Annotated in this window: 94 protein-coding genes and 1 other RNA gene (1 of these 95 cut by a window edge); 60 read left to right on the top strand and 35 right to left on the bottom strand. The window is 63.9% G+C overall.

What is annotated here, in order from left to right; translation table 11 throughout:
* The 6 genes from araD1 to C9F12_RS16765 form a co-directional block, all read right to left on the bottom strand.
* On the bottom strand, positions 1-933 hold the 5' portion of the coding sequence (araD1, locus tag C9F12_RS16790; protein WP_108449621.1) for an AraD1 family protein. It extends 69 nt beyond the left edge of the window; 933 of the gene's 1,002 nt are visible here — the first part of the coding sequence; its start codon is at positions 931-933; its stop codon lies off the left edge, out of view.
* 7 nt (positions 934-940) lie between these two features.
* Positions 941-2,113, bottom strand: a complete 1,173-nt coding sequence (locus C9F12_RS16785) for an L-rhamnonate dehydratase (RefSeq protein WP_108449620.1) — start codon at positions 2,111-2,113, stop codon at positions 941-943.
* A gap of 76 nt (positions 2,114-2,189) precedes the next feature.
* A complete protein-coding gene (locus C9F12_RS16780) occupies positions 2,190-3,185 on the bottom strand; it encodes a 4-hydroxythreonine-4-phosphate dehydrogenase PdxA (RefSeq protein WP_108449619.1) in 996 nt (331 codons plus the stop codon).
* A 37-nt stretch (positions 3,186-3,222) separates the two neighbouring features.
* On the bottom strand, positions 3,223-4,506 hold the full coding sequence (locus tag C9F12_RS16775; protein ID WP_108449618.1) for a TRAP transporter large permease: 1,284 nt from the start codon (positions 4,504-4,506) through the stop codon (positions 3,223-3,225).
* A complete protein-coding gene (locus tag C9F12_RS16770) occupies positions 4,503-5,057 on the bottom strand; it encodes a TRAP transporter small permease subunit (RefSeq protein ID WP_108449617.1) in 555 nt (184 codons plus the stop codon). Before C9F12_RS16770 ends, C9F12_RS16775 begins: the two co-directional genes overlap by 4 nt.
* Positions 5,058-5,139: 82 nt before the next feature.
* Positions 5,140-5,850, bottom strand: a complete 711-nt coding sequence (locus tag C9F12_RS16765; protein WP_108449616.1) for a TRAP transporter substrate-binding protein — start codon at positions 5,848-5,850, stop codon at positions 5,140-5,142.
* A gap of 397 nt (positions 5,851-6,247) precedes the next feature.
* On the opposite strand from C9F12_RS16765, the gene C9F12_RS16760 reads away from it, so the two are divergent.
* Complete coding sequence (locus C9F12_RS16760) at positions 6,248-6,988, top strand: FCD domain-containing protein (protein WP_108449615.1); 741 nt, start codon at positions 6,248-6,250, stop codon at positions 6,986-6,988.
* A gap of 65 nt (positions 6,989-7,053) precedes the next feature.
* On the opposite strand, the gene C9F12_RS16755 is transcribed toward C9F12_RS16760, so the two are convergent.
* The gene (locus tag C9F12_RS16755; protein WP_240184284.1) at positions 7,054-7,542 is read right to left on the bottom strand and encodes a DUF2938 domain-containing protein; all 489 of its coding nucleotides are present in this window, start codon (positions 7,540-7,542) and stop codon (positions 7,054-7,056) included.
* 154 nt (positions 7,543-7,696) lie between these two features.
* Here C9F12_RS16755 and C9F12_RS16750 point away from each other — a divergent pair, with 154 nt between their 5' ends.
* The gene (locus C9F12_RS16750; protein ID WP_108449614.1) at positions 7,697-8,218 is read left to right on the top strand and encodes a helix-turn-helix domain-containing protein; all 522 of its coding nucleotides are present in this window, start codon (positions 7,697-7,699) and stop codon (positions 8,216-8,218) included.
* 127 nt (positions 8,219-8,345) lie between these two features.
* On the opposite strand, the gene C9F12_RS16745 is transcribed toward C9F12_RS16750, so the two are convergent.
* From C9F12_RS16745 to C9F12_RS16735, 3 genes are read right to left on the bottom strand one after another with little or no spacing between them, the layout of a single operon-like run.
* Positions 8,346-9,086: a 16S rRNA (uracil(1498)-N(3))-methyltransferase gene (locus C9F12_RS16745; protein ID WP_108449613.1), complete on the bottom strand. Its 741-nt coding sequence runs from the start codon at positions 9,084-9,086 to the stop codon at positions 8,346-8,348.
* Entirely contained in the window at positions 9,086-9,628 is a 543-nt protein-coding gene (secB, locus tag C9F12_RS16740; protein ID WP_045990989.1) for a protein-export chaperone SecB, read from the bottom strand. Before secB ends, C9F12_RS16745 begins: the two co-directional genes overlap by 1 nt.
* 43 nt (positions 9,629-9,671) lie before the next feature.
* The gene (locus C9F12_RS16735) at positions 9,672-10,094 is read right to left on the bottom strand and encodes a rhodanese-like domain-containing protein (RefSeq protein WP_045990988.1); all 423 of its coding nucleotides are present in this window, start codon (positions 10,092-10,094) and stop codon (positions 9,672-9,674) included.
* 494 nt (positions 10,095-10,588) lie between these two features.
* Here C9F12_RS16735 and gpmI point away from each other — a divergent pair, with 494 nt between their 5' ends.
* The 3 genes from gpmI (at position 10,589) to C9F12_RS16720 (ending at position 14,810) form a co-directional block, all read left to right on the top strand.
* Positions 10,589-12,160, top strand: a complete 1,572-nt coding sequence (gene gpmI, locus C9F12_RS16730; RefSeq protein ID WP_108449612.1) for a 2,3-bisphosphoglycerate-independent phosphoglycerate mutase — start codon at positions 10,589-10,591, stop codon at positions 12,158-12,160.
* A gap of 167 nt (positions 12,161-12,327) precedes the next feature.
* On the top strand, positions 12,328-13,434 hold the full coding sequence (locus C9F12_RS16725) for a peptidoglycan DD-metalloendopeptidase family protein (RefSeq protein WP_045990986.1): 1,107 nt from the start codon (positions 12,328-12,330) through the stop codon (positions 13,432-13,434).
* A gap of 71 nt (positions 13,435-13,505) precedes the next feature.
* Positions 13,506-14,810, top strand: coding sequence for a S41 family peptidase (locus tag C9F12_RS16720; protein WP_108449610.1), 1,305 nt, complete (start codon positions 13,506-13,508; stop codon positions 14,808-14,810).
* 198 nt (positions 14,811-15,008) lie between these two features.
* On the opposite strand, the gene C9F12_RS16715 is transcribed toward C9F12_RS16720, so the two are convergent.
* The 3 genes from C9F12_RS16715 to C9F12_RS16705 form a co-directional block, all read right to left on the bottom strand.
* On the bottom strand, positions 15,009-16,271 hold the full coding sequence (locus C9F12_RS16715; RefSeq protein ID WP_108449609.1) for a UbiH/UbiF/VisC/COQ6 family ubiquinone biosynthesis hydroxylase: 1,263 nt from the start codon (positions 16,269-16,271) through the stop codon (positions 15,009-15,011).
* A gap of 219 nt (positions 16,272-16,490) precedes the next feature.
* On the bottom strand, positions 16,491-17,819 hold the full coding sequence (gene ubiH, locus C9F12_RS16710) for a 2-octaprenyl-6-methoxyphenyl hydroxylase (protein ID WP_108449608.1): 1,329 nt from the start codon (positions 17,817-17,819) through the stop codon (positions 16,491-16,493).
* A gap of 485 nt (positions 17,820-18,304) precedes the next feature.
* Positions 18,305-18,889, bottom strand: a complete 585-nt coding sequence (locus tag C9F12_RS16705; protein WP_045990983.1) for a YecA family protein — start codon at positions 18,887-18,889, stop codon at positions 18,305-18,307.
* 232 nt (positions 18,890-19,121) lie between these two features.
* Between C9F12_RS16705 and C9F12_RS16700 the strand changes: the two genes are divergently transcribed.
* The 3 genes from C9F12_RS16700 to C9F12_RS16690 all read left to right on the top strand — a co-directional run bounded on the left by C9F12_RS16700 (position 19,122) and on the right by C9F12_RS16690 (position 20,485).
* Positions 19,122-19,433 carry a cell division protein ZapA gene (locus C9F12_RS16700; RefSeq protein WP_045990982.1) on the top strand — a complete coding sequence of 104 codons (312 nt, stop codon included), beginning with the start codon at positions 19,122-19,124 and terminating at the stop codon, positions 19,431-19,433.
* 210 nt (positions 19,434-19,643) lie between these two features.
* A non-coding RNA gene (gene ssrS, locus C9F12_RS16695) (6S RNA) lies at positions 19,644-19,828 on the top strand.
* Between the two features lie 36 nt (positions 19,829-19,864).
* The gene (locus C9F12_RS16690; protein ID WP_240184283.1) at positions 19,865-20,485 is read left to right on the top strand and encodes a 5-formyltetrahydrofolate cyclo-ligase; all 621 of its coding nucleotides are present in this window, start codon (positions 19,865-19,867) and stop codon (positions 20,483-20,485) included.
* Between the two features lie 387 nt (positions 20,486-20,872).
* On the opposite strand, the gene ilvA is transcribed toward C9F12_RS16690, so the two are convergent.
* Positions 20,873-22,435: a threonine ammonia-lyase, biosynthetic gene (ilvA, locus tag C9F12_RS16685; RefSeq protein ID WP_275886761.1), complete on the bottom strand. Its 1,563-nt coding sequence runs from the start codon at positions 22,433-22,435 to the stop codon at positions 20,873-20,875.
* 204 nt (positions 22,436-22,639) lie between these two features.
* Between ilvA and rpiA the strand changes: the two genes are divergently transcribed.
* From rpiA to pelG, 9 genes are all read left to right on the top strand, one after another.
* Complete coding sequence (gene rpiA / locus C9F12_RS16680) at positions 22,640-23,314, top strand: ribose-5-phosphate isomerase RpiA (RefSeq protein WP_045990979.1); 675 nt, start codon at positions 22,640-22,642, stop codon at positions 23,312-23,314.
* Positions 23,315-24,060: 746 nt separating this feature from the next.
* On the top strand, positions 24,061-25,020 hold the full coding sequence (locus C9F12_RS16675) for an NAD-dependent epimerase/dehydratase family protein (RefSeq protein WP_108449605.1): 960 nt from the start codon (positions 24,061-24,063) through the stop codon (positions 25,018-25,020).
* The gene (locus tag C9F12_RS16670; protein WP_108449604.1) at positions 25,017-27,836 is read left to right on the top strand and encodes an endo alpha-1,4 polygalactosaminidase; all 2,820 of its coding nucleotides are present in this window, start codon (positions 25,017-25,019) and stop codon (positions 27,834-27,836) included. The genes C9F12_RS16675 and C9F12_RS16670 overlap by 4 nt, the downstream gene beginning before the upstream one ends.
* Positions 27,829-31,488, top strand: coding sequence for a tetratricopeptide repeat protein (locus C9F12_RS16665; protein ID WP_162816510.1), 3,660 nt, complete (start codon positions 27,829-27,831; stop codon positions 31,486-31,488). The genes C9F12_RS16670 and C9F12_RS16665 overlap by 8 nt, the downstream gene beginning before the upstream one ends.
* Before the next feature lie 26 nt (positions 31,489-31,514).
* Positions 31,515-32,042, top strand: a complete 528-nt coding sequence (locus tag C9F12_RS16660) for a hypothetical protein (RefSeq protein ID WP_108449602.1) — start codon at positions 31,515-31,517, stop codon at positions 32,040-32,042.
* A 7-nt stretch (positions 32,043-32,049) separates the two neighbouring features.
* Complete coding sequence (locus tag C9F12_RS16655) at positions 32,050-33,462, top strand: PelD GGDEF domain-containing protein (RefSeq protein ID WP_108449601.1); 1,413 nt, start codon at positions 32,050-32,052, stop codon at positions 33,460-33,462.
* The gene (locus tag C9F12_RS16650) at positions 33,449-34,459 is read left to right on the top strand and encodes a hypothetical protein (protein WP_162816509.1); all 1,011 of its coding nucleotides are present in this window, start codon (positions 33,449-33,451) and stop codon (positions 34,457-34,459) included. Before C9F12_RS16655 ends, C9F12_RS16650 begins: the two co-directional genes overlap by 14 nt.
* Positions 34,456-36,033 carry a GT4 family glycosyltransferase PelF gene (gene pelF, locus C9F12_RS16645; protein ID WP_108449599.1) on the top strand — a complete coding sequence of 526 codons (1,578 nt, stop codon included), beginning with the start codon at positions 34,456-34,458 and terminating at the stop codon, positions 36,031-36,033. Before C9F12_RS16650 ends, pelF begins: the two co-directional genes overlap by 4 nt.
* A 51-nt stretch (positions 36,034-36,084) precedes the next feature.
* Positions 36,085-37,461, top strand: a complete 1,377-nt coding sequence (gene pelG / locus C9F12_RS16640) for an exopolysaccharide Pel transporter PelG (protein WP_108449598.1) — start codon at positions 36,085-36,087, stop codon at positions 37,459-37,461.
* Between the two features lie 106 nt (positions 37,462-37,567).
* Here the strand turns inward: pelG and waaA are convergent, their stop codons facing one another.
* From waaA to C9F12_RS16625, 3 genes are read right to left on the bottom strand one after another with little or no spacing between them, the layout of a single operon-like run.
* Complete coding sequence (waaA, locus tag C9F12_RS16635; RefSeq protein ID WP_108449597.1) at positions 37,568-38,863, bottom strand: lipid IV(A) 3-deoxy-D-manno-octulosonic acid transferase; 1,296 nt, start codon at positions 38,861-38,863, stop codon at positions 37,568-37,570.
* Positions 38,864-38,865: 2 nt separating this feature from the next.
* The gene (gene hldE, locus C9F12_RS16630) at positions 38,866-40,296 is read right to left on the bottom strand and encodes a bifunctional D-glycero-beta-D-manno-heptose-7-phosphate kinase/D-glycero-beta-D-manno-heptose 1-phosphate adenylyltransferase HldE (RefSeq protein WP_045990977.1); all 1,431 of its coding nucleotides are present in this window, start codon (positions 40,294-40,296) and stop codon (positions 38,866-38,868) included.
* On the bottom strand, positions 40,286-41,395 hold the full coding sequence (locus tag C9F12_RS16625) for a glycosyltransferase family 9 protein (protein ID WP_108131936.1): 1,110 nt from the start codon (positions 41,393-41,395) through the stop codon (positions 40,286-40,288). The genes hldE and C9F12_RS16625 overlap by 11 nt, the downstream gene beginning before the upstream one ends.
* Between C9F12_RS16625 and C9F12_RS16620 the strand changes: the two genes are divergently transcribed.
* Complete coding sequence (locus C9F12_RS16620; RefSeq protein WP_108449596.1) at positions 41,394-42,116, top strand: 3-deoxy-D-manno-octulosonic acid kinase; 723 nt, start codon at positions 41,394-41,396, stop codon at positions 42,114-42,116. The two genes, C9F12_RS16625 and C9F12_RS16620, sit on opposite strands and share 2 nt — an antisense overlap.
* A 95-nt stretch (positions 42,117-42,211) precedes the next feature.
* Here the strand turns inward: C9F12_RS16620 and C9F12_RS16615 are convergent, their stop codons facing one another.
* Positions 42,212-43,357, bottom strand: coding sequence for a glycosyltransferase family 4 protein (locus C9F12_RS16615; protein ID WP_240184282.1), 1,146 nt, complete (start codon positions 43,355-43,357; stop codon positions 42,212-42,214).
* Between the two features lie 38 nt (positions 43,358-43,395).
* On the opposite strand from C9F12_RS16615, the gene C9F12_RS16610 reads away from it, so the two are divergent.
* From C9F12_RS16610 to C9F12_RS16600, 3 genes are all read left to right on the top strand, one after another.
* The gene (locus C9F12_RS16610) at positions 43,396-44,508 is read left to right on the top strand and encodes a glycosyltransferase family 9 protein (RefSeq protein ID WP_108449595.1); all 1,113 of its coding nucleotides are present in this window, start codon (positions 43,396-43,398) and stop codon (positions 44,506-44,508) included.
* Positions 44,509-44,595: 87 nt separating this feature from the next.
* The gene (locus tag C9F12_RS16605; RefSeq protein ID WP_045990973.1) at positions 44,596-45,354 is read left to right on the top strand and encodes a glycosyltransferase family 2 protein; all 759 of its coding nucleotides are present in this window, start codon (positions 44,596-44,598) and stop codon (positions 45,352-45,354) included.
* A gap of 40 nt (positions 45,355-45,394) precedes the next feature.
* Complete coding sequence (locus C9F12_RS16600; protein ID WP_045990972.1) at positions 45,395-47,029, top strand: sulfatase-like hydrolase/transferase; 1,635 nt, start codon at positions 45,395-45,397, stop codon at positions 47,027-47,029.
* A 110-nt stretch (positions 47,030-47,139) separates the two neighbouring features.
* Here C9F12_RS16600 and waaF read toward each other — a convergent pair whose 3' ends face one another.
* Positions 47,140-48,192 carry a lipopolysaccharide heptosyltransferase II gene (gene waaF, locus C9F12_RS16595; RefSeq protein ID WP_108449634.1) on the bottom strand — a complete coding sequence of 351 codons (1,053 nt, stop codon included), beginning with the start codon at positions 48,190-48,192 and terminating at the stop codon, positions 47,140-47,142.
* A gap of 13 nt (positions 48,193-48,205) precedes the next feature.
* The gene (gene rfaD, locus C9F12_RS16590; RefSeq protein WP_108131940.1) at positions 48,206-49,162 is read right to left on the bottom strand and encodes an ADP-glyceromanno-heptose 6-epimerase; all 957 of its coding nucleotides are present in this window, start codon (positions 49,160-49,162) and stop codon (positions 48,206-48,208) included.
* Positions 49,163-49,254: 92 nt separating this feature from the next.
* On the opposite strand from rfaD, the gene glyQ reads away from it, so the two are divergent.
* Entirely contained in the window at positions 49,255-50,217 is a 963-nt protein-coding gene (glyQ, locus tag C9F12_RS16585) for a glycine--tRNA ligase subunit alpha (protein ID WP_108131941.1), read from the top strand.
* Positions 50,218-50,219: 2 nt separating this feature from the next.
* On the top strand, positions 50,220-52,286 hold the full coding sequence (glyS, locus tag C9F12_RS16580; RefSeq protein ID WP_108449594.1) for a glycine--tRNA ligase subunit beta: 2,067 nt from the start codon (positions 50,220-50,222) through the stop codon (positions 52,284-52,286).
* Positions 52,287-52,779: 493 nt separating this feature from the next.
* On the opposite strand, the gene C9F12_RS16575 is transcribed toward glyS, so the two are convergent.
* On the bottom strand, positions 52,780-53,946 hold the full coding sequence (locus C9F12_RS16575; protein WP_108449593.1) for a zinc-binding dehydrogenase: 1,167 nt from the start codon (positions 53,944-53,946) through the stop codon (positions 52,780-52,782).
* Between the two features lie 322 nt (positions 53,947-54,268).
* Between C9F12_RS16575 and C9F12_RS16570 the strand changes: the two genes are divergently transcribed.
* The gene (locus C9F12_RS16570; RefSeq protein ID WP_108449592.1) at positions 54,269-55,228 is read left to right on the top strand and encodes a LysR family transcriptional regulator; all 960 of its coding nucleotides are present in this window, start codon (positions 54,269-54,271) and stop codon (positions 55,226-55,228) included.
* Positions 55,229-55,571: 343 nt separating this feature from the next.
* On the top strand, positions 55,572-56,141 hold the full coding sequence (gene gmhB / locus C9F12_RS16565) for a D-glycero-beta-D-manno-heptose 1,7-bisphosphate 7-phosphatase (protein ID WP_108449591.1): 570 nt from the start codon (positions 55,572-55,574) through the stop codon (positions 56,139-56,141).
* Between the two features lie 1,294 nt (positions 56,142-57,435).
* Here gmhB and gyrB read toward each other — a convergent pair.
* Genes gyrB through dnaA form a run of 4 tightly spaced genes read right to left on the bottom strand, consistent with a single transcriptional unit; the run spans position 57,436 to position 63,651 of the window.
* Positions 57,436-59,856 (bottom strand): DNA topoisomerase (ATP-hydrolyzing) subunit B, encoded by a 2,421-nt coding sequence (gene gyrB / locus C9F12_RS16560; RefSeq protein WP_045995091.1) that lies wholly within the window; start codon positions 59,854-59,856, stop codon positions 57,436-57,438.
* The gene (recF, locus tag C9F12_RS16555; RefSeq protein WP_108449590.1) at positions 59,853-60,983 is read right to left on the bottom strand and encodes a DNA replication/repair protein RecF; all 1,131 of its coding nucleotides are present in this window, start codon (positions 60,981-60,983) and stop codon (positions 59,853-59,855) included. Before recF ends, gyrB begins: the two co-directional genes overlap by 4 nt.
* A gap of 28 nt (positions 60,984-61,011) precedes the next feature.
* Positions 61,012-62,115 (bottom strand): DNA polymerase III subunit beta, encoded by a 1,104-nt coding sequence (gene dnaN / locus C9F12_RS16550; protein WP_045995089.1) that lies wholly within the window; start codon positions 62,113-62,115, stop codon positions 61,012-61,014.
* 60 nt (positions 62,116-62,175) lie between these two features.
* Positions 62,176-63,651, bottom strand: a complete 1,476-nt coding sequence (gene dnaA / locus C9F12_RS16545) for a chromosomal replication initiator protein DnaA (RefSeq protein ID WP_045995088.1) — start codon at positions 63,649-63,651, stop codon at positions 62,176-62,178.
* A 601-nt stretch (positions 63,652-64,252) separates the two neighbouring features.
* Here dnaA and rpmH point away from each other — a divergent pair.
* The 5 genes from rpmH (at position 64,253) to C9F12_RS16520 (ending at position 69,087) form a co-directional block, all read left to right on the top strand.
* On the top strand, positions 64,253-64,387 hold the full coding sequence (gene rpmH / locus C9F12_RS16540; RefSeq protein ID WP_008959105.1) for a 50S ribosomal protein L34: 135 nt from the start codon (positions 64,253-64,255) through the stop codon (positions 64,385-64,387).
* A gap of 13 nt (positions 64,388-64,400) precedes the next feature.
* Positions 64,401-64,850, top strand: coding sequence for a ribonuclease P protein component (gene rnpA, locus C9F12_RS16535; RefSeq protein ID WP_083970680.1), 450 nt, complete (start codon positions 64,401-64,403; stop codon positions 64,848-64,850).
* A 199-nt stretch (positions 64,851-65,049) separates the two neighbouring features.
* Complete coding sequence (gene yidC / locus C9F12_RS16530) at positions 65,050-66,729, top strand: membrane protein insertase YidC (RefSeq protein WP_108131947.1); 1,680 nt, start codon at positions 65,050-65,052, stop codon at positions 66,727-66,729.
* 153 nt (positions 66,730-66,882) lie between these two features.
* Positions 66,883-68,253 (top strand): tRNA uridine-5-carboxymethylaminomethyl(34) synthesis GTPase MnmE, encoded by a 1,371-nt coding sequence (gene mnmE / locus C9F12_RS16525; RefSeq protein ID WP_108449589.1) that lies wholly within the window; start codon positions 66,883-66,885, stop codon positions 68,251-68,253.
* Between the two features lie 261 nt (positions 68,254-68,514).
* Complete coding sequence (locus tag C9F12_RS16520) at positions 68,515-69,087, top strand: YceI family protein (RefSeq protein ID WP_162816508.1); 573 nt, start codon at positions 68,515-68,517, stop codon at positions 69,085-69,087.
* Between the two features lie 38 nt (positions 69,088-69,125).
* Here the strand turns inward: C9F12_RS16520 and rlmJ are convergent, their stop codons facing one another.
* From rlmJ to rdgB, 4 genes are all read right to left on the bottom strand, one after another.
* Positions 69,126-70,001: a 23S rRNA (adenine(2030)-N(6))-methyltransferase RlmJ gene (rlmJ, locus tag C9F12_RS16515; protein WP_108449587.1), complete on the bottom strand. Its 876-nt coding sequence runs from the start codon at positions 69,999-70,001 to the stop codon at positions 69,126-69,128.
* Positions 70,002-70,484: 483 nt separating this feature from the next.
* Positions 70,485-71,159: an OmpA family protein gene (locus tag C9F12_RS16510; protein WP_108449586.1), complete on the bottom strand. Its 675-nt coding sequence runs from the start codon at positions 71,157-71,159 to the stop codon at positions 70,485-70,487.
* A gap of 38 nt (positions 71,160-71,197) precedes the next feature.
* Positions 71,198-72,367 (bottom strand): radical SAM family heme chaperone HemW, encoded by a 1,170-nt coding sequence (hemW, locus tag C9F12_RS16505; RefSeq protein ID WP_108449585.1) that lies wholly within the window; start codon positions 72,365-72,367, stop codon positions 71,198-71,200.
* Complete coding sequence (gene rdgB / locus C9F12_RS16500; RefSeq protein ID WP_108449584.1) at positions 72,367-72,978, bottom strand: RdgB/HAM1 family non-canonical purine NTP pyrophosphatase; 612 nt, start codon at positions 72,976-72,978, stop codon at positions 72,367-72,369. The genes hemW and rdgB overlap by 1 nt, the downstream gene beginning before the upstream one ends.
* Positions 72,979-73,306: 328 nt before the next feature.
* On the opposite strand from rdgB, the gene C9F12_RS16495 reads away from it, so the two are divergent.
* Positions 73,307-73,978, top strand: coding sequence for a LuxR C-terminal-related transcriptional regulator (locus C9F12_RS16495; protein WP_045992729.1), 672 nt, complete (start codon positions 73,307-73,309; stop codon positions 73,976-73,978).
* A gap of 159 nt (positions 73,979-74,137) precedes the next feature.
* On the opposite strand, the gene C9F12_RS16490 is transcribed toward C9F12_RS16495, so the two are convergent.
* The 5 genes from C9F12_RS16490 to C9F12_RS16465 form a co-directional block, all read right to left on the bottom strand.
* Positions 74,138-75,379 (bottom strand): bifunctional aminoglycoside phosphotransferase/ATP-binding protein, encoded by a 1,242-nt coding sequence (locus tag C9F12_RS16490; RefSeq protein ID WP_045992728.1) that lies wholly within the window; start codon positions 75,377-75,379, stop codon positions 74,138-74,140.
* Between the two features lie 12 nt (positions 75,380-75,391).
* Positions 75,392-76,684 (bottom strand): glutamate-1-semialdehyde 2,1-aminomutase, encoded by a 1,293-nt coding sequence (gene hemL / locus C9F12_RS16485; protein ID WP_045992727.1) that lies wholly within the window; start codon positions 76,682-76,684, stop codon positions 75,392-75,394.
* A 174-nt stretch (positions 76,685-76,858) separates the two neighbouring features.
* Positions 76,859-77,671: a hydroxymethylpyrimidine/phosphomethylpyrimidine kinase gene (locus tag C9F12_RS16480; RefSeq protein WP_108449583.1), complete on the bottom strand. Its 813-nt coding sequence runs from the start codon at positions 77,669-77,671 to the stop codon at positions 76,859-76,861.
* A gap of 35 nt (positions 77,672-77,706) precedes the next feature.
* Positions 77,707-78,138 (bottom strand): protoporphyrinogen oxidase HemJ, encoded by a 432-nt coding sequence (gene hemJ / locus C9F12_RS16475; RefSeq protein WP_045992725.1) that lies wholly within the window; start codon positions 78,136-78,138, stop codon positions 77,707-77,709.
* Between the two features lie 9 nt (positions 78,139-78,147).
* Positions 78,148-80,091 carry a chloride channel protein gene (locus C9F12_RS16465; RefSeq protein WP_240184281.1) on the bottom strand — a complete coding sequence of 648 codons (1,944 nt, stop codon included), beginning with the start codon at positions 80,089-80,091 and terminating at the stop codon, positions 78,148-78,150.
* Positions 80,092-80,354: 263 nt separating this feature from the next.
* On the opposite strand from C9F12_RS16465, the gene argC reads away from it, so the two are divergent.
* The 27 genes from argC to C9F12_RS16330 all read left to right on the top strand — a co-directional run bounded on the left by argC (position 80,355) and on the right by C9F12_RS16330 (position 111,078).
* Complete coding sequence (gene argC, locus C9F12_RS16460) at positions 80,355-81,389, top strand: N-acetyl-gamma-glutamyl-phosphate reductase (protein ID WP_108449582.1); 1,035 nt, start codon at positions 80,355-80,357, stop codon at positions 81,387-81,389.
* Positions 81,390-81,558: 169 nt separating this feature from the next.
* On the top strand, positions 81,559-81,912 hold the full coding sequence (erpA, locus tag C9F12_RS16455) for an iron-sulfur cluster insertion protein ErpA (RefSeq protein ID WP_108449581.1): 354 nt from the start codon (positions 81,559-81,561) through the stop codon (positions 81,910-81,912).
* A 221-nt stretch (positions 81,913-82,133) separates the two neighbouring features.
* A complete protein-coding gene (locus C9F12_RS16450; RefSeq protein WP_045992721.1) occupies positions 82,134-82,889 on the top strand; it encodes a transporter substrate-binding domain-containing protein in 756 nt (251 codons plus the stop codon).
* Between the two features lie 164 nt (positions 82,890-83,053).
* Complete coding sequence (locus tag C9F12_RS16445; protein WP_045992720.1) at positions 83,054-83,725, top strand: amino acid ABC transporter permease; 672 nt, start codon at positions 83,054-83,056, stop codon at positions 83,723-83,725.
* A gap of 28 nt (positions 83,726-83,753) precedes the next feature.
* Positions 83,754-84,524, top strand: coding sequence for an amino acid ABC transporter ATP-binding protein (locus C9F12_RS16440; protein WP_108449580.1), 771 nt, complete (start codon positions 83,754-83,756; stop codon positions 84,522-84,524).
* A gap of 540 nt (positions 84,525-85,064) precedes the next feature.
* Entirely contained in the window at positions 85,065-86,960 is a 1,896-nt protein-coding gene (gene mnmG, locus C9F12_RS16435) for a tRNA uridine-5-carboxymethylaminomethyl(34) synthesis enzyme MnmG (protein WP_108449579.1), read from the top strand.
* Complete coding sequence (gene rsmG / locus C9F12_RS16430) at positions 86,957-87,625, top strand: 16S rRNA (guanine(527)-N(7))-methyltransferase RsmG (RefSeq protein ID WP_108131959.1); 669 nt, start codon at positions 86,957-86,959, stop codon at positions 87,623-87,625. Before mnmG ends, rsmG begins: the two co-directional genes overlap by 4 nt.
* A gap of 74 nt (positions 87,626-87,699) precedes the next feature.
* Entirely contained in the window at positions 87,700-88,470 is a 771-nt protein-coding gene (locus C9F12_RS16425; protein ID WP_045992716.1) for a ParA family protein, read from the top strand.
* Positions 88,471-88,536: 66 nt separating this feature from the next.
* A complete protein-coding gene (locus C9F12_RS16420; protein ID WP_045992715.1) occupies positions 88,537-89,460 on the top strand; it encodes a ParB/RepB/Spo0J family partition protein in 924 nt (307 codons plus the stop codon).
* Between the two features lie 278 nt (positions 89,461-89,738).
* Complete coding sequence (locus C9F12_RS16415; RefSeq protein ID WP_231498561.1) at positions 89,739-90,098, top strand: ATP synthase subunit I; 360 nt, start codon at positions 89,739-89,741, stop codon at positions 90,096-90,098.
* A gap of 13 nt (positions 90,099-90,111) precedes the next feature.
* Positions 90,112-90,975: a F0F1 ATP synthase subunit A gene (gene atpB / locus C9F12_RS16410; protein ID WP_045992713.1), complete on the top strand. Its 864-nt coding sequence runs from the start codon at positions 90,112-90,114 to the stop codon at positions 90,973-90,975.
* A gap of 79 nt (positions 90,976-91,054) precedes the next feature.
* A complete protein-coding gene (atpE, locus tag C9F12_RS16405) occupies positions 91,055-91,303 on the top strand; it encodes a F0F1 ATP synthase subunit C (RefSeq protein WP_045992712.1) in 249 nt (82 codons plus the stop codon).
* Between the two features lie 66 nt (positions 91,304-91,369).
* The gene (locus C9F12_RS16400; protein ID WP_045992711.1) at positions 91,370-91,840 is read left to right on the top strand and encodes a F0F1 ATP synthase subunit B; all 471 of its coding nucleotides are present in this window, start codon (positions 91,370-91,372) and stop codon (positions 91,838-91,840) included.
* Between the two features lie 11 nt (positions 91,841-91,851).
* A complete protein-coding gene (locus C9F12_RS16395; RefSeq protein ID WP_045992710.1) occupies positions 91,852-92,391 on the top strand; it encodes a F0F1 ATP synthase subunit delta in 540 nt (179 codons plus the stop codon).
* Between the two features lie 16 nt (positions 92,392-92,407).
* Positions 92,408-93,952, top strand: coding sequence for a F0F1 ATP synthase subunit alpha (atpA, locus tag C9F12_RS16390; RefSeq protein ID WP_045992709.1), 1,545 nt, complete (start codon positions 92,408-92,410; stop codon positions 93,950-93,952).
* Positions 93,953-94,029: 77 nt separating this feature from the next.
* The gene (gene atpG, locus C9F12_RS16385; RefSeq protein ID WP_108449578.1) at positions 94,030-94,911 is read left to right on the top strand and encodes a F0F1 ATP synthase subunit gamma; all 882 of its coding nucleotides are present in this window, start codon (positions 94,030-94,032) and stop codon (positions 94,909-94,911) included.
* 41 nt (positions 94,912-94,952) lie between these two features.
* Positions 94,953-96,329, top strand: coding sequence for a F0F1 ATP synthase subunit beta (gene atpD, locus C9F12_RS16380; protein ID WP_108449577.1), 1,377 nt, complete (start codon positions 94,953-94,955; stop codon positions 96,327-96,329).
* 24 nt (positions 96,330-96,353) lie between these two features.
* Positions 96,354-96,779, top strand: coding sequence for a F0F1 ATP synthase subunit epsilon (locus C9F12_RS16375; protein ID WP_045992706.1), 426 nt, complete (start codon positions 96,354-96,356; stop codon positions 96,777-96,779).
* A 233-nt stretch (positions 96,780-97,012) separates the two neighbouring features.
* The gene (gene mgtE / locus C9F12_RS16370) at positions 97,013-98,386 is read left to right on the top strand and encodes a magnesium transporter (RefSeq protein WP_108449576.1); all 1,374 of its coding nucleotides are present in this window, start codon (positions 97,013-97,015) and stop codon (positions 98,384-98,386) included.
* Positions 98,387-98,498: 112 nt separating this feature from the next.
* Positions 98,499-99,296 carry an undecaprenyl-diphosphate phosphatase gene (locus C9F12_RS16365; RefSeq protein WP_108449575.1) on the top strand — a complete coding sequence of 266 codons (798 nt, stop codon included), beginning with the start codon at positions 98,499-98,501 and terminating at the stop codon, positions 99,294-99,296.
* Between the two features lie 21 nt (positions 99,297-99,317).
* Complete coding sequence (locus C9F12_RS16360; protein WP_108449574.1) at positions 99,318-100,427, top strand: FAD:protein FMN transferase; 1,110 nt, start codon at positions 99,318-99,320, stop codon at positions 100,425-100,427.
* 97 nt (positions 100,428-100,524) lie between these two features.
* A complete protein-coding gene (glmU, locus tag C9F12_RS16355) occupies positions 100,525-101,889 on the top strand; it encodes a bifunctional UDP-N-acetylglucosamine diphosphorylase/glucosamine-1-phosphate N-acetyltransferase GlmU (RefSeq protein WP_108449573.1) in 1,365 nt (454 codons plus the stop codon).
* A 90-nt stretch (positions 101,890-101,979) separates the two neighbouring features.
* Positions 101,980-103,818 carry a glutamine--fructose-6-phosphate transaminase (isomerizing) gene (gene glmS, locus C9F12_RS16350; protein ID WP_108449572.1) on the top strand — a complete coding sequence of 613 codons (1,839 nt, stop codon included), beginning with the start codon at positions 101,980-101,982 and terminating at the stop codon, positions 103,816-103,818.
* 567 nt (positions 103,819-104,385) lie between these two features.
* Complete coding sequence (locus C9F12_RS16345; RefSeq protein ID WP_108449571.1) at positions 104,386-106,035, top strand: BCCT family transporter; 1,650 nt, start codon at positions 104,386-104,388, stop codon at positions 106,033-106,035.
* A gap of 1,048 nt (positions 106,036-107,083) precedes the next feature.
* Entirely contained in the window at positions 107,084-108,388 is a 1,305-nt protein-coding gene (locus tag C9F12_RS22950) for a DcaP family trimeric outer membrane transporter (RefSeq protein ID WP_240184280.1), read from the top strand.
* A 194-nt stretch (positions 108,389-108,582) separates the two neighbouring features.
* Entirely contained in the window at positions 108,583-109,431 is an 849-nt protein-coding gene (locus C9F12_RS16335) for a DUF72 domain-containing protein (protein WP_108449570.1), read from the top strand.
* A gap of 306 nt (positions 109,432-109,737) precedes the next feature.
* The gene (locus tag C9F12_RS16330; protein WP_108449569.1) at positions 109,738-111,078 is read left to right on the top strand and encodes a sodium-dependent transporter; all 1,341 of its coding nucleotides are present in this window, start codon (positions 109,738-109,740) and stop codon (positions 111,076-111,078) included.
* 444 nt (positions 111,079-111,522) lie between these two features.
* Here C9F12_RS16330 and C9F12_RS16325 read toward each other — a convergent pair whose 3' ends face one another.
* Complete coding sequence (locus C9F12_RS16325) at positions 111,523-111,735, bottom strand: hypothetical protein (RefSeq protein WP_045994480.1); 213 nt, start codon at positions 111,733-111,735, stop codon at positions 111,523-111,525.
* A 298-nt stretch (positions 111,736-112,033) separates the two neighbouring features.
* Between C9F12_RS16325 and hexR the strand changes: the two genes are divergently transcribed.
* Positions 112,034-112,894, top strand: coding sequence for a transcriptional regulator HexR (gene hexR / locus C9F12_RS16320; protein WP_108449568.1), 861 nt, complete (start codon positions 112,034-112,036; stop codon positions 112,892-112,894).
* An 84-nt stretch (positions 112,895-112,978) separates the two neighbouring features.
* Positions 112,979-115,183 (top strand): DNA helicase II, encoded by a 2,205-nt coding sequence (gene uvrD, locus C9F12_RS16315; protein ID WP_108449567.1) that lies wholly within the window; start codon positions 112,979-112,981, stop codon positions 115,181-115,183.
* Positions 115,184-115,343 lie beyond the last annotated feature (160 nt).

Genomic DNA, 115,343 nt, shown 5'->3' with positions numbered 1-115,343 from the left:
ACGCCCGAAGGCAGGCAGTTCGATCTCGAAGCGATCCCCCGGCGCCACCTGAATACCGTCGGCAAAGCTCAAGGTGGCGGTGCCGAAGAAGTGCACATGGACATCGCCGGGCTGGCGAAAGCCGTCGTACTTGAAGTGATGGCGCTCCAGGTTGGCAATGCTGTGGGACATGTTGGCCTCGCCGGTGAGAAACGGCTTCTCCCAGCGCACTTCGCCACCACGGGTGATGCGGCTGACGCCTTCCAGGTGGTCGGGCAGCTCGCCGATCACCAGCTCCGGGCCGAAGCTGCACGCGCGCAACTTGGAGTGGGCCAGCCACAGATAGTTGTGGCGTTCGGTGACGTGGTCGGAAAACTCATTGCCGACGGCGAAACCGATCCGATACGGACGCCCGTCCGGGCCGATGACATAGAGCCCCACCAGTTCAGGCTCTTCGCCGGCGTCCTCGGCGAATGCCGGCGACGGCAGCGCGGCTTCCGGCGCTACCACCCAGCGCCCGTCACCCTTGTAGAACCACTCCGGCTGGGCGCCGCTCTCGCCGGGACCCGGCTTGCCGCCTTCCACGCCCATCTGGAACATGCGCATGGAGTCGGTCAGCTCGGCCTCGCTGGCCCCCTCGATCTTGGCGTGCATGGCGCTGCGGGTATCGGCGCTGCCCAGATGGGTCAGGCCGGTGCCGGTCACCAGGCAGTGGGCCGGGTCCGGGTGGGTCACCGGCGGCAAAAGCCGACCCTGGTCGACCAGCGCCTGATAGTCGAGGGTCGTGTCTTCGAGACGGGCCTCGATCACGCTCTCGAGCGAGGCACCTTCATCGATGGCGATGCGGGCCAGGCCAAGCACACCGCCCTGGACGTCGATCGGCACCACCTGCTCGGAGCCTGTGACCTTGGCCGCGCGCAGGCGGCCCTGGTCGTCAAATTGAATCACGCGCATGGTCGCCTCACTCGATGATGGTGAACTGGTCGAAGTACTCTTCATTGAGTTCCAGCCCCAGGCCCGGCAGGTCGTCGTCCAGGTCGAGGAAGCCATCGACCGGCTCGGGATCGCCCTTGAACAGGTAATAGAACAGCTCGTTGCCGATCTCGACGTCGTGTACCGGGAAGAACTCCGACATCGGTGAGGCCAGGGTCGACATGGTCAGATGGTAGTTGTGCATCTGGCCGGCGTGGGGAATCACCGGCACGCTGAACGACTCGGCGATGGCGTTGATCTTGCGTGCCGCGGTGATCCCGCCCACCCGGTTGGTGTCATACTGGACCACCGACACCGCACGCTTCTCCAGCAACTGGCGGAAGCCATAGTGGTTGAACTCATGCTCGCCGCCGGAGATCGGGATGCTGGTCAGGGCGTTGAGTTCAGCGTAGCCATCGACGTCGTCAGCCAGCACCGGTTCCTCGAGCCAACGCGGCTCGAAGCGCTCGAGCTTGGGCAGGATGCGCTTGGCGTACTCCAGGTTCCAGCCCATGTAGCACTCGAGCATCAGGTCGATGTCGTCGCCGATCACCTCGCGCACCGCGGCCACGCTGTTGAGGTTCTCGCGCACCCCCTCCGGGCCGTCCTTGGGGCCATAGCCAAAGCGCATCTTCATCGCCTTGAAGCCCTGATCCAGGTAGGACTGGGCCTCGCGCTGCATCTCGTCGAGGTCGGTGCGGTAGAGCTTGGAGGCGTAGCACGGGATCTTCTCCTTGGTGCGACCGCCGAGCAGCTTGAACACCGGCTTGCCGACGGCCTTGCCCATCACGTCCCAGATCGCGATGTCGACGCCGGAGATGGCCGCCATGCCGATGCCGCGGCGCCCCCAGGCGTGGGTCGAGCGGTACATGCGCTGCCACAGGTACTCGTAGTCGAAGGGGTCCTGGCCCACCACCAGCGGCGCCAGGTACTGGTCGATGATGGCCTTGGCGATGCGCGGCGCCAGCGCCACGTTACCGAGTCCGACGATGCCGCTGTCGGTCTCCACCTCTACCGTGGTCCAGCCGTGGAAGCGGAAGGTGCCCATGGAGTCGCCCTTGTCCCACAGCTCGTCCATGGCGTTGGAGCAGAAGTGCGCCTGGGGGGCGACGGTGTGGCCCTTCCACTCGAACACTCGGGTGCGTACGTTGGTGATCTTCATGTCGATTCCTGTTGCGTTGTTATTGGGCTGCAAGGCCGTGACCAGGCCCTGATCAGGCCGCCACCTCGGCGCCGTGTCAGTGCTGGCACATGGCCTTGACCAGGTTGAAGGCGTTGCGCGTCGGGGTCAGATTGGCCTTGCCCTGGCCTGCGATATCGAAGGCAGTACCGTGGGCCGGGGAGCCCACCGGTACCGGCAGCCCGCCGAGGATGGTCACGCCGCGATCGAAGCCCAGCATCTTGATGGCGATCTGGCCCTGGTCGTGGAACATGGTCACCACCGCGTCGAGATCGCCGTCGCGGGCCTTGAGGAAAATGGTGTCGGCGGGATAGGGACCGACGATGGGGTAGCCCTGGGCCACACACTTCTCCACCGCAGGCGCGATGATGTCGACTTCCTCGCGTCCGCAGGTGCCGCCCTCGCCACCGTGGGGATTGAAGCCGGCGACGCCGACCCTGGGCGCGTCGAAGCCGGCCTTCTTGAGGGTGTCGTAGATCAGGGTGGCAGCGGAGATGATGCGATCTTCAGTGACGTAGGTGTGCGCTTCCTTGAGCGGAATATGCGACGAGATGCGCGAGGTCCACAGCGTGCCCAGGGTATTGAACTCGCTGAAGAAGGTGGTCACGCCGAATTTCTCGACAAACCAGTGCAGCTCGTCCTCGTGGCCCAGGCCGCCGAGCTTCATGGCGTACTTGTTGAGCGGCGCAAAGCAGATGCCGTCGACCTCGCCAGCCTTGTTGGCCTCGATGCAACGCTCAAGCACCGCCAGCACCGAGGCGCCACCGGCGGCGTTGGCCTCGGCGTAGGCGGTCTGATCCCGGGACACCGTGTCCATCTCGAGAAATACCGGGCCGGCGTGATCGCGCGCCTCGCGGAAGCTTGTCACCTCGGGCAGCTCGAGGCTCACCCCGGCCACCCGCTGGCCTTCTTGCCACAGCCAGCGGTCACCGATCAGCACGGTGTGGCAGTCCTGGGTGGCTTCGCCCTCGGCCAGCAGCTTGGCCACCAGTTCCGGGCCGATGCCACCAGGGTCGCCGAGGGTCAACGCAATCACGGGAGTCGTCTGGGTCATGTCAGGGTTTCCTTGTCGGGTTGGAGGCATGCGGGCACTAGCCGTAGAAGGCATGTACCAGGCTCATGGGAATCGCCGGCACATAGGTGACCAGCATCAGCACCACGAACAGCACGAAGATCATCGGCAGATTGACCTTGGTGACTTCCCACATGTCGGTCTTGGCAATGGAGCAGGAAGTGGCGAGTACCGAGGCCACCGGCGGTGTCTGCTGGCCGATCGCCAGGTTCAGCGTGAGGATCAGGCCGAAGTGGATCGGGTCGATGCCGATCTGCTGTACCAGCGGCATCACGATGGGCACCACCAGAATGATCGCGGCGGCCCCGTGGAGGAACATGCCGAGCAGCAGCAGCAGGATGTTGAGCAGCGCCAGCACGGCCACGGGGTCGCTGGTGATGGCGGTGATCTGGCGCGCCAGCTCCTGGGGCAGCTGCATCTCGGTGAGAAACAGTCCCAGCACCGCCGAGGTCGCCACCAGCAGCATCACCACCGCGGTCTGGATGACGCCTTCGATCACCGCGCGGTAAAGAATCTTGAGATTGAGTTCGCGGTAGACCAGTCCGCCGATCAGCAGCGCCGCCAGCACCGCGATGCCCGCACCCTCGGTGGCGGTGACGAAGCCACCGAAGATGCCGCCAAGGATGATCACCGGCAGGGTCAGCGCCCAGAAGGCGTCCTTGAAGGCCTTGCCCAGGCGGGACAGAGAGAACGCCTCTTCCCGCGGCAGGTCGTACTTCACCGCGTAGTAGTAGCAGGCCAGGGCCAGCCCGACGCCACCAAGGATGCCCGGGATGATGCCGGCCACGAACAGCTTGACGATGGAGGTGTCGGCGATGGCGCCGTAGAGAATCATCGACAGCGACGGCGGGATGATGATCGCCAGCGACGCCGACGACGAGGTGATCGCCGCCGAGAAGTTGGCGTTGTACTTGCGCCGCTTCATTTCCGGGATCAGTACCGAGCCGGTGGCGGCCACGTCGGCCACCGCCGAACCGGAGATCTCGGCGAAGAACATCGAGACGCCAACGTTGACCATGGCAAGGCCCCCGCGCACGAAACCGACCATGGCCGAGACCAGGTTGATCAGGCGCAGCGAGATGCCGGAGGTATTCATCAGGGCCCCGGCGAAGATGAACAGAGGAATGGCGATCAGCGGGAACTTGGTCGCTCCGGTGAACAGCGTCAGCGGCACGTTGACCAGGGAATCGACGCCCATGAAGACGGCGACCCCGACCACCCCGACGGTGCCGATGGCCACGGCGATAGGCACATTGATCAGCACCAGGGCGAACAATGCGGCGATCACGATCAAGAGAGTCATGAGCGGTGCTCCTTCAGGTCTTCCTCGGCGATACGGATGGCCTCCTCGATGGCCTCCTCCTCGCTGTCGATGCCCGCGCGCACCTTGTTCCAGGCCACCGGCAGGCTCAGCAGTTCACACAGGATGAACAGCGCAGCGCTGATCGGAATGACCGACTGGGTCACATCGAGCCCCACCGACGGCAGTGCGACCAGGCTGTCCCAGGCCAGGATCGGCAATACCTTGTAGCCGTAGTAGCCAACCACCACGAAGAAGCCGATGACGATGGCCTCGGAGATCACGAACAGCGAACTGCGAAGGCCAGGGCTAGCCTTGGCCACCAGCCCGGGAAAGCCCATGTGGGCGCGTTTGAGCGCGGCCAGGCAGGCGCCGTAGAAACTCAGCCAGGCGAGGTTGATGGAGGCCACCTCGTCGTACCACGGCAGGTTGCCGCCAAAGGTGCGCAGCGCCACCGCCACCAGCACGATGGTGGTCAAGGTCAGCAGCAGGGTGACGGTGAAGCACTCGAGCAGGCGCTCCAGCCAGCGGCGTGCGGTATCGAGCGGTGTCATGCTCTCGATCTCCTGGGGATGCAGATGGACGGTTGGGTCGGCAAGGGGCGCCACCTGGGCGCCCCTGCAAGCAGGCACTCGCTCACTCTTCGGCCAGCGCCATGGCGCGGTCGATCAGATCCTGGGCACCGTCTACCTGGTTGGCGAAGGCCTCGTACACCGGCGCGCTGGCCTCGACGAAGGCGCCACGATCGACCATGTTGACGGCCATGCCGCCCTCCTCGAGCACCGAGACCAGTTCGCTGTCGAGCTGCTCGCCCTTGGCCAGCGCCCAGCCCTGGGTCTCCACGGCCACCTCCTGAATGGCGCTGCGCACGTCTTCAGGCAGCTTCTCCCAGCCGCCCTTGCCGGCGGTCAGCCAGATCGGCGAATAGACGTGGTTGGACAGTGACAGATAGTCCTGCACTTCCTGGAACTTGGCCCCGTTGATGTTGGAGAGCGGGTTCTCCTGGCCATCGACGACGCCGGTCTGCAGCGCCACGAACACCTCGGAGAAGGCCATCGGGGTGGGGTTGGCGCCCCAGGTCTCGAACATGCGGGTACGCCACTCGCTCTGGGGGGTGCGCAGCTTCTGGATCAGCTGGCGCTCATCGCCGATCTGGCCGCTGTGGTAGTACTCCACCTCGTGGGCGTCGCCCAGACGCTCCTGCAGGGCATCGGCGAAGTACTGTGAGGTCTGGCCCTGCAGACTGCCGGGAGGCCCGCCGATGGCGAAGACGATCTTGTCGGCCTGGGCCGCGGTGGACGCCAGGGCCAGTGCCAGAGCGGAGAGAGTCAGCGTGCACTTGTTCATGGAGGTGCTCCTGTGACGTTGTGTCGTTGTTATGGGTGGTGCCTGCGAAAGACGCCGGAGTCACCTGCTGGCCCTGCCGTGGTGAAGCTCCGCCGCACTCTGGTCTAGTGGTTGGATTACCAGACCAGTTGAAACGAAATCTAGGCGGGGTGTTCCGGACCAGTCAACCTGTTCGAGCAAAAACTAGACCTTTGTCTAGCAGATAAGCGAAAACGACAAGGAGTAAGTTTCGACAGGTGACGATCTGGTCTAACATTCAGACCAGACAACCAGGCCGACGACTCCAACGAAAGTCCCGGTTAGGCCACACCAACAGCGAAACGAACACGTGACTCGGCAGCACCAGACGCTTGGTCGACATCGTCGAGCAACGCCGACGCATCAGGGAGACCACGCCATGGAAACCTCGGCCTTCGCCTTCGAGAAGACCCTGAAGAACAAGACAAAAAAGGACATACTGGCGGACAAGCTGGTGGGCATGATTCTGGATGGCCTGTTGCGCGACGGCGACGTGATGCCAAGCGAGCGGGACCTGGCGCAACTGTTCGGCGTCAGCCGCGAGACGGTGCGTGGCGCCATGTCGCTGGTCAGCGGCTACGGCCTGATCAGCGTGTCCCACGGGGCCAAGACCCGGGTGTGCGCCTCGGACAAGGCACTGGAGGCCTATCGTCGTCAGCACGGCTTCGACGAGGGCCACGCCGTCAATCGCCACGACGTCGACAGCGTGTTCGAGAGCCGCATCGTGGTCGAGGCCGCCATTGCCCGCAAGGCCGCCATGAACATCGACGACGATGGGCTTATGCGGCTGGAGCGGTTGCTGGAGGCCCAGGCAGCGATGTTCGACTCCCCGGTGCCCTTCCAGCTGTCGGACCAGAACTTTCACAAGCTGATCTCGGAGTACGCCCGCAACGAGATCCTCGCCGGCTACAGCGAGGAACTCTACGCCTACGGCCTCAATGTGCGCCGCCAGGTGATGATCGAACCCGGCGCCATCGAACGCAGCTATCGCGAACACTGCCATATCCTCGAAGCCTTGCAGCGCCGTGATCCCGACGCCGCCGAGCGCGCCATGCTGGCCCACCTCGACAGCGTCTACCGCACCACCCGGGCGAAGCTGGGGCAGGACCAGGGGCAGTAGCGCCCATTGGCAACCCGCACCGGGACGAGCCGGGGAGAAACGCTACGGGGAGAAACGCTAGAAAGCTAGAAGGCGAGCATGCCCCCAAGCCCGGATACCCACAGGCCGATACCGAAGTTTGCGTGCGCCGCCAGGCTGCGAAGCCTGGCGATGTTTGGCCGAGGCGTCCTGCGGGCGGCGATGCCTGCGCCCAACCCCGGTTGCAGCACCAGAAACGGGGCGAGCACCGTCACCACACCGAACACCAGCGCGGGCACGAGCGCCGGTCGATCCAGCCAGTCCGGCCCTGCGGATATGACAAACACCAGGGCGAACACCACGCCTATCAAATAGTGAAACGTCCACCCCAGCGCCGCCTCTGCGCGTATCGGCGCGCTTCCCGAGATGGGGCGATGGACGATAGTGCCTCCCGCCAGGTGGCCCAGCCAGCGCCCCACCAGGGCGTAGTCCAGGGAGGGAATGCCGAGTACTCGGCGCTGCACAAGCGCGACGACATCCATGAAGGCGGTCGCCCCCACGCCAAGCCAAATGGCATCAACCAGAAGTCCTGCCACTGCACTACTCCTTCAGCAAAGAGAGCCCGCTGCCGAGCCGATCGAAGAGAAACGCATCCTGAGGATCAAGAGACGGCAAGGTCGCGCGCTCTCTTGCAGATTCAGGCAAAGCCGAAGTAGCTTACGACCTCAAGTCAACTTGAGGTCAAGCGCCATGCTCGACATCTCCGAGGTCTCCCGGCAAAGCGGCGTCGCCGCGTCGAAACTGCGCTATTACGAAGAGATCGGGCTGATCCGCTCGATCGGACGTAGTGGGCTGCGGCGGGTCTTTGCACCGGACGTGCTGTCACGCCTGTCGCTGATCGCCCTGGGACAGGCAGCCGGGTTCTCGCTGGCCGAGATAGGCGACATGCTTGGCCACGAAGGCAAACCCGACATCGACCGCGAAAGACTGGGTGCCAAGGCGGACGCCCTGGATCGGCGTATCAAGCAATTGAGCGCGATCCGCGATGGCCTGCGCCATGCCATGACCTGCACCGCACCTCGCCACCTGGAATGCCCCACCTTTCAGCGCCTGATGCGCATCGCGCTTGCCAAACAGTCAGCGCGGGGGCCTGGGCGACAAGGGGCGAAAGGGGCGAAAGGGGCAAAAGCAGCGAGAGGGGCGAGAGGGGCGAGAGGGGCGAGAGAGGCGAGAACCCAGCATGGACAAACAAGACTGAAACGAGATGGCTGAACGGATCTCTGCCAGTAGCGCAAAAAAGGCCCGACTCCTCGAAACAGGAGCCGGGCCTTTTTCAACACGCGGATCAGGATGCCGGATCGGGTCAGCCGGGACGACGCTGAGCGCCAATAGTAAGCACTTACATATCCCCGAAGCGTGACTGCAGAAGCGTCAGCGCGACCACCGGGGCGGTTTCGGTACGCAGGACCCGTGGTCCCAGGGTCAGCGCCGCAAACCCTTGTGCCGTCGCCGCCTCGACCTCGCGGGGGGAGAGGCCACCCTCGGGGCCGATCAGCACGCAGGCGCTGGCGACATGCTTGGCGCGCTCGAGCACACCTGGCGTACCCGGGTGGAGCACCAGCCTGAGCGCCTCGTCACGCTGGCCCAGCCACTCGCTCAGCGACTGCGGGGCCTTGACCTCGGGCACCGTGGCGCGGCCGCACTGCTCGCAGGCGCTCACCGCCACCGCCTGCCAGTGGGCCAGCTTCTTTGCCTCACGCTCGCCCTTGAGGCGCACATCGCCGTGCTCGGTGTACAGCGGAGTGATCGCGGCGACGCCGAGCTCCACCGCCTTCTGGATGGCGTAGTCCATGCGATCGCCCTTGGAGATCGCCTGCCCGAGATGGACGGACAAGGGCGATTCGCCCTTTCCATCGCGCACTTCGAGTATGTGAACGCTTACTTTCTTGCGATCGGACTCGGCGATGTCGGCACGGGCTTCGCGACCCTGACCGTCGAACAGCACCAGGGAATCACCGGGCTTGAGCCGCAGCACGCGCCCCACATGTCGCGCGGCTCCTTCGGGCAGAACGACGTCGCCGCCGGCGACAAGCGCGGCGGCGACGTGGATGCGGGGGCCCTGGAAGGCGGCGTCGCTCATCAGTGGGCGGTCGGCGCCTGCTCGCCCTGGGCAGTGCCCTGAGCATCGCCCTGCTCGGCCTCGCGGCGCTTCTTCTGGGCGTAGAGCGCCTCGAAGTTGACCGGTGCCAGCATCAGCGGCGGGAAGCCGCCACGATTGACCAGGCTGTCGACACACTCGCGGGCGTACGGGAACAGCACGTTGGGGCAGAAGGCACCCAAGGTGTGGTCGAGCTGGTCACCTTCGATGCCGGTGATGCGGAACAGGCCGGCCTGTTCGATCTCGGCCAGGAAGCAGGTGGTGCCGCTCTCGCTGTGGGTGACCTGGGCGGTGACCTTGATCACCACCTCGAAAAGGCCGTCGGCGACCTTGGTGCTGCGGGTGTCCAGGTCGAGGCCGACCTTGGGCTTGAACGGCTGACCGAAGACGCCAGGTGAGTTCGGCGCCTCGAAGGAGATGTCCTTGACGTAGATGCGCTGCAGCGAGAACTGCACCTGCGGCTTTTCCTGATCCTGCTGACCGGCGGCCTGGGCGCCAGCGTTCTGGTTGTTGTCGTCTGCCATGAGAAAGATCCTTGAATCGGGTAATCAGAAATCGTGCGGACGGTCACTTCTTGACGATGGGCAGGTTATCGGTCTGCCACTGGGTCATGCCACCCTTGAGCTTGAACACGCGCTCGAAGCCAGCCTTCTTGAGCTTGGCCGCCACGGCACCTGAGCTCTGGCCGTGCTTGCACACCACCACGATGGGCGAAGCCTTGACCTTGTCGAGCTCGTTGATACGGGAATCGAGGCTGCTCTGGGGAATGTTGCGAGCGCCGGCGATGTGTCCCGCCTTGAAGTCGTTCTTGTCGCGAACGTCCAGAATTACCGCGTCTTCGCGGTTGACCATCTGGGTCGCTTCGCTGGTGGTGACGCCACCGGCGTTGGCGTTGCGCAGCTCATACAGCAGCCAGGCCGTCAGCACGGCCAGGAAGGCAGCCACCAGCAACGGGTGATTCTGCACAAATTCGAACAGCTGATCGATCATGGGGTCGGCTAACTCTCGTCGGATGCAAAAATGGTGGTGGCCTGGGTGGCGAAATCGGCGTCCATGGCCTTTGTTACAAGATCTATGTCACAAGACCTGTGTCTCAAGGCCGGTGTTGCGAGTCCAGTCTAAAGACCGGACGACGCGAGACGCAGGTACGTTGCCCGCGCTCGATCACCGCTACCCGCCGCAGGGCGGCCAGTATACACGACTCGGGGGCGATGCCGCCTGCCTCCGGACACTGCCTCGTCGGGTCAATGACGACCGCTGCCAGCGTGCGATATGATGCCGCAAGGAGGATCGTGTCGCGAGCCTGAAACCGCAAGCCACGAGACTCACGAAGACGCGCCGATCTTATTGTCGGGCGCGCTTCCCGAATCGCCAGGCACCAGCGTTTACCCACGACACCCCAGGACATCCGGCGACGACGCCAGGCGTCGAGCGCCAACAAAAGGATGCCGGGCGAGGTCATCTTGAGCTAGAGGCAATTCCTCATGACGGATACTGCGACCGCACCGCGCCCGGTGGCGCTGATCATCCTCGACGGCTATGGACACAATGAAGACGCCGCGTCCAACGCCGTCGCCGCCGCCGACACCCCCAACATGGACCGCCTGTGGCAGCAACGCCCGCACACCCTGATCCACACCGATGGCCGCCACGTGGGCCTGCCGGACGGTCAGATGGGCAATTCCGAGGTCGGTCACATGAACCTCGGCGCCGGGCGCATCGTCTACCAGGACTTCACCCGCATCACCAAGGCCATCGAAGACGGCGAGATCGACGACAATGCCGTGCTGACCGCGCCCATCGACGCGGCGGTGAAGGCGGACAAGGCGGTCCACCTGCTCGGCCTGCTGTCCCCCGGTGGCGTTCACAGCCACGAGGATCACCTGCTGGCAGTGGCCGAGATGGCCGCGCGGCGTGGCGCCAAGCGCATCTACCTGCACGGTTTCCTCGACGGCCGCGACACCGCGCCCAAGAGCGCCAGAGCCTCCATCGAGCGCGCAAACGCCAAGCTCGCCGAGCTGGTGGGTCAGGACAACGGCTTCGTCGCCTCGATCATCGGCCGCTACTTCGCCATGGACCGCGACAACCGCTGGGACCGTGTCGAGAAGGCCTATCGCCTGATCACCGAGGGCCATGGCGAGCACCAGGCCGAGAGCGCCGAAGCCGGCCTCGACGCCGCTTATGAGCGTGGCGAGACCGACGAATTCGTCGCCGCCACCAGCGTGCGCCCGAACGGCAAGCCGGTCGCTGCCGAAGACGGCGATGCCGTGCTGTTCCTGAATTTCCGCGCCGACCGCGCCCGCGAGCTGACCCGTGCCTTCGTGCTCGAGGACTTCGACGGCTTCAACCGTCAAGTACAGCCGACGCTGGCCGCCGACGGCCTGGTCATGCTGACCCAGTACGCCGCGGATATTCCCGCGCCCTCGGCCTTCCCGCCTGCGGACCTGAACAACACCCTGGGCGAGGTCATGGAGAAGCGCGGCAAGACCCAGCTGCGCATCGCCGAGACCGAGAAGTACGCCCACGTCACCTTCTTCTTCTCCGGCGGCCGCGAGAAGGAATTCGAGGGCGAGAAGCGCGAGCTGATTCCTTCACCCCAGGACGTCAAGACCTACGACGAGAAGCCCGAGATGAGCGCCTTCGAGCTCACCGACACCCTGGTCGACGCCATCGACGGCGGCAGTTTTGACCTGATCATCTGCAACTACGCCAACGGCGACATGGTCGGCCATACCGGTGACTTCAACGCCGCCAAGGCCGCCATCGAGGCGGTAGACAAGTGCGTGGGCCGGGTGGTCGAAGCGATCGAGCGCGCCGGCGGTGCCTGCCTGATCACCGCAGATCACGGCAACGCCGAGCAGATGGTGCACCCCGAGACCGGCAACCCCCAGACTGCGCATACCACCTTCCCGGTGCCTCTGGTGTACGTGGGCAGCCGCGAGGCCCGGCTAAAGGACGGCGGTCGCCTGTGCGACCTGGCGCCGACCCTGCTGACCATGATGGGCGAGTCGGTGCCGGAGGAGATGACCGGCGAGGTACTGATCGAGCTGTCGTGAAGCCTCTGCGCACCGCAGCCCCAGTCGCGCCATCGAGGCGCCAGCCCGGCAGCTGCCCACCACCACGTACGACGCCGCCCCGCCCGGGGCGGCGTTGTGGGTTTGTCCGCGCGGCTGTCGCCCTGGGCGCAGCGGTCCTGTGGCTGGGTGGCCTGCCGCTCACTCCTGTGACGCAGGCCGGCCTGCCGCTCGCTCAGGCCAGTCCCAGCGAGCAGCAGGCCAGGCAAAGGCTCGACGCCATCGGCGAGCGTATTCAAGAGGCCAGTCAGCGCCTGGCCAGCACCGATAGCGCCCGCGACCAGGCCAGCGAGGCCCTGCGCGAGGTGGAAACGGCACTGGCCGAGACCCACCAGCGCCTGGATACGCTGCAGGCCGAACGCCGCCGGCTCGATCAGGAGATGGCCGAGCTTGCGCATCGCCGAGAACTGATGGAAGCCGAACGCCGGGAGCAGCGGGCAGCCCTGGGTCGTCAACTCGATGCGCTCTATCGCATGGGCCTGACACCACAGTTGAAGCTGCTGCTGAATCAGGACGACCCGGCACGACTGGACCGCCTGCAGGCCTATCTCAACCATCTTGCCGACGCCCGCAACGAGCGCCTCGACCTGCTCGCTGAACTGGACCAGCGTCTGGATGACAACCGCCGCGAGCTCGAACACCGCAGCGAGGAGCTGGCTTCCCTGGAGGCCGATGTGGCGGCCCGTAGCCAGGCCCTGGCCAGGCAGAGCCGCGAGCGTCAGGCGCTGGTGGCACAGCTCGACCAACGCTACGACACCGAGGCCTCGAAACTGGCCTCGCTGGACCAGGACCGGGCCCACGCCGAGCGGGTGCTGCGCGAGGTGCAGGAAACCATGGCACGGCTCGAGCGCCCGCCGCCGTCCACCGCCATCGAGCGCACCCGGGGCGACCTGCCGTGGCCGGTTCAGGGCATGATGCTGTCGCGCTTTCGCGAATCCCGCGGCGTCCACCGCAACGGCATCCTGATTCAGGCGCCATCCGGGACTTCGGTCGAAGCGGTTCACCCCGGCCGGGTGGTGTTCGCCGACTGGATGCGCGGCTTCGGCAATCTGCTGATCGTCGACCACGGCGACCAGGTGATGACCCTCTACGCCCACCTGCAACGCTTCGAGACGGAGGTCGGCAGCCGTGTGGAGCGCGGCCAGACACTGGGCCGCGTCGGCGTCAGCGGAGGCCGCGACGCTCCGGGGCTGTATTTCGAGGTACGCCGTGGCGGTGACCCCATCGATCCTGGTGGCTGGATCGCGCGGCGCTGAGCACACGCCATTTTCAACCATCCGGCCTAAGGCTATGCTTGAACCTTGCCCCTACGTCGAGCGGAGACCGCATGACCGAACCCCGAGCCGCCCACCGTCCCCCGCGCCTCAAGACACTGACCGGGACTTGCCTTGCGTGGTGCCTCGCCGCGTCCCTGGCCTGGCCTTCGCTGGCCAGCGCCCAGGCGACCGACGATGATCTGCCGATCAGCGAGATCCAGGCCTTCTCCGAGGTGTTCGAGCGGATCAAGCGCGGCTACGTGGAAGAGATCGATGATGCGACCCTGCTCAAGAACGCCATGCGCGGCATGCTCTCGGAGCTGGACCCCCACTCCAGCTACCTCGACGCCGAGGCCTATCGCAACCTGCGGGAGACCACCGAAGGCGAGTTTGGCGGGATCGGCATCGAGGTCGGGCTCGACGACGGCCAGCTCACGGTGATCTCGCCGATCGACGACACCCCGGCCGAGCGCGCGGGCCTTCAGGCTCAGGACGCCATCCTGCGCATCGACGAGACCCCCACCGATCGGCTATCCCTGCAGGAAGCGGTGGACATGATGCGAGGCGAGCCAGGCACCGAGATTCGCCTGACCGTGGTCGGCGCCGGCGATGGTGCTCCACGCGAGGTCACCCTGGCTCGGGAAATCATCCGCACCGACAGCGTGAGGAGCGACATCCTCGAGCCCGGCTACGGCTATCTGCGCATCAGTCAGTTTCAGGCCCGCACCGGCGAGCAGGTCGAGGATGCCCTGACCGAACTGCGCGACCAGGGGGCTCTGTCAGGCATCGTGCTGGACCTGCGCAACAACCCCGGCGGCGTACTGCAGTCGGCGGTGGACGTGGCCGACGCCTTCCTCGACCGTGGCCTGATCGTCTACACCGAGGGGCGCCTGTCCGATAGCGACATGCGCTTTTCGGCGACCCAGCGCACCGCGGCGCCGGAGGTGCCGCTGGTGGTGCTGATCAACGGCGGCAGCGCCTCCGCCGCCGAGATCGTCGCAGGCGCCCTGCAGGACCAGCGCCGAGGCGTGGTGATGGGCACCGAAAGCTTCGGCAAGGGCTCGGTGCAGCAGATCATGCCGCTGGGCAATGGTGAAGGGCTCAAGCTGACCACCGCGCTCTACTACACCCCTAACGGTCGCTCGATCCAGGCCCAGGGTATCGAGCCCGACGTCGAGGTCGTGCGCGGCCGTCTCGAGGTCGCCGATACCAGCAACCTGCGCATTCGCGAGTCTGACCTGGAAGGGCACCTTGGCGATGGTGGAGATCGCGCCGGCAGCAGCCGCAGCGATCGGCTGGACGGCGACTACCAGTTGGGCGAGGCACTGAATCTGCTGAAGGCGCTGAACGTGATCAGTCAGCGCGACACGCGCTAGGGCTTGTCTGAAAAGTGCCTGCGCTCGGTAATACGGCGTTAAAAATCGGCTGGTGCGCCAGCCCGGTCAAAATGCTCATTTACACCCCGTAAACTGCGCTTTCTCACCGATTTTTGCCTTGTCTAACCTTCGCTCGTCGACTTTTCGGACAGCGCCTAGGCCGGGCGACGAGGCCCCGGCCCGCGCTCGGCCTGCCCCCTAGCGACAGCTAAGCGGCAGGCGCCCGCGTGAGCCGGTGGCCTGCTGCATGATCAGGCGCTTGATCGCAGACAACCGGTCGACGCCGGAAAGCCCCAGGTTGCGCGCCAGCGTCAGACCCGGGTGGCGGCTGCCGAACAGACGCCGAAAGCCTTCCATCAGCACCAGCATCATGGCGTTATCACCACGCCGACGTCGCTCATAGCGGGCCAGCAGGCTCACGCCGCCAGGTGCTACACCACGACGGCGTCCGTTCAGCAACTCTTCGGCCAGTACCGCCGCATCGAGAAAGCCCAGATTCACCCCCTGGCCGGCCAGGGGGTGAATGCTGTGAGCGGCGTCGCCGATCAGCGCAAGCCCCGGCAGGTGGTAGCGCTCGGCGTGGCGCTGGCTGAGCGGAAAACTCCTGGCCTCATCCAGCACCTCCACCGCACCCAGGCGATGATCCAGCGCCTCGGCCATGGCCTGGCCCAGCGCCGCCGGCGAGAGTGCCGCCAGGCGCTCGGCTTCCTGCGGGGTGGTGGACCAGACGATCGAGCAGTAGTGGCTGTCTCCCGCCACCGTCAGCGGCAGGAAGGCCAGGGGGCCGGTGGCCAGAAAGGCCTGACGGGCTACACCGCCGTGACGCCGCTCGGTCTTCACCGTGGTCACCAGCGCGCACTGCCCGGTGTCCTGTTCACGTACCGCTATCCCGGCCAGCTCGCGCAGCGGTGAACGTGCACCGTCGGCGCCGACCACCAGCGGGGCGGCCAGCACGCTGCCATCATCCAGGGTCACCCGCCGACGAACGGCGCCGTCGTCCAGCGCCACCACCTTGCGACCATGCAGGCGTTGCACCTGAGGCAGCCTCGACAGTTCGGCTTCCAGCGCCGCCAGAATCACATCGTTTTCGACGATATGGCCAAGCACCGGTACGCCGGCCTGATCGGCGCGAAAGCCAACCTCGCCGGAGCCGTCGGCGTCCCACACCTGCATGGCGGTGTAGGGCGTGGCGCGCCAGGCGTCGATGCGCGACCAGGCACCGAGGCCTTCCAGCAACCGTCGAGACACCGGGGTCAGGGCGCTGACGCGGGGGGCCGGCACACTGCCCGGCAGGTCATCCGAGTCCAGCGGGCCCGGACGCGGGTCCACCATGGCGACCGTCCAGCCTTCCCGTGCCAGCAGCACGGCCAGTACGGCACCTACCATGCCGATACCGGCGATCACCACATCGACTCCCGTCGGCGCTGCCTTGGCGGCTGAACCCTCTGCCTGCTCCTTCATCGGCGTCTCGCTCTCCCAGTCTTCCTGACAACCACTGACTCGCTTGCGCCACGTGCCTTTGCGGATTCGCCCTCAGGGTCCCGGCAACGCAGCGCACCCAGTGTACCGCCAAGGGCATTCCTATGCTCGACCGCCAGGCTTTCAGGGGCAGCTGCCTGACGCCACGGCAAGGCTCTGTGGGCCAGATGACACCAGCGGGCCAGGGTTGCCCCTACCCAGTTATCGTTCGCTGCCCATGGCCCGCCTGGCGAGGCCCCGCCTCAGCGGCCCTGCGAGGTTCAGGCCAATCAATCCCGCGGCACGGGCGTGGGACAGCAGTGGCTGGTCGATGCCGAACAGCCGAATCAGGCCGTCGCTGAAGCGCACCACATTGCGCTGGTCCGCTTCGCGGCGTCGCTCGAAGGCGGCCAGGGTCGCCGCGCTGCCAGGCGCCTGGCCGGCCTCGAGCCCTTGCTCGATGGCCTCGACCAGGTCGATCACCCCTCGCAGCGCGAGGTTGAAGCCCTGGCCCGCGACCGGGTGCAGGGCATGTGCGGCGTTGCCCAGCACCGCCAGCCCCGGCCGTGTCGTCTCCCGCGCGGTGACCAGCGACAGCGGGTAAACGTGACGCTGGCCGACCTTGACGAAGGCGCCGGCTCGATCGCCAAAGGCGACCTGCAGCTCTTCGAGAAAGGCGCGGTCCGACAATGCCAGTCGGCGCTGTTCGCTGCCCTTTTCATGGGTCCACACCAGCTCCATGGCCTGGCCCGGCAGCGGCAGCAGCGCCATCGGGCCTTGCCGTGTGAAGCGCTCGTAGGCAACGCCCTGGTGGGGGCGCCCGACCGCGACATTGGCGATCATTGCCACCTGATCGTAGGGGGCCGCGTCGCTCTCGATCCCCAGCGCCTCCTTGAGGCCAGAGCGACCGCCGTCGGCCAGCACGGTCAGGCCGGCCTCCAGCACGCTGCCGCTGGACAACCACAGACGATGGCCTGCGGCCACGGGTTCGATACGCTCCACCCGAGCCGGACAGTGCCAGTCGAGCGGCAGCTCGGCCAGGCGGCGATGCAGCACCCGCCCCATCCAGGCGTTGGGTACCACGTAGCCGAGCGCCTCGACGCCCATTTCGTCGGCACGCAGGCGCGTCGCACCAAGGCGCCCCTTTTCGCTGACATGGATCAGCGAGATCGCGCTGGCCTTCGCGGCCATGGCCGACCACACCCCGAGGCGCGAAAAGTGCGCGGCGGACCCCGCCGCAATGGCGCTGGCGCGGGCGTCGAAGCTTGGCTGCCAGGCGTCGTCTTCTCCCGCCGAAGGCGCCGCTTCCTGCGGAGACGGTGCGAGCGGTGCCATCGGTGCGGCCTCGACCACCGCGACGTTGAGGCCGGAATGTTCGATCAATTCCGCCAAGGCCGCCCCCAGGCTCGCCCCCACCAGCCCCCCGCCGATGATCGCCACGTCGACCCGCTCGACCGTATGGCCACCTTCCTGGCAAGACGCCTGAGGGGCGTTCGCTGAAAGGCGGCTTGCCGTTGGTTCCACAGTGCTCTCGGGGGTGTCTTGCGGCATTACTGTATTCCTGTAATAACTTTACGTAATCAAACATTTATTAGCGTGCTAGTTGGCTATAAAACCACCAACTGCCCTGGCGAAACAGCACCCTGATTTATACCTCAACCACCAGCATCCCTCCCTTACAGGACTTGCTACAAGACACTCTTCTGGAAAATTGGCGCACCCATGTGCGCGGTAATCCGACGATCATCCGGTCCACGACTACCCGATCCACGACTACCCGGTCGTCGACCAGCGGCGACGCCCCGGGCGGCGGCGAGAAGCGTCCACCACACCAGAGGCACGCACCGATGAAAAAGCTGTGATCGCCGAGAAAGGCATGATCGCCAAGGATAGGTAAGCGGCCGATTGGCCGGCGACTCGAGCCCAGAAGTGCGCTGCCGGATCGATCACACCATCCAGCATAGCAGGCTCTGGCGACGGGAAAAGGAGGGAAAAATCCCGAACTTTGCAGGCATCGTTCGGGACTTTGGCAAGCGTCAGTGGGTGGTGGGGGGCGTCTCGTCGACCTGCTCGACCTGCGGGGTGCCAGGGTGCTGTTCGGTATAGAGCAGCATCGCCGCCATGCGGGCGTGTTCGGTCAGGGCAAAGAGGTCGTTTTCGTTCTCGGCGCTGTCGTCGATATCGGTCTCGATGGCGGCCAAACCCGCGAGATCCTCGATGGCCTCCCTGAGCGGCTCGGACCACTTCTTTCTGGGCGCGTCGCCTGCATCCTCCACCACTTCGAGAAAGCCGAGGGTCCATTCCTTGAGGCCCTGGGCACGCTCGGCCAGCGAGAACATCTCGTCAGGCAGCAGCGGTTCGAAGTTCAGCTCAGTGCTGGCCAGGGCGTCCAGGGTCTGGCGGCGCCAGCCGAGCAGGCGTTCGGCGCTGGGCTCGTCTCTGGGCTGGTCGACCCCGAGGGTCAGGCAGACCTCCTCGAGCCAGGCCTCGGCGGTGAGGTCGTGCAGGCCGAGTGCCGCGCACAGGCGCCCGTCGAGAAAGGCCGGCGACTGCATGCTGCCATGCAGCAAAAAGGTGTCGGCGATGGTGGAGAAGTCCTGGCGTTCGTTGATCAAAGACATGATGATATCCGCTGAAGAAGAGGTTCAGGGTGGCAATACCGCGGCGCCCCCGGGGTGACCAGAAGCCGCTTGCCCATGGCATCGGCAAGCGCCGTCGGTGATCCCGTCTTGAGGTGTCGCGTTGACCCCCCGCTGAAGGCTCTCTTATAGTGACTCGCAATCGATCCCCGATGGTAACGCATCCTGCCCGTTCGGCGCTGCGTTAGCCAAGGCCCGCCCCGGAGCCAGGCCCATGAATGACACCAAGCGGCATACCACTGACATTACGCTGCTAGAACGCCCCTACACCATCGCCTGTGCCCCCGAGGAGCAGGAGGGACTGGAGCGTGCTGCCCGCTATCTGGACCAGGCCATGCAGGGGATCCACGCCCAGGGCAAGGTGGTGGATCGGGAGAAGATCGCCATCATGGCTGCACTCAATCTGGCCCACGAACTGCTGGGCCTGCGTGACGAGAAGCGAGCAGGCGAAGCCAGCCTGAGCGAGCTGAACACCCGCCTGGAGCAGGCGCTCGCCAAGGCGCCGAGTCGCGATTCCGACGTCTGATCAAGGCTGATCAGGGCTTTCGGTACCTGAGCCCGCATCACGTCCCGTACCGCCCCGGTGGTCCGCGCCCCGCCTCATCTGCGAGAGCCGTGCCAGCATCTCATCCCCTTGCTGGTGTCTCACGACCAGCGCGCCTGGTCGACACTGCCTCCCCAAGCACTCGAAGGCATCTTCACTTTGGCGCCAGGCCCCGGTCTGGTAGCATGGAGGAGTTCCCTGGGGTGTGCGCCAGTCGTTACAGTCCCTCGAGCCTATGCGCAGTACCCAGGGGGCCAAATGCTAGCCGGGCCCGTGTGCAAGTCCGTGCGACGGAAAGCCTGACGGCTCGGCTGCGGCCACCCACCTTGAACCTATGGGTTCAAGGGCCAGAACGACAGCGGCACTCTGGGGAACCTCGAATGAACGATCTGCGCTCTTCCATTGACGCACAGATGACGCTCGGACACTTGTCACGTACCGAGCTGCGGCGCGAACTGCGACGCCGCCGCCGGGCCCTGAGCCCGCGCCAGCAGCAGGCCGCCAGCCAGTCACTATTGGCTCGCCTGCGTCGCCTTCCTGAACTGCTGAGTGCCCGTCGCGTGGCGCTCTACCTACCCAATGACGGGGAGATCGATCCTCGCCCCCTGCTCGACTGGCTACGCCAGCGGCGCGCCCAGGCCTATCTTCCGGTACTGCGCCCCCTGAGCGACAATCGCCTGTGGTTCGTCCGCTACGACGAGCACACCCCCATGGTCGCCAATCGCTTCGGCATCAGCGAACCCTGCAGCCGTCACGGCGCCCATCCGTCGCGTCGTCTGCCGTCCTGGGCGCTGGACGCCATCCTTCTACCGCTGGTGGGCTTCGACGACGCCGGCCAGCGCCTGGGCATGGGTGGAGGCTTCTACGATCGCACCCTGGCCTTCGCCCATCCCGACAGCGGGCAGGGCGGCCCCAGGCCACGCCTGATCGGCCTGGCCCATGACGTCCAGCGCGTCGAACGCCTGCCGGTGGCCTCCTGGGACGTGCCGCTGAACGCCATCGTCAGTGATCAAAGAGTGATCCGCCCTGCCTGAAACGCCTCCGGCCGCCCCTGAGGGCGGCCGGAGTTGGATCTATGCCGATGTCGTGACCATGGTGCCTGGTGCGTCAACCTCCCACCAGCGCCTGGGCGTAGCCGGTTGCCACGACTCCCAGGCCGAACACCAGCACCAGTGACATGATCAGATCGGGCTTGCGTTTCATTCCTGACTCCCTTCATACGGCCGCTTGCCGTATTGTCTTGATGTTGTGGTCAAAGCGACTGACTCAGACTATAGGGTGATCACCCATGTATGGCAATCATCACGCTTCCACGATGAAACCCGCCAGCCAGGCGTCATCATGCCCAGCAAGTAAGTCAGCGCTTGCGCGCGCAGGATACGCCGCTTTGCCTCGACTTCCAAGACGTCATCCCGCCATGGCTATGCCATGAACAGTTGGTAGGCGGGATTGTCACTTTCCTTCCAATAGCGATAGCCAATGGCGTCAAAATGTTCCTCGACGTGGGAACGATCCCCGTTGGGAATCTGCATGCCGACCAGCACCCGACCATAGGCAGCGCCGTGGTTACGGTAGTGAAACAGCGAGATATTCCAGTCCTGGGGCAGGTGGGTCAGGAAGTTCATCAGCGCGCCGGGGCGCTCGGGAAACTCGAAGCGATAGACTTCTTCGGTGAACTCGGTACGGGGCCGGCCGCCGCCCAGATGACGGATATGCAGCTTGGCCAGTTCGTTGTCGGTCAGATCCTCGACCGGGTAGCCCGCCTCGATCAGCTTGCCGATCAGCGCCTGGCGATCCTCGCCGCCCGGCTTGACCTGTATGCCGACGAAGATGTGGGCCTGGTCGACATCGGCGTAGCGATAGTTGAATTCGGTGACCATGCGCTTGCCGATGGTGCGGCAGAACTTCTTGAAGCTGCCTGGACGCTCGGGAATGGTCACCGCCAGGATCGCCTCGCGCTGTTCGCCGAGTTCGGTACGCTCGGCGATATGCTGGAGCCGATCGAAGTTGGTGTTGGCGCCGGAGTTGATGCATATCAGGGTCTGGCCCTCGGCCCCGGTCTCCTGGATGTACTTCTTGAGACCGGCCAGCGACAGCGCACCGGAGGTCTCGGACACCGCCCGGGTATCCTCGAAGATATCCTTCACCGCCGCACACATCTCGTCGGTGTTGACGGTGATCACCTGGTCCACCAGGTCCCGCATCAGGGAAAAGGGAATCTCGCCGATCTGCGCCACCGCCACGCCCTCGGCGAACACCCCGACCTGTTCAAGGATGACCCTTTCACCGGCCTCCAGTGCGGCCTTCAGGCAGGCGCTGTCCTCGGCTTCCACCCCGATCACCTTGATCTCCGGGCGCAGGTACTTGATGTAGGCCGCCATGCCGGCGATCAGGCCACCACCGCCCACCGGAATAAACACCGCATCGATGGGGCCGCTGTGCTGACGCAGGATCTCCATGGCCACGGTGCCCTGTCCGGCGACCACATCGATATCGTCAAACGGCGGGATATAGGTGTAGCCGTGGGCCTCGACCAGCTCCTGGGCGTGCTCTGCGGCGGCGGCGAAGGCGTCGCCCTTGAGGATGACCTTGGCGCCCCAGCCGCGTACCGCAGCCACCTTGATCTCCGGGGTGATGCGAGGCATCACGATCACCGCCTTGACGCCCATCTGCTTGGCCGCCAGCGCCAGGCCCTGGGCATGGTTCCCGGCGGAGGCGGCGATCACACCCTTGGCTTTCTGCTCATCGGTCAGGTGGGCCATGCGATTGTAGGCACCGCGCACCTTGAAGGAGTGCACCGGCTGAAGGTCTTCACGCTTGATCAGAATCTGATTGTTGAACCGTCGCGACAGCATGGGCGCAGGTGAGATCGGCGTTTCTCGGGCGGCTTCGTAGACCCGGGCCTGGAGAATCTTCTTGACGGTAGCTTCGAGCATTCTGGTATCCAGCGTGAGGGAGGCGGGCAAAACCCCTATTGTTAGCATCGCCTCACGCCCAACGTCCAGCGCCAGCCACCCCAGGCAGACATTGCTTGCCTCAGTGCCGAGCTGCCGCGACCGCGATGAAGGCGGAAACGGGCGGAGCCCAGGCACCACAGTGACACGCCAGACAGCGTTTCTTCCGTCTTTCGCGATGCCCTATAATGGCCGCAGCTTTTCTCTTCTCACGCTCCCCATCGCAGGTATTCCATGACCCAGGACGAACTCAAGGACGCCGTCGCTGCCGCCGCCATCGACGAGGTCCGCCCGATGCTCGGCCGTGACATCGTGATCGGTGTCGGTACCGGCTCCACCGCCAACTGCTTCATCGACCGCCTGGCAGAGCTGCGCGGGGACTTCCGCGGAGCGGTGGCCAGCAGCGAGGCCAGCGCCCAACGATTGAAGGGGCACGGCATCGACGTCTACGAGCTCAATGAAGTCGGCACCATGCCGGTCTACGTCGACGGCGCCGACGAAGTGAACGCTCACCTACAGATGATCAAGGGTGGCGGTGCCGCGCTGACCCGGGAGAAGATCGTGGCGGCCTGCTGCAAGACCTTCATCTGCATCGCCGACGCCTCCAAGCGGGTCGAGCGCCTGGGCGACTTCCCGCTGCCCATCGAGGTGATTCCCATGGCCCGCTCCTACGTCGCCCGGGAACTGGTCAAGCTTGGCGCCGATCCGGTCTACCGCGAGGGCGTGGTCACCGACAACGGTAATCAGATCATCGACTGCTACGGCCTCGACATCGATGACCCCGTCGCCCTGGAGACCCGCATCAACGCGATCGTCGGAGTGGTGACCAACGGCCTGTTCGCCGCTCGTCCGGCGGACATCCTGCTGATCGGCGGCGCCGACGGCATCAGCCGGCATCTTCCTGCCTGAGCCTTGCTGGCTTCCCCGCCCGTCCACGTCATCTCACTTGTGCACGTGGGCGGGCTGTCAGCCCCGGCCTCCCGGGTCGAGCCTTGCTTCTTGCTTCTTATTGTCTGTCCCCTCTTTAATTGTCAGGTCCCGGATGATTAATCCCCTAATGAAGCCTGGGTCGACGTCTTCGCTTCCAGGGGCCCGCGTCGCATTTTTCAGAAATGACCGGCTTGTAGCGAACATTCTTTGCACGCCCGCCAAACAGCACCCTTCGCGTCTCGCCTTCACTTCTTGTACGCCCGTCCTGACGACATGCCTTGACGTGAATTTTGAGCAAAGAAGGTAAAAGGGTCATTTCGACTACGTGAAAAACGCGTGAAACACCTCTTGCGTAAAAATCCTATCCAGCAACTATCTACAAAGTAGCACAGAACAAAAACACAAAATCTACCTAAAAAACATCATGCTTAATAAATAGAAAACACAGTAAAAACAACAGGAAAAGAATACGACGACTGACTTTAGCTTTAATTTTCTCACAGAACATTAAATGCTTTTTTGCTTAGTTGGTCATCATGTACCTTCGGGCATTGTGTCGCTTTCACGGCGACAAATATGGTGCTTCACATGGGTCCGGGAAATTTGACGAAGCGTATCGAGCCTGACAGTGACCGCTTCGTTAACGGCATAAGACAAGCAACATTCTACTTCGTCCAGACCGTCCCCGAACGCCACCTTCGAAGACCATCTGGGGGAACCAGGCAATGTCAGCGACCATCCTTGTCACCGGTGGAGCAGGTTTTATTGGCTCCCACAGCGTCGACCAGTTGCTATCGGAAGGACACCATGTGCGTGTCCTGGACAACTTTTCCAGTGGCAAGCGGCACAATCTGCCGGAGCATCCCCGCCTCGAGATAGTAGCCGGTGATGTACGCAACCGGGCCGATGTGGAGCGTGCCATGGATGGCGTCGAGCGCTGTCTGCACCTCGCCGCTCAGGTGTCAGTGGCACGGTCCGTCAGCCACCCCGACGAGTCGGCTCAGCACAATGTCATGGGGACGCTACAAGTGCTCCACGCTGCCTGCCTGCATGGGCTGTCACGGGTGGTCTACGCCTCGTCTGCGGCGGTCTATGGCACCCCCGAATCCCTGCCGCTGAACGAGGGAGCAAGACTCCGTCCGCTGTCCCCTTACGGCCTCGAAAAGTGGATCAACGAGCGCTACGCCAGCCTCCAACACCAGCTCCACGGGCTCTCATCGTTAGGTTTTCGCTACTTCAACGTCTATGGTCCGCGCCAGGATCCCCAGTCTCCTTACGCCGGTGTCATCGCGCTGTTCGTCGATGCCCTGCGTCACAACCACGCCCCCACGATCTTTGGCGATGGCGGCCAGACCCGCGATTTCGTCTTCGTGGCTGACGTCGCGCGAATGAATGCCCGCGCGCTGTTCAGCGATCACCAGGGGGTCTGCAACCTTGCCACAGGCAAGGCCTCGTCACTTATGGATCTGATTGCGGCTCTGAACACACTGCTGGAAAGCCAGCAGGTTCCCCGCTTTGCCCCCCCTCGCAGCGAGGATATTCGCCATTCCCTGGGCGCCACCGCTCGTCTGCATAAATGGTTCGGCCTTACGGAGCCGCGCTCGCTGGAAGACGGCCTGAAGGCCTTGATCGAGCACGACGCACGCTTGACTGCACAGGGGCCTCAGGAGGGCCAGATGGCATGAGCGGTACCCGAACTTCGGCTGGATTCCGCCATGCCTGTACCTGGGTGGCGGCTCTGGTCACGTCATTGCTGGGGCTGGCCGCCCAGGCAGACACCCAGCCCAGCGTCGCCTTCTACTACGAAGCCAGTCCACCCGTGGAACTGCTCGACCAGTTCGATTGGGTGGTGGTGGACGCCGACGCTGTCACCGAACGCGAACACAGAGGTCTGTCGGCACGTGGTGCCGAGGTCTTCGCCTACCTGAGTGTGGGCGAGTGGGACGCCGGCTGGCCCACAGGCACCCAGGCCCCCCAGGCGGCGCTGGTCGGGAAGAACCCCGACTGGGACACCCGTATCGCCGACCTGAGCAACGAGGGCTGGCGTAACCATCTCCTGGACCAGCGTGTCGAGGTGCTGATCGATGCCGGCTACGATGGTCTTTTCCTGGATACCCTGGACAGCTACCGGCGGTTTGCGCCGGATGGCCCAGCCGCCCAGACTCAGCAACTGGCACTGGTATCACTGATCGACGAGATCCATCGACGTCATCCGCACCTCAAGCTGCTGCTCAACCGGGGCTTCGAGGTGCTCGACCAGGTCCATGACAAGATCGCCGGTGTCGCCGCCGAGTCCCTGTTCCGCGAGTGGATACCTGCCACCGGCGTCTACGGTGGCGTCACTCCCTCCCGTCAGCAGTGGCTTCAGCAGCAGTTTGAGCGTGTTCGTGGTTATGGTCTTCCGGCGATTGCCATCGACTATGTCCCCGCTGAGGACCGAGCACTGGCGCGTCAGACCGCTCGGCGCATCCTCGATGCCGGCGTGATTCCGTGGGTCACGACGCCCGGTCTCGACCAGATCGGCGTCGGCCTGATCGAGCCGATCCCCAGAAGGATCCTGATCTTCTATGACGCCGATACTGCCGAAAATGGCGACATCAGCAACCTGGACGCCTTTCGTTACCTGACGCCCATCCTCGACTACCTCGGCTACTCGGCAGAGTATCGAGACATCGGCACCCCTCCTCCCCCCGGTACCATGCATGGTCGCTACGCCGCCATCCTGAGCTGGTTTCCCTCCCCGCCAGAGCGCGACACGACCGTCTTTTCCTCCTGGCTGTCCTCCCAGGTCTCGTCGGGCGCTCGGCTGATCCTGATGGGCGATCAAGGGATCGACTTCTCTCAGGGACTGGGGCAGCAACTCGGCATCATCAACGTCGAAAGGATCGATGCCACCAGTCTGACGATTCACCACCACGATACGCTGGTCGGCTTCGAGGGCATGCCGGAAGGGCCGGGCATCTATCCCGCCGGCTATCGTCTGCTGACCGATACCAACACCGCCCACCTGATCCTGGCCGACCGCAACGGTATCGAACTGTCACCGGTGGTCACAGGGCCCTGGGGCGGGGTGGCGCTGAGCCCCTGGCTGTTTCAGGAGGCGAGCGACAGCCAGCAACGCTGGATCCTCGATCCCTTTGCCTTCATTGCCAAGAGCCTCGGCATGGAGGATTTCCCGATCCCCGATGCCACCACGGAGAACGGCTCACGCCTGTGGCTTACCCATATCGACGGTGATGCCTTTATCAGCCGCGGTGAATGGCCAGGGGCCCCCTTCACCGGCGAAGTGATGCTCGACCGGATCCTCAAGCGCTACCAAGTGCCCACCACGGTTTCCATCATCGAGGGAGAATTCGGCGAAGGCGGCACCCATCCGGAACTGAGAACGCAACTGGAGCCCCTGGCGCGGGAAATCTTTGCCCTGCCCTGGGTCGAGATCGCCAGCCATACCTACAGCCACCCCTTCGACTGGCTCGATCTCAAGGAAGGCGAACTTGCCGGCCAAGGCCGAACGCCGGCGGGCTTTCCCTTCAATATGCCACTGGACGGCTATCACTTCTCGCTGGAGCGTGAAGTCGCAGGCTCCACCGCCTATATCAATCGTGATCTCGCCCCCCCGGGCAAGAAGGTCACGACGATCCTGTGGAGTGGCGACGCCGTGCCGCCCGAGAAGGCCCTGGCGATCAGCGAACGCCTGGGACTGGCCAACCTCAACGGCGGCAACACCCATATCACTCGCGACAACCCCTCTCTGACCCAGGTATCGCCGATGCTCAGACCCATCGGACGCTACCTGCAGGTGCTTGCGCCCGAGATCAACGAAAACGTCTACACCGATCACATGACCACGCCCAAGTGGGGGTACCGGCGGGTACTCGAGACCTTCGAACTGACCGACCTGCCGCGGCGGCTGAAACCCATCAATATCTACTACCACTTCTACAGCGCGGCGTACCCCGCTTCGCTGCGCGCCCTGGAAGAGGTCTACGACGCCGTACAGGAGCAGGACACCCTGCCGCTCTACGCCAGCACCTACAGCGACATCGCCACCCACTGGTACGACCTGGGCGTCGCCCGCCGACTGGACGGCGCCTGGCAGATTACCGGCGGCTCGAGCCTGCGCACCCTGCGCTTGCCCGCGTCCCTTGGCTGGCCTGACCTGGGGCGCTCCACCGGGGTCGTCAGCGTCACCGACATCGAGCAGGGGCGCTACCTGTCGCTGGACGGGCAACAGCGCCAGATCCTGTGGCTTGGTCAAGCATCCCCCCGACTGCCCCGCCTGCGTCGTGCCAATGGGCGAACGACGGCCTGGCACAGGGCCACGGATGGCGGCTTCTCGCTGACCCTGGAAGCCGAACAGGTCGCCCTTGAAGCCGAGCTGACCGGGCTCGGTCAGTGTCACGTGAAGGCGCCCGGTGCTCGCCAGCGTCGCCATGGCGACAGCCTCGTGCTCGATTACTCGGCCCCCGGGCCCGCCACCATCGAGGTGTCCTGTGGATAAGTCGCGCGAGGCGCTGCTGCCGCCCTGGGCGTTCAGGTTACTGGTGCTTGGGCTGGTGCTGGTGCTGATCGGTTTCCAGCCAGCACGACACCTGCTGTCCCAGGCCAGCATGAATGCCGAAAACGATCGCCACGCTGCCTTGTTGCTGGCCAAGGCACGCCTGGATGCGGACCCTCAGCGTCGGGACCTTCGCCTGGCTCTGGCCCGGCTTCAGCTCGAGGCGCAGCAACCCGGCGCCGCCGGCGAGACCCTGGCCCCCCTCGAGGGCGATACCGATCCCGAGGTCCAGTGGTGGTTGCTGGAACAGCGTTGGCAGGCCATCAATGCCCTGGAACCGGGCGACCCCCATGACGCGAACTTGCGCCGTCAGCTGGTCGACCGCTTCTACGACATCCATGCCTGGGCCGGCATCGATGGGCCGGGCGAGACCGATCCGCGCCTGTCGATCGAACGGTTGACGCTGATGGCGCATCGCTGGCTGTCCCTCGAACACCCCTGGGAAGCCGCAGAATGCTTCGAGGCACTGGCCCAGCGCGATCAGGATCGACGCTTTCACTGGCTCAGGGAAGCCGGACGCAGCTGGATGCAGGCGGGTTCACCGATACGCGCCTCATCCGCCTGGCACCGGGCCTGGCTGGCGCGAGATATGCGTGCCTCTGTGCTTGGCTGGCTCGACCTTGTCATCCCGCCGGCCCAGGCCGCGGACCAGATCGAAAGCCCTGACCGGCAAGTCGCCAGGCAATCCCTGGAGGCGGCATTCCAGAGCGACAGTCAGCAGGGCATGAACTACGCACGCCAGTATCTGGACGTCTATCCCAACGACGCGGAACTGCTTGACCTGGCCATTCGCCTGGCGCTGGCCGTCAATGACGTGGACCAGGCACTCGCCTGGGCCACCCGATTGCAGGCGCTGGATAAAGACGATCCCGAGCGCCTCGAACGACTGGCGGCGGTTGCCCTGGCGGCAGGCAAGCCAGAACTGGCGGTAGCGCCGCTACAGCGACTGAACGCCGCCGATCCGGCCGCCTACGCCCATCAGTTGGCCAATGCCCAGCGCTGGTCAGGCGATACGCCCGGTGCTGTGGCAACCCTGGAAGCCCTGGCGACGTCACATCCGGATGCAGCGGCAGATCGCCAGCTGGTGGCCATGGCCCTGGCCGGCTACGACCGTGTTCGGGCCCGCGCCGCCCTCGAGCGCCTGAACGCAAGGGACGAGCTGACCGCCGTGGAGCGAGGCCAGCTCGTCGATGTGCTCAACGATCTCGGCGACCCCGACGCGGCCATTGCCCACCTGCGCCGCTGGGACCGCCAGGAACGCCTCTCTCTTCTGCTCAAGGTACGCCTGGCCACCCTGCTGGAGCAGACCGGAGCACTGGCCGACGCCGAGGCCCAGTGGGCGGCGCTGCGTCAGGCCTCCTCCTTCGATCACGATGAGGCGGCACGCCAGCAAGGCCGACTGCTGCGGCGCCAGTGGCAACTGTCCGACGCCCTCGCGGTGCTGCCTGCCGATAGCCCCAGCACCTGGCAGCAACGCGCCGAACTGGGTTGGTCAGCAGGCCACGCCAAGGAAGTGATCGAGTCCTACCAGCAACTGGCCACCCGGCAACCGCTGAGCCGTCAGGAAAGCCTGCGTCTGCTCCACGCTGCCGTCATCGACGGCGACGCCGTGCTGGTGGAAACCCTGGCCATACAGCGCTGGCAGCGTTTCAAGGATACCGACGCCATCCTGGCGGGCTTTCATACCGCACAAGAACAGCGACGCCCCGACATCGCGCGCCGCTTGCTGACGCTCGCTCGCCAGGACCCCGAGCCTTTCGCCGACTCCCCCGCCTATTGGGGCCTGGTCGCCGACAGCGAATTGAAAAACCTCAATCCCCGGGATGCATTGACGGCGATTCGCAAAGGGCTGCGCCTGGCCCCGGCCGATCCCAGTCTGAGGGCCGGCGAAATCTATGCCCTGACCATGCTCCAGCACCGAGAACTGCCACAGCGTCTGGCCGAGGCGGCCCCCCTGGCATCGACCAGCCAGCAACTGACTCTTGCAGTGGCCGGCGGCTACCAGTCCATCGGCGACACCCGCCGAGCACGGCTGTGGTATCGCCGCAGCGCTGAAGGCCCGGCTCCCGGGGCCGAGGTATTGATGGAAATCGCCGATACCTTCGACCAGTCCGGACATCCTGGGGTCGCGCTTGGACTACGCAGGCGAGCGGTGACCTTGCTGGCGCCTCGTCTTGCCAGCCAGCTGGAACCGGCGCACCGCCTGGACACCGCGATCCTGGGTCGACAGCTGGAAGGGCTGATCTGGTCGGCACCGCAGATCGGTACCGAGCCCGCCGCTGACTGGTATCAGGCGCTGGCGACTCATCTGCCCTTGCTGGATACAGACGCCACCACCAATGGCGTCCGCACTCTTGATCTGCTGGCGCTGCTGGGGTGGCAGGCGCGCTACCGCTATCTGTGGCTGCAGCGGCACCACCTGGGCCTGCCGACTCCCAGCTATCATCGTCTGAACGTCGCCATCGCCCAACTGGACCATGCCACCATTGGCCAGATGCTGGACGACCCCGACCTGCCCCTGGCACCCAGTGATCGACTGGCCGGCGCCATGGCCCTGGAGCGGCGTGGGGATGCCATGCAGCACGCCCTGCTCTCGCATCATCGCGGCGCCGATCGGCGCGGGGAAATCGTCGGTCTGGCGAGCAAGGTGCCGCAACGCGCCGGTATCGGCCATCGCTACCAGGAAATCGGCGAACTGGGCCTGGAGCACACCCAGGCTGCCTTCGAGCTCACCGGTGAACGCTGGGGCGCAGAGCTCGCCATCGGCCGGATTTCCCTGGACGAGGATGATGTCTCGCTCCCCCTGTCCGGCCACGACCTGGACGAGGAGCGGCTGGTGTCCGTGAGCGCGACCCATCGCGGAATTCGCTCCAGCACCCGACTCTCCGTGGGTAGCCGTGACAGCGACGCCGAAAACCATCTAGAGGCCCAGCTCAGCCATCGCTACAACCTCTCCAGCCACCTCAGCACACGCTTCAAGGCCGATTGGCAACAGCCATCCACGGCCAACGACAGGCTTCGCCTGCTGGCCACCGAAGACCGGCTGGGCATCGGCCTGGACTGGACACCAACGCGGCGTGACAGACTCAGCCTGGATGCTCGCCATACCCGCTATCACGAGCGTTTCGATGAAAGTGGACTGGGTAGTGGCCGCTACTTCGAGTCCAGCTGGGAACACGCGCTGCTCCAGGGAGAGACTCGGCGCCTCGGCCTGCGTCTCTTCGCCACCCACGAGAGCCAGGACCCCGATGGTCGCCTGCCAGGTGTGCTTGCCGACCGCCTTGCTGCAGGCGTCGATTCCGACGCCCTGTTCAACGATGACGCCAGTGTGCTCGGGCTCGGTCTCAGCCTGTCTCGTGGCGCCCCTGGCGCTCCCTACCCCCAGGTAGCCTCCCCGCGCTGGCAACTGGACCTGTCCGGCGGCCATCGCTGGCCCGGCGGCGAGCTGGCGGGCAGTGCCTCGCTGATGGTCGGTACACGGGTGTTCGGAAGTGACGCACTGTCCCTGGAGGCCGGGTTCGACCACGGGACCGGTGCCGATGAAAGCACCCGGCTGAATGCCTCCCTGAACTACCAGTACTTTTTCGGGCCTTGAGCGCCCAGTTTACCAAGGAGTTTTCCATGACGATGCGTTCCTGGCTGTTCCCTCTCGTGCTCACGCTGACCTTGTCCGCCTGCGCTTCCACCACCCACGTACAGACGACGACGCCTCTGAATGCCAGCGCCGGCTGGGCACTGGCACCGCTGTCCAACCACTCGGAGACGCCCCTGGCCGGCGAGCGGGCCCAGGGCACCCTGCTGACCCTGCTGCACCGCCACGGCGTCATGCCTCTACGAGAAGTGCCTCACAGCGGCCCGGTCAATCCCCTGGCGCTGGACAATGGCGCCGACCGCCAGGCAGCGCTCGGCTGGGCCCAGCAGCAGGAGCTGGCCTATGTGGTCACCGGTGCCATCGACGAATGGCACTACAAGACAGGGCTGGACGGCGAACCCGCCGTGGGCATCAGCCTCCAGGTGCGCGACGCCAATACGGGGGAGCTTCTATGGAGTGCCAGTGGCAGCCGCGGTGGCTGGGGGTTCACCACCTTGAGCGGCATTTCCAGCGACCTGCTGGCCGAGCTGGTCGACGCCCTGCCCCTGGCCAGGTGAGCGACTCATGAGCACGCCTTTGATCGACCACGAACCACTGACACCCATCGACGGCACTCCGGTGAGCGGCCTCGATGACCTTTATGTCAGACCGCCGGGCCACCTTCGGCGCATGATCGAGACGCTGTTGATGACGGTGATCTTCGCCGCCCTGGGGCAGCTGCTGATGATGAAGGCAACGCCGATGCTGTCGCCAGGAGTGCCCTGGTGGCTGCTGGTAGCGCCTCTGTTGTGTGGGCTGCGCTACGGCAGCGGCTACGGCACTCTGGCTGCCGTCGTCGGCAGCGCAACGGCCTTCTGGGGGCCGACACTGCTGTCCACCCAGCCACCAGGCGCCCTGGCATTCGCGGGGGCACCGCCACTGGTCACCGCCTTCGGGCTGGCGCTGGTCGGGCTGGTCAGTGGCGAGATGTGCTCGCGCCTGCGCCGCCGTCTCGATCAAATGCACACCCTGTGTCGGCTACAGCTCCATCGTCACAAGGCGTTTCTGCGTCACTACCACGTGCTGCGCGTCTCCCATGACCAGTTGACCGAGCGGCTGGCTGCGGCCCCCTTCACGCTACGTGACACCCTGATTCAACTGGAACGCGACTTCGCCGAAGGCTCTGGCACACCATCTGCGGCTGCCGAGGATCAAGGGCTGCAGCAGATCGCCAGCGAGCTTGTGACCTTTATCGCCCTGCATAGTCGGGTGCAGCGCGCTGCGCTGATTCAAGTGGCCGACGGCAAGCCGTCGTCGACACCTCTGGCCTGGCTGGGCAGTCCCGGGGAGCTGGACCTGGAGCATCCGATGATCCAGGCGTGTCTCGAGCGTGGTCAGCTCGTTTCCCTGCGTGATGTCGTCACCGCTTCCTTGGATGCGCCGGTGGCGGTGATCCCGCTGATCGACCTGGATGATCGTATTCATGCCCTGTTGCTGGTCCTGGACCTGCCTTTCATCGATATGGATGAAGGCCAGATGCAGCTACTGGCGATCATCGGTGCAAGCCTCGGCGAGATGATCGCTCGCCGCTGCCTGCCCGCCCCCAGCCTGGCCCGCAGCCTGGAACAGTGGATCAGGCACGCCCGTCATCAGCGTCTGCCCTCATTGATTGTCGCACTCGACCTGCCCCCCACGCTGGCCCCACGCCTGCCCGAGATCGTGCAGCACTTCGATGGCCGTCGCCGTAGCATCGACGAGGCCTGGCCGCTGGCTCTGCCCGACGGGCACCATCGACTGCTGATCCTGATGCCTTTGGCGGGTCCAGAGGCTGGACGCGCACTGCAACAACGACTGTCAGCCGTGCTCAAGGCGTATCTCGATGACGCCACGATGGTGGACCCGTTGAACTGGAAGAGCTGGTCCATCGATGGCTCCCGCTCCAGCAGCGACCTGCTCGACGCGCTGTGGCCACGAGGTACCCCGCATGCCGTGGCCTAGACCGTTGCCGACCATGGCCACCCTGATTGGTCTGAGCGCCCAGGCATTGGCGCTGTCCCTCTGGCTGGCTCCGGGAAGTGTCGCGGCGACCCTGCCCGAAGGACTGATCGGATCGCCCATCGCGCAGGGGCTCCTGTTGCACTGCGGCGGCGCCCTGGCATTGTCTTTCGGCCTTCGCCGCCTGGGCCAACCCAGTGACTGGCGCTATTTCACCACAACCACAGCCGCACTACCGGTGGTGGGAGGGCTCGGCCTGCTGCTGACGGCGGTTATCGTACTGCTGCCTCGGCAGGACGACCGTCAGCCAGCGTGGCGCCGGCACCCCATGCCACCACTGCCCGACAGCCCGGTAACACCACCGGACGAAAGCGGCCAGGCGCTGCGAGAAGGACTCGCCAGCGTACTGGCGCAGAGCCGGGACAGCCACCTGCGCCAGGAGGCCCTGCTACAGAGCCAGCACCTGCCCATGCGCACCGCCATCTCGCTGATGCGGCGAGGTCTGGCCGACGATGCCGACGATATTCGACTGCTCGGCTACTCGATGCTCAACCGCCTCGAAAGCCAGCTCGAACAGCGGATTGCGCACCTGCACCAGGTCATCGACAAGGACGGGGACACTACGGGCCGAGCCCATGAGGCGCTGGCCTGCCTGTACGCCGAGTACGCCTATCTGGAGCTCGCCCAGGGGAGCGCCTGCGAACTGATGCTCAAGCAGGCACTGGACAGCCTCGACCATGCCATCGACCGCGCCCCCAGCCCCGAACGGTGGCGCCAACGCGCCAGGCTGGGACTGCTCCAGAGACGTCCGCAGCAGGCGCGCATCGACCTCGGCAAGGCCGCCAAACAGGGCATGCCCACCCTGTCCATGACCACGTTGTCGGCAGAGCTTGCCTATCTGGAACGCAACACTGTCGGCTTGCGTGAAGCGCTGACAACACTCGACGACCATCGTCATGTTCCGCCGCGCCTGCAATCACTTCGGGAGTTCTGGCAATGACCTTCCCTCGACTTTCCGCTACCGACGATCCCGCCGACGTGGTGTTGCTGCTCGAAGGGACCTATCCCATGGTACGGGGTGGCGTGGCGGGCTGGCTCGACCAGTTGATCCGTGGCCTGCCACGGTATCGCTTTGCCGTGGTGTTTCTCGGCAGCCGCCCCGAGGACTACGACGGTCTGAAGTATGAGCTGGCCGAAAATGTGGTGCATCTCGAGTGCCACTATCTGATGGGCTCGACGCCCACACGATCGGGCCGCCGCCCCGGCGGCTGCCCGAGAGCCTTCGAACGCTCCCGTGCGCTGCACGACCGACTCGGCCAACGCGGCCTGGATATCGACGAGGCCCTGGCAGAGGTCGCCGCCCTGGTGGGACAAGGGTCGGGACTGAGCCGCAACGACTTCGAGGAAAGTCAGCTGGCCTGGGACGAGATCGTCGAACGCTACACCTCCTGCTACGACGAGACGTCCTTCCTCGACTACTTCTGGTCGGTACGCAACATGCACTCCCCCTTGTTCATGCTGGCCGACCTGGCCAACCGCCTCCCCCGCGGTCGCTGCCTGCACGCCATCTCTACCGGCTATGCGGGTTTTCTCGGCGCCCTGGCACGCCACCAGACGGGCACACCATTGATGGTTACCGAGCACGGCATCTACACCAAGGAACGCCACATCGACCTGCTGGAGGCAGACTGGATTCATGCCCCGGCAGATCCGTTGAGCCATGGTCTCAAGGCCGAGAGTGGTTACCTGAGACGCCTGTGGATCCGCTTCTTCCACAGCCTGGGGCGCATGACCTATCAGGCCGCCAGCGATATCACCACCCTGTACGACGGCAATCGTCGCCGGCAGCTCAACGACGGTGCACCGGCAACCCGCTCCCGAGTGATCCCCAACGGCATTCGCATCGAGCGCTTTCGCCCGCTGCGAGAGGCCACCCAGGCCAATACCCGACCGGTGATGGTGCTGCTCGGGCGGGTGACACCGATCAAGGACATCAAGACCTTCCTGCGGGCCACCCGCCAGCTCCAGCTCCAATTGCCGGAGCTGGAGGCCTGGGTGGTGGGTCCGGACGATGAGGACCCGCTGTACGCCCAGGAATGCCGCGACCTTGCCGAACAGCTCAAGCTCGGCGAAAACCTGCGGTTTCTCGGTTTCCAGAAGACCGAAGACATCCTCGCCCAGGCACGCCTGGTGGTGCTGACCTCAATCAGCGAAGCGCAGCCGCTGGTGGTACTGGAGGCCCTCGCCGCCGGAGTCCCCGTGGTGACTACCGACGTCGGCGCCTGTCGCGAAATGGTGCTGGGAGATGGATCCCCCGAACAGGCCGCAGGCCAGGTGGTACCGATCGCCAACCCACAGGCCACCGCGGCAGCGGCGGCTGCGCTGCTGAAGGATCCGGCTGCCTGGCAGGCGGCGCGGGAGGTGGGTATCGAAAGGGTCGAACAGCACTACACGGAAAAACTGATGCTCGAGCGCTACGCCGAGCGCTACCAGGTGGCCATGCAGGATGCCATGGCCGACAGCGAGGAGCCGGCCTGCGCAACAGCGCTACATGGGCAAAACATTGACGCTTGAGCGCTACCGGGTGGCCAGGACAGCGGCACGACTTTCAATTGAGGGGTAATCATGGCGGGTATCGGTTTCGAATTGCGGCGGCTGCTCAGGCAGGACAGCTATCTTGGTCTGTTGCGCGCCTACGGCTACGCCGCCCTGATCGGCTCAGGCCCCTGGGTGATATCGATTCTGGCGGTGATGACGCTGGGCATCCTGGCGGCCGCGGGCCAGGGCGACTCCCCGGTGTATATCACCGATTTTCTGGTCTCGGTGACCTGGCTGGTGGCCGGCTCGCTGATCTTTACCGGGCCACTGCAACTGACCTTCACTCGCTTTACCGCAGACCGGCTATACGAAGGCCGTGACGACGAGGTGCTGCCCAGCCTCAAGGCGGTGCTGACCCTGACCACCGTCGCCTCGCTGCTGGCTGCGATCACCATCGCCTCGACCCTGGCCGATGCCAGCCCGCTGGCCTATCGCGTACTGATGGTCATGGGCTTCGTGCTGCTGTGCAACCTATGGTGCGTGGCCGTCTTCGTCGCCGGGGTCAAGCACTACCGGCAGGTGCTGGCGGCCTTCGCCCTCGGCTATGCGACCACGCTCGGCCTCGGCCTATGCTGGCAAGGCCTTGGCATCACCGGTCTGCTCGGTGCCTTCGTCATCGGACAGGCATTGCTGCTGTTCGTGCTGCTGGCCATGGTAACCCGCCACTACCCCAGCCAGCGGCCCTGGTCGCTGACCTTGCTGATCCACGGTCAGTGGCAACCAAAGCTGGTGGCGATCGGGCTGTTCTACAACCTGGGCGTATGGATCGACAAGCTGACGTTCTGGTTCCACCCCGCCACCTCGGTGCCGATGATCCCCCCCCTGCGCGCGGCCCCGCTGTATGACCTGCCGCTGTTCCTGGCCTATCTGTCCATCGTGCCCGGCATGGCGATCTTCCTGATGCGCATCGAGACAGACTTCGCGCTGAACAGCCAGCACTACGACCAGGCCATTCGCAGCGGCCGCTCGCTGGAAGAAATAGAGTCCTGGCGCCGGGCCATGGTGATCAGCGTGCGACGCGGCATCTATGACATCATCAAGGTGCAGGGCGTCACCGTGGCGGCACTGCTGCTGGCGGGTCCGCACCTGCTCGAGGCGCTCGGTTTCTCGGACTGGAACCTGCCCATCTTCAACCTGCTGCTGGTCGCGGTCGCCATTCAGGTGCTGTTCCTGGCGATTCTCAACGTGCTGTTCTATCTCGACCGGCTGACACCGGCTCTGTGGCTATGCGTCGCCTTCTGCGCCAGCAATCTGGGCTTTACCCTGATCACCCAGCACCTGGGGCCCGACTACTACGGCTACGGCTACGCCCTGTCCCTGCTGCTGGTCGCCGTCATCGGCCTGTTGCGCCTGGACCGGGAATTCCAGTGTCTGACCTTCCATACCTTTATGCGTCGGCGCTGAAACCGGGTATCCGGTCAGTCGACAAACACTGAAAAAGTGAGTGCTCGCAAACACTCGAGAGCCCACGGAAACGGCCAGAAAGGAAGGGAGGAAGGCGGGGGCCAGGTCAACCGCGAGTGGACGCCAGCAGCCGGTCCAGGCCAGCGAGGGTGGCCTCCAGCGCACCCCGGTGGGTGTCGATGACACCTTGCCCGGCTTCGCTCAGCCGCTTGCGCTGTTCTGCATCCTCGAGCAGCGCGGCGACACGCTCGACCAGCTCGTCGGCGTCGGCGATCTCGACCAGGGCGCCGGCGTCTCTCAGCAGCTGGGCCACGTCCTCGAAATTGTCGAGATGCGGGCCGGTCACCACCGGCACACCCATCAGCGCGGGTTCGAGCAGATTGTGGCCGCCGATGGGCACCAGACTGCCGCCGACGAAGGCCAGGTCCGCGGTGCCGTAGAGCGCCTGCAGCTCACCCATGCTGTCGCCAAGATAGATCTCTGCTTTGGTGCTGGGGACGCGTCCCCGGGAGCGCCTGACGGTCTCGAAGCCGGCCTCCTGGCACAGCCTGGCGACCTCCTCGAAGCGCTGCGGATGGCGCGGCACCAGCACCAGCAGGATATCGGGAAAACGTGCCTGTAGGCGTCGCTGGACCCCGAGCAGCAGCTCATCCTCACCGGGATGGGTGGACCCGGCGACCCAGATCGGGCGATGCCCGATGGCTGCGTGCAAGCGCTCACTCACCTTCAGAGATGCATCATCAAGGGCCATGTCGAACTTCATCGATCCGACGACCTGGATGTGGTCGGACGCCATGCCCAGTTCGACGAAACGCTCGGCATCCTCACCGGACTTGGCCGCCAGCCAGTCGACACAGCCCAGCGACTCGGCCATCAGCGGTCGCAGGCGCCGATAGCCACGAAAGGCACGGGGTGACAGGCGACCATTGACCACCGCCACCGGGATACCCCGCCTGGCGCAGGCTCTCAGCAGGTTCGGCCACAGCTCGGTCTCGAAGAAGATCGCCTGGCGAGGGGCCAGACGCTGGACAAAGCGACGCGCGGCGCCGGGAAAGTCGAGCGCCACGAAGACATGGCTCAGGGGAGCGGCCGCCTCCGCCTCGGGAACGTCGTCCACCAGCGAGAGCACTCGTTCGGCACCGGTGGCGGTCATGGTGCTGACCACCAGTCGGTGATCGGGATGGCGCAGGCGCAGGGCGCGTATCAGCGGGCGTGCCGCCACCACCTCGCCCACCGAGGCGCAGTGCAGCCATAGCCGCGGACGCTCGTCGGCGAAGGGCCGCAGACAGCCCATCCGCTCGCCACGAGCGCGATCCGGCAGCTGTTCGCGCCAGACCCGTCGCCAGATCAGCGGCGACAGCAGCCCGATGGCGCCTGAGTAGGCGAGCCGCGGCCAGCTCACCCTCAGCTCTCGCGATCGAGGATGGTCGAGATCATGGCGGTGGTCGAGACGCCATCCTCGAAGCCGAGCACCTTGACCTCGCCCCCGGCGTCACGCACCGCTTCGCCGCCGGCGATATCCTCGGGCCGGTAGTCCCCGCCCTTGACCAGCACGTCCGGCAGCACCGATTCGATCAAGCGAGCCGGCGTATCCTCGGCGAAGGGCACCACCCAGTCCACCGCGCCGAGCCCGGCCAGCACCTGCATGCGGCGATTGAGCGGATTGATCGGCCGCTTGGGGCCCTTGAGCCGACGGATCGAGGCGTCGTCGTTGACCGCCACGATCAGCCGGTCACCGAGCTGGCGGGCGTGCTCCAGGTAGGCCACATGGCCGGCATGAAGAATGTCGAAGCAGCCGTTGGTCATCACCACCCGCTCGCCACGGGCCTGGGCGGCGCGCACCGCCAGCACCAGCGGTGATTCCTCGATGACGCCGAATTCGGCCAGCTTGTCGCCGTGCAGTGCGGTGTAGAGCTCGGCGATGGACAGCGTCGCGGTGCCGGGCTTGGCCACCACCAGACCCGCCGCCAGATTGGACAGGGTCATGGCCTCGGCGAAGCCGTGGCCGGCGGCCAGGGCTAGACCCAGCACCGCGATCACGGTATCGCCGGCGCCGGTGACGTCGTAGACCTCACGGGCCCGGGTCGGCAGGTGCAAGGGGTCATGGCCTTCGCGAATCAGCGTCATGCCCTTCTCGCTGCGGGTGATCAACAGCGCCTCGAGCTCGAGCTCCTCGCGCAGCGCCTCGCCCTTGGTGGCCAGGATGTCGTCGCTGGGGCAGGGTCCGACCACCGCCTCGAATTCGGCCAGGTTGGGGGTGATCACGCTGGCACCACGATAGCGCCGAAAATCGCTGCCCTTGGGGTCCACCAGCACCCGTTTGCCGGCCCGGCGCATTTCCGGGATCACCATCTCGACGTTGGCCAGGGTGCCCTTGCCGTAGTCGGACAGGATGATCAGGTCGAAGTTGTCGGTGGCCTCGATCAGCCTGGGCGCCAGCTCCGAGGTATCGATCTTGTCGAGTCCATCCTCGAAGTCCAGCCGGATCAACTGCTGGTTACGGCTCATCACCCTGAGCTTGGTAATCGTGGGCATGCCGGGGGTACGGTGAAAGTGAGTGCTCACCCCCACCTCCTCCAGGCGCGCGGTCAGACGGTCGGCATTGTCGTCGTCACCGACCAGTCCGGCCAACGCCGCGTGGGCGCCCAGGGAGGCGATGTTCAACGCCACGTTGGCGGCGCCGCCCGGACGATCCTCGCACTCTTCCACGCGCACCACCGGCACCGGGGCCTCCGGCGATATCCGGGAGGTGCCGCCGTGCCAGTAGCGGTCCAGCATGACGTCGCCCACCACCAGCACGCGGGAGCGCTCAAGCGCGGTCAGATCAAGCTTCATCGGGTGACTCCCTATCGAGGTCGGAGCGGTGTTGCGAGGCGGTGTCGGCGAGCAGGGTATCGAGTCGCTCGATCACATCGTCGGCGCGAATCAGCGACATCGCATCGGGATGGCGGACCCGCTGGCCCCAGGTGATGGTGTCGGGATCCGCCTGGAGGAACTCCCGGACGGCGTCAGGGTAGCGATTGACCACGTAGTCGCGCCACAGGTAGGGCGCGGCGCGATCGGGGTTGGTGGTGGCAAACAGGCCCACCACCGGGGTAGCCAGGGCGTTGGCCATGTGCACCGGGCCGGAATCCGGGGCGATCACCACCCGGGCGCGATCGATCAGCGCCAGCAGACCCTTGAGCGAGGTGGCGCCGATGGCGTCGATCACCGCCTCGGGGTGACACAGCGACTGAATGCGCGAGCCCATCTCGCGCTCCTGGGTACTGCCGCCCCCGGTCATCACCGTCTTCAGGCCAAACTGGGTCCAGGCGTGCTCCACCACGGCGGCGTAGCCTTCCGCCGACCAGTTGCGAAAGTTGCGCAGGCGCGGATTGGCACAAGGACTGATCAACAGGTAGGCGCTGTCGCCGGTGAGCTCCCGGGCCTCGGCGTAGGCGCTGTCCGGCACCGGCAGTCGCCACTCCAGCGACGTATCCTCGACTCCCAGCAGGCGCGCGAAGTCCATGAACGACTCCAGCACGTGGGCCCGCTCACGCGGGGCCAGCTGACGGTGGGTGAACCAGTACTGACGGTCCTTGGCCCGCGCCGGGTCGAAGCCCACCCGCACCTTGGCCTTGAGTCCCAGCGACAGCACGCTGGCTCTGAGTGCCTGCTGCATGTGCAGCAGCACGTCGAAGCGGGTATCGGCCAGCTCGCGCCATAGCGCCCGCATGCCCTTGAGGCCGGTCGACTTGTCGTAGACGACGAACTCGACCCCTGACAGGCCGGTCAGTAGACTGTATTCGCCCTTGCCGACGATCCAGGTGATCCGCGCCTCGGGCCATTGGCGCTGCAGGGCTCGAACCGTGGGCACCAGATTGCACACGTCTCCCAGGGCAGAGAGACGCAGCACGCCGATGTGGGCAGGACGAGCGGGCAGAGGATGCTTCATGCGGTTGGCAACGTATCAGTCAGGAAAGGTGGGCATTTTATACGATGCCACCAGTTTATGTGACGCTGTACCACGGCCACAAATCGGACCCGCTCTGATGGCGCCCGAATACTGGCGCGAGGCAGGCCTGGTGACCGGACAGGCGCCGGGTCGCGGCCAGAGTCTGTTTCTCGAGGTGGGCGATCGTCAGTGGGTGCTGAGACCCTACCGCCGCGGCGGTCTCGTCGCCCGGCTATCGACCTCCCGTTACCTGTGGACCGGGCTCGAACGCAGTCGCGCCTTTCGCGAAGTGCGTCTGACGGCGCGGCTTTACCAGGCCGGCCTGCCGGTGCCGCGGCCGGTGCTGGGGGGCGTCATTCGTCACGGCCCAAGCTACGAGGCCGCGCTGATCACCGAACGCCTGCCGGCCACCCGAGCGTTGGCAGAGCATCTGGCTGGCGGTGATCTGGCCCCGGGCCTGCTCCATGAAGTGGGCCAGGTCATCCGACGCTTCCACGATCATGGCCTCGACCATGTCGACCTCAACGCCCGCAACCTGCTGGTCGACGACAGCAACCGGGTCTGGCTGATCGACCTGGACCGCTGTCGCCTGCGCGCCCCTGGCAAATGGCGCGAGGGCAATCTGGCGCGACTGGGACGTTCGCTGGCCCGCTTCTGCGTCGACGAGAGGTCGGCCCAGCAGGCGCTCGAAGAGATCCGCCGCGGCTATAGCGACGCCTAGCCTGTGATCGATTCACGGCTCCAGAACACTTTTACAGCAACGTCTACAGCGATAGCGACCGCTTACTCACCTCGCTGAACAAGCGGTGTCCCTCGTCAGACAGCCGGCCGGCCAGCGAGCACGTCGTCATAGACCTGAGTCAGCCCCTGCACATGCTGCGACAGCAGGAAGTGCTGCTTGACCCGACGTCGCGCCTCTTCGCCCAGACGTCGCCTGAGCTCGCCATCTTGCGCCAATTCCAGCATGGCGGCGGCCCACTCGGAGGCGGATTCGGGGTCTGCCAGGCGGCCACTGTGAGCGTCGATCAACTCGGGGATGGCGCCACTACGCGAACCGATCACCGCCTTGCCGGCGGCCATGGCCTCGATCACGGTCAGGCCGAAGGCCTCGTTGCGCGACGGCACACAGACCACGTCGAGCACCTCGAACAACCGCGCCAGGTCACGCCGAAAGCCGGTAAAGGTGATGCGCTGCGACAGTCCCTGCTCGGCGACCAGCGCCTCGAGCTCGGCCACGTACTCCTCACGACTGCCCTCCTCGGCGCTGAGTCCACCGATGATGACCCCATGGACATCGAGCGCCGGATGCTCGGCGATCAGTCTCGCCAGGGCCTCGACGAACACCCGCTGCCCCTTGCCAGGCGTCAGTCGCCCCGCCACCCCGATGGTGGTGGCCGACGCCGGCAGCCCGAGGCTTGTGCGCAGGGCGCGCCGCTCGCCGGCGTCCAGACGCGGCGCCAGCGGCGCCGGGTCGATCCCCAGATACAGACGCTGGATACGCTCGGCCGGCAGGGCGAAGGCCTTGACGTTACGTCGCCGGGTCGCCTCGCTGATGGACAACAGCCGCGACACCCGTCCGTAGGCCCAGCGGTGATACAGGTCCTTCTTCGGCCGGGTGACCCCCATATGGTCGGTGAACACCACCTTTAGCCGCGGCCGCAAGGTCGCCAGCAGGGCTGCCAGGCGCAGGTCGCTGGACTTGTGGCAGTGCAACAGGCGGATGTCGTGACGGGCCAGGTACTCAAGCCACCGGCGCACACCGAAAAGCGCCGAGCCTCTGGAGCGGGCAGTCAGCGTCGGCACCCCGGCATCATCGAGGCTCCTGGCCACCCGCGAGTCGCCCAGTGCCAGGGCATGCACCTGCCACCCCTGAGCGGCAAGCTCCGGTATAATCCTCGAAGGATACATTTCCAGTCCGCCCCAGCCGTCCGACAGGCAGATGTGCATGACCTTGTGACTCAAGGTGGTCTCCTTTCCGATAGCGGGGCTCGGGAGCCCAAATGACAGCAACGACGGCCTCGGCCGACGCTCGTGCCCCTCGACTGCTGGTGGTACGCAACGACAAGCTTGGCGATTTCATGCTCGCCTGGCCAGCACTCGCCGCCCTCAAGAAGGCCAAGCCCGCCCCTCATGTCAGCGTGCTGGTACCCGCCTATACGGCGCCGATGGCAAGGCTCTGTCCGTGGATCGACGACGTCGTCATCGACCCGGGTGAACAGGCGCCGAAGGATGCCCAGCGTGCCCTGCTGGCGACGCTGCGCCAGGGCGGTTTCACGGCGATGCTGACGCTCTACTCCACCACCCGCATCGGCTGGCTCGGCCTTCGCTCGGGGATCCCCCTGCGCATGGCGCCAGCCACCAAGTGGGCCCAGCTATTCTACAACCGTCGCGTCACCCAGCGCAGATCCCGTTCGGCCAAGCCTGAATACATCTACAACCTGGAACTGGCCGAGGCCATGATTCAGGCGCTGGGACTCTCGTCAGGACAGCCGTCGCAACAGCACCCTGCGCCCCCCTACTGGCCCCTGGCCCCGCAACAACGTGACGCTCAGCGTAGCGCGCTGGGCCAGGCGCTGGGGCTCGACGACACGCGCCCTTGGGTGTTCCTGCACCCGGGCAGCGGCGGCTCGGCGGTCAACCTGACTCCCGAGGCCTACGCCGGGCTTGCACAGGGTATCGATCGGCGCCTGGCCGAGTCGGGTGAGCGTCCGCCCCACTGGATACTTACCGCCGGCCCCGGCGAAGAAGCCGTGGCCGAGGCCCTGGTCAAGACGCTGGACGAGGCTGGGCTAAGTGCTTACCGACAGCCGGCCTGCGCAGGGCTCGCCGACTTCGCTCGCAGTCTGGCGGCGGGCGACGCCTTTATCGCGGGTTCCACCGGCCCGCTGCACGTGGCAGGCTGTCTCAACCTGATCACCGTCGGCTTCTACCCGTCCCATCGCTCGGCCACCCCGCTGCGCTGGCAGACCTGCAACGACGCCGATCGGCGACTGGCGTTTCATCCACCGACGGATGCCGCTCACCAGGACATGTCGGCCATCGACCTCGAGGAAGCCGCCGCCGCCACTGCAGCGCGCCTGAGGAAGGTCAACCACCATCGGTCGACGGCATAGCAACAGCGTATCGGCGCATCCCACTCGCCACAGCGTATCGGTTGTTGGCACCAGCACCCCATCAAGCCCTTCGTACAGGCAGGCCCCATGACCCCGATTACCGGCATCATCATTACCCTCAACGAGCAGGACAACGTCGAGGAGGCCATCGCTTCGCTGGCTCCGGTGTGCGACGAGGTGATCGTGGTCGATTCCGGCAGTAGCGATGACACCGTTGCCCTGGCCGAGGCCGCCGGCGCTAGAGTGATCCATCAGCCCTATCTGGGCGATGGCCCGCAGAAGGCCTTCGCCGTCCCCCAGGCGTCCCATGACTGGATCCTGGCGCTGGATGCCGACGAGCGCCTGGACGACGACGCCGTGGCGGCGATTCGCGAGCTGTCGCTGGACGACCCGCGCAAGGCCTACCGCTTCAAGCGTCGCAACTTCGCCGGCCGCCACTGGATTCGCGCGGCGGGGTTCTACCCGGACCCGGTGACCCGGCTGTACAACCGCACCACCTCGGGCTATCTGCCCAAGAAGGCGCACTCCTCGGTCCAGGCACCGGAGGTGGTCGACGTGGACGCCCATCTGCGTCACTTCACCTACCGTGACCTGTCCCACTGGATGCAGCGCATCGATCAACTGTCGACCCGCGACGCCTGGGCGATGAAGGAACGTGGTGTCACCCCCTCGTCGACTCGTCCCACGCTGCACGCGATGACCGCCATGCTGCGCAAGCTGGTGCTCAAGGGCGGGCTGCTGCAGGGCCAGGATGGCATGACCGTCGCCATCACGACGGCATTCCATGCGTACATGAAGTATGCAAAGCTGAACGAACTGTACGAGAACGAGCGAGCCGATCGCTGATTCGTATCGGTTTCACGGAACGACACCTGGCGCCTCGATCATGCCCCTGCACCGCCCCGCCACCTCGACCTGGCTTCGCTGGGCCGTCCATCTGATTCTCGGCCTGTCCGTGGGCCATGCCCTGGTCATGGTCACCCGACTGCCCGGCTGGTGCCTGCCGCTGCCGGCACTGGTGTGGTGTGCCCTGGCCGGATGGAAACGCTGGGGCGCACCACCTCCACCACGGCTGCGGGTGCAGGTGATCCCCTGGGCGCTGGCGCCACTGGCCTTCTGGGGCATCTACGTCTACCTGGCCAACAGCTTCGGCCAGGTGGACATGGGCGCGGTCTATTTCCACCTGCAGGCGGGCATTGCCAAGCACGGCGGCAGCGAGCGCAGCGTGGCGGCGATACTGTACACCGCAGCCATGTTGCTGATTCTGGCGGCCTACACCTGGCTGGTGCGAGCCGACTACCGCTGGCAACGCTGGGACCACTGGCTGGCCTTCGTGCTGCTGGTCGCCAATCCGATGTTCTACTCCATGGGCCAGCGCGGCGCGGCGGTGGTCACCGATCCCGGCACCTGGCTGGAGCGTCGCTACGTCGAGCCGGTGATCCTCAAGGCGCCGCCGCAGCCCCCCAACCTGCTGTTGATCTACCTGGAGAGCCTCGAGCGTACCTACGCCGACGAGGCCCGTTTCGGCGACGCCTACGCCGACCTGGCCGCCTTGGAAGCGGATGCGGTGGTGTTCGACAACGTTCGCCAGCTCGACAACACCGGCTGGACCATGGCCGGCATGATCGCCAGCCAGTGCGGCACGCCGCTGATGCCCGCCGGCCTGCTCCACGACAGCCAGTTCGAGCCGCTGCACCACGTGGTACCCGGAGTCGCCTGCCTGGGAGATCTGCTCGCGGGGCTTGGCTACCGCCAGACCTTCATGGGCGGCGCCAGTACTGAATTCGCCGGCAAGGGGCTGTTCTACGAAGACCACGCCTACGACCGCGTGCTGGGGCGCGAGCAGCTCGCAGGCCGCCTCGACGATCCGGACTACCTCAATAGCTGGGGCCTCTACGACGACAGTCTGTACGCCATGGCGGAAGAGGAAGCAAAGCGCCTGGATCGTCAGGACGGTCCCTGGAACCTGACCGTGCTCAATCTGACCGCCCACGCCCCGGCGGGCTATCCGGCCAGGGCCTGCCAGGCCAATCAGGGTGAGCACGATGGTGTGGATATCCTGTACGCGGTGAAATGCTCGGCCTGGCTGACCCGCCGGCTGATCCAGCGCCTTGGCGACCAGGGTCTGCTGGAGGACACCCTGGTGGTGATCGCCAGTGACCATCTGACCATGCGTGTCTCGGCCTGGGATCAGCTGATTCAGACGCCTCGCACCAACACCCTGATGATGATGGGCAATGCGCTGACGCCCCAACGCATCTCGACCACCGCCACCACCATGGACACCCTGCCGACGCTGCTGGAGGCGATGGGCTTCACCATCGACTGGCACCGCGCCGGACTGGGCGTCTCGCTGTTCTCGAACGATCCGACCCTGGCCGAACGCTACGGCCTGGAAGCGCTCAACGGGTACATGCGTGAAGAAACCGCACTGCAGCAGCGCTTGTGGCAAGGCCTGGCCCCGGCGTATCGCAACGACGGACAGCCCGACGCCCCACCCGAGGCACCCCAGCAGCCTTGACCTTGGTGTCTACCTGCCTGGGCGCCCATATGAAGAGTAGCGGCGACAGAGCGCCTGGATGACGGCCAGGACGGCTGGACAAGGCTTCACAGACGACACCTTGCCCCGGATCACTCGTTGCTGGCGTCGATCCGGTTCGGGGCCTCGTCTGTCAGGATTGCCTCCAGCACGCTGTCTACAGTGATCTGCTTGAGGCAGTTGGTATGCCCGAGCGGGCAATGTCGCTCGAAGCAGGGCGAGCAGGACAAAGCCAGATAGTGAATCCGGGCGTTGTCGGTCAGCGGCGGCGTATAGGCCGGCGACGAGGAGCCATAGATCGCCTGGATACGCGTCCCTACCGCGGCGGCCACATGCATCAACCCGGAGTCATTGGTCACCACCTGACGACAGTCGCCAAGCAGGTCGACGGCATCCTCCAGGCGGGTCTCGCCACACAGGTTGTGGGCATGCTCGAGACCGGTCACGATCTCCTCGCCCGCCGCGTGATCCTTGGGCCCACCCAGCACCCTTACCTCGAACCCTTGAGCGATCAGCTCCCCGGCCAGGCGATGGAAGTAGGCCAGCGGCCACTGCTTGGCGGGGCCATATTCCGCCCCTGGCATCAGGCCAATGGCAGGGCGCACGCCGAGTCGATGTTCATCATGCAACCGCGCCAGGTTGATCGCATCCTGACGCAGCCGTGGCTGGGGAATCTCGAAGTCGCCGGCAGCGGCAGCGTCCGCCGGCAGCCCCAGCGAGACGAAGCGCTTGACGGTCTGGTCGAGCACGTCGCGCTGCAGCTCACGGCGCTCGCTCAACAGGCCAAACCGGTGCTCCCCGGTGAAGCCGGTTCGCCTGGGTATCCGCGCCAGAAAAGGCACCAGTGCCGACTTCCAGGAACGCGGCAGCACGATGGCATGATCGAAGCGTCCCTTGAGCGACCTGGCCAGCCGTCGTCGGGCGGAAAAGCCGAAGACGCCGTGTCCGACGGCCAGCTCGACGACCTCGTCGACCTCATCCATGCGCTCGAGGATCGGCCTCGACCAGGCAGGTGCCACCACCGCCAGGGCGGTGGCGCCCTGCTGCTTCAGCGCCTTGAACAACCCCTGGGCCATGACCATGTCACCGACCCAGCTGGGACCGACCACCAGCAGCCGCTGGCCCGCCAGCCGCGGCTGCGCCATGACCGGCGCAGCTTCAGCCATTCAACCACTCCAGGTAGCGAGTCACGCCCTCGGCCACGGTGTGGAATTCCTTGTCGTAGCCGGCCTCGCGCAGCCGCGAGATATCGGCACGGGTGTAGCTCTGGTAGCGCCCCTTGAGCTCTTCCGGGAAGTCGATGTAGTCGATGCGGCCCTTGCCGTAGAAGTCGATGACCGTCTCGCCGATGGTCTTGAACGGCTCGGCGCGGCCGGTACCGAGGTTGTAGATTCCCGACACCTCGGGGTTGTCCAGAAACCACAGATTGACGTCGACCACGTCGCCGACATAGACAAAGTCACGGCTCTGCATACCAGCGTCGTAGCCGTCCCAGGCGCCGAACAGGCGCAGGTTCTCGCCTGCGCTGATCTGGGTGTGGTGATGGAAGGCCACGCTGGACATCTTGCCCTTGTGCTGCTCGCGGGGGCCGTAGACGTTGAAGTAGCGAAAGCCCACCACCTGGGTCTTGAGTTCGGCCTGGCGCGAGCGCACGTACTGGTCGAACAGCAGCTTGGAGTAGCCGTAGACGTTGAGCGGTTTCTCGTGCTCGGGGGACTCCACGAACACCTCGCTGCCGCCGTAGGTGGCCGCCGACGAGGCGTAGAGGAAGGGAATGCCCTCCTGCTCGCAGAAGTGCAAAAGCTCCTTGGAGTAGGTGAAGTTGTTCTCCAGCATGAAGCGTCCATCCCACTCGGTGGTGTCCGAGCAGGCACCTTCGTGGAAGATCGCCTCGATGGGCGGAAGCTGGTTCAGCTCGCCGCGCATGTGGGCCTTCACCCGGGACAGGAACTCGTCCTTGTCCATGTAGTCCCCGAGGGTCAGGTCCGCCAGGTTGACGAACTTGGTGCCGTCCCGCAGGTCATCCACCACCAGGATGTCGGTGCGCCCCCGGTCATTGAGGGCCTTGACCAGATTTGAACCGATGAAGCCGGCTCCGCCTGTCACTACGATCATGGGAAAACCTCTGTTGGCGCTGTGCCTATAACCGAATTGCCTGTGATTGTATACTTGACGGCTCGTGAATTCATGGCCAACGGTGCTTCCCAATGACACAGTCGACGCCAGACGTGGCAACCTTCCAGGGCCTGATCCTCGCCCTGCAACAGTACTGGGCCGAACAGGGCTGCGTGATCATGCAGCCGCTGGACATGGAAGTCGGTGCGGGCACCTTTCACCCGGCCACCTTCCTGCGCTCCATCGGACCCGAAACCTGGAACTCGGCGTACGTTCAGCCGTCTCGCCGTCCCACCGATGGCCGCTACGGCGAAAACCCCAATCGCCTGCAGCACTACTACCAGTTCCAGGTGGTCATGAAGCCCTCCCCGGCCAACCTCCAGGAACTGTATCTGGGGTCGCTTGAGCGTCTCGGCATCGACCCGCTGGTCCACGACATCCGCTTCGTCGAGGACAACTGGGAGTCACCGACCCTGGGTGCCTGGGGACTCGGCTGGGAGGTCTGGCTCAACGGCATGGAGGTGACCCAGTTCACCTACTTCCAGCAGGCCGGCGGCATCGAGTGCTTCCCGGTCACCGGTGAGCTGACCTACGGCCTCGAGCGTATCGCCATGTACCTTCAGGACGTGGACAGCGTCTACGACCTGGTATGGACCATCGCACCCGACGGCTCCCGCGTTACCTACGGTGACGTCTACCTGCAGAACGAGCGCGAGCAGTCCACCTACAACTTCGAGCATGCCGACGTGGACGCCCTGTTCGGCAACTTCGACCACCAGGAAAGCGAGTGCCAGAAGCTGCTCGCCGCCAACCTGCCGCTGCCGGCCTACGAGCAGGTACTCAAGGCCTCCCACACCTTCAATATGCTCGACGCCCGTCACGCCATCTCGGTCACCGAACGCCAGCGCTATATCCTGCGCGTGCGCACCATGGCCCGCGACGTGGCCCACGCCTACTACGCCTCACGCAAGGCGGCCGGTTTCCCGCTGGCCCCGGAAGCGCTGCGACGTGAACTTCTCGACGACGAACCCCTTGCCGCACAGGGAGACGCATAAGCATGGCCGCCCACACCCTCTTGCTTGAACTCGGCGTGGAAGAACTTCCGCCGGGAGCCATCGACACTCTCTCCGACGCCTTCGCCGAGGGCGTGCGTCGCGGCCTCGCCGATGCCGGCGTCGACTTCCAGGGCGTCACCGCCTACGCCTCCCCCCGCCGGCTGGCGGTACGGGTCGAGGCACTGGCCGACAAACAGCCCGACCGCGACGTCGAAAAACGCGGGCCTGCCCTGGCGGCAGCCTTCAAGGATGGCGAGCCAACCAAAGCAGCTCAGGGCTTTGCTCGCTCCTGCGGCGTCAGCGTCGATGAACTGATCCATCTGGAGACCGACAAGGGCACCTGGCTCGGCTACCGCGAGCAGCAACAGGGCGAGGCCACCGTCGCCCTGCTGCCCGCCATCATCGACAAGGCTGTGGCGGCCCTGCCGGTGCCCAAGAACATGCGCTGGGGCGCTTCCCGCATCGAGTTCTCCCGCCCGGTTCACTGGCTGGTGGCGCTCTACGGCGACGAGGTCGTACCCGCCACGGTGCTGGGCCTTGAGGCCGGCCGCGAGACCCGCGGACACCGCTTCCACGCCCCCGAGGCCATCGCCCTGAAACATGCCGACGACTACCTCGGTGCCCTGGAGGATGCCTGGGTGCTGGCCGATCGCAGCAAGCGTCGCGAGCGCATTCGCGAACAGGTACTGGCCGAGGCAGAACTGCTCGAAGCCACCGCCGTCATCGACGAGGACCTGCTGGAAGAAGTCAGCGGTCTGGTCGAGTGGCCGGTGGCGCTGACCGGTAGCTTCGACGAGCGTTTCCTCGAGGTGCCGGCGGAATGCCTGATCTCGTCGATGAAGGCCAACCAGAAGTACTTCCACCTGCTGGATGCGGACGGCAAGCTCAAGCCCGCCTTCATTACCGTGTCCAATATCGACAGCCGCGAGCCGGACAAGGTCATCGCCGGCAACGAGAAGGTGATTCGCCCTCGTCTGGCCGATGCCGCCTTCTTCTACGAGACCGACCGCAAACGCCCGCTCGCCGAGCGCATCGAGGGCCTCTCCAGCGTGGTGTTCCAGAAGCAGCTCGGGACCCTCGCCGACAAGGCCAGACGCAGTGCCAACGTGGCCGCGCACATCGCCAGCCGCACCGGCGGTGACGAGTCCCGCGCTCGCCGTGCTGCGGCCCTGGCCAAGTGTGATCTGGTCACCGAAATGGTGCTCGAGTTCCCGGAGCTTCAGGGCATCATGGGGCGCTACTACGCCGAGCACGATGGCGAAGACGCCGAGGTCGCACGCGCGCTGGAAGAACAGTACCTGCCGCGGTTTGCCAGCGACGCCATCCCCCAGACCCTGACCGGTCAGGCGCTGGCCATCGCCGATCGCCTGGACACCATCACCGGGATCTTCGGCATCGGCCAGCGCCCCAGCGGTACCAAGGACCCCTTCGCCCTGCGCCGTGCTTCCATCGGCGTGCTCAATATCCTGGTCAAGGGTGAGCTCGATCTGGACCTGCGCGAGCTGCTCGAGCTGGCCGTGGCCCAGCATGAGGCGCTGCCCAAGGCAGACGGCCTGGTCGATGACGTCCTTGGCTACATGCTCGATCGCTTCCGTGCCTGGGCCCAGGACGAAGGGATCGGTGCCGAGGTTTACCTGGCGGTGCGTGCACGCCCGGTGACCCGCCCGCTGGACTTCGCCCGTCGCCTGCGCGCCGTGGCGCAGTTCGCCACGCGTGATGAAGCCGCCGCCCTGGCCGCCGCCAACAAGCGTGTCGGCAACATCCTGTCCAAGCAGGATCACGATGGACGCACCGAGGTCGACGAGAGCCTGCTCTCCGAGGACGCCGAGAAGGCCCTCAAGAACGCCGTGGCAGCTTGCCAGGAGCAGGTCGCTCCGCTGTTCCAGCAAGCCCGCTACAGCGACGCCCTGGACGTGCTGGCAAGCCTTCGGGCACCGGTGGATGCCTTCTTTGACCAGGTGATGGTCATGGCCGAAGACGAAGCCGTTCGTGCCAATCGTCTGGCCCTGCTGGCAAGCCTCCAGGCGCTGTTCCTCGAAGTAGCGGATATCGCCGAACTGCAGCAGTAATCCAGCCCCTGGTGGCAACGAGGCCGGTCCCGCAAGGGGCCGGCCTTTTTTATATCGACAGGTTGAGCCCGCCTGGCCCACGGCCCCAAAGCTCCTGAGCCCTTCATAGGGGATACCACGGCCGCTACGAACGCAGGAGTGAGCCAATGGGATGTCGCCTGGAGAGTCAAACCTGGCCGTGCAGAGTGACACTCGCCACCGACGTTTCACGTGGAACATTACCCAGATAGAAAGCGCCGGCGGCGACAATGTTTCACGTGGAACATACAGGAGTACAGGCAAGGGCAGGCTCTCATGTTTCACGTGAAACCCGCCCCGCTTGATGTACCTCCAGTACGCCGCCTGTTGCTTGTACCCCGACGCGAGCCCTGAGCCTCACGACCTCTGCTTTTCTTGGCGCCCCGCCTCCGTCGCTCTACTCAGCGCCCCGCCTCCGCCGCGCTACTCTGCGCCCCGATTCCGCCGCTCTACTCAGCGCCCCGCCTCCGCCGCTTTACTCAGCGATACGTTCCGCCAGCCGCTGATCCATGATCACTACCGTCTTGCCCAGTTCGAGATCATTGTCCTGCGAGTCAGTTGCCGACAGGCCCACGCTCGGACGACGCTCGCCTATGGTGCCCGAACGCAAGCCACTGACCGCGGCGCCGTTGGCGAGCCACTCAGGCAAGTCGTCGGCGCTCAGGCGACGTCCGATAGCGGGCCTGAGTCCGTGGCGATCCATATAACGGAGCATGGCCTCCAGATCGTCACGGCTGCCGACGCTGATCCCTTCCAGATGCAGCAACTTGCGAATCGCCGGTCCCACCAGATCACCCTCGACACGGCCACTCTCGAGAAAGCCCACCAGGGCGACATGCCCATTGGTAGCCATGGACGGCAGAATGGCATCGACCAGAAACTGCCCGCCCACCACATCGATGGCACGCCCTACGCCCACGGACTCGGTGATGGCCATCACCTGGGACGCCACGTCGGCCGCCCCGCCCTCCCGACCGATCACCGCTACCGCGCCTAGATCCCTGAGCCGTGATGCCAGAGCGGGTCGCGACGTCACCACGATAGGCCGAGCACCGGCCGCAGCCGCCATCTGCAGGGCCTGCAGCGACACGTTGCCGGTTCCCGCCAACAGCAGGTAACGGCCCTTCAGCTCATCCAGGTCGCCAAGCGACTTCCAGGCCGTGACGCCGGAGATCGCCAATGCAGCGGCTTCCTCGAGCCGCCAGCCAGTTGGCACGGCAACCAGCGCACGACGGGGAACGATGACCTCCTCCGACAACCAGCCATCACCAGGACCGCCCAGCTTTGAGACGTGATAGGACTCCTTGAAAGCACCAGATATCCAATCGATGGTGTAGTGGCCGAGCACCGGTTGTCCCACCTCGAGATCAACGACATCCCTTCCCGTTTCCAGCACCACCCCGGAGCCTTCTGACAGCGGCACGAAGGGGCGTGGCATCTGCGGCAGATAGCTGCCGTCCTGCAGCGCCCTGTCGCGGTAGTTCAGCCCCACTGCAGCGACCCTGACACGCACTTCTTCACTGGCCAGGTCACGGCGTGCTACCTGGTATTCATGGATTCCTTCAGGCCCCACCCTGTCAGAGCGGAATTGACGAAAGTGACGTAGCGATACCAATGGACGTAGACGAGCTTCCAGTAACATGGGAACAACCTCCTCGTTGGTCTTCCCCTATCCTGGCCCGTCCGAGACCAGCGCAGTAGCGAAGCTCACGGAGTACTGTCTTGCGCTAGACTCAACAATAAGGCCCCGACACCCAGCCGACGCCTGGACCTTACCGCGCCTAAGCAAGGTCATGGTCTCTGAAAGGTGGTCATCCACACCAGGAGTTCGCCCGTCGTGGCGCCACACGTGCCTCTGTTTGCGTGAGGTCGGCAGGAAGACTTGGGCGAAACCGACTGCATCGACCCTGGCCCCATGGCGACTCGTGCAATGACCAACCCCTGCCTCTGGACGAGAGTGCACCATGCCATCCCATCACGACACACTGGTCGCTGGACTGCTTGCCCTGGTTGAAGTGGCAAGATATGGCTCACTGCGTGCGGCCGGCGAGCAACTCAACCTCACCAGCGGCGCGGTCAGCCGTCGCCTCGATGCGCTGGAGTCTCGGCTCGGGACGAAGCTGTTGCACCGGTCCACCCGTGAGGTTTCCCTGACCCTGGCGGGCCGCACCTACCTGGAACGCGCCGTCCCTGCTCTACGGTTACTCGACAAGGCGGCGGATACCTTGCAGGACATCAGTGACCGACCGCGAGGACTGATCCGCCTATCACTACCGGTCAATTTCGGCCGAATCCATATTGCGCCCTTCCTCCCCGAATTTCTCGATCGTCATCCAGACATTGAAGTGGACGCTGACTTCGACGACCGCTTTGTCGATATCGCCTCGTCCGGGCACGATCTGGCAGTGCGAGTCGGGGTGCTCGAGAACTCTCGCTTGGTCGCCCATCCCTTGGCCGCAGATCAGCGCATGCTGGTGGCGTCGAGGGCCTATCTTCAACGCCAGGGTGTACCGCGTCACCCACTGGACCTGCTGCACCACAACTGCCTTCACTACACACGGTTCCAGGGTATTCAGCGCTGGCCACTTCGCCGTGGCGACGAGGTTCACAACGTGCCGGTCAGCGGAAGCTACAGAGCGAACTATGGGCACGCACTGGTGATCGCGGCAGAGGCAGGTATCGGCATCCTTCATACCTCCCGTTCCATCGTCGGGGCCTCGCTGGAAGCCGGCAGGTTGCTCCCCGTGCTCGAGGACTGGTCGCTGCCAGACATCAGCATCCATGCGCTGCTTCCAGGACGGGATCCGCCAATGCGGGTACGAGCATTGCTCGATCACCTGAAGGACTCGATACCCACAGCACTGGCGACAGCCGGCGCGACAGGCTTGGACACCGACACTACGTCGCCACCACTTTTGGACTAGGCGCTGCCAGCGACAGCAAAGGGGGCAGGGATCGCGCGATCCCTGGCTTACTGAGTACGGTAGAACCTGGGATGGTTGCCGCTGGAAAGGGCTTGCATGACACCCTTGTATGAGCCCCTTGCATGAGACCCTTGTTACGCCCTCGACATGGGGGGAATAGCACGAGCTTCCACTGGCAAAGGGTGAGACAGACAGCAACAGCGGCGGGGTTGGCAAGAACTGCAATGAGAGCCACAGACACGGCCTCGTCAGCACCTGATTGTTTCACGTGAAACATGCCCCTACACTGGGCCGATTGCGTGACAGCAACCACCCTTACCCTTCGCACAGACCAGGTAGACCCATGGCCCCACGACTCGTCATTCTCGACCGTGACGGAGTGATCAATCAGGACTCCGACAACTACATCAAGTCGCTCGCCGAGTGGGTCCCCTACCCCAGCGCCATCACCGCCATCGCCCGTTTGTCCCAACAGGGCTGGACCGTCGCTGTTGCCACCAACCAGTCAGGCATCGCGCGCGGCTACTACGATGAAGCAACGCTTGAAGCCATGCACACCAGGATGCTGAGCCTGGTGGAGGCCGAGGGCGGTCGGATCGAGCATATCGCCTACTGCCCTCACATTAGCGAGGACCGCTGTGATTGCCGCAAACCCTTGCCCGGTCTGCTCCGCCAGATACAGGATGCGCTTGCACTCGACAGCCTGGAAGGCGCCTGGATGGTGGGCGACAGCTACCGAGATCTCGAGGCAGGCGCTGCCATGGGCTGCCGCCTTGCATTGGTGCGTACCGGCAAGGGCGGGCGCACACTAGCCAAGCATCCAGAACTTGGCCGGACAGACAGCGAGGCAGAGGTCCATGACGATCTGGCTGGTTTTGTCGACCAACTGCTGCAAGGAAACCTGGATACCTGAAAGCACTCTGCATCAGGCTCGCCCCCTCGTCACCCCTCGGCGAGCCTCCAGGCCTGGCCGACGACTTGGCTCTCCCTTCATCTGTCTGCAACTGCCGAGCCCCATGTTTCACGTGAAACATGGGCGCACGCATTTTTCGTATATCAACGTCCAAACAACAGGTTAGAGCACGGGAAAGCTCTTGCGACTTACCCGCCCGGGAGGTCGTGGTGCTCAACTGTCGGTCTTTCCGTGATGACTGCGAGTGCAATGTATCGAGCCCCCTCCGGACAGGTTCCCGCACGTTCCATATAGTGCGACAACCAAGGTACCCGTCTTAAGCGAGAGACTCATCAGGCCCCAAATAACATGACGTGGATAACAAGACGCGTGTAACAAGATCCAGGCAGCAAGACACAGATGGCAAGACGCAAATCGCAAGATGCGGATAGCCAGACACGGTCCCAGCCTTGGAATCTCAGGTCTGATGCCGTGATGTTTCACGTGAAACGTTGCGGAGGAGCGAGGTCATAGACGCAGCCCGACGATGGATTGTCGTACGCTCTCGTCTGTCCCCCCCTTCCCACCATCCCTTCCCCCTCCCTTCCAACAGATCCTTCCAACAACACCTCCATTCCTCCCTTTCTGATTCCCTCCTTCCATCCCCTTCTTCGAGATGACGCCAGCAGTATCGATACGCCGCCTCTTCGACCACTTCACATGTGATCGCGCAAGCCAGATACCTTCCTCCGAGTATCTTCCTGAAGCTCGGGTACTCCCCCGTAGTCGGCACGAATGCTGATATCGACCAGACATTTGGTATCAAAGAGGCGTGAGTCCTGGCTTGAGCAGCTGGACCTTATATCGCCAGATGTTTCACGTGAAACGTGCAGGCTGCGCCGCTGTCCTCAAGCGCCTGCCCACCGTGCAACCGCCATGGAGACACCGCGCCTTCGTCTTTCCTCTACTGACGTCCATCGACGTCCACTGACTTCCATCGGACACACCGCGCCCACTCACCACCCACTCACCGCGTTCGCCAGCAGAATCGGACTACCCCAGCGTATGGCGTGTTGTCAGATCTGTCTTTGCACATTCGCGATACACCCTCGCCGGATGGCAATAGAAGCCTGGTGCATCCCGCCCTCTCATAGCGGGCCTTTCAAGAAACCAGTCCCCCAGCCATCCAACCATCCGGCCTCTGGCAAGCTACTGATACTAAAAAAGAAAAAACCCCGATCCTGAAGATCGGGGTTTTGTCGCGTGATGTTTCACGTGAAACATCGAGGCCATGGGCCTGGGTCTTCCTTCTGCACTAGATGTCCAGATTGGCCACCAGAGCGTTGCGCTCGATAAAGTCACGACGCGGTTCGACTTCATCACCCATCAGGGTGTTGAACATCATGTCGGCGGCGACGGCATCTTCGATGGAGACCCGCAGCATACGACGCGTATTGGGATCCATGGTGGTTTCCCACAACTGCTCCGGGTTCATCTCTCCCAGGCCCTTGTAGCGCTGGATCGACAGACCACGCTGCGCCTCATTCATCAGCCAATCCAGCGCCTCATAGAAGGTCTTGACCGGCTTCTTGCGCTCACCACGGGCGATATAGGCGCTCTCTTCCAGCAGCCCATCCAGCGTCTCACCGAGGCCAGCGATGGCGCGATAGTCGGCGCTGGTGAAGAAGTCCAGGCCCCAGACGTAGTCGGTGGTCACGCCATGGGCAATCAAGGTTACCGCCGGCAGGAAGAACCCGCGTTCATTGTCTTCCTGCAACGAGAAGGTGTAACGCGGTCCACCCTCGTAGGCTACCAGATCGTCCATTTCCTTCTGCAGGAACTCGATCCAGTTCTGCATGGTGCCGCGATCACGGAGGCTGTTTTCGCCGTCAAGATGTGCCGCATGGACGATCTTGCGCAGCACCTCGCTGGGATAGACCCGCGACAGACGATCGATGCGCTTCATCACATCACGGTACTGGTTCACCAGAGTCTCGAGCTGAGCCCCGCTGATTCCAGGCGCATCTTCACTGACGCACAACCGCGCCCCGTCCAGGGCGGTGGTGGTCAGGTAGTCGATCATCGCCTGCTCGTCCTTGAGGTAGAGCTCCTGCTTGCCACGCTTGATCTTGTACAGCGGCGGCTGGGCGATAAACACATGCCCGCGTTCGATCAACTCCGCCATCTGACGGAAGAAGAACGTCAGCAGCAGGGTCCGAATATGCGAACCGTCCACGTCCGCATCGGTCATGATGATGATCGAGTGATAGCGCAGCTTGTCCGGATTGAACTCCTCACGGCCAATGCCACAGCCCAGGGCAGTGATGAGCGTCCCGACTTCCGCAGACGACAGCATCTTGTCGAAGCGTGCCTTCTCGACGTTGAGGATCTTGCCTTTGAGCGGCAGGATAGCCTGGGTACGCCGATCACGCCCCTGCTTCGCACTACCCCCGGCCGAGTCACCCTCGACCAGGTAGAGTTCGGACAGACCGGGGTCCTTTTCCTGACAGTCGGCCAGTTTGCCCGGCAGCCCTGCGATGTCCAGGGCACCCTTGCGGCGGGTCATATCACGCGCCTTGCGCGCCGCCTCGCGGGCCCTGGCAGCGTCCAGCATCTTGTTGACGATGGCCTTGGCTTCGTTGGGCTTCTCTACCAGATACTCCGAGAAAGACCGACCAAGTTCTTGTTCTACCGCAGTTTTTACCTCGGAAGAGACCAGCTTGTCCTTGGTCTGGGAGGAAAACTTCGGGTCCGGCACCTTGACCGAGATGATCGCGGTCAGGCCCTCACGGGCGTCGTCACCGGAGGTGTTCACCTTGGTCTTCTTCAGCAACCCTTCCGCTTCAATATAGTGATTGAGCGTACGAGTCAGTGAAGCGCGGAAACCGGCCAGGTGGGTACCGCCATCCCGCTGAGGGATGTTGTTGGTGTAGCAGAAGATGTTCTCGGCGAAGGTATCGTTCCACTGCATCGCCACCTCAACCGCCACGCCATCTTCCCGCTCCACATTGAAGTGGAAGACGGGGTTGAGAACGGTCTTGTTGGTGTTGAGGTGGTCGACGAAGGCCTTCAGGCCACCTTCATAGTGAAACAGCTCTTCCTTGCCGCTACGCTCGTCCAGCAGGCGGATAGCCACACCAGAATTCAGAAACGACAGCTCACGCAGACGCTTGGCCAGAATATCGTAGTGAAACTCGATATTGGCGAAGGTCTCGGGAGACGGACGGAAGTGCACCCGCGAACCGGTCTGCTCGGTCTGCCCCACCACAGCCAGCGGCGACTCGGGGACACCGTGACGATAGATCTGCTCGTGGACCTTGCCAGCACGCCAGATGGTCAGCTTGAGCTCTTCAGACAGCGCATTGACCACCGAGACACCGACGCCGTGCAGGCCGCCAGATACCTTGTAGGAGTTGTCATCGAACTTACCGCCCGCGTGCAACACCGTCATGATCACTTCGGCCGCCGATACGCCTTCCTCTTCATGAATATCGGTAGGAATGCCACGGCCATTGTCACTGACGGTGATCGACTCATCCGGATGGATGATCACCCTGATCTCGCTACAGTGGCCGGCCAGCGCTTCGTCGATGGAGTTGTCCACCAGCTCGAACACCATGTGATGCAGGCCGGTACCATCATCGGTATCGCCGATGTACATCCCGGGCCGCTTGCGTACGGCATCCAGGCCTTTCAGTACCTTGATGCTCGATGAGTCGTAAGCATGTTCGCTCATTGACCACTCCGTCGTGAAGTCTGTCTGTCTATGGCCTGCAGCTGGCCGAAGCCGTCAGCGTCTTGTTTCACGTGAAACATTGCCATCGGCGTATCGGGTTGCCACAGGTCGGCCAGTACCTCGTGATCCACGCTGGTGATGAAGGCCTGGCAGCGCATCCGCTCCAGCCACTGGCAAAAGATCCTTCGGTGGTTCTGGTCCAGTTCGGCGGGCAGATCGTCGATCAAGTAGAGACAGGTCCTGCTAGTCATCTTCTCGAGTAACCGTCCCTGGGCAAGCTTCAGTGCGCTCACGACGAGTTTCTGTTGTCCTCGTGAAAGCACTTCGACCGCTGGTCGTTTGCCGAGTCGAATCGCCAGATCCGCTCGCTGGGGCCCCTGCTGGGTAAAGCCCATCTGACGATCGGTGTCGCGTCCCTGCTCGAGCACCTCGGCCAGATCTCGCTGTCGATCCCAGCCACGGCTATAGCGTAGCGTCAGCGATGGCAGTGAAATCAGCCCTTCCAGCGTTTCCTCGAATACCGGGATAAAGGTATCGATCCATTCCCTGCGCAGGATGTCCATGCGCTCGCCCGAAAGCGCCAGCTCATGCTCCCACACTGACAGGGATTGAGGCTCCATTCTACCATGCCTGAGCAGGGCATTCCGATGTTTCAGGGCGCGACGGAAACGCTGCCAGGCCTGCAGGAAGTCATGTTTCACGTGAAACACTCCCCAATCCAGGAACTCCCTCCTGCCGGCGGGAGATCCCTCCAGCAGGCGGAAGGCGTCGGGGTTGATCAACTGCAGGGGCAGGGTCTCCACCAGACGAGACACCCTGTCGAGTCGTTCACCGCCAATGCGCAGCGTCAATTCGCGCTCCTGACGCAGGCGGCGCAAACCGATCGATACAGGGGGATCACCGGCAAGGCGGCCATGCAGGACAAGGGCGTCAGCATCGTGGTGGAGTACCTGGGACAGCCGACGCGCCCGAAAGGACCGCCCCATGCCCAGCAGGTGGATACCTTCGAGCAGGCTGGTCTTGCCGCTGCCGTTGCTTCCAGTGATCAGGTTGATCCCGGAAGATGGTGAAATATCAAAGGCCTGCAAGTTTCGCAGGCCTTGAAACATCAAGCGGTCTAGCGCCATGGAAAGGCCTTGCTGGCAACGAATACCGTCACAGGCGCATCGGCATCACGACATAGAGGGCATCGCCGCCACCGGGTTCTTCCATCAGCGCACTGCTGTTGGGATCGCCCAGCGTCATCTGCACGCGATCCTCACCCACGGCGTTGAGCACGTCGATCAGATAGCCGACGTTGAAGCCGATCTCCATGGCCGGCCCGCTGTATTCGATGGCGATGTTTTCCTCGGCCTCTTCCTGCTCCGGGTTGTTGGCCATCACCCTCAGGTTGCCCTCTTCCAGATTCAGCCGCACCCCACGGTACTTCTCGTTGGAGAGGATGGCGGTACGCGACAGCACCTGACGCAACTCCGAACGTTCGGCGATGAAGACCTTGTCGCCGCCCTTGGGCACGACCCGCTCGTAGTCCGGGAACTTGCCGTCCACCAGCTTGGAGGTGAAGGTGAAGTCCCCGGTGTGAGCACGGATATGGGTAGAGCCCAGGGTCAGGCTGACAGGCTCTTCAGAATCGTCGAGCAGTCGCACCAGTTCGAGTACACCCTTGCGCGGAACGATCAGCTTCTGGGCCGACTCAATGTTGATCTCCACGGGGCGAGAGCTGACCGCCAGGCGGTGGCCGTCGGTAGCCACGGTGCGGACCAGGTTCGGGGCGAACTCCAGCAGCAGGCCATTCAGATAGTAGCGAACGTCCTGCTGCGCCATGGCGAACGAGGTGGCGTCGATCAGCTGCTTGAGGGTCCCCCGCGGCAACGCCAGTTCGACACTGCTCTGACCATCTTCAATATTCGGAAACTCGGCGACCGGAAGCGTGGACAGGGTAAAGCGTGAACGGCCACTGCGCAGCACGGCCCGCCCGTCCTCTATGGACAGCTCCAGCTCGGACTGGTCTGGCAAGGACTTGCAGATGTCCATCAGCTTGCGCGCGGGCACCGTGATGGCGCCAGGCTCATCCACCTGGCTGGCCACGGTGCGGCCGACCAGTTCGACTTCCAGGTCGGTGCCGGTCAAGGCGACCTCGTCCTGTTCGACCTGGATCAGCACGTTGGAGAGCACCGGTAACGTCTGACGGCGCTCGACCACACCGGCCACCAGCGTCAGCGGGCGCAGCAGCGCTTCGCGGGAGATGGAAAATTTCATGTCGGCTCCACTTCTTGTCCGGGAGAGTGAGACGGTCACGCGGTTGATGACGTAGAGACGTTAACTGGTCAAAAGCCGCAACAGATTCTTGTAGTCTTCTCGAATATCGGCGCTTTCTTCCTGCAGCGCCTGCACCTTGCGACAGGCATGTAGCACGGTGGTGTGGTCTCGGCCGCCGAAGGCGTCGCCGATTTCCGGAAGACTGTGATTGGTCAGTTCCTTGGCCAGGGCCATGGCGACCTGTCGCGGGCGCGCCACGGAGCGTGAACGCCGCTTGGACAGCAGGTCCGCCAGCTTGATCTTGTAGTACTCCGCCACGGTACGCTGGATGTTGTCCACGCCTACCTGCTTGTCCTGCAGGGCGAGCAGATCCTTGAGCGATTCGCGGATGAAGTCCTGGGTGATCGACTTGCCCATGAAGTGGGAATCGGCGATGACCTTCTTCAGCGCCCCTTCCAGTTCACGCACGTTGGAGCGAATCTTCTGGGCGATGAAGAAAGCCGCATCATGGGGTAGATCCACCTTGGCCTGGTCGGCCTTCTTCATCAGGATCGCCACCCGAGTCTCGAGCTCAGGCGGCTCTATCGCCACCGTCAGCCCCCAGCCAAAACGGGACTTGAGGCGCTCCTCGACGCCGCTGATTTCCTTCGGATAGCGATCCGAGGTCAGGATCATCTGCTGGCCACCCTCAAGCAAGGCATTGAAGGTGTGGAAGAACTCCTCCTGGGAGCGCTCCTTGCCGGCGAAGAACTGGATGTCATCGATCAACAGCGCGTCGACGCTGCGATAGAAGCGCTTGAAGTCATTGATGGCGTTGAGCTGAAGGGCCTTGACCATATCGGCCACGAAGCGCTCCGAGTGAAGATACACCACCCGAGCGTTCTCGCGACGCCCCGCCAGGGCATTGCCCACCGCATGCATCAGGTGGGTCTTACCGAGGCCGACGCCACCATACAGAAACAGCGGGTTGTAGGCTCCCCCAGGGTTCTCCGACACCTGGCGGGATGCCGCCCTGGCAAGCTGGTTGGACTTGCCCTCGACAAACGTCTCGAAGGTGAAGTTGGGATTCAGGCCACTGGAGTGCTTGAGACTGCCCTCGACCTGAACCTGACGCTCACCACCGGGTGGACGCGTGACCGGCGCCTCACCGCCTTCGTCGCGCAGGCGGTCGACCTCGCGCTCATCCCCCACATCGCCGCGGGAGCTGGTGTGCACGGCCGCCGAGCGGGCCGGAGCGGCGGAGACAGGATCGCCGAGTTCGCGAGTCTGGGGTGGGGCCGGCGCAGCACGACGACTGCCCACCGTCAGCATCACCTTGGGCGGCTTGGCCGGCGCCAACTCCCGCATCAGTTCACTGATACGCTTGGCGTACTTGTCACTGACCCAATCGCGCACGAAGCGGTTGGGTGCCAGCAGCCTGAGCTGATTGGACTCCCCTTCTTCCGCCTGCAGAGGGCGAATCCAGGTGTTGAACTGCTGCGAGCTCAGTTCATCCTGAAGGGTTTGTAGACACTGTTGCCAGAGAGCGAGCGACACGCGAGCTACCTTGGTTGAAGAACGACCGCACATTGTAGCCTTGTCACCACGAGTTATCCACACGAGAACGGCACCGAAACCTAGCTGTGGAAAACCCTTGTACGCCATTCGGAGTTGTGCTGGAACAACTTGCTGGCGAACTAGCCCCTGTGGACAATCTCATCATTGATCCACCGGAACCACACCGCTCCTCCCCGCGGTCTCAACGTTTTCTCCACACTTTTATATGCAACGCAACATGTTGAAATTTCATACGAGAACACGCTTATCCACAAAAACTATCCCCAGTAGTAATAACAACATCAGTCAAGAACTTCTCTTTATTGTTATGTAGGCAGTGGGTCATGTCGCGAGGCCGGTCCCAGGTGGCTTGTTCACCCGCCGGTTCGGCTCGAGCAAGAGTTATCCCCAGCCGTCTGGTCCGGACTGGCAGGGGCGAACACCCTGAAACCTGCTTTCTGGCCCGCGAAAAGATTGCACCCAGGGCTTGAAATCACTAAAATATCCGGTCTTGAGCCGAATACCCCCGGGGGCCCGAGCGGATTCCGGGAGCCTCTGGATGTCTATCCGTTCCAAAAAACCACTGTGGGATTAACGAGTTATGAAGCGCACATTTCAACCGAGCGTTCTCAAGCGCAAGCGCGCGCACGGCTTCCGTGCTCGCATGGCCACCAAAAACGGCCGCGCCGTTCTGGCACGTCGCCGTGCCAAGGGCCGCAAGCGCCTGAGCGCCTAAGCGCAGGTCCTTCGTGGCCTGTCTGACCTTTCCCCGGCAATGCCGCTTGCTGACTGCCGGGGACTACCGCCAGGTGTTCGATGGGGCGGTCTACAAGGTTCACGGCAAGGGCCTGATGGCGTTGGCGATTCCCAATGACTTGGGACACCCTCGCCTGGGCCTGGTCTTCAGCAAGAAGAACGTACGCCGGGCCGTCGATCGCAATCGACTGAAACGACTGGCTCGTGAGTCCGTTCGGCATGCACAGCATCGACTTCCCGCCGTGGATATCGTCTTGCTGGCCAGGCGTGGCGTCAACGAGGTCGACAACGACACCGTGCTGCGCCAGCTGTTCGGCATGTGGCGTCGTCTCGAGCGCGAGGCCGAGAAGTCGACTCGTCCCTCGCGGACATCGACGACACCTCGCCACGCGAGTGACACCCGGGGTGACACTCGGTCACAGCCGAAGCAAAGCCGTAACTAGCAGCAAGAGGCTCTTCAATGCCGAACACACTTCGTCCGAGCATGAATGAGTCCCTCTTCCGGCCCCTTGACGTCACCTCTCGCGACGCGGAACGTTTCCGTACGAATACTGGCCTGCCTCCGGCAGGCTTTCGTGTATCTCATGTAGGCGTCTCGCGTGGCGCCATCGGCATGTTCACTTCCCTTCGGGCAGACCCTTCATGGACGTAAAACGACTACTCCTGCTGATCCCCCTGGCGGTGCTCGCCTACCTGATCATGGTGCAGTGGAACCAGGACTACGGTCAGCCGCCCAGCACCCCGGATGCTCCGGCGATCACCAGCAACGCGACCTCAAACGGTGCCGACGCCTCCACGTCGGAAGGCCTGGCGGCACCCAGCTCGGCCAATGATGTCGGCAGCGAGCTGCCCGGCAGCAGCGAGCCCGCTGCCAACAGTCGAGATCTCATTGCGGTCATCACCGACGTCCTCGACGTGCGTATCGACCCCCAGGGTGGCGACATCGTCTACGCCGCCCTCCCCCAGCATCTGATGAGCCAGGATGGGGATCGGCCCTACGTGCTGCTGTCCAACAACAGCACCCTGAGCTACGTCGCTCGCTCTGGACTGCAGCTTGACGGCAACAGCGGTCGTATCGCCTTCTCGCCCGAGAAGACCGAGTACCGCCTGGCCGACGGCCAGGACAGCCTGCAGGTGGACATGACCGCCACCGTCAATGGCATCGATATCGTCAAGCGTTTCACCTTCAGTCGTGACGACTACGCAGTCGACGTCAGCTACCTGCTTGCCAACGCTGGAGAGGAGCCGGTCAGCGCACGCTTCATCGGCCAACTGGCCCGCGACAACAACCCGGATCCGTCCACCGGCCCCAAGATGGGCATGCGCTCCTTCCTCGGCGCGGCGTACTCCTCACCGGAGAACCGCTACGAGAAGATCGACTTCGAGGACATCCAGGCAGGCAACTTCCAGAACCGCGAGGTCGAGGGCGGCTGGGTCGCGATCATCCAGCACTACTTCACCTCCGCCTGGGTACCGCCGCAGCAGCAGGACAACCTGTTCTACGCCGCCACCGACAGTCAGGACCGCAACGTGGCCGCCTTCGCCGGCCAGGCCCAGACCCTGGCACCGGGAGCCGACGCCACCCTGGGTGCCACCCTCTACATGGGCCCCAAGGTGCAGGAGCGGCTTGAGGCCGTGGCACCGAACCTGGAGCTGACCGTCGACTTCGGCTGGCTGTGGTTCATCGCCAATCCGCTGTTCTGGCTGCTCGATCACATCCACGATCTGATCGGCAACTGGGGCTGGTCCATCGTCATCCTGACCATCATGGTCAAGGCTGCCCTGTGGCCGCTGTCTGCCAAGGCCTACAAGTCCATGGCACGCATGCGCAAGCTTGGCCCGGAAATGCAGCGTCTCAAGGAACGCTTCGGCGACGACCGCCAGAAGATGTCCCAGGAGATGATGAAGTTCTACCAGAAGGAAAAGATCAATCCGCTGGGCGGCTGTCTGCCGATCCTGATACAGATGCCGGTGTTCATCGCGCTGTACTGGATGCTGCTGGAGTCCGTGGAACTGCGTCACGCGCCCTTCATGCTGTGGATCCAGGACCTGTCGGTGAAGGACCCCTACTTCGTCCTGCCGATCCTGATGGGCGCCTCCATGTTCGTTCAGCAGATGCTCAACCCGACGCCTCCGGACCCGATGCAGGCGAAGATCATGAAGATGCTGCCGATCGTCTTCACCTTCTTCTTCCTGTGGTTCCCGGCCGGTCTGGTCATCTACTGGGTGTGCAACAACTGCATCTCGATCATTCAGCAGTACGTGATCACCCGCAAGATCGAGGAAGACCCCAGCGTCGGCAAGGGCATGAACACCAAGTAAGTCCTCATGCATGACGCTTCCAGACCCCCGCTTCGGCGGGGGTCTGGCGTTTCAGGGCCCGCACCTCTGGCCACAGCCGTTGGCCACACCAGCCGGACTGGCAAAGCCAGGCGCTGCGCCTGACAATACGCCCGATCATCAAGGAGTCTGACCATGACCACGCCTCTCTACACCCAGGACAGCATCTGCGCCCTCGCCACGCCGCCGGGTCGGGGCGGCGTCGGCATCATACGCGTCTCGGGGCCCGCCTGTGGCGCGATTGCCAGCGCCATGCTGGGCCAGGTACCGGACGCGCGCCAGGCCTTCTACGGACCGTTCAGGGGCGATAACGGGGTAATCGATGAAGGCATCGCGCTGTTTTTCGAAGGGCCACACTCCTTCACCGGCGAAGACGTGCTGGAACTTCAGGGTCACGGCGGCCCGGTGATCATGGACATGCTGCTCGAGCGCTGTGTGGCGCTGGGGGCACGGCTGGCCCGCCCGGGTGAGTTCTCCGAGCGCGCCTTTCTCAATGACAAGCTCGACCTGGCCCAGGCCGAGGCCATCGCCGATCTGATCGACGCCAGCTCCCGTGGCGCCGCCGAAAATGCCTTGCGCTCCTTGCAGGGCGAGTTCTCCACCCGCGTGCAGTCGCTGGTCCAGGGCCTGATCGAGCTGCGCATGTACGTCGAGGCGGCCATCGACTTCCCCGAGGAGGAGATCGACTTCCTCGCCGATGGCCATGTCGCGGCCAAGCTTGGCGCGCTCATGACGGAGCTCGCCGAGGTGCGTCGCAGTGCCGGCCAGGGCGCACTGATGCGCGAGGGCATGAGCGTGGTCATCGCCGGACGGCCCAATGCCGGCAAGTCGAGCCTGCTCAATGCGCTGACCGAACAGGACACCGCCATCGTCACCGATATCGAGGGCACCACCCGGGACGTGTTGCGAGAACATATCCATCTGGACGGCATGCCGCTGCACATCATCGACACCGCCGGCCTGCGCGACACCCCCGACGCGGTGGAAAAGATCGGCGTGGCCCGCGCCTGGAGCGAAATCGAGAAGGCCGACCGGGTCCTGCTGCTGGTGGACGCCACCACCACCGAGGCCACCGACCCCATGGCCATCTGGCCGGAATTCGTCGAGCGCCTGCCGGACGCCTCACGCTTGACCCTGGTGCGCAACAAGGTGGACCAGAGCGGTGAAGCACCGGGACTCGATTTATCCACAACACCTCCTACGCTGCGGCTCTCCGCCAGATCACGCCAGGGTGTGGATAACCTCAAGTCTCACCTCAAGGAGATCATGGGCTTTCAGTCCACCACCGAAGGCCGCTTCTCGGCTCGGCGTCGTCACCTGGACGCCCTTGACCGCGCCCGCGAGGCCCTCGACAACGGCCATGCACAACTCGAAGGCTATGGCGCGGGCGAGCTGCTGGCCGAGGACCTGCGTGATGCCCAGCAGGCGCTGGGGGAGATCACCGGCGAGTTCAGCGCCGACGATCTGCTGGGTGAGATCTTCGGCAGCTTCTGTATCGGCAAGTGAATGCCTGAAAATGCACAAAAGCCTTTAAAACAGACGCTTCACCGATAGCGAGCACTTACCGACGTTCATGCGCCAGCGATCGCCTCGCCATCCCTTCAGTGATGGCGAAGCCACGCCTGGCGCCGACATGGGGCGCCTTAGGCGTCCGCCATCACTGGTGCCAGGCATCCGCCCCCCGGCCGGCCGGACCGAGGGCTCGTCCAGGGCATCTGTCATACCCGCTACACTGTGGGCAGTGCCCCCTTGCCCACAGGAGTCCCCATGAAAGCTCTTCCCCTGGTTGTCGCAATGGCGCTAGGCAGCGTCTCGCTTTCCGCCCTGGCGGACTGGCAGCTGTCCGGTGACGATTCACGCCTGTGGTTCGGCTCGGTGAAAAACCAGAGCATAGGTGAGACCCACCACCTGGACGGTCTGTCCGGCGATATCGACGATAACGGCAAGGTCACCATCGAGGTGGCCACAGAATCGCTGGACACGGGCATCGATATCCGTGATGAACGGATGCTCGAGCACCTGCTGGCCGCGGCCAGCTTCGCGATCTCGGCCCAGGTAGATACCTCCAGCTTCGATTCACTTGACGTAGGCGAGACCCTGGCGACCAGTATCCCGGTCGATATCAGTCTCGGCTCGGCGTCGACCGAGCAGGAGGCCCAGGTACTGGTGGCAAGACTCGCCGACACACGCTGGCTGGTGGTATCGGATCAGCCGGTATGGCTAAGCGCAGAATCGCTGGGCTTCGAGGACGGCATCGCCGCCTTGCAGGAAATCGCCGGCCTCTCATCCATCGACCGAACCTCACCGGTGGGCTTTCGCTTGATGTTCGAGGCACCATGACCCGATTGGCGTCTGGCCAGATCACCGACGACCAGGCGCTACTCCTCGACCCACCAGCGCTGCTCGTGGCGCGCTGCGTCACCGAGCAGCGGCAGCCAGTCAGCGATGGCGGCCTGCATGCTGTCGCTGACACCCCAGGGCGGGTTGGCCACCAGCATCCCGCTGCCGTACATGCCGTGACTCGCCCCACCCGGGGGGTGCAGGATCACCTCGCTGCGCCATAGTTTGCGCACGCCGCTGGCTCTCAGCCTGTCCAACAGCTCCTGGTGGCGCCCGGCGGGCAGCAGTGGATACCACAGCAGCAGCACCGCGTGGCGGACCTTGCCGAGGGCATGAATCATGGTCTCGGCGACCTCCTGGTACTCCGACTTGCGCTCGAAACTCGGGTCGACCAGCACGCACAGCCGCGGTGTCTTTACCGGGAGCAGTGACCTGAGCCCGGCCAGGCCGTCGCCATGCACGCGTCGAATATTCGCCTGCTGCCCTTCGCCTGCCAGTGACTGCCGGGCCAGGTGGCCGTGCTCACCCGGGTGCAACTCGAACAGGGTCAATCGGTCCTGATCACGCAGCCGATGACCCAGCCACCAGGGCGAGCCCGGGTAGTGGGTCAATTGCTGCGGGCGCGGCTGAACGGAGTCGATCGCCTCAAGCCAGGTCGTCAGCAGTGGATTCTGTGCGCCCGCCTTGCCCGTCTCGGTGCGGCTGTCCCACAAGCGCTTGACGCCCGTCTGGTACTCCTTGAGCCGCGCGGTTTCTTCAGCCGCCAACGGATAGCTTCCTCGCCCGGCGTGAGTATCTATAAACGTAATGGCACTATCTTTACGTAATAGGTGATCGATCGTGGCGTAAAGCCACAAGTGTTTATGAACGTCGGCGAAATTGCCGGCATGATAGGCGTGCTGATAGGAAAGCATGGATGGTCTGACCTGGTCGTGGGGCGAAAATCGTTCGCCGAGTCGATGGCTTTACGATAACAGCAAGTAGGGGTCTGCGTGCAGACGTATGGACTCATGACAGACATTGGGCTTTATCCGAGTAGGTACGCTGTACCCCCACGAACCCGAGCCGTTGAATATCATTGAGCCGTCGCCAGATAGCGCTGTGACCAAGGTTGGGGCAGCAGCAGGGCTGGGCCAGACCAGACCAGACCAGACCAGACCAGGCCAGACAAGACCACGAGAGATCTAGCGAGTCCAGGAGATATCTAGAGGGTCCTGGAGAGACCGGGCAGGAATGAAGAGATAGGCAAGTATCGAAAAGGCCCGCGCCTCTGTCGAGAGGTGCGGGCCTTGCCGTTGCAGTCGCTGCAACGTCGCGACTTCAGCTACGGGCTATCGACGCAAGCGAGAGAACCCACCGAGGTGGCGGGCCTCCCTCACACAGGCAGCCGAGTCGCCTTACCCCTGCTGGCCGGTCGGCGTCAGGGTAATCTCGACGCGACGATTCTGGGCGCGACCTTCTTCGGTGTTGTTGCTGGCGATCGGCTGGTTTTCACCGTAGCCGCTCACATACAGACGACCGGAGGCGACACCCTGCCCCTGGAGGTAGCTGCCCACCGACTGAGCACGACGCTCGGACAGACGCTGGTTGTAGCTGGCGTCGCCGGTAGAGTCGGTGTGGCCGGCGATATTGACGCGGGTTTCCGGATACTGGGTCAGCACGTTGGCCACGTCGTTAAGGGCACTGGTGGCACCACCGGTCAGATCAGAGGAATCGAAGCCGAAGGTCACGCTGCTCGGCATGTTGAGCACGATGTTGTCACCCTGGCGCTCCACGCCGATTCCGGTGCCCTGCATGCTCTGACGCAGCTGTTCTTCCTGGCGATCCATATAGACACCGATACCACCGCCCACGGCGGCACCCGCGGCGGCACCAATCAAGGCACGGTCACGCTTGCTGGTGCTGCCGTCGCCACTGATGGCGCCGGCTGCGGCACCGACGGCGGCACCCACAGCGGCGCCAATGCCGGTGTTGTTGCGATCGGTCTGGCCAGTATTAGGATCCGTTGTGGAGCAGCCAGCCAGAATCACGGCGGCTGCCAGCGGGGCGATCAGTCGAGTCTTGCTGCTCATGGCGTCAACGTCTCCTTCCATGTGGTACATCATCCCTTTCAGTCTTCGCTGAACAGGGTCAAAAGGTCGTTCAAGAATAATAGACCTTGCGCAGAAGCTTGAACCCTGGCGGCGTCTTGCACAATAAGTCCCTTTTCACGCGCCTTGTCGATCTTTGGCGACAACTCTGCCACAGAGCGTCCTGTGTGTGCACACCAGGTATCCAGCGATACCCCGTCGACCAGTCTCAGTGCGTTCATCGCGAATTCCAGCGCCACCTCGTCGGGCTTCACCCGCCGATGACCGGCCACGAAACCCCGTGGGTCCCGATGTCGCCGCAGGTAAGCCTCGGGCTGGCGAGTCTTCCAGCGACGCTCGATGTGGAAGCCCGACTCGCCCGGCTGGCTGATCTTGCCGTGGGCACCGGCGCCGATCCCCAGATAGTCGCCGAAGCGCCAGTAGTTGAGGTTGTGACGCGCCCGACGCCCGGGCTTCGAGTAGGCCGAGATCTCATAGCGTTGAAACCCTGCCGCCTCGAGACGCTCGTGGCCCAGGTCCTGGATATCCCACAGCACCTCTTCTTCCGGTAGCCGCGGTGGCTTGGCATGAAACTCGGTATTGGGCTCCAGCGTCAGCTGATACCAGGACAGGTGTTCCGGCGCCAGCGTGATGGCCCGCTCCAGGTCAGCAAGCGCGAGCTCCGGGGTCTGCCCCGGCAAGCCATGCATCAAGTCCAGATTGAGATTGTCGAATCCGGCTCGGCGAGCCTCATCGAAGGCACGCTCGGCGTCCTCACCGCCATGGATACGACCCAGCGCCGAGAGCTGTTCGTCGTGAAAACTCTGCACGCCAAGCGACAGCCGGTTGATGCCGGCACGGCGATAGTCGGCAAAGCGGCCACGCTCCAGCGTCCCCGGGTTGGCTTCCAGCGTAACTTCGATATCCGAGGCGAAAGGCACCAGCTGGCTCGCCGTATCCAGCAATCGGCGATAGAAATCTCCAGACATCAAACTCGGCGTGCCGCCGCCGATGAAGATGCTGACCAGCTCGCGTCCGTCGGCAAGCCTGGCATCGCTGCGCAGGTCGTCGATCAAAGCCGCCAGATAGGCCTCTTCGGGGAGTTCGGCGCCGCGCCCGACACCGTGGGAATTGAAGTCACAGTAGGGACACTTGCGCACGCACCAGGGCACATGGACATACAGCGCCAGCGGCGGAAGACGAGACACCATCACGAACTCGACCGACGCTCGAGTTCGAGCAGCAGCGCCGAGAGGGCGCGACCGCGATGACTCAGTCGGTTCTTCTCCGCCGCGCCGAGTTCAGCGGCGCTGGCGCCCTGATCCGGCAGCCAGAACAGTGGGTCATAGCCAAAGCCGCCCTCACCGCGCGGATGGGCCAGGATCTCGCCACGCCAGTCGGCCTGGACGATCAGTGGCACTGGATCCTCGGGATGCTCGAGCAGCACCAGCACGCACCAGTAGCTGGCACCACGACTCCCCTCGGGCACCTCGGCCATGGCCTCGAGCAACTTGTCGTTATTGCGACCGTCGTCCTTGGGTTCACCGGCAAAGCGGGCGGAATAGATACCGGGGCGACCATCGAGTGCATCCACGTCGAGCCCGGAGTCGTCGGCCAGCGCCGGCAGGCCGCTGATACGGCTGGCTTCCCTCGCCTTGAGCAGTGCATTTTCGACAAAGGTCAGTCCCGTTTCCTCGACCTCGGGAACGGCAAACTCCGACTGGGCGTGAACCTTGATGCCCAGTGGCGCCAGCAGCGCGCCCAGTTCCTTGAGCTTGCCGGCGTTTCCACTGGCCAGCACCAGTTCGGTAAGTTGACTCATGGCGTCGCTCTTGATGGGTAGTTCGATAGAAGACACGTCGGCACTATGCCGGCATGTTTGCCTATACTCTATCATGCGCGGTTTGAATGCCGTTTAAGCACAAAGTTGGAAAAAAGATTCAAAAAATACCGGGAAACTGTCCGAAAATTCGCTATTTTCTAGGACCAAGGTATGAAATATTTCGGTACAACCGTGTATTAAGCCTAACTTTACTGTGCAGTAGTTACAGAACCTTACAAAATGAATGAAATAGGCCCATAATGGTCACCACTTACTAGTCATACCCATCCCTGTCAGCAGGCGTCTGCGGGTGCACGGAGACACGACGATGAGCAACAACACAGGACAGATAGTGCTGGTGACTGACCACAACCCTCAGTCACTGCTCTTCATCAACTATATCAAGGACCAATTCCACTGCCCTGTCTCCATCGCCGCCCCCGCCGACACCATCGAAATCGATGACAGTCAGCAGGTGCTGGTATTGATGGACGCCGACCACGTCGACGACGCCGCCATGCAGCATTGGCAGGACGTCAGCGCACGCCACAGCGGCCTGTTGCTCACCGCCTTCAACCTGCGTGACGAAGAACATGCGCTGGAGGTGCTGTCCTTCATGCACCTGCGAGGAGTTTTCTATCGTCAGGACAGCCTCGACAGTATCTGCAAGGGCATCGCCAAGCTGTTCGAGACCGACGATCTGTGGATGTCGCGCTCGCTGATGACTCGCCTGATCGAGTTCTCCCGCCGCCAGCAGCTCAATGCCTATCGACCGGCCTGTGGCCTGACCCAGCGCGAGATGGAGATCATCGGACTGCTGGGCTCCGGCGCCTCCAACATGGAAATTGCCGAACGCCTGTGCGTCAGCGAACACACCGTAAAGTCTCACCTGTACAACGTGTTCAAGAAGATTCGCGTCAGCAATCGCCTGCAGGCGGTCAACTGGGCACGCCAGAATCTCGGCGCGCCGCCACCTCGACGCTCCACTGCGACACGCTAAGGCTCGACGACCGAGCCCCGGAACGACGAGGCACTGACGCCTTTCGGCCGAGATCGAGCAACGGAATGAAGCGACTGCATCGACAACACAGGTGCAGCCAACAAGGACGCCGGCGATGCCGGCGTCCTTGTTGGTGGAGAAAGATACCAGGCTGGTCTCTTACAACACGCGTATGTGCTCTTCGATCAGGCTGGCCAAGGTCTCCGCCGCGTTGTCGGCCGTGCTGTCCAGCCGCACCAGGTGCAGGCGTTCCTCGTCGGTGAAGTCTTCGAACGCGTCCTGCTGTGCCGCCAGCACCGCCAGGCTCAACGATTCGTCCCGCTCATTGCGCACCGCACGTTTGCTGATGCGACGTCTTAGCGTTTCGTCGTCGGCCTCGAAGCTTACCAGCAGCACCGGCAGTCCCCGGGCCTCGGCCTGCCAGCGCAACAGCTCGCGCTGCTTGCGCTCGAGGAAGGTGCCGTCGACACAGACCATGTAACCGGCGTCCAGCAGAATCCCGGCGCAGGCGGCCAGGCGCTGGTAGGTCTTGTCGGTGGCCTCGCGGGTATAGATATCCACAGGCAGATCGTCACTACCCTGTTGTGGATTGAATCCATGCAGCACCAGTCGCTGAACATCGGAGCTCAGTCGCACCGCACCCTGGCGTCCCACCAGGGTACGGGTGAAGCGGCTCTTGCCGCTGCCCGACACCCCGACGCCGATCACCAGCGGCGGAAAGCGGAACTCCGCGTGGCGCTCCGCCAGGGTCAGGTAGCGGCGGAAACTGTTCATGGTCTCGGCCATCAGCGACGGACGCTCCTGGCCGCTCACCTGGCGACGCTGCAGCGCGCGGCGCATGCCCGCCATGGACTCGATGACCTGCAACAGTGACAGGATCCGTGCCAGCTCGTAGTCGCCACTGCGACGTAGATAGCCATCCAGCGCCTGATGGGAGAGCGTCATCTCGCCACGCAGTTCGAGTTCCACCCTGAGACTCGCCAGGTCATGGCCGGGATCTGCCATCTCGGGATAGTCGAAGGGCTTGGGATCCTGGGCGGCACTCTGGGCGACCACCAGACGCCCGTTGTCACACAGACGTACGTCGGAGTACTCCATGTACCAACGGCTGGGACGCAGGCGATCCTTGCGCACCTCGATGATCGGAGCGAGACGATCGAATTCCTGATCCAGCCACACCTTGAGGGCGTCCAGGCGCTCGACGTCCTCGTCCCCGGTCAGCAGTGATCGACAGGCCGAGAACTCGGCCTCGCTGCGGTGCTTGAGCACCGTCAGCGGTTCCGGCAAATCGCTCTCCGGCGGCAACGGCTCGGCGTGAAACTCGGCCAGCGCGTCCAGCAGTTCTTCCAGGGTAAATGGCTCCAGCGCGGTGTCCGGCGAAGCGGCGTCATTGCCAGTCATGGTCGGCTCCTGTCAGGCCTGGGTCGTCATCTGGGCGAAGGCTTTCTCGGCAGCGTCCAGGGTCACCTGGATATCCTCCGGCGTGTGTGCACTGGACATGAAGCCAGCCTCGTAGGCCGACGGCGCCAGGTAGACTCCCTGCTCGAGCATGGCGGTGAAGAAACGGCGGAAGGCATCGGCGTCACAGGCGGTGGCCTGGGCAAAGTTCTCGACGCTGCTCTGGGCGGTGAAGAATACCCCGAACATCCCTCCCACGCGCTGGGTGATCATGTCGATACCAGCCTCGCGTGCCCGGCTTTCAAGCCCGTTGCACAGGGTCTCGACACGCTGCGCCAGGGCCTTGTGAAAGCCCGGCTCTTTCAGCTTGGTCAGCAGTGCCACCCCCGCCGCCATGGCCAGCGGATTACCGGCCAGGGTGCCGGCCTGGTACACCGGCCCCAGCGGCGATAGTTCGCTCATGATCTCGCGGCTGCCACCGAAGGCACCCACCGGCATGCCGCCACCGACGATCTTGCCGAGACAGGTCAGATCCGGGGTCACGCCGAAGTGCGCCTGGGCGCCCCCCAGGGCGACACGGAAACCGGTCATCACCTCGTCGAAGATCAGCACGCTCTGGTGGCGGTCACAGACCTGGCGCAGGGTCTTGAGGAAGTCGGCGCTCGGCGGGATGCAGTTCATGTTGCCGGCCACCGGCTCGACGATGATGCAGGCGATCTGACTGCCGATCTCCTCGAAACAGCGCTCCACCTCGTCGATGTCATTGTAGGACAGCGTGATGGTATGTTCGGCCAGAGCGGCAGGCACCCCGGGAGAACTGGGCTCACCGTGAGTCAGCGCGCCGGACCCCGCCTTGACCAGCAGCGAATCGCTGTGGCCATGGTAGTTGCCCTCGAACTTGACGATCTTGTCCCGCCCGGTAAAACCACGGGCCAGGCGAATCGCCGACATGGTCGCCTCGGTGCCCGAGTTGGTCATGCGCACCATCTCGATGCTCGGGATGATCTCGCAGATCAGCTCCGCCATGGTGGTCTCGACCGCGGTCGGGGTACCGAAGGACAGGCCCTTGTCGAGGCGCTCGCGCACCGCGCCCAGCACGTCGGGATCGGCATGGCCGGTGATCATCGGTCCCCAGGAGCCCACGTAGTCGACGTAGCGCTTTCCTTCGACATCGAAAAGGTAGGCGCCCTTTGCGCTCTCCATGAACACCGGCGGACGATGCAGCCCCTTGAACGCGCGCACCGGTGAGTTGACGCCACCGGGAATGTGCCGACAGGCCTGTTCGAAGAGCTCAGCGGATGTGGTCATGGCAACCTCTTTGCCCAAAAGTGAAATTCAATCATCGATGCCACAGACATCGATTCAGCGCGACACCGCCTGTGGATAACCCTGTGGAGGGCATGGGATAACCCGGTGAATTGGGCGCCAATACCTTCCAACAGGGGCTGATCGGGGTCTCTCATGCCGACTGCCGTGTCGCCATCATACCTTGACCTCGTCCGGCGAAAAGCGCGGCGTCGGCATTTTCCACAGCCGGCGAGGCAACGACTGCCCCTGGCCGGGCGTCCAGCCATGGGCCAGCGCCTGCCAGGCAAACACCTGAGCCTGCTCACAAGCCTGCACCAGACTTTCTCCCGCCGCCAGTCGCGTAGCCACGGCAGCGGCCAGGGTACAACCGGAACCATGGAAGGTCGCCGGCAAGCGGGGCCAGGTCCACTGACGATCGCTGTCCGGAGTATGCAGGGTATGGGCGACACGCCCCTTGGCCGTCTGGCCCTGGGGATCATCGGTGCCGGTCACCAGCACCGCCTGGCAGCCCTGGTGCATCAGACTGACACAGCGCTCGGTATCATCCTGGTAGTCGAGCCCGGCCAGGCGTGCCAGTTCGTCGCGATTGGGGGTCAGGATATCGACCCTCGGCAGCAGACGCTCGAAGTAGGCGTCGATCAGCTCCTGGGTCGCAAGCGGTGATCCGCCCCCCGCCTTGAGCACCGGATCGGCAACCACCGGCACACCGGGCCGGCGGCGCACCACATCGACCACCGCGTCCAGCGCCTCGAGGTCGGCGATCAAACCGATCTTGATCGCCGCGATCGGCAGGCTCTCCAGCGCTGCGGCCGCCTGGCGAATGGTCGAGGCCGGCACCGGGTGAACCGCCTGGACGTCGACGAGGTCCTGTACCGTCAGTGCGGTAGGCACGGTCAGCGCCCAGCCTCCGCAGGCGGCCACGCTCTCGGCATCGGCCACCAGGCCGGCACCGCCGGTCGGGTCATGCCCGGCCAGCACCAGCACCATCGGCAGGTGGGGCGAAGTCGAAGGACTCAGGCTATTCAAAAGGGTTTCACCACGGCCAGAATCACGATAGCCACCAGTGCCAGCACCGGCAGTTCATTGAACACACGAAAGAAGGTGGCACTGCGACGGCAACGATCCTCGGCCAGCTGCTTCAGGTAGATCAGGCAGACATGGTGATAGGCCACCAGCGCCACCACCAGCGCCAGCTTGGCGTGCAGCCAGCCCTGGCTCATCAGGGCCGGGTTCAACCACACCAGCAGTGCCCCCAGCAGCAATACCGCCACCATCGAAGGTGTCATGATGCCGCGATAGAGCTTGCGTTCCATCACCATGAAGGTATCCATGCTGGCGTACTCGCCCTTGTCCCGGGCCATGGCGTGGTACACGTAGAGCCGTGGCAGATAGAACATGGCGGCGAACCAGGTCACGATCGACATCAGGTGAAAGGCTTTTATCCACAGATACATGGCGACTCCTCAGGCTGTGGATGGATCAGACAGGCGGTAGTACCGCTCAATGGCATCCCGGGTGATGATACCGGAAATTCGCTTCTGCTTCGGTCGATAGCCGTGTTCCACGTAGAGTCCATCCACCTTGCTTTCGTTCAGCACGTTCAGCGCCTCGGTCAGGGTCGCCTGCAAGTGGATGGCCACCAGGTCCAGTCGCTGGCCGGGGATTTCCAGCAGGTCCAGCAACGCCTCCTTGTCTTCATCGGGGCTGGCCGCCGCTGGTGACACCGGCGGTGGCGAGCGATCGACGTTCTTGCCCGCGATGACATCCGCCTGGCCGCCGGGGGCGCCCCCCGTGTCCATCAACACATCCATGGCAGCATTGTCGTCGCTGGCTTCGCGTTGATCTTCCGGCGCCGCCTTGTGTTCCTGTTTCTCCCGCTGTTCCTGCTGCTCCTGCTGCTCGAGCAGATAACGCGCCAGGTCGGCCGCCTTCAGCGCCAGGGTCGGCTTGTCGTCGGTGGAACGTTCGATGATGATCCACACCGGTTTGGCCTCGAGCAATGCCCGAGCCTGGGTCTCCGAGATCCGTCGCCTGGTGCGCACCAGGCTGCGCTCCATCACCGCCGGCACCGACACCCGCGACAACGCCTGCATCAACGGTTGCTGAAGGGGGTGCAGACCATGGCGCTTGACGCTGATAAAGAAGCCGTCACAGCGACACAGCTGGCGCGCGGTCAGGCAGGACACCACCACCGCCAGCATGCCCGGCAACAGAATATGCGGCATATGGGTCAGTTCGAGCAGGGCCATCAGCGCCGCCAGCGGCGCCTGCAGCACCGCCCCCATCATCGCCGCCATGCCGATCATCGCGAATAGCCCAGGGTCTGCGGCCTTGTCCGGCCACATCCAGCCCCCGGCAATGCCGAACAGCGCCCCGGCGGCCGCGCCCACCACCAGCACCGGGCCGATGATGCTCACCGGCACTCCGCAGCCTACCGCGAAGGCAGTCAGCAGCAGCTTGCCCAGCACCAGCGCCATCAGAATATCCAGCGTCAAACGATTGAACAGCGCATCGGACAGGCTGTCGTAGCCGATGCCCTGGACCTGGGGGTAGCACCAGGCCAGTAGCGCCGCCAGGGCACCGACCAGTGCCAGGCGCCACCACAGCGGCAGACTGGCGATGCGCTCCGAGCGCGAGACATGGATGAACAGACCCGCCAGCAGACCGATACCGAAGGCCATGGCGGCGATCCAGTAGATATTGAACAGCGAGCCCATGGACAGATCGGGAACCGCGAAGGCAGGGTCAGCGCCATAGACCAGCTGGGAGACCAGGGCTCCCATGCAGGCCGCCAGGATGACCGGCATGAAGCCAACGATGGTGTATTCCATCATCACCACCTCCATGGCGAAGATGACCCCGGCGATGGGCGTATTGAAGGAGGCGGCGATACCTGCCGCGGTGCCGCAGGCCACCAGCACCCGCAGGCTGTTGTGGGGCAGGCGCAGCAGTTGGCCGAGGCCACTGGAGGCGGCGGCGCCCAGGTGGATCGCCGGGCCTTCGCGCCCGGCAGATAGCCCCCCGACCACCGACACCACCCCCACCCACCACTGGTTCAACCAGTTGCGCAGCGGAAAGCGGCCCTGGTGATAGGTCAGGCGTTCGATCACATGGCTGACGCCGATCTTGCGGGCAGCCAGTGGCTGACGCCATAGCAGCACACCAATCACCGTCACCGCGATGATCGGCAGCACCATGCGCAGGCCGGTAGACAACTGCTCGAAGGCTTCGGGATCGTCGTAGGGCATCACCAGCATGGCGCCGACCATCAACGCCAGCCGGAAGACCACCATCAGACTGCCGGTGATCAGCCCCGTCACCACCCCCAGCACGCACAGTTGCGGCAAGGCGTCGACGCTCGCCAGCTGGCGACGGAAGGCATCAAGACTGAGATCGGGCAGGCGCATGGAGGTGTGGGTCGCTTCCTTGAGAGCGAAGGGTCGAGTCCCTGACGCAAGATGAAAGGCAGGCTTACCTTAGGTGACTATCTCTTGTGTATCATAGAACGTGACTTGGCACCCAGGCCGCCGTCATCGTCGTCTCTCGGAACCCCCATCGCCTGGCCCGAGAATCTCCAGGCAGGCCTGTGGCCAGGCCATTCGGCTCGCCTTGCGGGCGGCCACATTTCCATGGCAATGCGCTGAAACAGCAAAGTGCAAAGGAGCGTTACGTGATCAAGGTTGGAATCGTCGGCGGCACCGGTTACACCGGCGTCGAACTGCTCAGGCTGCTGGCGCGCCACCCCGAGGTGGAAGTGGACGCGATCACCTCACGAAGCGAAGCCGGCCTCGGCGTGGCCGAACTCTATCCCAACCTGCGAGGTCACTACGACGAGCTGCGCTTTTCCGAGCCTGACCCGGAGCGCCTGGCGCGCTGCGATGCGGTGTTCTTCGCCACTCCCCACGGCGTCGCCCACGCGCTGGCCGGCGACCTGCTGGAGCGAGGCACCCGGGTGATCGATCTGTCAGCCGACTTCCGGCTGCGCGACGCCGGCGTCTGGGCCGACTGGTACGGCCAGCCTCACGGCGCCCCGGGTCTGCTCGAGGAAGCCGTCTACGGCCTGCCCGAGGTCAGCCGCGATCAGATTCGCCAGGCCCGCCTGATCGCCGTCCCCGGCTGCTATCCCACCGCGGTGCAGCTTGGCTTTCTGCCGCTGCTGGAAGCCGGGCTGATCGACGCCGACCACCTGATCGCCGACTGCAAGTCTGGCGTCACCGGTGCCGGCCGTGGCGCCAAGGTGCCCTCGCTGCTGGCCGAGGCCAGTGAATCGATGAAGGCCTACGGCGCCTCCGGCCATCGTCACCTGCCGGAAATTCGCCAAGGGCTCGGCGACGCCGCCGGGGGTGAGGTCGGGCTGACCTTCGTGCCCCACCTGACGCCGATGATCCGCGGCATCCATGCCACCCTGTACGGGCGCCTGACCGGCGAGCCCGGTGATCTCCAGCGCCTGTTCGAAGACCGCTTCGCCAACGAGCCCTTCGTCGACGTGATGCCCGCCGGCAGCCACCCCGAGACCCGTAGCGTCAAGGGCGCCAACCTTTGCCGCATCGCCGTACATCGCCCCGGCAACAGCGACACCGTGGTGGTGCTGGCCGTCATCGACAACCTGGTCAAGGGCGCCTCCGGCCAGGCCATCCACGCCCTCAATCTGATGTTCGACTTCGACGAGACCGCCGGTCTCGACGCCCCGGCGATGATGCCCTGAGGCCCATCCCCCCGCTTGCTGCGGGGGGATGTCGACGTACCAGGCACCTTACCTCCGAGGAAAAGTTGACCCTTTTACTCTGGCTTGGGGATAATGACCGATGCGGTCGACGTCGGCTGATCGGCGACATCGACCGCTTTGACCCTGTTTCTCGACCCCGGGAGCTCTCATGAGCGGTGCCGAATCCTTTGCCCCCACCCCGCTACTGCTGTCCGACAACGCCCAGCGCCGACTCAAGGCACTGATGGCCGAAGACGGCGCCAGCAACATCGCCCTGCGCGTCTATGTCACGGGAGGCGGCTGCTCGGGATTTCAGTACGGCTTCGACGTGGCCGACGGCGTCAACGACGACGACACCGAGATTCCCTTCGGCGATGTCTCGCTGGTGGTCGACCCGCTGTCCTACCAGTACCTGGTCGGCTCCACCATCGACTATGAGGAGGGCCTGGCCGGCGCGCGCTTTCTGGTGCAGAACCCCAACGCCACCACCACCTGTGGTTGCGGCGCCTCCTTTATGGTGTAGCGACCTTGCTGCGCGTCAGCCGACGCGACAGCAACACGCCGCTCCAGACAGCGCTTGATGCAGCCCTTGATGCCACCCTCGACGCAGCCTCCCGGCTGCGTCTTGCGTTGTGTCGTGGCGCCGCCAGCGTTGGCCCAGCGGATTCTCCCCCAACTTGACCCCTTCCCCGCAACTCGCCATGGTAGTTGAGGATTTCACAATAACGTCAACTGGGGAAAATCATGAAAACCGCCCTTACTTCTGCCGCTCTTACCTCCGCCCTGCTCACCTTCGGTGTCATCGGCAGCGCCCAGGCCGAGACCCTGAACGTGGCCACCGACCCGAGCTTCGTGCCATTCGAGATGATGGACCAGGAATCCGGCGAAATGGTCGGCTTCGACATGGACATCATTGCCGAACTGGCCGAGCGTGCCGGTTTCGAATACGAACTGCGCACCATGGACTTCAACGGCATCATTCCCGCCGTCCAGACCGGTAACGTCGACATCGCCATCGCCGGTATCACCATCACCGACGAACGTGCCGAGATCGTCGACTTCTCCGACCCCTACTACGACAGCGGTCTGAAGATCCTGGTCAACGCCGACGAAGAAGGCGTCAGCGAGATCGATGACCTGTCCGGTATGCGTATCGGCACCAAGATCGGCTCCACCAGCTATGACTTCCTCCAGGAAAACCTGGGCGAGGACGCCGAGATCACGCCCTATCCGGGCACCAGCGACATGTACATGGCCCTGCTCGGCGGCAGCGTCGATGCCGCCTTCTACGACGCCCCCAACGTCGGCTACTTCTCCCAGACCCGTGGCGAAGGCAAGGTCAAGGTCGTTGGTCCGCTGTACGAAGGCCAGCAGTACGGCATCGTCTTCGTCAAGGGCAGCGAGTGGGTAGAGCCGGTCAACGAGGCCCTGGCGGCGATGAAGGAAGACGGCACCTACGACGAGATCCACGCCAAGTGGTTTGGTTCCACCAGCGAGTGATCGCAGTCCATAGCGACCTGGGCAACCAACCTGGGATTCATGGGGGCCGGTACACGACCGGCCCCCTTGGTGTTACCCGGACGTCACCCCGAGGCACTGTCTCGACCCCGGCATCAAGGCCTCTCGCCTTGTCCTGATTTCACGTGCATGACGGAGACCCACTCGTGGACGTCAACTTCCAATTCGACTGGTCGGCGGCGCTGTCCTCCATCCCCCAGCTGCTGACCGGCATCCCCTATACCCTGCTGATTTCCTTCGGCGGTCTGGCCATCGGCTTTGTCATCGGCATCATCTTCGGCCTGTTGCGCATTTCTCCCAGCGCCTGGCTGCGTGTTCCCGCCGTGGCCTACATCGAAATCTTCCGCGGCACCCCGGTACTGGTGCAGGTGCTGTTCATCTTCTATGGCCTGCCGAGCATCCTTGGTGGCCCCATCGATGCGGTCACCGCAGGTATCGCTGCCATCGCCGTCAACTCCGGCGCCTACATCTCGGAGATCGTGCGCGGTGGTGTGCAGTCCATCGAGCGCGGCCAGCGCGAGGCCGGCCTGTCGCTGGGCCTGTCCCGCCGCCAGACCTTCCGCTACATCATCTGGCCCCAGTCCTTCCGCCGCATGATCCCGGCGCTGGGCAACCAGGCCATCATCAGCATCAAGGACACCTCGCTGTTCGCCGTCATCGGCGTTGGCGAGCTGGTGCGCCAGGGCCAGATCTACATCGCCACCACCTTCACCGCCCTGGAGGTCTATCTGATGGTGGCGCTGCTCTATCTTGCCATCACCCTTTCCTTGTCCTTCGCCCTGCGCATGCTCGAGCGCAAGGGCCTGGTGGGCCAGTGAGGTACAACATCCCATGGAAAATTCCGACATGAACCCAGCCTCTCACGCCCAGGGCGAGCCCATCGTCCGTATCGACAAACTCAACAAGCACTTCGGCTCGCTGCACGTGCTCAAGAACATCGACCTTGAGGTGGCCCAGGGCGAAGTGGTGGTCGTCATCGGCGCCAGTGGCTCCGGCAAGTCGACCCTGATCCGCTGCGTCAATGGCCTGGAAGAATTCCAGCAGGGCGCCCTCAGGGTCGACGGCAACGACCTCAAGCCCGACGGCAAGGCCAGCCAGGCGCTGCAGACCATCCGTACCGAGGTCGGCATGGTGTTCCAGCAGTTCAACCTGTTCCCTCACCTCAGCGTGCGTGACAACGTCACCCTGGCCCCGATGAAGGTGCGCGGCGAAAGCCGTGACAAGGCCGAGGCCACCGCGGAACGGCTGCTCGATCGGGTCGGCATCAAGGACCAGGCCGACAAGTACCCGACCCAGCTCTCCGGCGGTCAGCAGCAACGCGTGGCGCTGGCCCGCGCACTGGCCATGGAGCCCCGTCTGATGCTGTTCGACGAGCCCACCTCGGCGCTGGACCCGGAGATGATCGGTGAGGTGCTCGACGCCATGCGTGAGCTCGCCAGAGAAGGCATGACGATGATGATCGTGACCCACGAGATGGGCTTCGCCCGGGAGGTCGCCGACCGCGTGATCTACATCCACAAGGGGGAGATCGTCGAGCAGGGCAAGCCCGAAGAAGTCTTCGACAATCCGCAGAATGAACGTACCCAGAACTTCCTGGCGCGGGTGCTCAAGCACTGAAAAAACCGCCCGTTCAAGCCTCTGAAACGCCCTGTCGAGTGATCGACAGGGCGTTTTTTTGGCTTTTTGGGGCTGTGGACAAGATTTTTCACATTTGGCTGCGAAGCCCACTGCCACGGGGGCTGTGGGCAAGTCGGCGAGTTGTTCACCGTCGCGGTGACAACCGCCCCCGAGCTCGGTGGATAACTGGTGGAAGCCGAGCCCTGTGGGCAAGTCGTGATTGTGTCCACAGGCAGATAACACGCCATCAAACGCTGGTACGTCCCTTGTCCAACAAAGGATCAACATTGTATCTATTTGTTTTTAGTGGGTTTAAATAGTTTTTCCACAGAAAGTGTCCACACCAGTAGTTACAACCACTACAGAACTTCTTTTCTTATTCTTTTATTTTTTTATAGGTAGGTAAGTAAAGCTCCTGCCTGACAGACGGGGTGTGGAAAACCCTGACGTTTACCCACAGGAGGGTTTATACTGGCCGGCTATTTTTCGTACGAACCCAATATCCAGACCGCTGGCGCGCTGCGCCGAACGAGGTGAACCTTGGAGTATCCCGACCGCTTTGACGTCATCGTCATCGGCGGTGGCCATGCTGGAACGGAAGCTGCCCTGGCCTCTGCCCGCATGGGTTGCCAGACCCTGCTGTTGACCCACAACATCGAGACCCTGGGCCAGATGTCCTGCAATCCCGCCATCGGCGGGATCGGCAAGAGTCACCTGGTCAAGGAAATCGACGCCCTCGGCGGCGCCATGGGATTGGCGACGGACCTGGGCGGGATCCAGTTTCGCGTGCTCAACGCCCGCAAGGGCCCCGCGGTACGGGCGACCCGTGCCCAGGCCGATCGTGTGCGCTACAAGGCCGCGATTCGTGGCATGCTGGAAAACCAGCCGAACCTGACGCTGTTCCAGCAGGCCGCCGGCGACCTGATCGTCGACCAGGACACCGTGCGCGGCGTGGTCACCGAGACCGGACTGCGATTCCTGGCCGAAACCGTGGTGCTGTGCACCGGCACCTTCCTCGGCGGGGTGATCCACATCGGGCTGGACAACAGCCGTGGTGGTCGTGCCGGGGATCCGCCCTCCAATGCCCTGGCCGAGCGTCTGCGCGCCTTGCCGTTTCGGGTCGATCGCCTGAAGACCGGCACCCCGCCGCGCATCGATGCCAAGAGCGTCGACTTCTCACGCCTCGAGGAACAGCCGGGCGACAGTCCGACTCCGGTGATGTCCTACCTGGGATCACGGGACATGCATCCGCGTCAGGTCAGCTGCCATATCGCCCATACCAACGAGCGCACCCACGAGATCATCTTCGACAATCTCGATCGCTCGCCGATGTTCTCCGGGGTGATCGAAGGGGTCGGGCCGCGCTACTGCCCGTCCATCGAGGACAAGGTCCACCGCTTCGCCGACAAGACCAGCCACCAGGTGTTCGTCGAGCCGGAGGGTCTGGATACCCATGAGCTATACCCAAATGGTATTTCGACCTCCTTGCCCTTCGACGTGCAGCTCAAGGTGGTGCGCTCCATCGAAGGTCTCGAGCGGGCCCATATCACCCGTCCGGGCTACGCCATCGAGTACGACTTCTTCGATCCGCGGGACCTGAAGCACTCGCTGGAAACCAAATTTATCCACAACCTGTTTTTCGCCGGCCAGATCAACGGCACCACCGGCTACGAGGAAGCGGGGGCCCAGGGCCTGCTCGCCGGGCTCAACGCCGCGCGTCGCGCCAAGGCGCTCGACGCCTGGTGTCCGCGCCGCGACGAGGCCTACCTCGGGGTGCTGGTGGATGACCTGATCACCCTGGGCACCAAGGAGCCCTACCGGATGTTCACCTCCCGCGCCGAGTACCGGCTGTTGCTGCGCGAGGACAACGCCGACATGCGCCTGACCGAACACGGTCGCGCACTGGGTCTGGTGGACGATGAGCGCTGGGCGCGGTTCAGCGACAAGCGTGAAGCGGTGGAGCGCGAGAGCGCCCGGCTCAAGGCGACCTGGGTGCAGCCCGGGACCGATGCCGCCGCCACCATCGAGCGAATCACCGGCAAGCCGCTGGCCCGCGAGTACAGCCTGATGGACCTGCTCAAGCGCCCGGAACTCGGCTATGCCGACGTGGCTGCGGCCAAGGGTGAGCCGGTGAGCGACGAGACGGTCGCCGAACAGGTCCAGATCCAGGCCAAGTACCAGGGCTACATCGATCGTCAGCAGGACGAGATCGACAAGCTCAAGCGTCACGAGTCCATGGCCCTGCCCGCCGATCTCGACTACAGCCGAGTCGAGGGGCTGTCCCACGAGATTCGCCAGAAGCTCGCCGAGACGCGCCCCGAGACCCTGGCCCAGGCCGGACGGATCAGCGGGGTGACCCCGGCGGCAGTATCGATCCTGCTGATTCACCTCAAGAAACGCCGGTTGCTCGATGATCGCGAGGTGGCCAGCGGATGAGTCAGGCGATGTCCCCGGCCCTGCAGCAGCGACTGCACGAGCGCTTGAGCGAGGGCCTTGCCGCCCTCGAGATCACGGCCACCGCCGCCCAGCTTGACCAGCTTCTGGCCCTGGTGGGTCTGTTGCACAAGTGGAACCGGGCCTATAACCTCACGGCGGTACGCGATCCGCTGGACATGGTCTCTCGCCACGTGCTCGACAGCGCCGCGGTGCTGCCCTGGGTCAAGGGCCCACGGGTGCTCGACGTGGGTGCGGGGCCTGGCCTGCCCGGCCTGGTGCTGGCGATCCTCAACCCCGAGCTCGACGTCAGCCTGCTCGACAGCAACGGCAAGAAGGTTCGCTTTCAGCGTCAGGCGGTGATGGAACTTGGGCTTGCCCGGGTGACCCCGATCCAGGCGCGAGTGGAAGCCTATACCCCGGCCGAAGGCGGGTTCGATCAACTGATCTCGCGGGCCTTTGCCAGCCTCGAGGACTTCGTCGAGCTGACCCGGCCGCTGCTGGCGCCCCACGGCCAGTGGCTGGCGATGAAAGGGCCGGCGGTGGACGGCGAGCTCGAACGCCTGGAGGACGACGTGCGCTGTGTCTCGCGCCATGCGTTGAGGGTGCCGTACGAGTCAGCGGGTCGAGAACTGGTTATGCTGGAACCCGAGGCCGGGGGCCGCTAGGCTCGGGCTTGGGGTTCGGTTTCACGATTTTGCCGCCACCAGCCACCCGAGAATTTCCACGCAAGGATGACGTCGTGACCAAAATCATCGCCTTGACCAACCAGAAGGGTGGGGTCGGCAAGACCACCTCTGCCGTCAACCTGGCCGCCAGTCTGGCGTCGCTGGATCGCCGCGTACTGCTGGTCGATCTCGATCCCCAGGGCCACGCCACCATGGGCAGTGGTGTCGACAAGCACAGCCTCGAGGGCAGCGTGCTCGACGTCATCCTGGGCGACAAGCGCCCGGTGGAGGTCATCCTCGACTGCCCCGAGGCGGGCTACGCCTTGCTGCCCGGCAATGGCGACCTGACCGCCGCCGAGGTAGAGCTGCTCGATCGTGGTGAAGGCCGCGAGCGGGCGCTGGCCAAGGCGCTGGACGAAGTCGCCGGCGAGTACGACGTGGTGATGATCGACTGCCCACCGTCGCTGAACATGCTCACCGTCAATGCGCTGACCGCTGCCGATGGGGTACTGATACCGCTGCAGTGCGAGTTCTATGCCCTGGAAGGCCTGTCGGCACTGCTCGACACCGTCGAGCAGATCAAGGACAGCGTGAACCCGGGCCTCGAGATCTTCGGGATCCTGCGCACCATGTTCGACGCCCGCAACAGCCTGACCCGGGACGTCAGCAAGCAGCTGCGGGACTACTTCGGCGACGCCCTGCTCAAGACCACCATTCCACGTAACGTGCGGGTTGCCGAGGCGCCGAGTCACGGCCTGCCGGTCACCAAGTACGCACGCTTCTCGCGGGGCAGCCAGGCCCACCGGGTGCTGGCCAAGGAACTGATTCGTCGGCTGTCGCTGTAGCCCCGGCCAGGGTGGCAAGGGCCAGCAGTGTCGAATTTTTGAGCGTGCTGTGATGAGGAAGAATCGATGACGCGCAAACGCGCCCTGGGACGAGGACTGGATGCGCTGATCGGGGCCGGTGCCCGCCGCCGCGAGAGCCTCGATCTGCCCGAGGTGGATGCCGAGCTGACGACCGACGGCGACGAAGACGCCACGGTGGTGCCGCCTCCCGCGCCGGAGGAACGTCTGGAGCGCCTGCCGCTGGGCCAGCTCAGCCGTGGACGCTACCAGCCAAGGCGCGATATCCAGCCCGAAGCGCTGGAGGAGCTGGCCGACTCGATCCGCGCCCAGGGCGTGATGCAGCCCATCGTGGTGCGTCCGATCGGTCCCGACCGCTATGAAATCATCGCCGGTGAACGCCGCTGGCGGGCCTCCCAGCTGGCCGAACTGGACGTCATCCCGGCGGTGATCCGCGAGGTGACCGACGAGGTGGCCCTGGCGCTGGCACTGATCGAGAACATCCAGCGCGAGAACCTCAACCCGGTGGAGGAAGCGCTGGCGCTCAAGCGTCTGCTCGACGAATTCGAACTGACCCAGCAGCAGGTCGCCGACGCCGTGGGCCGTTCGCGTACCCAGGTGACCAACCTGCTGCGCCTGCTGGCGCTGGACCCCGAGGTGCAGACGCTGCTCGAACGCGGTGACCTGGACATGGGCCATGCCCGCGCCCTGTTGACCCTGCCGGCGGCCAAGCAGCGCAAGGCGGCCCATGAGGTGGTCAACAAGGACCTGACCGTGCGCGCCACCGAGGCGCTGGTCAAGCAACTGGCCAATGGCAAGCCAAAGGCCGCCAAGACTGCGCCGAATCAGGACGTGGCCCGGCTGGAGACCCGTCTGGCAGATCTGCTCGGCGCCCCGGTCAAGATCAGCCACGGCAAGGCCGGCAAGGGCAAGGTCACCATCCAGTACTCGAGCCTCGACGAGCTCGACGGCATCCTGGGCCACATCCGCTGAGTGGCGACGACCAGAGACAGCGACCGGGTTGCGCGTATCAGCGCAGTAAACCACTTAGGTCGCTAATCACTTTAGCGGCCTTTTCTCCGCATTTGGTCGTAAGCCAGCGCGAAGTGACGACAAATCGTCACGTCTTTGGTTGAAGCCGTTAGGGGGCTTCCCTATAATCGCGCCGGAGTCTGCCGGTGGTCTGTCGCCGGCGATCACGATGGATGACGAGTTCGCGCCAAGAGGCGCGTCGGGAGAAACACTTGGCGGCCAGGATCCAACGACCCCAGGTGCAGCGCCTGCTGATGGCACAGCTCGCTGTGCTGGCGCTGACCAGCGTTGCGGCGGCTGGCATCGACGGTATCTCCGGCGCTTCCTCGGCGGCCCTGGGCGGGCTGGTGGCCTTTTTGCCCAATGTGTTCTTTGCCTGGTGTGTGTTCCGGGCGCAGGGCGCGCGCTACTCCAAGGCCATCGTCAACAATTTCTATCGTGCGGAAGCCGGCAAGTTCGGTTTGACGGCGGCGCTGTTCACCCTGGTGTTCATCGCAGTGCCTCCCTCAAACCCGACTTTTTTCTTTGGCGCTTATGTGGTGACGCTGTTCGTTCATTGGCTGGGGCCCTGGCTGGTGAAACGACCGTCGCACACCTGATAACGAGGCAGACATGGCAGGCACGAATCCGACTCCGACGGAATATATCCAGCACCACCTGCAGAACCTGACCTTCGGGCTGCACCCGGACAATGGCTGGTCGATCGCCCATTCCGCCCAGGAAGCTTCCGACATGGGCTTCTGGGCCGTTCACCTCGATACCCTCGGCTGGTCCGTCGGTCTCGGTCTGATCTTCCTGTGGCTGTTCAAGAAGGCGGCCAACACCGCTACCACCGGCGTGCCTGGTGCGCTGCAGAACTTTGTCGAGCTGATGGTCGAGTTCGTCGACAACTCGGTCAAGGACACCTTCCACGGCAAGAGCAAGCTGATCGCGCCGCTGGCGCTGACCATCTTCTGCTGGGTCTTCCTGATGAACCTGATGGACCTGGTGCCGGTGGACTTCCTGCCGCTGCTGGCGGCCAAGATCGGCGCCCTGTTCGGCGCGGACCCGGCCCACGTCTACTTCAAGGTGGTACCGACCACCGACGTCAATGCCACCCTCGGCATGGCGCTGTCCGTGTTCGGCCTGATCATCTTCTACACCATTCGTGCCAAGGGCTTCTCCGGCTTCATCGGTGAGCTGACCCTGCACCCGTTCAACTCACCCAACAAGCTGGTCCAGGCGCTGTTCATCCCGGTCAACTTCCTGCTCGAGACCGTGACCCTGATCGCCAAGCCGATCTCCCTGGCCCTGCGACTGTTCGGCAACCTCTACGCCGGTGAGCTGATCTTCATCCTGATCGCGATGATCGGCCTGTGGCAGCTGCCGCTGCACTTCACCTGGGCGGTGTTCCATATCCTGGTCATCACCCTGCAGGCCTTCATCTTCATGATGCTGACCATCGTCTACATGAGCATGGCGGTGGAGAAGCACTGACGGTTTCGCTTCAACCCTAAACCCTTAACCCTAACCCACTGATAAACCTTAGTTTCAACTAAAAACTGGAGAGACCACCATGGAAGCACAAGTTCTGGGTATGACCGCCATCGCCGTGTCCCTGCTGATCGGCCTGGGTGCACTCGGCACCGCCATCGGCTTCGGTATCCTCGGCGGCAAGTTCCTGGAAGGCGCTGCACGTCAGCCGGAAATGGTTCCGATGCTGCAGGTCAAGATGTTCATCGTCGCCGGCCTGCTGGACGCCGTGACCATGATCGGTGTTGGTATCGCGCTGTTCTTCACCTTCGCTAACCCGTTTGTCGGTTAATGTCCGACCGCTCGTCCCGAGCCGTCGATCCGTTAACCCCAAACCCGTAACGCGAGAGGTGCTGGCGTGAACCTGAACCTTACCCTAGTCGGCCAGGCTATCGCCTTTGCGTTCTTCGTCTGGTTCTGCATGAAGTTTATATGGCCGCCGGTCATGCAAGCTCTGCAGGAACGCCAGAAGAAGATCGCCGATGGTCTGGATGCTGCCAGCCGTGCGGCGCGTGATCTCGAGGTGGCCGAGAAAGAGGCCGACGAGACCCTGCGCAAGAGCAAGCAAGAGGCGGCCGAGATCCTGGAACAGGCCCAGAAACAGGCCAACCAGAAGCTCGAGCAGGCACGCGAAGACGCCCGCCTTGAAGGCGAGCGCATGATTGCCAAGGCCAAGTCCGAGATCGAGCAGGAAGTGGCACGCGCGAAGGAAGACCTGCGCGCACAGGTGTCCCGTCTGGCGGTCCTGGGCGCTGAGCGAATCCTGGAGTCCTCCATCGACGAGAAGCAGCACGCTGCCATCGTCGACAAACTCGCCAAAGAGCTCTGAGGAGGTGCCCCATGGCGGAAACGTCAACTATCGCTCGCCCGTACGCCAAGGCTGCCTTTGAGCACGCCGTGGCCAAGGACGCGCTCGACGAATGGTCCGGCATGCTGGCCAGGGTCGCGCAGGTCGTCGGCGACGACGACATGCGCGCCCGGGTGCTCGGCAATCCCAAGCTGTCCAGCGCACAGAAGGCTGATGTTGTCGTCGACGTCTGTGGTGACGCCGTCAATGACGACCTCAAGAACTTCGTTCGCCTGGTCGGCCAGAAGGGTCGCCTGGCGGCGCTCGGCGCCATCGCCGAGCAGTTCGAGGTGCTCAAGGCCCAGCAGGAAAAGCGAGTAGAGGTGGAAATCGTTTCTGCCTTCCCGCTGGCCGAAGCCCAGGAACAATCGCTCGCGAGTGCACTGGCCAAGCGTCTGAACCGCGAAATCTCCATTACCACTCAGGTGGACAAGACGCTCCTGGGCGGCGTGATCCTGCGTGCCGGCGACACCGTCATCGACGGTTCGGTACGTGGTCGATTGAACCGCCTCCAGGAAGCCCTTTCCGCCTGAGTCTGAGGGACATGGCATGCAGCAACTGAATCCTTCCGAGATCAGCGACATCATCAAGCAGCGTATCGAGAAGCTTGACGTCGCATCCGAAGCCCGTAATCAGGGCACGATCGTCAGCGTATCTGACGGTATCGTGCAGATTCACGGCCTCGCCGACGCAATGTTCGGTGAGATGATCGAATTCCCCGGCGGCATCTTCGGGATGACCCTGAACCTCGAGCGCGACAACGTCGGTGCCGTGGTTCTGGGTGATTACCTGCAGCTGGAAGAGGGCATGACTGCCCAGTGTACCGGTCGCATCCTCGAGGTGCCGGTGGGTCCCGAACTGCGCGGCCGTGTGGTCGACGCCCTCGGTAACCCCATCGACGGCAAGGGCGACCTGGGCACCAAGGAAACCGACGCGGTCGAGAAGGTCGCACCTGGCGTCATCACTCGTCAGTCCGTCGACGAGCCGATCCAGACCGGTTTCAAGTCCATCGATGCCATGGTGCCGATCGGCCGCGGTCAGCGTGAGCTGATCATCGGCGACCGTCAGATCGGTAAGTCGGCGATCGCCATCGACGCGATCATCAACCAGAAAGGCACCGGCGTCACCTGTGTCTACGTGGCCATCGGTCAGAAGCAGTCGACCATCGCCAACGTGGTGCGCAAGCTCGAAGAGCACGGCGCCATGGAGCACACCATCGTGGTCGCCGCCGGCGCCGCCGATCCGGCCCCGATGCAGTTCCTCGCCGCCTACTCCGGCTGCACCATGGGCGAGTACTTCCGCGACCGCGGTGAAGACGCGCTGATCGTCTATGACGATCTGTCCAAGCAGGCCGTGGCCTACCGCCAGGTGTCCCTGCTGCTGCGTCGTCCGCCGGGCCGTGAAGCCTTCCCTGGCGACGTCTTCTACCTCCACTCCCGTCTGCTCGAGCGTGCCGCGCGTGTCAACGCCGACTACGTCGAGAAGTTCACCAACGGTGAAGTGAAGGGCAAGACCGGCTCGCTGACCGCACTGCCGATCATCGAGACCCAGGCCGGCGACGTGTCTGCCTTCGTTCCGACCAACGTGATCTCGATCACCGACGGTCAGATCTTCCTCGAGACCGACCTGTTCAACTCAGGCATCCGCCCGGCCATCAACGCCGGTCTGTCGGTGTCTCGTGTGGGTGGCTCGGCACAGACCAAGATCATCAAGAAGCTCGGCGGCAGCGTGCGTCTGGCTCTGGCCCAGTACCGCGAGCTCGCGGCCTTCTCCCAGTTCGCCTCCGACCTGGACGAAGCCACCCGCAAGCAGCTCGAGCACGGTCAGCGCGTCACCGAGCTGATGAAGCAGAAGCAGTACTCGCCGATGTCGGTTGCCGAGATGGCGATCTCCCTGTTTGCCGCCAACGAAGGCTTCCTGGACGACGTCGACGTCAACAAGGTGCTGGACTTCGAACATGCACTCCACGAGTACATGAAGTCCGAGCACGGCGAGTTGCTCGACAAGATCAACGAGTCTGGCGACTACAACGACGAGATCAAGGACGGCCTGAAGCAGGGTCTCGAGAAGTTCAAGTCCTCTCAGAGCTGGTAAGCGTCCACTGGCCCGCCGCAAGGCGGGCCAGGTGGTCGAACAGGATTCTGAGGGTCACCGAACAAGGGTAGATCGCCATGGCAGTCGGAAAAGAGATTCGCACGCAGATTGCGAGCATCAAGAACACGCAGAAGATCACCAATGCGATGCAGATGGTGGCGGCGTCGAAGATGCGCAAGACCCAGGAACGGATGTCGGCGAGCAAGCCTTATGCCGAACAGATCCGTAACGTGGTGGGTCATCTCGCCCAGGCCAACCCGGAATACAAGCATCCGTGGATGGAAGAGCGTGAGGCCAAGCGCGTCGGTTACATCGTCGTCTCCAGCGATCGTGGTCTCTGTGGCGGCTTGAACGTCAACCTGTTCAAGGCGACGGTCAAGGACGCTCAGGCGTGGCACGAGAAGGGCGCCGAGCTCGACTTCTGTGCCCTCGGCAGCAAGGCCAGCAGCTTCTTCCGCAAGTATGGGGGAAGCCTGGTCGCCGCCAAGAGTGGCCTGGGGGAAACGCCGAGTCTTGATGATCTGATCGGCAGCGTGAAGGTGATGCTGGATGCCTACGATGAAGGCAAGCTGGATCGTCTTTACGTGGTGCACAACGAATTCGTCAATACCATGACCCAGAAGCCGGTCGTCCGTCAGCTGCTACCGCTGACCGAGGACACCGCAAAGGTCGAGGAAGACGACGAGAACAAGCGTCCCAGCAGCTGGGACTACCTGTATGAGCCGGATGCCAAGGCGCTGCTCGACAGCCTGCTCGTGCGCTACGTTGAAGCGCAGGTGTATCAGGCGGTGGTCGAGAACACAGCGTGCGAGCAGGCGGCACGCATGGTTGCCATGAAGAGCGCGACCGACAACGCGGGCAATCTGATCGATGATCTGGAGCTGGTGTACAACAAGGCACGTCAGGCGGCCATTACCCAGGAAATCTCCGAGATCGTTGGCGGTGCCGCCGCTGTTTAAGGCATGCAGGTTTCATTTGCAGGTATTAGAGAGGAACCAAGATGAGCGGACGTATCGTACAAATCATCGGCGCGGTGATTGACGTAGAGTTTCCGCGGGACGATGTTCCCAAGGTCTACGACGCGCTGAAGGTCACCGAAAAGGAGACCATCCTCGAAGTCCAGCAGCAGCTGGGCGACGGCGTGGTGCGCTGCATCGCCATGGGCTCGACCGAAGGGCTCAAGCGCGGCATGAACACCGATAACACCGGCGCGGCCATCTCCGTCCCGGTCGGCCAGGAAACCCTGGGCCGCATCATGAACGTGCTCGGCGAGCCGATCGACGAAGCCGGCGACATCGGTGAGCAGGAGCGCATGCCGATCCACCGCGAGGCTCCGGGCTACGCCGACCAGGCGGCCACCAACGAGCTGCTCGAGACCGGCATCAAGGTCATCGACCTGGTGTGCCCGTTCGCCAAGGGCGGCAAGGTCGGTCTGTTCGGCGGTGCCGGTGTCGGCAAGACCGTCAACATGATGGAGCTGATCCGTAACATCGCCACCGAGCACAGCGGTTACTCCGTGTTCGCCGGTGTCGGTGAGCGTACTCGTGAAGGTAACGACTTCTACCACGAGATGCAGGAGTCCAACGTTCTCGACAAGGTGGCACTGGTCTACGGCCAGATGAACGAGCCGCCCGGGAACCGCCTGCGTGTGGCCCTGACCGGTCTGACCATCGCCGAGAAGTTCCGTGACGAAGGTCGTGACGTACTGTTGTTCGTCGACAACATCTACCGTTACACCCTGGCCGGTACCGAGGTGTCCGCACTGCTGGGCCGTATGCCGTCCGCGGTGGGTTACCAGCCGACCCTGGCCGAGGAGATGGGCGTTCTGCAGGAGCGTATCACCTCCACCAAGACCGGCTCGATCACCTCCGTACAGGCCGTCTACGTGCCCGCGGATGACTTGACCGACCCGTCTCCGGCGACCACCTTCTCGCACCTGGACGCCACCGTGGTACTGGCGCGTTCCATCGCCGAGCTGGGTATCTATCCGGCCATCGACCCGCTGGACTCCACCTCTCGCCAGCTCGATCCGCTGGTGGTGGGCGACGAGCACTACAACGTCGCGCGCGGTGTTCAGGGCGTGCTCCAGCGCTACAAGGAGCTCAAGGACATCATCGCCATCCTGGGCATGGACGAGCTGTCCGACGAAGACAAGCAGATCGTGGCACGTGCGCGTAAGATCCAGCGCTTCCTGTCACAGCCGTTCTTCGTTGCCGAGGTGTTCACCGGCTCTCCCGGCAAGTACGTGTCGCTGAAGGAGACCATCCGTGGTTTCCAGGGCATCCTGGACGGCGAGTACGACGAGCTGCCCGAGCAGGCCTTCTACATGGTCGGCACCATCGACGAGGCCGTCGAGAAAGCCAACCAGATGAAGTAATCCCTCTAACCGGGAGACGTCATCATGACGAAAACCATCCAATGCGAGATCGTCAGTGCCGAAGCCTCGGTCTACTCCGGTAGTGCCGAGCAGGTGGTGGCGGCTGGCATCCTGGGGGATCTTGGCATCCTGGCCGGCCACACGCCGCTGCTGACCGAGCTGGCTCCGGGCCCTGTGCGGGTGCTCAACGAAGGTAGCGAGGAGCACTTCTACGTCTCCGGCGGCTTTATCGAAGTGCAGCCCGAGAAGGTGATCGTGCTGGCCGACACGGCGGTTCGCGCATCCGATCTGGATGAAGCGGCCGCCGAAGAGGCCCGCAAGCAGGCCATCAAGGCCATGGAGGACAAGTCGGCGGAGCTGGATTACACCCGCGCCGCGGCGGAACTCTCCGAGGCCCTGGCCCAGCTGCGTACCATCCAGCAGCTGCGCAGGAAGGCCGGCAAGGGCTAAGTTCCCTGGCGCCGATGCCCCACGCCCCCCGAATGGCTGACATTCGGGGGGCGTTTTCGTTGGTGATGACGGCAGCGAACCGCGACTGACGCTTCTTCGATGCTTGCCTTGTGTCTAATGTTCATCCAGACATGGCATCATGTCGCCTTTTCGAGCAGCCCCGATAGGTCGTCTCTTGGGGACACTGCGCCTCAGCGATTTGCGGCAAGGACGCCGGCCATGAGGAGACGCCCATGAATCTGACCCCCAGCCTGGATGCGCACAAGCAGGTGCTGCTGCGTGCCCTCGATCCCCGCGACAGCAAGACGCTGGAAGCCCGCCTGCCCGAGATTCGCTCGGCGGATCTGGCCGAGATCCTCGAGCGACTGATCGAGGATGAAGACCGCCTGGACAGCGCCGTGGCGCTGTTGGCCTGCCTGCCGGTGGGGCGCCAGGCCAGCGTGTTCGGTCATCTGCCGTTCGAGGCCCAGGACGCGATGGCGTCGCGCATCGAGGACGCCTGGCTGTCGCGGATCCTCGACAAGATGGGCTCGGACGAACGTGCCGACCTGTTCAAGGTGCTGGGGGATGATCGCAAGGAGGCGCTGTTGCGGCGCATGGCAAGGCGCGAGCGCGAGGCGCTCAAGCGCCTGGCCAGCTACGAGGAGGGCACCGCCGGCGCCCTGATGACCGCCGACTATGTGGCGATCCCGATGGGGCTCACCGTGTCTCGGGCGATGATGCGGGTGCGCCAGACCGCTCCCGACGCCGAGACCGTCTACCAGCTGTACGTGGTGGACGAGCACGGCCGCCTGGCCGGCACCATGTCACTGAGACAGCTGATGGTGGCACGGCCCCAGGCGATCATCGACGAGCTGATGATCCACGACGTCATCAGCATCGGTGTGGACGCCGAGCAGGAAGAGGTCGCCCGGGTGGTGGCGCGCTACGACCTGCTGGCGTTGCCGGTGACGGACGCCGACGAGCGACTGGTCGGCATCGTCACCCACGATGACGCCATGGACGTGGTCGAATCCGAGGCCACCGAGGACATCCACAAGGGCATGTCGATCGGTCAGCTGGAAGGTGGCGTGTCCCGGGTGCCGCTGTGGAGCCTGTATCGCAAGCGAGTGATCTGGCTGGTATTGCTGGTGTTCGGCAACCTCTTCTCGGGAGCCGGCATCGCCCACTTCGAGGACACCATCGCCGCCCAGGTGACCCTGGTGTTCTTTCTGCCGCTGTTGATCGGCAGCGGTGGCAACGCCGGCGCCCAGGCCGCCACCCTGATGGTGCGAGGCATGGCCACCGGTGACGTGGGGATCAAGGACTGGAGCAAGCTGCTCGGCCGAGAACTGCTGGTGGCAGGCTCGCTGGGACTGACCATGGCCCTGGCGGTGGCCCCCATCGGGGTCATTCGAGGTGGTGAGGCGGTGGCCTTGGTGGTGGCCATCAGCATGATCTGCATCGTCTTGTTCGGCAGCCTGCTCGGCATGTGCCTTCCGTTCGTGCTCGATCGGCTGGGCTGGGACCCGGCCACCGCCTCGGCACCGCTGGTCACCACCCTGATCGACGCCTCCGGGGTGGTCATCTACTTTTCCATCGCCACGCTGGTACTGATGGGAACTTGATCGACCGCAGCGGGTGCGGTTGGAGGGTGCTCCGGACAGCGGACAAGAACGCCCGTGGAGTGTATGCTCTTGCGGGCGTTTTGCCTGTTACCCCTCGCTTACGGGTCACTCCATGGATTGGCTACAGATTGTCGTTCTCTCCCTGATTCAGGGAATCACCGAATTTCTTCCGGTATCGAGCTCCGCCCACCTGATACTGGTCCCCGTGTTCAGCGACTGGCCGGACCAGGGACTGGCCTTCGACGTGGCCTTGCACCTGGGAAGCCTTGGCGCGGTGGTCGTCTATTTCCGCGAAGAGATCCTGCGCATGCTGTCGAGCTGGTGCACCAGCGTCGTCGGTCGCGGCACCGACCAGGACGCCCGGCTGGCCTGGTGGGTGATCCTCGCCACCATTCCGGTGGGACTGGCCGGACTGCTGTTCAAGGATATCATCGAGCAGTACGCCCGCTCGCCCATGGTGTTGGCCTTCGGTCTGATCTTCTTCGGCCTGCTGCTGGGGCTTGCCGACTGGCGCTTCAGGGGCTCGCGCAGCGAGTATCAGTTGCGCTGGAGTGACGCCCTGTGGATCGGCATCGGCCAGGCGCTGGCGCTGATCCCCGGCACTTCGCGCTCCGGCATTACCATCACGGTGGCGCTGATGCTGGGCATGGGGCGCGAAGCCGCGGCCCGCTTCTCGTTTCTGCTGTCGATTCCGGTGATCGTGCTGGCGGGAGGGCTCGAAGCCTGCGAGCTGATTCAGACGGGTGTCGATGTGCACTGGGGCGACATGGCGCTCGGCACGCTGCTGTCCGGCGTCAGCGCCTACCTGTGCATCCATTTCTTCCTGTCGTTCATCAAGCGCATCGGCATGCAGCCCTTCGTCGTCTATCGCCTGCTGCTCGGCATCGCCCTGATCTGGCTGTTCGGCTGAAACACCTGAAGAGACCCACTCATGACTGGATTCAAGTTCGCTCGGCGTGAATGGCTGAAAACCTGGCTGGCGCCCCTCCTGATGGCACTGCTGGTGTCCGGCTGCAGCGACGAGGCCACCACTCGCTCGCCGGTCACCCTGGAGGGCGACATCTTCGGCACCTTCTACCAGATCACCCTGGCCGACCCGCTGACGCAAGAGCAGGTCGAGGAGATCGAGCAGGGCGTACTCGACGAGATGCACGCGGTCGACGCCTCCATGTCGACCTGGCGCGAGGATTCGGAGCTGTCCGCCTTCAACCAGTCACCGCTGGGGCAATGGCAGCCGATCTCCGATGAATTCATGGAGGTGCTGGCCATCAGCCAGTCGGTCAACCAGCAGAGCCACGGCGCCTTCGACGTCACCGTCGGTAGTCTGGTCAATCTGTGGAGCTTTGGCCCCGAGGCCCGTCCCCGGGAAATCCCCGAGGAAGAGGTACTCGAGCAGCGCTTGTCTCAGGTCGGCATGGACGCGCTCGAGATCGACACCACCGAGGCCCAGGCTCGTCGCCTGCGTGACGTCTACGTTGACCTGTCCGGGGTGGCCAAGGGTTTTGCCACCGATGAGGTGGCGGCCTATCTGGATCGTCAGGGAATCGCCAACTACCTGGTCAACCTTGGCGGAGAGGTCAAGGTCAAGGGACGGCGTGACAGCGGCAAGGGACTGTGGCGCATCGGTATCGAGGTGCCCGAGAACGGTACCCCCAAGGCTCAGCACGTGGTGGGTCTCGATAACGTCTCGGTGGCGACTTCCGGTGACTACCGTCACTACTTCGAGGCCGATGGCAAGCGATACTCGCATACCATCGATCCTCGAAACGGACGACCGATCACCCATCGGCTGGCCTCGGTGACGGTGGTGCATCCGTCCAATGCCTGGGCCGACGCCTGGGCCACCGCGCTGAGCGTGATGGGCGAAGAGGAAGGCATGCAGGCCGCCATCGACCAGGAGTTGCCGGTAGTGATGCTGGTGCGTCAGGGTGAGGGGTGGGAAAGTCGGGTCAGCCCCGCCTTTGTGGCCCGTTTCGGGCAGGAGATGGTCGATACCCTGGGGCTGACGGTGGTGACGGACGACGACACCCCGCTAGAATAGAAGCGCTGTTCTCTCACGACGGATCGCTGAAACCGTAGGTCGGTTCGGTACTGTTGCGATATTTGCTTCGATCTTTTGTTTTAGACAAGGAGTCACGATGAGCCTCGATGTGGTGATTCTCGCCGCCGGACAGGGCACCCGCATGCGCTCGAGCCTGCCCAAGGTGCTGCATACGCTGGCGGGCAAGCCGATGGTCCGTCATGTGGTCGATACCGCCCGGGGTCTCGATGCGGATCGCACCCACGTGGTCATCGGGCACGGTGGCGAGCGGGTTCGCGATGCCCTGGCCGACACCGAGGTTCGCTTTGCCCATCAGGCCGAGCAGAAGGGTACCGGTCACGCCGTCGCCCAGGCGCTGGGCCAGCTCGGCGAAGGCAAGGTACTGGTGCTCTACGGTGACGTGCCGTTGATCCGCCGGCAAACGCTGGCGGCCTTGCTGGAGCAGGTGGACGAGCGCCATATGGGGCTTCTGACCGTGACCCTGGACGACCCGGCGGGATACGGTCGCATCGTGCGTGACGACCAAGGCGAGGTGGTGGCCATCGTCGAGCAGAAGGATGCCTCTGAAAGCGAGCTTGCGATCACCGAGTGCAACACCGGCATCATGGCCATGACCAGCGCCCAGCTGAAGCGCTGGCTGCCTGAGCTGTCGTCGGACAACGCCCAGGGCGAGTACTACCTGACCGATGTGATCGCCATGGCCGCCGCCGAGGGTATCGCCGTGGCCACCGCCCAGCCGTCGCGGCCGATGGAGGTCGAAGGCGTCAACAATCGCGCACAGATGGCGCGGCTTGAACGGGCTCACCAGCGTGACATCGCCGATGGGCTCATGGAAAAAGGCGTGGCCCTGGCGGACCCTGATCGTCTCGACGTGCGTGGCAAGCTGAGCTGCGGGCATGACGTCTTCATCGACGTGGGTTGTGTGTTCGAAGGCGAGGTGGAGCTCGGCGAAGGCGTGCGCATCGGCCCCTACACGGTGATACGCAATAGCCATGTTGGCGCCGAAAGCGTCATCGAGGCCCACAGCATCGTCGATGGTGCAGTATTGGCCGGGCTGAACCAGATCGGTCCCTTCGCCCGCCTGCGTCCCGGTTCCCGCCTGGCGGTCAAGGCCAAGGTCGGTAACTTCGTCGAGACCAAGAACGCCGAGGTGGGCGAGGGCAGCAAGATCAACCACCTGAGCTACGTGGGTGACGCCCGCCTGGGACGCGAGGTCAACATCGGCGCCGGTACCATCACCTGCAACTATGACGGTGCCAACAAGCACCGCACCGAGATCGGTGACGCCGCCTTCATCGGCTCCAATTCGGCGCTGGTAGCCCCGGTCAGTGTCGGCGAGGGCGCCACCGTCGGTGCCGGTTCCACCATCAGCCGCGACGTCGCCGATCATAGCCTGGCGGTGACGAGGTCTCGTCAGATCGCCAAGGCCAACTGGCCGCGGCCGACCAAGGACGAGGATTGACGGACGCTTCCGCCCGTTTCTGCCGTTGCGGCCCCCTCTCGATTGCTGGTCAGCGGTAGCCAATAACGAACCTCTCAAGGAGTGACCCCTATGTGTGGCATCGTCGCCGCGGTGGCCCAGCGCAACGTACAGAACATTCTGCTCGAAGGCCTCAAGCGTCTCGAGTACCGCGGCTATGACAGTGCCGGCATGGCGGTGCGTAGTCCCAAGGGCACCCTGGTGCGCCAGCGCGCGGTAGGCAAGGTGGCCGCGCTCGAGGCGCGACTGGAGGATTCGGCGCTGCTGGGGCTCAGCGGTATTGCTCACACCCGCTGGGCGACCCACGGTCGCCCCAGCGAGCCCAACGCCCATCCCCACCAGTCGCGTGATCGCCTGGCGGTGGTACATAACGGCATCATCGAGAATCACGAGCAGCTGCGTCGGGAACTCACCGATCAGGGCTATGTGTTCGAGTCCGAGACCGATACCGAGGTGATCGCCCACCTGCTGGAGCGTGAGTCCCGCCTTGACGGTGATCTGCTCAGCGCCTTCCAGCGGGTCGTCGCCGGCCTCGACGGCGCCTACGCCCTGGGGGTCATGGCGGTGGACGAGCCCGATGTGGTGGTCGGCGCGCGCAAGGGCAGCCCGCTGGTGGTCGGCGTCGGCATCGGTGAGGCCTTCCTGGCATCTGACCCGCTGGCGCTGCTGCCGGTGACCGATCGCTTCATCTATCTGCGTGAAGGCGACGTGGTGCGGCTGTCCGCCAATGGTCGCATCGAGATCTTCGATGCCGAGGGGACCGCCGTCGAGCGTGAGGTCCAGACCTTCGAGCATGGTGATGGCGCCGCCAGCAAGGGCGAGTACCGCCACTTCATGCTCAAGGAAATCCACGAACAGCCGGCGGTGATCGCCGCGGCGCTGGAAGGCCGCCTGGGCGACCGCTCGGTGCTGGTGGAAAGCTTCGGCCCCGACGCCGAGCGTCTGTTCCAGCAGGTCCGCCAGATCCATATCGTGGCCTGCGGCACCAGCTATCACGCTGGCATGGTGGCGCGCTACTGGCTCGAGCGCTACACCGGCATCCCGGTGCAGGTGGAGGTCGCCTCCGAGTATCGCTACCGCCAGGTGGTGGTGCCCCAGGGCACCTTGTTCGTGACCCTGTCCCAGTCCGGCGAGACCGCCGACACCCTGGCTGCGCTGCGTTTTGCCATGGAGCAGGACAACTACCTGGGCAGTCTGGGTATCTGCAACGTACCGGGCAGCTCACTGGTGCGCGAGGCCGACCTGAGCTTGATGACCCAGGCCGGCCCAGAGATCGGCGTGGCCTCCACCAAGGCCTTCACCACCCAGTTGACCGCGCTGATGCTGTTCGCCCTGGCGCTCGGACGAGTGCGTGGCATGGATGAGGACGAGCAGGCGGACATTGTTGCCGCACTGCGGACCCTGCCGGCGCTGTGCAGCCAGGTGCTGGGGCTGGACGAGGCCATCGAGCGGTTGTCCACGGCCTTCGCCGAGAAGCACCACGCGCTGTTTCTGGGACGTGGCGCCCACTTCCCCATCGCCCAGGAAGGCGCCTTGAAGCTCAAGGAGATTTCCTACATTCACGCCGAGGCCTACCCGGCGGGCGAGCTCAAGCACGGCCCTCTGGCGCTGGTGGACAGTGAGATGCCGGTGATCTCGGTGGCGCCCAACGACGAACTGCTGGACAAGCTCAAGTCCAACCTGCAGGAGGTCAGGGCTCGAGGCGGCGAGCTGTACGTGTTCGCCGACGAGAATGTCGGCCTGAACGCCAGCGAGGGCATCCAGGTGCTGCATCTGCCCCACGTCCACGAGGCACTGGCGCCGATCCTCTACACCCTGCCGCTGCAGCTATTGTCGTACCACGTGGCGGTGCTCAAGGGGACCGACGTCGATCAGCCGCGCAACCTGGCCAAGTCGGTGACGGTGGAGTAGACATACCGTCTAGAGAGAGTATGGCAGCGGTCGCAGACTCGGCGTGACGGAAGGGAAATCTTCCCATCAACTCCAGAGAAGGTGTTGATGCAGTCCGTTCTTGTTCTTGGTGGCTAAAGAGAGTGCGGTGACACCCCGGTGTCCCGCGCTCTTTTTTGCCTGGGAATGGGGTCCGCTTCAGTTCAAGGATGGAGAGCAAGCCACCGATCAATCAGACAGGACTGCCGCCAAATAGCCCGGCACCGGATTTGACGATATCTCGTTGCGTTCTCGGTGGTGATGATTCTGATGTGCTATACAGTCATCAAGGCGCTGAACGGAAAGCGGCGTCGCTTTCGCTGATATTTCCACGCGTTATTTGCGGTCCCCCCTGTTGTGCTGACCTGCACGGGGTAGAGGGTTTCAGGGGAGGGCTGCTGTTTCCGGTGCACATAGTGACGCCGAGGGCTCAATCTTTCCGCTACTGGTAAGGGAGCGCCAGCTCTCATCGCTTGTCCTGTCACACCAACAGCTGACGTGTGCGAGACTCACTCGGCCAGTGTGTTTCCATCCACAGGAGCATCATTCATGAGTACTCAAAGCGAGCAGGCTCCAACCCCGGTTTCGGACGACATGCAGACGGACTATACCGTCGGGCAAGACAACTTCGAGGGCAGCCTGGGGCCTATCGGCTTCGACATACATAATCGGGTCTTCGCCATCTCGGCGCTGGCCTCGATTGTCTTCATCGTGCTGACGCTGCTGTTCCCCGAGCGAGCCGGTAATCTCTTTCAGTCCATTGTCAGCTTCTCCACCGGCACCCTCGACAGCTACTTCATGATCGTGGTGGACGGCTTCATCCTGTTCTGTCTGGCACTGGTCGTGCTGCCATACGGCAAGGTCCGTTTGGGCGGCCCCGACGCCACGCCGGAGTATGGCTACCTGTCCTGGTTTGCGATGCTGTTCGCGGCCGGCATTGGCATCGGCCTGCTGTTCTTCGGCGTGCTGGAACCGGTCTATCACGCCAACGTCTCCTCGCCGCTAGGCACGCCCTCGCCCTTCGGCAGCGACGGGGAACTGAACGCTGAGGCCATCGCAGACGCCACCGCCATGGGGCTGGCCGGCACCTATCTGCACTGGGGCATCCACGGCTGGGCCGTCTACGTGGTGATGGCGCTGGCGCTGTCCATCTTTACCTACAACAAGGGCCTGCCCTTCTCCATCCGTTCGGCGTTCTTCCCGCTGCTGGGTGACCGCGTCTGGGGCTGGTGGGGCCACGTCATCGACATCCTGGCGGTATTCTCGACCCTGTTTGGCCTGGCCACCTCGCTCGGCCTCGGCGCTCAGCAGGCCAACGCCGGCATGAACTTCGTCTTCGGCCTGGACGTCAGCATCACCACTCAGGTGGTCGTGATCGCAGCCGTCACCGCAGTGGCGCTGGTCTCGGTGTGGCGCGGTCTGGAAGGTGGCGTGAAGCGGCTTTCCGAGATCAACATGGGAATGGCCGTGCTGTTCTTCTTCTTCGTGCTGTTCGCCGGCCCGACCCTGGCGGCGCTCGCCGGCTTCTGGGCCGGCCTTGAGACCTACGTGACGAAGTTCATCCCGCTGTCGGCCCCCTTCGGCCGCGAGGACGACGCCTATCGCCAATCCTGGACCATCTTCTACTGGGCCTGGTGGATCAGCTGGGCGCCTTTCGTCGGCATGTTTATAGCCCGCGTCTCCCGGGGGCGCACGGTGCGTGAGTTCGTGATCTGTGTGCTGGTGATCCCGAGTCTGTTCATCTTCATCTGGATGGGCGTGTTCGGCGCCACCGCCCTCGACCAGCTATATGCCAATCCGGCTGGCAGCCTGGTCAAGGAATACGTGATCGACAGCTACAGTCCCGAGCTGTCTCTGTTCGCCATGCTCAACGAGCTGCCGCTGTCGGGCCTGATGTCGACCCTGGGCATCATCCTGGCGCTGATCTTCTTCGTCACCTCGTCGGATTCCGGCTCGCTGGTGATCGATACCATCACCGCCGGTGGCAAGATCGATGCACCGCGCCCTCAGCGCATGTTCTGGGCCACGGTGGAAGGTTTGATTGCCATCGTACTGCTGATCGGCGGCGGGCTCTCGGCGCTCCAGGCCGGAGTCACGGCTACCGCGATCCCCTTCTCGGTGGTGATGATTGTGATGTGCTACACCATCATCATGGCGCTGAACGGCGAGCTTCGTCAGTTACGCCGCCGGGGTGGCTGAGTCCTCTCATCATGCGAAATCTGTCGGCTTTCTTTGGTTGTAGATGCTCTATCTGCTGGCACAACAACGGCGACTGACCCCGTTTTGCTGCATCCAACTTTGCCCGGCCTCACGAGGTCGGGCTTGTTCCCTTCCTGTTGTGTAGTTCTGAGGGAAGCGTAGGCTCAAGTGTCGCCGCAGATCCAGGAGGTGCGGTCGAGGACAACGCGATATTCCGTCTACCGGGGTATGGCTCCCCTTAGCTCGATAGATCAATGTTCAAGTCATTGATGGTAATTAACACAGTTTTTCTAGATAGGCGCTAGAAGCGTGACGCGCTCGGTGCCGGCAGCCCAAATCCACATGAAGTGACGAAGAGCTCTTTCCAGAGTGACGTCGGCCGCGAGGTATCGCCGACGGCGCGACGAGTCAGCGTCATAGCTGCGAGGCCAAAGGTATCCTGGCGCAGCGCCGGGAGGTCTTGAGGCGACAAAGCAGCTTTATCCGGAGTGTTGGTCCTGGGACATCGGAAACCTCGGCCTGCCAGAGGTAGCGCACCTGAATCCCGAGAGGAATGCGGCGCCCCTGGCGGCAGGGTGTTAAAGAGTCAGAATCATTTCATGTGTCATCTGTGTTGACAGGCTCCGCTCTGCCGGTCCGAGAACCAGATCACAAAAACAGCACGTTGATGCAGTGGTATTTTCTTGAGGTCGGCCAGGCGCCGCTTCTACTGCTTATCGATATATGCTGTACCGGTACTTGATAAAGAAGAAAGCTCGGAATTTTCCATATTTTCCGGTTCTAGTATTATGAATTTGTAAGATATATTTCTATTGTTTTGCTAATTCGGACGCTTCTTTTTCGTGCTTCATTGGGCACAATATCAAACACCGTTCTCTAACCTTCGTTTCTATAGTCGTTAGTTAAGCGCTTGGTTATACGTGGTCGCCATTCCTGCGAGTGGTTTGCCGGTCATGCCTGGGTCTCCGAGCGTGCAGGCGTCGGTGATTCAGTTCAGCGACAGCCGCCATGACGACCGCCACGACAACGATAATGAAGGGGGACGGCGATGAGCGGATTGCGATCCACAAGCGCCTTGCTGACGGGAACCGGCCTTTGTCTGCTGATGCCGATCGCGGCAGAGGCGCAGACGTCGATGCAGGAACTCAATGAGCTGAAGGCCCAGATCGAACAGCTCAAGGCCCAACAGCAGGCGGCCATGCAACTGGTTGAACAGCAGCAGGCCCAGATCGATAACCTGATCAACCAGCAGGCCAGCATGCAGCAGGACGTCGCCGACGTCAGCGAGAACGTGGTCAAGCGCACCGACAGTGGCGACTTCCTGGTGGGAGATACCACGGTGTCCTTTGGCGGCTACATCAAGGCTCAGGCGGCGTTCTCCGACAATGGGCTCAGCGACGGCAAGGCCAACGAGACGGTGACGGCGGGGCTGTTGCGCGCCACCGACGATGACGCCGACAACCGCGTCAGTTTCAGTGCGCGGGAAACGCGTCTGAGCTTCGGTACCAGTACACCGCTGGGTGGCGATACCATGAAGACCTATATCGAGACGGACTTCTATGGCGCCGACGACGAAGCCAACGAATTTGTTTCGCACTCCTACGCGCCGCGGCTGCGCCACGCCTACCTGAGCTGGGGCAACTGGCTGGCCGGGCAGTACTGGTCAACCTTCATGGATCTCAAGGGGCTTGGCGAGATCGACGCCTTCAGTACCCATACCGGCTCGATCTTCGTGCGCCAGCCACAGCTTCGCTATACCTATCCGCTGGATTGGGGCAGCCTGCAGTTCGCGGTGGAGAACCCCGAGGACGGCGACGACGACCAGGACACCCCGGACATGGTGGCCCGGGTCAATGTGGACCAGGAGTGGGGGCATGTTTCAGCGGCCACCGTGGTCAGGCGCTTCAGCCTGGATGACGCCGAGGACGACGACAGTCGCTGGGGGGCCGGTTACAGCCTGACCGGACGATTCCCGGTGTTCGAAAAAGACGACCTCATGCTGCAGGCCAACTATGGCAACCTGGGACGCTACATGGCGCTGGGCGCCTACCCCAACGCCAAGGTGGAGGACGGCCAGATCAAGATGGTGGAGTCCTGGGGCGCCTCGGCCATCTATCGTCACTACTGGACCGACACGCTGCGCTCGAGCATCGCCTACTCGGCGACTGAACTCGACAGCAACGGTACCGGCGATGACACCGACAGCTACGACAGCTTCTTTCTCAACCTGATGTGGTCGCCCTTTGCCAACACCACGCTGTCGGCGGAGTACCAGCGCTACGACCTGGATGAGGTGGACGGCGATACCTTCGACCTGGACAGGGTTCAGTTCTCCGCCAAGTACGACTTCTAGAAGGCTGAAAAGCCCCTGTGTCCGTCGGCTTTTCGGACAGAGTCCCGGCTGAGGGAAAGAAGTTCCGGCGCTTGACGCCGCTTGCAGCTTGTCAGCATCGCCCCGTTCGGCAACACCGGGCGGGGCGATGCTATGCTGGCATCCCTGAATCCGTCGAGTCTGCCTTCTTGAACGATCGATCAGCGCAACCGCCCATGTACATTGGTCTGCCAATGTGGGCCAATCCCGACTGGCGTGGTGGTCTCTACCCACCCCACGCCGGGCGCGAGGGTTGGCTCAACGACTACGCCGCCGTATTCAACGCCGTCGAGGGAAATACCACCTTCTACAGCGGGGCGCCCAGGCCACGGACGGTGGAAGGCTGGTCCCGCCAGGCGCCACCGAGCTTTCGCTTCTGCTTCAAGCTGCCCCAGGCGCTGACACATGCAAAACGATTGCGCCAGGTCGAGACCGATGTGGGCGACTTCGTCGAGGCCCTGTGGCCACTGAAGGACCGCCTCGGGCCGGTCATGATTCAGCTCCCCAGGGACTTTGGTCCTGAGGAGGTGCCTGCTCTGGAGAAGGTTCTACGAGATTGGCCACAAGACGTACCCTGCGCAGTAGAACTGCGCCACAGTGAATTTTTCCACAAGGGGAGCGCCGAGAGAGATATCAACGCCCTGTTGATAAGTCATGGCGCCGATCGCGTGATGCTGGATGTCAGGCCGTTGTTTTCCGGACCGCCCGAGGCCCATTCGGGATTGATCCAGGCTCGTGCGGAAAAGCCAAGACGCCCACTACACGTGATCTCTACAGCAAAATTTCCTGTGATTCGTTTCATTGGCCATCTTGACAGCGCCATCAACGAGCACTATTTCACCCCCTGGATAGACCAACTCACCTTGTGGATAAAACAGGGGAAAACCCCTTTTCTTTTTGTGCATACGGCGGATAATCGCCAGGCCCCGGAACAGGCCAGAAACCTGTACGCCAGAGTCGCCGATAGAATGGGGTGGCAGGCATTGCCCGGGTTTCCGGGAGATCGACAGAATCAGCTGCTTTGACCATTGTTGGCTGGCGTTTGTTATTGTCATACGCTAGTTTTGTCGGCTGTTCGTCACTTGCCACGGGCCAGAGACGGTCGCCTCCTTATCCTTGGCTGGTGACTCGCCTGGACCCACCGGTCTCGACCAGCGCGAACCCTGCGCTGGGGAAGAGTGGTGTGCCGGCAGTGATCCTGCTGACATCCGTCAGACCCCTTGTACATCGGTGGATCCGTGACCCGGACCATCGAGGACGTGGCGACTACAAACACAACGCCGTCATTGCATCCGATCGATCGATGACGACACGTATCCGAAGGGTGATTTATGTCCAAAACGACACACGCGCAGTGGTCATCGCGCTTTTCCTTTATCCTCGCCGCCACCGGTTCCGCTGTCGGGCTTGGTAATATCTGGAAGTTTCCCTACATGGTGGGCGAGAGCGGTGGTGCCGCCTTCGTGCTCGTCTACCTGCTGTGCATCGGCCTGATCGGCCTGCCGATCCTGGTCACCGAGTGGATGATCGGTCGGCGTGGGCAAAGCAATCCGGTCAATGCCATGGCCAGCGTCGCGGCCAAGGCCGGTCAGCCCAAGGTCTGGGCCCTGGTCGGCGTCGCCGGGGTCATCGGTGCCTTCCTGATCCTGTCGTTCTACAGCGTGATCGGTGGCTGGTCGCTGTACTACACCCTCGGCAGCGTGACCGGTGACTTCAGCGGCCAGGACGCCGACGGTATCGGCGCCTTGTTCAGTGGCATGCTGGCAAGCCCCGGTCTGCTGCTGCTGTGGCACTCCATCTTCATGCTGCTGGTCATCGGTATCGTTGCTCGCGGCGTGACCAAGGGCCTGGAAGGCGCGGTCAACGTGTTGATGCCGGCCCTGGCGCTGCTGCTGGTGGTGCTGGTGGGCTACGGCATGACCACCGGCCACTTCGGTGAGGCGTTGAACTATCTGTTCAACCCGGACTGGTCCGCACTCAATGGTGAGGTGGTACTGGCGGCGCTGGGACACGCCTTCTTCACCCTGTCACTGGGCATGGGCATCATGATCGCCTACGGTTCCTACCTCGGCGAGAAGGTCGACCTGATCAAGACAGCGCGCACCGTGGTGATCATGGATACCGTGATCGCACTCGGCGCGGGCCTGGCGATCTTCCCGATCGTGTTTGCCAATCAGCTCGACCTGGCCTCCGGCCCGAGCCTGATCTTCGTCACCCTGCCGCTGGCCTTCGGCAATATGGGCGGTGGCCTGATCCTGGGCCTGATGTTCTTCCTGCTGCTGACCTTCGCCGCCCTGACCTCGGCTATTTCGCTGCTCGAGCCGGTGGTCGAGTTTGTCGAAGAGCGCACGCCGCTGTCGCGTTCCGCATCGGCGGTGGTCTCTGGCATCGGCGCCTGGGCGCTGGGTATCGCCGCTCTGCTGTCCTTCAACGTGTGGAGTGACCCGGTACTGTTTGGCCTCGGGGTGTTCGACCTGCTGGACAAGCTGACCAGCAAGTTCATGCTGCCGTTGACCGGCCTGGGTGCCATCCTGTTCGCGGGCTGGTTCCTCAACCGCAAAGGCGTGGCCGAAGACCTCGGTCTGTCCGGTGGCAAGGAAGCCCTGTGGGTCGCCTTGACCCGCTTCGTGGCGCCCATCGGTGTGGCGGTGGTGTTCATCTCCAGCCTGTAACAGGCGCCATTGCTGCACGCCAGACCAGAGACCCGGCCTTGTGCCGGGTCTCTGCGTTGATAGGCAATGCCAGACGATCCATCGGAACCGGGCGGCAGGGCAAGACTGCCCGTACAGAGTGACCAGAGGCGGAGGTCAACGAGGTGGCAGTGGGGCCTCAGCGGGAGTCCAACGACCGTCAGTGCTTGTTCATTGATGCCTGCAGCCAAAGACATGCATTTGGGAGAGCATGCCAGGAGGGACGCTTGACGGTGCCTTTGACGCGCCTGGGGCTTTCAGGCGACAGACACTCGATGGCGAGTCTCGTCGGTGCGATTCTCGCAAGGGATGGGCCGGCCGTCGCTATAGCCAGCGGCCAGGCCCCGAATATGGTTCAGACCCGCGTTGTTGGCGGTCTGGCGCACGTCGGGCCGGCGGCCACGCGTGCTGGTTCAGTCTACCGGGTCAGTGCATTTCGTCGTCGTTGCCGTCTTCCGGCAGTTCGGCGATGTCTTCGGATAGACGCTTGAATTCCCGATGAAGCTCGATGCCGCGGCGGGCTCGCAGGTTGCGTTGGGCCGCGGTGCGGGAGCGCCTTTCGTGTTCGGCGACTTCCATGCTCATGAAGATGTCGAGGAGTTCACTCTTGACGGAGGATAACCTTTCGACATTACGCATGATCGATTCTCCTATGCAGTGAATGTGCCGGCATCCAGGACGCTGCGCGACACTGCCCTTTTACTATACCCCAGTTGACAAAAAGATGACGGTGTGGACGTCAATCCTGCAACGTTCTGCCAACGCTAGAAAAAAATCCATCCGGTTGCGCAGGGGCGGCCTGGGGGCTCGATGCATGACGCAGCACAGGGCGCATTTGACGCCGTCATGGGGCATACTGGAACCAGACCGGATCGATAGCGACGGGCATTGCGCCCTGCCAGCTCCGGGTCCTCCCAGCCAGTCAAAGGAGTAGAGGGTGAGTCGCGCGCTGTTTGATGAAATGCGACGTCGCATGGAGCACTTCCGTCGGTCGGAGCAGAAGGTCGCACGCTTCGTATTGCGCAACCCCGACGAAGTTATCCACATGCGTATCGTCGATCTGGCCACCGAGGCCAAGGTCAGCGAGCCCACGGTGGTACGCTTCTGCCGGGCCCTGGGCTGCAACGGCTTTCAGGACTTCAAGTTGAAGTTGGCGCAGATGCTGGCGTCGGGCAGCCAGTTCGCGCAGTTCTCGATGAATGACAGCGACTCCGTGGCCGAGTTTTCCCACAGCATCTTCGATTCCACGGTGGGAACCCTGCTGTCGATCAGGGACCGGCTCGACAACGAGGCGTTGAACAAGACGATCAACGCCCTGGCCATGGCCAATCGCGTCGAGTTCTACGGCTACGGAGCCTCCGGTGCGGTGGCCTTCGACGCTCAGCACAAGTTTTTCAGGCTGCAGATTTCCACCGCCGCCTACGCCGATCCGCACATGCAGAACATGTCGGCGGTGACCCTCAAGGAAGGCGACGTGGTGGTGGCGATCTCGCAGACCGGCCGCACCCGGGCACTGGTGGCCAGCGTCAAGCTGGCACGGGAGGCGGGCGCCACCGTGGTCGGTCTCTGTCCCAGCGGCTCCCCGCTGGCGGGCGAAGTCGACCTGCCGTTGTACATCGATGTGCCCGAAGACACCGAGATATACACGCCCATGAGTTCCCGTATCGCCCATCTGGTACTGGTCGACGTGCTGGCGGTGGGAGTGGCGAAGACCCGGGGCCCCAAGCTCGCCGAGCAGCTCAAGGCGGTAAAGCGCAGCCTCAACCCACTGCGCTATCCGGAGTCCGATCCTTCCTGACCGAGGGCGCCCTGCCTGTCCATTTATCCAGCATCGCTGTGATAGACTGGGCGCCCATTTTCGATCTCGAGCGGTGCCTTCTCCATGGACGACGTCACGGCGATCATCGACGGCCTCAATGCGGCGCAGCATGAGGCGGTCTGCGCTCCCCAGGGCAATATGCTGGTGCTCGCCGGCGCCGGTTCCGGCAAGACCCGCGTGCTGGTCCATCGCATCGCCTGGCTGATGCAGGCAGAAGGTCTCTCGCCCTACGCGGTGCTGGCGGTGACCTTCACCAACAAGGCCGCCAGGGAGATGCGCACTCGCCTGGAGGCGTTGCTGGGGATCTCGCTGCGCCACGTCTGGGTGGGTACCTTTCACTCCATTGCCCACCGCCTGCTGCGTACCCACTGGCAGGACGCTCGTCTGCCCCAGCACTTCCAGATCATCGACTCCGATGATCAGCTACGTCTGATCAAGCGCCTGTTGAAGGACAACAAGATCGATGACGAGCGTTTTCCGCCCCGTCAGGTGCAGTCGTTTATCAGCGGCTGCAAAGAGGAGGGATTGCGTCCTCACCAGGTCCGGATCAACGGTGACGCCTACGTGGAGCAGATGGTGGCGCTGTATGACGTCTACCAGCTGACCTGCGAACGTGGCGGCCTGGTCGACTTTGGCGAGCTACTGCTCAGGAGCCTCGAGCTGTTGCGCGACAATCCTGCTCTGCTGGCCCACTATCAGGAGCGCTTCGCCCACGTACTGGTCGACGAGTTCCAGGATACCAACACCCTGCAGTATGCCTGGCTGAAGCTGTTGACCGGACAGCGCACGCCGATGACGGTGGTCGGCGATGACGACCAGTCGATCTACGGCTGGCGCGGGGCGCGGGTGGAGAACATTCGTCGCTTCGAGCAGGAGTTCAGCGACACCAAAACGGTGCGCCTGGAGCAGAATTATCGCTCCACCAGCGCCATCCTCGACGCCGCCAACGCCCTGATCAAGCAGAACTCGGATCGCATGGGCAAGGAGCTGTGGACCGCCGGCAGTCGTGGCGAACCGATTTCGGTCTACGCCGGTTTCAACGACATGGAGGAGGCGCGCTTCATCGTCGACACCATCAAGGAAAAGGTCGACGAGGGGTTCAAGCGCCAGGAGGTGGCCATCCTCTATCGCTCCAACGCCCAGTCCCGCGTCATCGAGGAGACCCTGATCCGCCAGGGCATGCCCTACCGCATCTACGGGGGCCAGCGCTTCTACGAGCGCCTCGAGATCAAGAACGCCCTGGCCTACCTGCGGCTGCTGCTCAACCGCGACGACGATGCCTCGCTGGAGCGGGTGATCAATGTCCCTGCCCGCGGTATCGGTACCCGCACCGTGGAGGGACTGCGCGATCGTGCCCGTCGTACCGAAGTGTCGCTGTGGCAGGCGATCCACGACACCCTGGCCGAAGGCTCGCTCAAGGGGCGTGCGGCCAACGCCGTGGGTGCCTTTGCCAATTTGATCGAAGGCCTCGACAACGACACCTCGGGGATGGCGCTTCACGAGATCATCGCCCACGTGAATCAGCGCAGTGGACTGATCGACCATCATCTGAGCGAGAAGGGTGAAAAGGGGCAGGCCCGGGTCGAGAACCTGGAAGAGCTGATCAACGCCGCCCGTGCCTTCACCCAGGGTGAGACGCTGGACAACGTCGAAGCCGGGGAGGGCATGGCCGCGCTGGAAGCCTTTCTGGCCGAAGCTGCCCTCAACGCCGGCGAGCACGAGGCCGACGAATTCGAGGACAGCGTCCAGTTGATGACGCTGCACTCGGCCAAGGGACTCGAATTTCCCATCGTGTTCGTGGCCGGGGTCGAGGAAGGCCTGTTTCCCCACCGCATGTCGCTGGAAGAACCCGGGCGCCTGGAGGAGGAGCGCAGGCTCTGCTACGTCGGGGTCACGCGCGCCATGCAGAAGCTCTACCTCACCCACGCCGAGATCCGGCGCATGCACGGCAAGGAGACCTTTCAGCGCCCGTCACGCTTTCTGCGTGAGCTGCCGGAGTCACTGCTCGAGGAAGTGCGTCTGCGTGGCCAGGTGTCACGTCCGGTCAGCGCCCGGCCAGCGCCGTCGCGCTTCGCCCAGACGACCGTGGAGGCGAGCGGCGATCTACCTGCCTTGTCGCTGGGCCAGCGGGTGCGCCATCCGGTATTCGGGGAGGGGGTCATCCTCAACGCCGAAGGAGAGGGCGAGCGGGCCCGTGTCCAGGTCAGCTTCGAAGGCCACGGCGACAAGTGGCTGGTGCTGGGCTTCGCCAAGCTGGAAGCGCTGTAACGGGGTTCTCGCCCTGTCGGCGAGGCACCGGCGTTCGCCGGTGCCCCTCAGGCAACGTTGGAGGAGGGCTGATCGCAGTCCTCTGGCCTGATCAACGTATCAACAGATGGATGCCTCAGTCATGCCGTGTCGGGTCGGTTCGAACGGCGTGACGTCCTTT

The organism is Halomonas sp. BN3-1, assembly GCF_003056325.1.
GTDB classification, from domain to species: Bacteria; Pseudomonadota; Gammaproteobacteria; order Pseudomonadales; family Halomonadaceae; genus Halomonas; species Halomonas litopenaei.
Note: the sequence above shows the minus strand (reverse complement) of the source record. Positions and strands in the feature narration are given on the sequence as shown.

What these genes read in the sequence shown, in the direction of transcription:
- rpmH (WP_008959105.1), top strand. Translation starts at nt 64,253, where the DNA reads ATGAAGCGCACATTTCAACCGAGCGTTCTCAAGCGCAAGCGCGCGCAC.
- C9F12_RS16655 (WP_108449601.1), top strand. Translation starts at nt 32,050, where the DNA reads ATGAGCACGCCTTTGATCGACCACGAACCACTGACACCCATCGACGGC.
- hemW (WP_108449585.1), bottom strand. Translation starts at nt 72,367, where the DNA reads ATGGTGTCTCGTCTTCCGCCGCTGGCGCTGTATGTCCATGTGCCCTGG.
- C9F12_RS16480 (WP_108449583.1), bottom strand. Translation starts at nt 77,671, where the DNA reads ATGGTGCTGGTGCTGGCCGGGCATGACCCGACCGGCGGTGCCGGCCTG.
- C9F12_RS22950 (WP_240184280.1), top strand. Translation starts at nt 107,084, where the DNA reads ATGAGCGGATTGCGATCCACAAGCGCCTTGCTGACGGGAACCGGCCTT.
- waaF (WP_108449634.1), bottom strand. Translation starts at nt 48,192, where the DNA reads ATGGCGCAGCCGCGGCTGGCGGGCCAGCGGCTGCTGGTGGTCGGTCCC.
- C9F12_RS16375 (WP_045992706.1), top strand. Translation starts at nt 96,354, where the DNA reads ATGACGAAAACCATCCAATGCGAGATCGTCAGTGCCGAAGCCTCGGTC.
- uvrD (WP_108449567.1), top strand. Translation starts at nt 112,979, where the DNA reads ATGGACGACGTCACGGCGATCATCGACGGCCTCAATGCGGCGCAGCAT.
- rfaD (WP_108131940.1), bottom strand. Translation starts at nt 49,162, where the DNA reads ATGATCGTAGTGACAGGCGGAGCCGGCTTCATCGGTTCAAATCTGGTC.
- C9F12_RS16465 (WP_240184281.1), bottom strand. Translation starts at nt 80,091, where the DNA reads ATGCGCCTGCCCGATCTCAGTCTTGATGCCTTCCGTCGCCAGCTGGCG.
- C9F12_RS16735 (WP_045990988.1), bottom strand. Translation starts at nt 10,094, where the DNA reads ATGATCGATCAGCTGTTCGAATTTGTGCAGAATCACCCGTTGCTGGTG.
- C9F12_RS16610 (WP_108449595.1), top strand. Translation starts at nt 43,396, where the DNA reads ATGACAGCAACGACGGCCTCGGCCGACGCTCGTGCCCCTCGACTGCTG.
- C9F12_RS16745 (WP_108449613.1), bottom strand. Translation starts at nt 9,086, where the DNA reads ATGAGCGACGCCGCCTTCCAGGGCCCCCGCATCCACGTCGCCGCCGCG.
- atpD (WP_108449577.1), top strand. Translation starts at nt 94,953, where the DNA reads ATGAGCGGACGTATCGTACAAATCATCGGCGCGGTGATTGACGTAGAG.
- glmS (WP_108449572.1), top strand. Translation starts at nt 101,980, where the DNA reads ATGTGTGGCATCGTCGCCGCGGTGGCCCAGCGCAACGTACAGAACATT.
- C9F12_RS16670 (WP_108449604.1), top strand. Translation starts at nt 25,017, where the DNA reads ATGAGCGGTACCCGAACTTCGGCTGGATTCCGCCATGCCTGTACCTGG.
- rlmJ (WP_108449587.1), bottom strand. Translation starts at nt 70,001, where the DNA reads ATGCTTTCCTATCAGCACGCCTATCATGCCGGCAATTTCGCCGACGTT.
- pelG (WP_108449598.1), top strand. Translation starts at nt 36,085, where the DNA reads ATGGCGGGTATCGGTTTCGAATTGCGGCGGCTGCTCAGGCAGGACAGC.
- C9F12_RS16605 (WP_045990973.1), top strand. Translation starts at nt 44,596, where the DNA reads ATGACCCCGATTACCGGCATCATCATTACCCTCAACGAGCAGGACAAC.
- pelF (WP_108449599.1), top strand. Translation starts at nt 34,456, where the DNA reads ATGACCTTCCCTCGACTTTCCGCTACCGACGATCCCGCCGACGTGGTG.
- ubiH (WP_108449608.1), bottom strand. Translation starts at nt 17,819, where the DNA reads ATGCCGCAAGACACCCCCGAGAGCACTGTGGAACCAACGGCAAGCCGC.
- C9F12_RS16690 (WP_240184283.1), top strand. Translation starts at nt 19,865, where the DNA reads ATGACGCTCGGACACTTGTCACGTACCGAGCTGCGGCGCGAACTGCGA.
- rsmG (WP_108131959.1), top strand. Translation starts at nt 86,957, where the DNA reads ATGAGTCAGGCGATGTCCCCGGCCCTGCAGCAGCGACTGCACGAGCGC.
- atpA (WP_045992709.1), top strand. Translation starts at nt 92,408, where the DNA reads ATGCAGCAACTGAATCCTTCCGAGATCAGCGACATCATCAAGCAGCGT.
- yidC (WP_108131947.1), top strand. Translation starts at nt 65,050, where the DNA reads ATGGACGTAAAACGACTACTCCTGCTGATCCCCCTGGCGGTGCTCGCC.
- glyS (WP_108449594.1), top strand. Translation starts at nt 50,220, where the DNA reads ATGGCCGCCCACACCCTCTTGCTTGAACTCGGCGTGGAAGAACTTCCG.
- C9F12_RS16335 (WP_108449570.1), top strand. Translation starts at nt 108,583, where the DNA reads ATGTACATTGGTCTGCCAATGTGGGCCAATCCCGACTGGCGTGGTGGT.
- C9F12_RS16770 (WP_108449617.1), bottom strand. Translation starts at nt 5,057, where the DNA reads ATGACACCGCTCGATACCGCACGCCGCTGGCTGGAGCGCCTGCTCGAG.
- C9F12_RS16330 (WP_108449569.1), top strand. Translation starts at nt 109,738, where the DNA reads ATGTCCAAAACGACACACGCGCAGTGGTCATCGCGCTTTTCCTTTATC.
- rdgB (WP_108449584.1), bottom strand. Translation starts at nt 72,978, where the DNA reads ATGAGTCAACTTACCGAACTGGTGCTGGCCAGTGGAAACGCCGGCAAG.
- C9F12_RS16775 (WP_108449618.1), bottom strand. Translation starts at nt 4,506, where the DNA reads ATGACTCTCTTGATCGTGATCGCCGCATTGTTCGCCCTGGTGCTGATC.
- C9F12_RS16660 (WP_108449602.1), top strand. Translation starts at nt 31,515, where the DNA reads ATGACGATGCGTTCCTGGCTGTTCCCTCTCGTGCTCACGCTGACCTTG.
- glmU (WP_108449573.1), top strand. Translation starts at nt 100,525, where the DNA reads ATGAGCCTCGATGTGGTGATTCTCGCCGCCGGACAGGGCACCCGCATG.
- gyrB (WP_045995091.1), bottom strand. Translation starts at nt 59,856, where the DNA reads ATGAGCGAACATGCTTACGACTCATCGAGCATCAAGGTACTGAAAGGC.
- hemL (WP_045992727.1), bottom strand. Translation starts at nt 76,684, where the DNA reads ATGACCACATCCGCTGAGCTCTTCGAACAGGCCTGTCGGCACATTCCC.
- ilvA (WP_275886761.1), bottom strand. Translation starts at nt 22,435, where the DNA reads ATGCTAACAATAGGGGTTTTGCCCGCCTCCCTCACGCTGGATACCAGA.
- C9F12_RS16365 (WP_108449575.1), top strand. Translation starts at nt 98,499, where the DNA reads ATGGATTGGCTACAGATTGTCGTTCTCTCCCTGATTCAGGGAATCACC.
- C9F12_RS16700 (WP_045990982.1), top strand. Translation starts at nt 19,122, where the DNA reads ATGAATGACACCAAGCGGCATACCACTGACATTACGCTGCTAGAACGC.
- C9F12_RS16715 (WP_108449609.1), bottom strand. Translation starts at nt 16,271, where the DNA reads ATGAAGGAGCAGGCAGAGGGTTCAGCCGCCAAGGCAGCGCCGACGGGA.
- C9F12_RS16570 (WP_108449592.1), top strand. Translation starts at nt 54,269, where the DNA reads ATGCCATCCCATCACGACACACTGGTCGCTGGACTGCTTGCCCTGGTT.
- atpG (WP_108449578.1), top strand. Translation starts at nt 94,030, where the DNA reads ATGGCAGTCGGAAAAGAGATTCGCACGCAGATTGCGAGCATCAAGAAC.
- C9F12_RS16705 (WP_045990983.1), bottom strand. Translation starts at nt 18,889, where the DNA reads ATGTCTTTGATCAACGAACGCCAGGACTTCTCCACCATCGCCGACACC.
- C9F12_RS16600 (WP_045990972.1), top strand. Translation starts at nt 45,395, where the DNA reads ATGCCCCTGCACCGCCCCGCCACCTCGACCTGGCTTCGCTGGGCCGTC.
- C9F12_RS16780 (WP_108449619.1), bottom strand. Translation starts at nt 3,185, where the DNA reads ATGACCCAGACGACTCCCGTGATTGCGTTGACCCTCGGCGACCCTGGT.
- atpB (WP_045992713.1), top strand. Translation starts at nt 90,112, where the DNA reads ATGGCAGGCACGAATCCGACTCCGACGGAATATATCCAGCACCACCTG.
- C9F12_RS16720 (WP_108449610.1), top strand. Translation starts at nt 13,506, where the DNA reads ATGACCGAACCCCGAGCCGCCCACCGTCCCCCGCGCCTCAAGACACTG.
- C9F12_RS16450 (WP_045992721.1), top strand. Translation starts at nt 82,134, where the DNA reads ATGAAAACCGCCCTTACTTCTGCCGCTCTTACCTCCGCCCTGCTCACC.
- C9F12_RS16625 (WP_108131936.1), bottom strand. Translation starts at nt 41,395, where the DNA reads ATGAAGCATCCTCTGCCCGCTCGTCCTGCCCACATCGGCGTGCTGCGT.
- gpmI (WP_108449612.1), top strand. Translation starts at nt 10,589, where the DNA reads ATGACGGATACTGCGACCGCACCGCGCCCGGTGGCGCTGATCATCCTC.
- erpA (WP_108449581.1), top strand. Translation starts at nt 81,559, where the DNA reads ATGAGCGGTGCCGAATCCTTTGCCCCCACCCCGCTACTGCTGTCCGAC.
- C9F12_RS16575 (WP_108449593.1), bottom strand. Translation starts at nt 53,946, where the DNA reads ATGTTACTGGAAGCTCGTCTACGTCCATTGGTATCGCTACGTCACTTT.
- C9F12_RS16785 (WP_108449620.1), bottom strand. Translation starts at nt 2,113, where the DNA reads ATGAAGATCACCAACGTACGCACCCGAGTGTTCGAGTGGAAGGGCCAC.
- C9F12_RS16520 (WP_162816508.1), top strand. Translation starts at nt 68,515, where the DNA reads ATGAAAGCTCTTCCCCTGGTTGTCGCAATGGCGCTAGGCAGCGTCTCG.
- mgtE (WP_108449576.1), top strand. Translation starts at nt 97,013, where the DNA reads ATGAATCTGACCCCCAGCCTGGATGCGCACAAGCAGGTGCTGCTGCGT.
- hldE (WP_045990977.1), bottom strand. Translation starts at nt 40,296, where the DNA reads ATGAAGCTTGATCTGACCGCGCTTGAGCGCTCCCGCGTGCTGGTGGTG.
- dnaN (WP_045995089.1), bottom strand. Translation starts at nt 62,115, where the DNA reads ATGAAATTTTCCATCTCCCGCGAAGCGCTGCTGCGCCCGCTGACGCTG.
- C9F12_RS16440 (WP_108449580.1), top strand. Translation starts at nt 83,754, where the DNA reads ATGAACCCAGCCTCTCACGCCCAGGGCGAGCCCATCGTCCGTATCGAC.
- C9F12_RS16490 (WP_045992728.1), bottom strand. Translation starts at nt 75,379, where the DNA reads ATGACTGGCAATGACGCCGCTTCGCCGGACACCGCGCTGGAGCCATTT.
- hemJ (WP_045992725.1), bottom strand. Translation starts at nt 78,138, where the DNA reads ATGTATCTGTGGATAAAAGCCTTTCACCTGATGTCGATCGTGACCTGG.
- C9F12_RS16750 (WP_108449614.1), top strand. Translation starts at nt 7,697, where the DNA reads ATGCTCGACATCTCCGAGGTCTCCCGGCAAAGCGGCGTCGCCGCGTCG.
- atpE (WP_045992712.1), top strand. Translation starts at nt 91,055, where the DNA reads ATGGAAGCACAAGTTCTGGGTATGACCGCCATCGCCGTGTCCCTGCTG.
- C9F12_RS16620 (WP_108449596.1), top strand. Translation starts at nt 41,394, where the DNA reads ATGCGGTTGGCAACGTATCAGTCAGGAAAGGTGGGCATTTTATACGAT.
- gmhB (WP_108449591.1), top strand. Translation starts at nt 55,572, where the DNA reads ATGGCCCCACGACTCGTCATTCTCGACCGTGACGGAGTGATCAATCAG.
- mnmE (WP_108449589.1), top strand. Translation starts at nt 66,883, where the DNA reads ATGACCACGCCTCTCTACACCCAGGACAGCATCTGCGCCCTCGCCACG.
- C9F12_RS16765 (WP_108449616.1), bottom strand. Translation starts at nt 5,850, where the DNA reads ATGAACAAGTGCACGCTGACTCTCTCCGCTCTGGCACTGGCCCTGGCG.
- C9F12_RS16650 (WP_162816509.1), top strand. Translation starts at nt 33,449, where the DNA reads ATGCCGTGGCCTAGACCGTTGCCGACCATGGCCACCCTGATTGGTCTG.
- glyQ (WP_108131941.1), top strand. Translation starts at nt 49,255, where the DNA reads ATGACACAGTCGACGCCAGACGTGGCAACCTTCCAGGGCCTGATCCTC.
- C9F12_RS16495 (WP_045992729.1), top strand. Translation starts at nt 73,307, where the DNA reads ATGAGCAACAACACAGGACAGATAGTGCTGGTGACTGACCACAACCCT.
- C9F12_RS16360 (WP_108449574.1), top strand. Translation starts at nt 99,318, where the DNA reads ATGACTGGATTCAAGTTCGCTCGGCGTGAATGGCTGAAAACCTGGCTG.
- C9F12_RS16510 (WP_108449586.1), bottom strand. Translation starts at nt 71,159, where the DNA reads ATGAGCAGCAAGACTCGACTGATCGCCCCGCTGGCAGCCGCCGTGATT.
- C9F12_RS16395 (WP_045992710.1), top strand. Translation starts at nt 91,852, where the DNA reads ATGGCGGAAACGTCAACTATCGCTCGCCCGTACGCCAAGGCTGCCTTT.
- C9F12_RS16675 (WP_108449605.1), top strand. Translation starts at nt 24,061, where the DNA reads ATGTCAGCGACCATCCTTGTCACCGGTGGAGCAGGTTTTATTGGCTCC.
- C9F12_RS16345 (WP_108449571.1), top strand. Translation starts at nt 104,386, where the DNA reads ATGAGTACTCAAAGCGAGCAGGCTCCAACCCCGGTTTCGGACGACATG.
- C9F12_RS16420 (WP_045992715.1), top strand. Translation starts at nt 88,537, where the DNA reads ATGACGCGCAAACGCGCCCTGGGACGAGGACTGGATGCGCTGATCGGG.
- secB (WP_045990989.1), bottom strand. Translation starts at nt 9,628, where the DNA reads ATGGCAGACGACAACAACCAGAACGCTGGCGCCCAGGCCGCCGGTCAG.
- C9F12_RS16760 (WP_108449615.1), top strand. Translation starts at nt 6,248, where the DNA reads ATGGAAACCTCGGCCTTCGCCTTCGAGAAGACCCTGAAGAACAAGACA.
- recF (WP_108449590.1), bottom strand. Translation starts at nt 60,983, where the DNA reads ATGGCGCTAGACCGCTTGATGTTTCAAGGCCTGCGAAACTTGCAGGCC.
- C9F12_RS16325 (WP_045994480.1), bottom strand. Translation starts at nt 111,735, where the DNA reads ATGCGTAATGTCGAAAGGTTATCCTCCGTCAAGAGTGAACTCCTCGAC.
- rpiA (WP_045990979.1), top strand. Translation starts at nt 22,640, where the DNA reads ATGACCCAGGACGAACTCAAGGACGCCGTCGCTGCCGCCGCCATCGAC.